Raw genomic sequence first — 115,343 nt, forward strand, 5'->3', positions numbered from 1 at the left:
ACCGGACCTCTCCCTCGTACTCGACGGAATCGGTGTGCTCGAGAAGTCTCAGGATGGACTGGGACATGACGCTTTTGCCGCAGCCCGATTCGCCTACGATGCCGATGATTTCCCCGCGGTCTATGGAAAAGCTGACCCCGCCGACGGCCGTCACTTTTCCTCTCTCCGTATGAAAATGCGTCTTCAAGTTTCTGACTTCCAACAGAGGCGCCTGTTCGTTCATGTCGCAACTCCCTCCTGTCGATGTCATGATTTCTTCTGCTTATGCTTTACGCGCGGGTCCAGAAAATCCCGCAAGCCGTCCCCCAGCAGATTCAGGCCGAGAACGGACAAAATAAGGAATACGCCGGGGAACACGACCATCCACCACGCCTTGTAGATCACCAGCTTGCCGGCGTGGAGAATGTTGCCCCAGCTGGCCTCCGGGGCCGGAATGCCCGCTCCCAGAAAGCTGAGCGCCGCCTCGGAAATAATCGCCTCCGCGAAGACGAACGTCGCCTGCACGAGCAGCGGCGACAGCGTGTTGACGGCGATATGCTTCCAGAGAATGCGGGAATCGCTCGCCCCTTGTGCATGCATCGCTTCAATATAGGTTTGCTCGCGGACGACAAGCGCCGACGAGCGGACGACCCTGGCGATATTGGGCGTAAACACGATCGTCAAGGCGATAATGACGTTAACCGCGGACGCTCCCAGCGCCGCCATCAGCGCGATGGCGAGCAGTACGCCGGGGATGGCGATCAAGCCGTCGCAAATGCGCATTAAAATGTGATCCAGCGTTTTGTAATAGCTGGCGTAAAGGCCGATCACGAGACCCAGCAGCGAAGACAGCAGGGCCACGATCAAGCCTACGCCGATCGATACTCTCGCGCCGTACACGACTCTCGTCATCAGATCCCGGCCGAATTCGTCGGTCCCGAGCAGATGCTCGCCGCTTGGCGGCAGCAGACGCTCGGTCACCTTCATCGCGTACGGATCGTACGGCATGAGATACGGCCCGACGGCCGCGATCAAGACGAACAGCGCGAACAATGCGGCGCCGATCACCAAGCCGTAGCTGCTTCCGAACCGGCGGAAGCGCAGGGCGCGCTGCTCTTTTTTCAGCCGTCTGCTCATCGCGACGATGTTTTCTTTCGCCATGATGCCTTCTCCTCCCTATTTGCGGTCCAGACGAACGCGGGGATCGACCGCGCCGTACAGCAGGTCGACGATCAGATTGATGCCCACGTAGATCAGCGTGACGATTAGCACGACTCCCTGGATCACGGCGAAGTCCCTGCGCACGACCGAATTCAGGATGAGCTGGCCCAGTCCGGGAATATTAAAGATCGACTCCACGACGACCGCTCCCGTCACCAGCGTGCCGAACGTCTGGCCGATGACGGTCAGAATCGGCAGAAACGCGTTGCGGAAGGCGTGCTTCGTCAGCACGGTCATCTCCCGGAGTCCTTTGGAACGAGCCGTCTTAATATAATTCAGATTCAAAGTTTCCAGCATGGACGAGCGGGTCATTCTCGCAATGAGCGCCGCCTGAATCGCTCCGAGGGACAGTGCGGGAAGGATCAAATATTGCAAATGCTCCCACAACCCTTCGCTCAGAGGCTCGTAACCCGCTACCGGCAGCCACTGCAGCCGCACTCCGACGCCGAGCATCAGGAACAATCCGAGCAGGAAGCTCGGGATCGCGAGTCCCAGCAGCGATATCCCCATCAGGGAGTAATCGACGGCCGTGCCTCTCTTGTACGCGGCGATCATGCCGAACGGGATGGCCAGAACGAGCGCGATCGCCTGGCCGAGGACCGCCAAGGACAGCGTAGGCCCGATATGCTCGACGATCGCTTGTCCGACGGATTGGCGCATGAAAATGGAATCGCCCAGATCGCCTCTCAGCACGCCGGAAACCCAATGAATGTACTGCTCGTGCACGGGGCGATTCAACCCAAGCTCCTCGTTCAGCGCCCGAATGTCCTCCTCCGAAGCTTCGATGCCCAGCATCGCGGCCGCCGGGTCGCCCGGCGTCAGGTGGATGATCAGGAAGATCGCGACCGTGACGACGAACAATACGGGAATCAGAGACAGGAGCCTTTTCGCAACGTATGCCAGCATGAAATCCCCTCGTTCGTTGAAATATCGAAATCATCAAGCAAAAACGCCATCGAGGGTTCCTGGAACGGCGAATCGCGTTTTTGTCGAAAATGATCCGGATTCTCTAATCGTATTCGATCGTTCCCGATTCATCAAGCAAAAACGCCTTCGGCGCCCTTAGGACGGAGAACGCGTTTTTGTCGGAGACGATTCAGATAAAGATAGCGAATTTTATACTTTCTGAATGGTCAATAGAAGGAGGGTGTCGGCTAAGTTACGAAGTAACTTGTCACACCCTCCTCGAACGGGAAAGACTATCTTATTTCGCGGCTTTCGCGTTCCACACGAGCGGAGTTTTGAACAGCTCGAAGCCTTCCAAGTCCTTCGACGTCGCCACGATGATGTTATAGTGACCGATTACCGTGGACGAGCCGAATTCGTACAGGAATTGCTGCAGCTTCTCCCATTCCGCCTTGGCCGCTTCCGGAGTCGCCGCGCCGCGGATGTCGACCAGCGCTTGCTTCACGGTGTCGTTGTTCAGACCGGCCCAGTCCGGGGTAACTGCGAGCAATTGCGGAGGAGTCGGTTGATAACCCGTGCTCGCGACGAACAGATCCCATTTGCTGCGATCGTTCTTCGTCTCCAGGAACGTCGGGAAATCGAAGTTGTCGACTTTGACGTTCATGCCGATCTGGCGAAGCTGCTCTTGAATGACCAGCGTAGCCGTGTACATCTCGGCGTAATCCTTCGTCGTCAGCAGCGTAATTTCTTCACCGTTATATCCGGCTTCCGCGAGAAGCTTCTTCGCTTTCTCCTGGTCGGCCTGGTTATAGAATTCCTTGCCGGCGTCTGTCGCCCATTGCACCTGACTGCTGCTCAGATAGCCCGGGGCGAGCGAATACAGCTCCGGCTTGGCGAAGCTTGCCAGCAGGATTTCGTCGTTGTTGAGCGCCGCGATGACCGCCTGGCGGATCGTCTGGTTGGCGAACAAGCCTTCGGACGTATTCAGGAACGCGGTCAGCGCCCCGGCCGGGAACGAATGCACGTCCACGTTCTTGTCTGCGGCCAGCTCGTCATAGCTCTCGATCGGAAGGCTGTCGGCCACGTCGTATTTGCCGGTCTTGACGCCCGCGATACGAGTCGCATGGTCCGTCACGAAGTGGAAATACAAGTTTTCCGTAGGCGCCTCCTTGCGTCCGTAGTAGCCGCTCGGCTCCGCTTCGATGCCTTGGTAATCCTCGTTCTTAACCAGGTGAATATACTGATCCTGCTTCCATTCCTTGAACTTGTAAGGACCTGTGCCGACATACTCCGTAATGCCCTCCGGTGGAGCGGACTCCACCATCTCCTTCGGCATGATCGAAGGGAATTGCGCTTGGGAAGCGATCAGAATGAGCACGTCGGAAGCCGGCTTCTCGATCGTCAATTTGACCGTATACGCGTCGATCGCCTCGAACTTCGCGTTCGTCAGCAGCACTTTGGCGCGGGACGACATCGCCAGCCAACGGTTCATCGAGGCGACGACGTCTTCGGAGGTCATCTCTTTGCCGTTATGGAACTTCACGCCTTGGCGCAATTTAAACGTATACGTCAAGCCGTCCTCGCCGATCTCCACCGATTCCGCCAGCTGCGGCATCGGCTCGTAGTTCGCGTTCAGCGTGTACAGCTGCTCGAAAATATAGCCCGCCGTATCCAAGGCGACGGCCGATACCGTCATCGCGGAATCCAATGTCGGAGGCTGCGCCGTCAGGGCGATGTTCAGTTCGTTCTTATATTCCTTGGAGCCCTGCTCCTGAGCCGGGCTGGCGCTGCCGGACGGGCTCTGGGAAGCGTTCTGGCCTCCGTTCGAGTCGTCTTTGCTGCATGCGGCCAGCACCGTCGTTAACAATAAGACCAATGCCAGCAAGCTTATCTTGTTGAGTTTCATTTCTGCTTCTTCCCCCTGGTCGAAATGCTGAATTTTCGGAATGTTCCAAAAAACATACTATTCCGAGTTGATATAATGGAATATTAATAGATTTAAATTCTGTTGTCAACTTCCAATCTCTGAGCATACACGGCTTACGCCGTCCTTAGGATCGGCGGGATCACGCGCATGAACGGAGGTGATTCGGATGCTATCCACGCCAATCCGCCAACCCAAGCCCAACCTATGCCATCTACGCCAATCCGCCAACCCGCGCCACCCTACGGCAATCCACCAACCTGCGCCACCCTACGCCAATCCACCAACCTGCGCCACCCCGCTAACGTAACGGTTGCCAGCGCCGCTAATCGTGCCATTTTCGCAATATAGAAATTGTAACGGTTGCAGCAGCGGCTATTTCAGCCGAAAACGCTCCGTTCCGCTCGATAACCCCGAAATAAGCGCGGTGGCAACCGTTAGCTTTTCGTTTTTCGAGAAAACGATCGATTAAGCGCTACTGCAACCGTTAGACGTTGCCGGCAGGATGCGTGCCGTCGATCGCATACGAATAATCGCCAAGGCAACCGTTAGCTTTTCGTTTTTCGAGAAAACGATCGATTAAGCGCTACTGCAACCGTTAGACGTTGCCGGCAGGATGGTGCGCCGTCGATTAGCATGCGACAATGGCTTAACCGGACAACATTGCGTCAAAACTCCTGCTCACAAGACCGCTCCCATCACGGCGCTTTCGAATTCGCGGGCGGTTTCCGCCTCGGAGCCTCCCGCGTTCGCGAGATTGATCATCAGCACGGCGAAGAGGTCCCTGCCCGGATCGATCCAGAAGTGCGTCCCCCATGCGCCGCTCCATCCGTAGCTCCCTGTCGTCAGCGGCGTCTCCGCGCTATCTCCTTCAGTGACGACGCGCATGCCGAGTCCCCACGTCTGCCAGCCGGGAAATCCCTCTATGCCGTCCGGAAGCTGCGGCGACGCCATCTCCCGCACCGTCTTCGCGCTCAAGATCCGCTTTCCTTCGAATTTCCCTTCGCCGGCCAACATTCGGGCGAATCGGCAATAGTCCTCCAACGTTCCGAACAACCCTCCGGCTCCGGAATAATAAGTAGGATGAGTTAAGGGGCTCTGGTCTCTCGATCTCCGCAGTCCCCCCTCCGCGCTCTCGTACAAGACGACGATCCGTGTCCGCTGCTCCGCCGAGGGCGTGAACGTCGTATCCCGCATGCCAAGTGGCTCGAACAACGCCCTCTCCAAATAAAGATTTAACGGCAGTCCCGAAGCGACCTCTATGACCCTTCCCAAAAGATCGAACGCGGCGATCGGACTGTACCCCGTTCGGGAGCCCGGTTGAAAATCGAGAGGCACGCTCGCCCATGCCGGAATATGGGCGGACAGCGTCGCTCCCGGTTCGGGCATCCTCAGCTCTTGAAAACCGACCGGGCCTTGCCCTAAGCCGCAGCTATGGGTCAGCAGATCGCGAATTGTGATCGGGCGGATCGCCGGCGTCAGCGTATAGGACGGAACGTCCTCCGGGATCGAGCCGGTCGGAGCGTCGGGATCGGGCTCGTAAGGAGCGACTTCCGTTCGAGCATTCGGGATCGCGACGAAAGAGTCCCTTTCGAATTCGGGAATGTACTTCCCGATCGGATCCTCCAGCCGAATTTTCCCTAGTTCGACCAGCGTCATGGCGGACGCGGCGACAATCGGCTTGGTCATCGATGCGAGCCGGAAGATCGAATCCTCGCGGAGCCGCAAACCTCTCTCCACGTCGGCATAACCTTGCACCGAGCAAAGCGCGGTCCGGTCTCCCCGCGACACGAGGAATGCCGCACCCGCCAGTTTTCCTTCGCGAATGCGCCGATTCAGCCTTTCCTTCGCGACGTCCAGCTTGGCTGCGTCCATGCCGGCCGGATCCGGAGAAATCGGCTTATTTTGTGAATCGAATGTCATAACCTCATCTGCTCCTTAGCCGCGATTTTCCTCGCTCTTGCCAGTGTCGCCGGCAGCAGCGGAACGGCGCCGGACCTGTACAACAGCATCCACCTCAGGAAGGCGATTCCCTCGAAAAGACGGAGGTCCTTTTCCGGGATCGGATTTTCCTTGAGATAGGCGGTCCGAAACGCCGCAGCCAGCCGTTCCGACGAGTAGAGGCGAAGCAGTACGAGGGACCATGCGAAATCGTATCTGTAATCCCCGGCTTGCCCGTTCGTCCAGTCGATAATCGTAAGCTCGCCATTCTGTTCGACAATGTTCTGCAGGTGGTAATCGCCGTGAATGATTCGTTCAGGAACGCCCGAGACGCACGCGAGAAGCCGATGCAGAGCTTCGCCCAGATCGGGGTGCGCTTCGATTCCGGGAAAAAAGTAACCGACCAGCTCCCGCCTCGGCAGCTCCACGTTCCCGATCGCCTCGATAGGAATGCGGTGAATATCGGCCAACAGAAACGCCAGCCTCGTCATCGTAGCGGCGTTGGCTTTCGCTACGCCCTCTCCTCCGTACGCGGTCAGCAGCGCCTGATGTCCATCAGGAGTCATCCCCCAGCCAAGCGCCTTCGGCACCGCGATTCCCCGCTCCCCCAATGCCGTCAACAGCCGATACTGGCAGCCGACGTCCGGCCGGGAGCCTTCGCTCCATATTTTCAGCACGAAGCGGCCTTCCCTTGAATCGATTCTCGCCACTTCGGCTTCAAAGCCCTGGTTCATGCGATGCACAGTCAAGGCGCCGGCCTCTCCGAGCAGCTTGTCCAAAGCCTCGGTCCCGTCCGTCCAACGGATGTCCGATATCGGAATGCTCAAGATCCGCTCATCTTCCTCTCCATCGATCGCTCGATTTCCCAACGTCTACTCTTATTGTAACTTGGACCCGACCCGCCGCAAAGCGTCGATACGGTGAAAAATCCTCCTTCCGAACGCATAGAAGCGTCAGGGAGGAGGATTTCCTTACAGATGGTTTCTGGCCTCAAGCGGATGGCCGATCGTCGGAAACTCCGCGATCCGAAGCTTCGCGCCGCCGTACGGAACGAGCTCAAGATCCTCGATCGGCTGGCCGTCCGCCCTCGGATGCATGGGCGGAGTGCCGGCGTTGTTGCCCTCCATTTTCCAATCGCGCACCAGCCGTCCCTTCGCCTTCAAACGAACGGGAGGATGGCTCGCGTCGAAGGGCTGGCAAGCGACATCGGACAATTCGGCTTCGTACTCGCTGTCCGCGAGCAGGCCGTATTTCCACGGAGAGCCGGGATACACCTCCCAATCGTGGAACTTCTCTCTCCGCTGCAGCAGCTGCCAGTTCTCCCGAATCGGCAGGGCGTAGACGAGCGGCCCGCGTTCTACGCTGACAGCGAGCAAATTGCGGGTAACGGTCTTTACGCGCATCGGCAGATGAAGCGTCAGCCGATCGCCGTTCGACCATTCGCGGCGAAGCTTGGCGTAGCCTTTCTCTATCGTCAGCGCCGTCTCTTCCCCGTTCACCTCTGCAGCTGGCCGCTCGCACCATTCGGGAATACGCAGCGAGATCGCGAATTCGGCCGGCCGTTCGAGCGCCAGCTCGATGTCCACCGACTCGCGGAACGGGTAATTGCCGCGGACCTTCACGATCGCTTCGGCTGCCGAACCGCCCGCTCCGACTTGCGCGGTTACCGTGCATGGCGCATACGACACCGCCGCCAGACCGCCCTCTCCGTCCCGCATCCAGAGATGAGCGACCAGCTTCGGCCAGCCCTGGTGCATGTTCGCCGTGCAGCAGCCGAAATTCGGCTCGAGGCCGAACAGATTCGCCTCGTCGCCGTTGCTCCAATCGCGGGGCGCCACGTTGCAGACGATCTGGTTCACCTGCTGGTCGTACTGGTGGGACGTCCAGTCGCGGGAGATGGCGGCCGGCAGTGCGTTAAAGGCCACCTTCTCGAGAATGTCTCCGAATCGGCCTTCTCCGAACGCTCTTGTCAGCTGCTCCATGGAGAACATATATTCCACGACGGCGCACAGCTCGACCCCTTGGCTGGGATGCGTGCCGGACAGCCACTCGTCTCCTGAGAACATCCCGTGCGCCTGACCGTGATGCGTCATCAAGCTGTCGATGCCGCGGTGCACCGCCTCCCGCTCCCGAGAATCGCCGGTCAGCTCGTACAGAACGCCTGGCGCCTTCATGCCCATTGCGACGTTGACGACATGCGTCTTCCAGTCCCACTGCTCGACCTTGCGCCAGAACGGAAAGTCTCGAAACACGCCAGTCCAGTCCGTCGTCTGTTCCGCCACAATGCCGGCCAGCTCCTTCAGTCCCTCTTCCCCGGTTTTCCGGTAGAGCCAATGGATCGACAGCAGCATTTCCATCCCGCGCGCTTGCGCCCAGCCGCGCAGCGGCTGCTTCGCGATCCGGCCGCGAACGTACCGGAAGTAAGAGGACAGGAACGGAACGACCCGTTCGTCCCCCGTCGCCTCCTCGTACTGCGTCATGACCTTCAGCATGATCATGTAGTGCCACCAGTCCTGCTCTTTATCGACGTCCCCGTTCACCGTCTCGATGCGATCCGGACCGAACGAGCCGTCCTCGCGCTGGCTGGCGAGCGCCCATTCGATCCAGCGGTTGGCCTTGGCGATCAGCCTCTCGTCTTCCAGCAAATAGGCGAGAGGAAGAAGGCCGTCCAAGTAGTACGGTCCGCGCTCCCAGCTCTCGCCCTTGCCGCCGAGCCAACCGTTGTCCGGTCCGACGTCCGCCCAATGCTCCTCCAGATGGCCCGTCAGGCCGTCCGCCTGTATTCGCAGCTGATCCCGCAGCCACTGCTCCGGCTTGATCGCGCCAAGAGGAAGCGCCTCGAACGCCGCATATCTTTTGCCCATTATCAACGACCTCGCTTATTCGGAAAATGGCTATCTCCTCCCGAATATAGCACGCTGGGGCCGTATCCACGATAACCTAACTCACACACTTTTTGTCCGATCGCAACCTCAACTTGATATAATGGATGCAGAGCTGCGAATGGAGGCGTTCCGAATGCTGCAGTTTATTTCCCCGCCCTTGCCGCATTTCATCACGTGCGGCGAAGATACGTATCCTGCCGGAGGCCGTCACGCCGACCGTTCCGGCATCGGCGTGTTCGATCTGCTGCTGGTGACGAGCGGGTGCCTGCACATGGCCGAGGAATCCCTGTCCGTTCCCGTGCCAGCCGGGTGCTTCGGCTTGCTTCGCCCGGACCGGGCCCATCGGACGACGGAGCCTTGCCGGGAAGAAACCCATTTCTACTGGATTCACTTCCAGACGGTCGGCAGCTGGAGCGAAACGGATTCCGCGAATTCCCCGAGCCAGCCCCGGCAGGAGAGCACCGACTATCCGACCCTGCTTCCATTCGCGCATTATTTGCCTCAGACCGGCAGGCTGCAATCGCCCGATGCCGCCTACTCGCTCCTGCGCCGCTTGCTCGCTCTTCGGGACGAGACGTCCGTATCTTCCTATTGGAGGCAGCAGCTTCTCTTTCAAGAGCTGCTTCTGCAGCTTCAGGAGGAGACGAAGCTGCCGGCCGGCGGCACGTATTGGGCGGTCGCCGAGGAAGCGGCCGCCTTCCTGCGCCGCAACTACCGGGATGCGTTCACCTATAAAAGGATGTCGGACGAACTGCATTTTCACGCCAACTATATATCTCTCTGCATGAAGCGGGTCTACGGGTGCACGCCGCTCGATTATTTAACCCGATACCGGGTGGAGCAAGCCAAACGTCTGCTGATCGATACGAACGAAGCCGTCGGACGGATCGCCGAACGGGCCGGATTCGGTTCGTTCCCGCACTTCGTGCGCTGCTTCAGCCGATTGGCCGGCTCGACTCCCGGGGCGTTCCGCAAGCGGTTCCGGCAGCCGTAACGCTCCGCTCTCCGACGCCCGACCCCCGCGTCTATCGGCGCTTGCCGAGCCAAGCCGCCAGCTCCCTGCGGTGCTTGTATGCCATAATCGCGAAGCTGCCGAGCCATACGAACAGCAGTTCGGCCTCCCGCTGAGCCGCCAGCAGGTACGCGGCCAGCAGCAGCGTGCCGGCGAGAACCTGCAGACCGTCCGACTCGGCGCTCTTCGTCCGGTCGCCGCGGGCCAGCCGGGCGCCTCCCTTCAGAATCGCCAGAATGACGGCATAGGCGATCGCCGCCTTGAATTCCGTCACCGCGCTCCACACCCCGAACGTCACCGCGATCGCCTTGCCTCCGCGTCCTTTCAGAAACGGCGAAAACGCATGTCCCGCGATCGGGGCAAGCGCGAGCGGAACCAGGCGAATGCCTTGGGCGAAGTCCGCTCCGGACAGCCACAGCAGCGGCAAATAGCCCTTCAGAAAATCCAGGACGATGCCCGCCAGGCCGAGCCGGAAGCCCGCCGCCTTCCACAGGTTCAGAGCGCCCGGATTGCCGTCGCCGACCTCGCTTATTTTTTTGTTTGCCGCCAGCCCCAGCCAATAGGAAAACATGAGCGAGCCGGACAAAAAAGCCGCTGCCGTCCACAGGAGCAGCATCATGTTCTCCTCCCGCTCCCGACCCGGACGTCTCTGCCCTTCCATCTGACGCGCCCAAGCACGGCCACCTGATAGAGCGCATGCGCCATAACGAATAGAAAAAACAGAGAAGCCAGCGGATGCAAAAGCGGAACGAGAAGGCCGAAGCTGCCGACATATCTCATCATGTAGAGCAATTGAATCGTATACGCCGCATAGCCGATCGCCAGAGGCAGCGCCCATGACGTCCAGAGCAGGGCAAGCGCGCTCTCCGACGCGAGAAGGCCCGCCATCCACAATGCCGCGCAGACGATCGTCCACCGGTTCAGCGTGGACGTGCTGAGAATGGCGCCCTTGCTGAACCCTTCGATCTCGCTGCGAATTCCTTGCGGGTACATGCGGAACGAAACCGTGCCGCCGCCGAGATAATTGGCGATCGGAACGCCGGCCTCCCGAAACTTGGAGCCGAGGAACAGATCGTCCAGCACTTCGGATTTGACGCTCCGATGGCCGTTGATTTTCTCGTAATCCTCTCTGGCCGCTACGATGCAGGAGCCGTAAAGCCCCTTCCCCGGATGATTTCTCTCGAACGGCGAAGTAAAGGCGAACGCTCCCAGCACATTAAAGACAAGCGCCAATCTTTCGTGCAGCTTCTCCGTCCGGTGGTACGGCACGACCGACACGACGCCGCCGGATCGCTCCCTTGCGCTCAGCAGGGAGGCCAGCGCGTCCGGCGCCAGCCGGACGTCGGCGTCCAGGAAGAGGAAGACGTCCCCCGAGGCGCGCAAATAGCCGGTCCATACCGCCCAGTTCTTACCCGTCCATCCTTCCGGAAGCGCGCTTCCGGCCACGACGGTAACGCCGTAGCTCTCGGCGATCTCTCTCGTCCGATCCTGCGACCCGTCGTCCACGACGATCGTTTCGTACGGCTGCGAGGTCTGCGCCTTCAAGGACTCGAGCAGGTACGGCAAGTTGCGCTCCTCGTTCCTGGCCGGAATAATGACCGATACCTTCGCGGCCCCCGCGCCGGGCCCGCCGGAGACGGGCAGCAGATTGCGCCGGAAAAGCAAAAAGCCGGACAGGCACCCGACCGATACGATGATCCCGATGCAGACCCAGCTCCACATGTCCATCCTTCCGCCTCCTTCGTCTCTTCATTTATATGAGAAGAAATGATAAGCGTAGACATGGATTCGAGGACAACGAGACCGGCGCGCAGACTATCGCCGGGAGGATGATCGGCGGGACAGCTTCCATGTCTCTGGTCAAATGACCCTTATTCGACATTGGCGGCCGTTTTCCTGTCTGATCGGCGTTTAAACGCGGTAGCGCGGATTTGAGCTTCGAACCTCCTGCATGGCGTCCGTCAAGCTGGTTCCTGCCTCCCTCAGCTCGTCGATGCGAACGTCGGCCCGGATCAAGCCTTTATGCAGAACGATGGCGCGGTCGATCACGTTCTCGATCTCGTCGATCAGATGAGTGGCGATCAGAACCGTCTCGTCCCCTCTCAGACCGGACATGACGAGCTTCAGCGACTCGCGCCTTGCGAAGACGTCCTTTCCTGTGAACGGCTCATCCAGCAGCAAATAATCCGGCCGCTTGGCCAGGCCCGCGCTCATCTCAAGCTTCATCTTCTGCCCTTTGGAGAACGTTCGGATGCCGCGACGGGCGGGCAGCTCGTAACGCTCCAGCAGCTCCGCGAAATACGCCCGATCGAACCTCGGATAAAATGCGGCCAAAAACGCCGCGTACTCCGCCGGAGTCTTGTTCGGCAGGAAGCTTCCCTCCTCGGTGACGAACGCCATTCGTTCGTATTGCTCGATGACGGGTCTGCCCTCGATCGTGATTTCGCCGTTCTGCAGCTCGCCGATGCCCATGATCGCCTTAAGCAGCGTCGTCTTGCCGCTTCCGTTCTCGCCCAGAATGCCGACAACCTCGCCTTTCGGAATGTTTAGTTCGTTCACGTACAGCAGGGCGTTGCTCGTCGGATAGCGCTTATCCACATATTTTAACTCGATCACGGCCATACCTCCCCGGCATTCCCAAGCTTTATTCGACGGCGATATTCGTAAAAAATCTGTATTCCAGCTGCGAGTAGCCGAAGCTTCCCTGCGCCGGAGACAGATTGTAGACCCGGATGTTGTCCTCGTTCAAGTCGGTTACAATCTCGCCCTTATAGATCAGCTGCGCGCCGTCATAGACATACAGGTACAGGCTCTTCGACCGCGCGATCTCGTACAGAACCCGGGGCTCCTCCGTCTCCGCGCTCCGAAACGATCTGAGCGCATACAGCTTGCCGTCCCGGTAGCTCAAGTGCGAAACGCCGTTGTAGGTATCCTCTTCTCCGTCGGCGAACGAAAGCTCCGAACGTCCGGCAAGCTCGACTCCGCCGGCGAAATCGAAGCTGAACGCCGTCATATCCGTTCGCTCCGCAGTCGAAGACCCTCGGCGAAAATTCAACGTTAACGTCAGCCGATCATGATCGGGATAAGCCTCATAGCCCTCGTAATAAGAAACGGCGTCGGCCGGCCGGGAATCGTCGGCCCTCGCGGGCAGATAGAAATCCGGAACGGCGGCTTCCCCTAACAGCTCCCCGCTTTTGCCGTCGTAGCTCCTGACGCGGAGGGCGCCGTCCTCGGCGGAGATTAAAGCGAGCCGATCGCCCACCGCCTCCAGCCCGAGAACTTCGATTCCCGGATTCTCCCCGGTTTCCCGCTCATTGGCGTCAAGCGGGATGTCGACGATGGCGCGGGAGACGTAATCCTCCGGATCCATCGGCCGGAAACTCCAAGGATAAAATGTAAGCTCGTAGATGGCGCTCGATCCGACGAACTGCGTCGATACCGGAACGGTGTAATAGACGCTGCCCCCGATGACGGCCAAGCCGTACTCCGGCGGATTCGCCAGCTTCGTTCCCTCGTCTTGGCCTTCCGGCTTGCGGCGCTGGGAGGGAGGCGTGACCTCGGCCATCCCCTCCGGAATCGTATAGCCCTTGTTCGTCATCCGCCTCGACGTAATCGTATGCAGCGTGCTCGTATCGGCTACGCTGAACTCCATGTCCCCAAACCGCTTCGACCGGCCCGGCACATAGCGGTAAACATCGGCCCATTGCGGCTGCTCGAGCAGCTTCGTATCGGCTTCGATTCGTCCATCCGCCACGCGGAACGACGAAAGATGAGCTCCGTCCCTCAACTCGCCGCGAATCGTCACGTTCCGGATCGCTTCGCGGCTGCCGCTCAAATCCCGAATTTCGAATGTCCCGTTGTCTTTTGCCCCGTAAGCTGCCGTCCCCAATGCGATCAGGATCGCGATCGCCGCAGCCAGCGCGGGCAGTGCGGCATGCCGTTTGATGATCTCCATTCCCGGTTGCTCCCTTCCCTCCTGCGTTACGCGATTGCCCCTCTGCGTATGAGACGCAAGCTATGCCAGACAAAAAAGCCGCTCAGCGCAAGCAACAGCGCATTGCTCATGTACAATCCCGTTGGCTCGCTGTAGGGGTTCAGTTCGTTCAGACGATACCCGAGCGCCCGGATTCCGAGCCAGACGGCCGCGACAATGAACGCTAGTCCCGAGTATTTCCGGCTGCGCTCGCAAAGCGCCAAATAATAGAGCCCGGTCGAGACGGCGAGAAGCAGCGCCAGCGTCGACAGCATCCGGCTGAAGCTCAGCGGAAGCAGCAGACGGAAAAATTCCGAGCGAATCATCGCCAGAAAATACCCGTTGTTCATGACGAACTGTCCGTTTCCATAGCTGGCGACCTTGCCCGCGTACAGACTGTAGCCGAGCCGGATGGCGACCAGTTGTGCCGTCAACAGCAGGAGCAGACAAGTCGCAAAGACGAGAACCTTGCTGAAATACAGCGCCTCTCTGCGCACCGGCAGCGTCAAATACGTATAGACGCTCTTGCTGCCCCAATAATCCGCGTACACCGTGATCAGAAAAAAGGCGCAAACGAGCGCAAACAAGATCAGAAACAGAACAATGCCGCCGGAGGAAACGTACAGATCCTCGTAGCGTTCGGTCACCGAATATTCGCTGTAGCGCTCCAATTGCCGCTGCAGGAGAAGCAGCGGCGCGACGACCGCAGCGGCGCATACCGACGCGATAAAGGCAAGCCATTTGGCAAATTCGAAATTTAACAGACGATAGAACCCTCGCATCGCTCGGACAGCCCCTTGATTGTATTATTCCGGTAGTACAATGAAGTGAAAAAAAAACTACTCCCAGTTTTCGCTAATGAGCTCGACTACCGTCTTGAACGACAAGTGAATTTCTTTGGCCGACTCGACGAACGAGCGCACTAGCTCGCGGGTCAGCTCCTCTTCGATTCGGCGAAAAATCGCGTCGTCGACGTAAACGACGCTGCCAAGCGTGCTGCTTGTGCGAACGAACCCCTCGTCCTCCATCAGCTTGAACGCCTTCTGTACCGTATTCGGATTAATGCTGAGCTGTGCGGCCACCTCTCTTCTCGAGGGCAGCTTGTCGCCGGACACCGCCCTGCGCAGCAGAATTTGCCGCTTCACGTACAGTACAGCCTGCAGGTAAACGGGGTCCTTGTTATTCAGCTTAAGCTCATAGAAATTCAGCACGCCCGTTCTCACCTGCCTTAAAGGTCAATTGTATTATTTCACTAGTACAGTGAACGTGTCAAGACACTCCCCGCTTACAGCCGCCTCTCCGGTTGGTCCGTCAGCTAGTCAAGTCCCCGGCGACGCGCCCAAAGAGCCGTGCAGCAGACACGGCTCCTCGGTGCAGCGATCGGTCTCGCCCTCTCCGGCAGGCGGTCAGCTCCTCTTCTTCCGGGTCATCACGTCGAAGATGACCGCGGCCGCCAGGACGCCTCCCCGAATCATATACTGGTAGGAGATGCCGACTCCGAGCAGGTTCATCCCGCTGGACAAGGAGGCCATGACGATCGCCCCGATGATCGAACCGGTGACCTTGCCGACGCCGCCTGCGGCGGACACCCCTCCGACGTACGCGGCGGCAATGGCGTCCAGCTCGAACAGCGTGCCGGCCGTCGTCGTCGCCGACTGCAGCCGGGACGTGTACAGAATGCCGGAAAGCGCCGAGAGCAGTCCCATGGAGCCGAAGACGATATAGGTGATTTTTTTGACGTTGATTCCGCTCAGATGAGCGGCTTCGGGGTTGCTGCCTACGGCGTATATATTTCGGCCGAGCACCGTCTTGGTCGTCAGGAAGTGGTACACGACGACCACGATCAGCATGATGATCACCGTCCAGGAAAAGCCGTTATAGCCGGCGATAATCCACGTAATATAGGCGATAATCGCCGATACGAACGCCAGCTTCAAGACGAACATCTGCCTGGATACGACCTCGAGCTCGTACTTGAGCTTGTTTCTGCGCTTCGAGATTTCGCTTGCAATATAGAGCGCGATAAACGCCGCCCCCAATAGCAGAGAGAGCAGATTCAGCCCTCCGACCTTGGCCAGCTCGGGAATGAAGCCGTTGCCGATGGCGTTGAAGTGCTCGTTCTTGATGTTGATCGTTCCCGTCTTCTCCGTCACCCGGAGAAGAGCTCCACGGAAAATCAGCATGCCCGCAAGCGAAGCCACGAACGAAGGAATGCCGATCGAAGCGACGAGCACTCCGTTGAACAATCCGACGACGACGCCGAGCGCGAGGATGATCGGAATCGTCAGCAGGACGGGAACGCCGGCCTGGGTAAGCAGAATGGCCGCGATCGCGCCCAGAAAACCGGCCGCGAAGCCGACGGACAGATCGATATGGCGAATGACGATGACGAGCGTCATGCCGACGGCCAATACGGCGATATATCCCGTCGCGTCCAGCAGATTGCTGATGTTGCGCGAGGAGATGAACAGGCCGTCGGTCATGATCGTAAAGACGAGCATAATTACGAATAAGGCGATGTACATGCCGTACTCGCGAATGTTCACCTTAACCAGCGACTTCGTTTCGTTGAACAGATTCATAGGTGATCCTCCTATTGCCTATTGCGTCGCGAGGTGCATAATCTTCTCCTGGTCGGCCGCCTCGATCGGCAGCTCCCCCGTCATCCGCCCCTCGGCCATGACGTAGATCCGGTCGCTCATCCCGAGCACCTCCCCGAGCTCGGACGAGATCATCATAATGCTCATGCCTTCCGCGATCAGCTTGTTCATGATCGTATAGATTTCGTATTTGGCGCCGACGTCGATGCCGCGGGTCGGCTCGTCGAGGATCAGCAGCTTGGGCGCCACGAACAGCCATTTCCCCAAGCTCACCTTCTGCTGATTGCCGCCGCTCAGATTGCCGACGATCTGCTCTACGGAAGGCGCTTTCACGTTAAGCGACTGCTTGTAGCGATTGGCGACGCGAATCTCCTCGTTATCGTTAATGACGCCATGCGAGGCGATGTCCCGCAGATTGGCGGCGCTGATATTGCTGCGAATGTCCTGGATGAGAAATAGCCCGTCTCCCTTCCGGTCCTCGGTCACGTAGGCGATGCCCGTGCGAATCGCGTCGCTCGGATGCCTCAGCTCGGCCCGGGTCCCGTCGACCCGCAATTCGCCGCTTAGTCTGTAGGCTTTCGGGTTGCCGAACAGACTCCGGGCGAGCTCCGTTCTTCCCGAACCCATTAACCCGGCGATGCCGACAATCTCCCCTTGTCTCACGTAAAGGTTGACGTCCTTCACCACCTGCCTGCCAAGCTGCGCGTCGTAGGCCGACCAGTTGCGCACCTCCAGAACGGGATCCCCGAGCTTCCGCTTCGTCCGCTTCGGGTAGATGTCGTCAATCTCTCTTCCAACCATATTTTTGATAATGACGTTCTCCGAGAGCTCTCCCTTGGAAGCATCCAGCGTGCAGATCGATCTGCCGTCGCGCAGCACCGTCGCCTTGTCGGCGATGGAGATCACTTCCTTCAGCTTGTGGGAGATCATGATGCAGGTCATGCCCTGGCTCTTCAGCTCGCGCAGCAGCGAGAGCAAATTCTCGCTGTCGTTCTCGTTCAAAGCCGCCGTCGGTTCGTCCAGAATGAGCAGCTGGACCTCCTTGCTAAGCGCCTTGGCGATCTCTACAAGCTGCTGCTTGCCGACGCCCAAATCTCTAATCCGCGTCTCGGGGCTCAGATTCAGCTTCACCTTCTGCAGCATTTGCTTGGCCTGGACGATCGTGCGATTCCAGTCGACAATGCCGCGGCGGGCCACCTCGTGGCCTGCGTAGATGTTCTCGTATACGGTCAGGTCCGGAAACAGGGCGAGCTCTTGATAAATAATGGCGATGCCCGCCTTGACGCTGTCGCTGATCCGATGAAATTGCTGCACGCGGCCGTCGAACACGATGTCGCCCTTATACGTGCCGTGCGGATAGACGCCGCTCAGCACTTTCATGAGCGTGGATTTCCCCGCCCCGTTCTCCCCGATCAGGCAGTGGATCTCCCCGCGCTCCACCTTAAAGTTGACGTCGGCCAACGCCTTCACGCCCGTAAACTCCTTCGAAATCCCGTTCATCTCCAACAAGTAGTCGTTCATCCTCATGCGCTCCTTCGCCAAGCCGTCGATTCATTGCGGAATAGCGGCAGACGATCCGCCGCTATTCCGGGCTGTCTATGTCGCTGTTACAGTCCGGTAAAATCCCCCGCCTGATAATAAGCCGAATCGATAAGTTCCTTCTTGACGTTCGACTGCTCGACGACGATGACGTCGGTCTGCTTCGCTTTCACATCGATTCTGCCGTTGTGATAGGAGCCCGTCGTCTCCGGCGTCTCGCCCTCGAGAATCGCGACCGCCATCGCCATCGCGTCCTTCACGAGCGTGCGCACGTCCTTGAATACGGTCATCGACTGCTTGCCGTCAATGATATACTGCACGGAAGCTTTGTCCGCGTCCTGGCCGGTGACGACGTAGCTCGTCACTGCGGAGTCGCTCGCGAACACGTCGGCGATCGAGCGGGACGTTCCGTCGTTCGGGGCGAGAATGACGACGTCGCCCTTCATATCCGCAGCCGCGGCGGTCAGGTGCGTCTGCGCTTTGTTCTTGGCTTCGTTGGCGTCCCAGTTCGTCGTCACCTGGCCGATGATCTTGCTCATCTGGTCGCGGGTCAGCTCGGCCGAAACCTTCAGCGCCTCAGCTTCGCTGGAATTGGCGATCTTGAACGTGCCGTCGGCGATCTTCGGCTGCAGCACCTTCCAGGCGCCCTCGAAGAACAGAAAGGCGTTGTTGTCGGTGGCCGCGCCCGCGTACAGATAGAGAGGCTGGCCGGGGCCTTGGGCATGATCGACGAGGTACTGGGCTTGTGCCGCTCCCACCGCAACGCTGTCGAACGTGACGTAATAGTCGACCGCGTCCGTATTCGTGATCAGCCGGTCGTACGAGATGACCTGGATGCCTTCCTTCTTGGCCGCTTCCACGGCAGCGGCGGCCGCGTCTCCGTCCGGCGGACAGATGATCAGCACTTTGATGCCTTTGTTGATCAGCGTTTCTACGTTTTCCTTCTCCTTGGCGGGAGAGCCCTGGCTGAACAAAATTTCGGTCTTGTACTCCGTGTCCTTGAGCGCATCCTTGAACCGCTGCTCGTCCTGTACCCATCTCTCCTCGTCCTTGGTCGGCAGGACGATGCCTACGCTGATCTTGTTGTCGTTGCCGCTGCAGGCCGAGCCGATAACGGCGAGCAAAATGACGGCAAGCGCTAATGAGATGAATTTCAGGTTTTTCTTCATTTTTGTACCCCTCTCAAAAAATGGTTTCTTGGCCAACAACGACACTATACCATCGGAACGAGAGGATGAAAGCGCTATACGATAGCACTCTTTTGCGACCGTCTATACTTTTTTAAGCTTGTGGCGAGTAGGATGAGCTTAGTCGCGGAACCGAGACTGCGGGCTAAGGCTAAAAAAGTCCTTGGCGCTGCCCGCGCTGCAGGGAGGGGGAGGGGGAGGGGGAGGGCGGGGGAGGGGAAGGTTGTGGGAGGCAGCACTGCTGTCAGGTTAAGCAAACGGTCAAAAGCAGCCTTCATCCAACTCCAGTTGCGCTGATTTTCGACTGATGCGAAGGAGGAGCAGCAACGGAAAGAACCCGACTTGCGATTCCGTTAAAAATATCTCTCAACTGGGACGATTCCTGCTAGTTTCGGGAGATGTTCATGCGCGAGGAGTCCCGACGGTCATCGCGAACAAAGGCCAATTCACGCCTACCCACGCCAACTTGCGCCGACCCACCTCAGCACACTCCAACTCGCGCCAACGCGCTCCACCCCGCCAACTCAAGCTAGCCCGCCAATCCACGACAGCCCACCAACCTACGCCAACACTCCAGCACACTCCAACTCGCGCCAACGCGCTCCACCCCGCCAACTCAAGCTAGCCCGCCAATCCACGACAGCCCACCAACCTACGCCAATACTCCAGCACGCCCCAACTAGCGCCAACGCGCTTCACCCCGCTAACGTAACGGTTGCCAGCGCGGCTAATCGTGCCGTTTTCGCAGTACGGAGATTGTAACGGTTGCAGCAGCGGCTATTTCAGCCGAAACGCGCCGTTTCGCTCGATAACCCCAAAATAAGCGCGGTGGCAACCGTTAGCTTTTTCTTTTTCGAGAAAACGATCGATTAAGCGCCACTGCAACCGTTAGACGTTGCAGGCAGGATGCGCGCCCTCGATTAGCATGCGACAATGGCGGAGTTCTGACGCTATTAGCGAACAAAGGTAGCTCACGCCAACTTTGCGCCAACCCGCTAACGTAACGGTTGCCAGCGCGGCTAATCGTGCCGTTTTCGCAGTACGGAGATTGTAACGGTTGCAGCAGCGGCTATTTCAGCCGAAAACGCGCCGTTTCGCTCGATGACCCCAAAATAAGCGCGGTGGCAACCGTTAGCTTTTTCTTTTTCGAGAAAACGATCGATTAAGCGCCACTGTAACCGTTAGACATTGAAGGCAGGATGCGCGCCGCCGATCGCATACTATCGATCGCATACCATCGATCTCATACGACAACGGCATTGGCATAACCTGACGACATTGGGGAGCAAGCGGTAGGCAGGCGGGGCAATGCAGTCGGAGCCGTTTGTTTCACCGTTGCGGACGCAGTCGACGATTCCGGTAACGGAAGTCGTAGGGGATGAAGAAAAGGGGAAAGTAATAAGGTTGCTCCGGCTGAGAGTTGCTCCGGCTGAGAACGAACGCCCGCGTATTGAGATAAATCGATCGTCGTCCGGGGCATATCCGCAATAAGGGGATGGAAAGCAAGCCTGGCTTGCCCGCATCGTCCATCAGCGATAATGGCCCAGCCCGTCCGTCTCGTACGCGCAGAACTAGTCGTATTCGGGGCAACGGTCAGTTCGTCATCGAACGGCGCTTCGTCCCTTCGTCATTTCGCCAGTAGGCATATACGAGCCTGACGAAGAAGCAAAGGGAATCTAGCTCGAAATTGCGTTCCCGTACCTGCGGCGGCGGCACGGGAACGTCCGTGACGTCCGCCGCGTCCCGGTGGCAGCCGTTCGGCTCTTCGTTGATGGCGTTGGCCTAAGAGCGTGCAGCACACACGCCGCCTGGCGCTGAACGAGTCAGAGAACGATAGGGCAATCTCCTCCCTTCGGCCGCTTGCGGAATGTAATGGAACATCTGCTCGACCGAATCCCGAAGCCGCATCGCCGGAATTTATCTCCCGTAACGACGAAAGCCGTTCCGTCCTCGCACTGCTTGGTCGTCGTCTCCAGCGTATTCGGTAACAATTGCGGAACAGGCGGAGCAAACCAGGCAGCCCTCCAGCCAGCTCTCCGCTTTCTCCAAAACGACTTTCACCTTGGAGGCAGCTACACGGAGGCAGCTCCACGGAAGGCAGCTCCTCGGAAGGCAGCTCACGGAGGGCAGCTTATGCTTCTGGTGCATGGAGGCTCATTGTCTTCCTTTCCGACGCGCCGATTCCTCGCACGCAACGACCCGCAGCTCGGCCGTATTGAGGCTGGCGGAGCTGCCGCCGATTCCGACGACGAACAGGCCGGGCTCGACCTCGCCTCCCTTGTCCGGGTGAAGGAGCTGCAGCGCTTCTTTGCCTAGCGGGAACGCCACTTCCACGGACTCCCCGGGCTCCAGATAAACTTTGCAAAAGCCCTTCAGCTCCCGTTCCGGCCGCGTGTACGTCGAAACGACGTCGGTCACGTACAGCTGAACGACTTCGGCCCCGGCCCTACTGCCGGTATTCGCGACGGTCACGGCCGCGTTCGTCGTTTCGTTCGCCGCGATACGGTCCGAGCCGAGCCGAATCGGGCCGTAGGAGAAGGAGGTGTAGCTGAGCCCGTGTCCGAACGGGTATTGCGGCGTCAGATCGTACTCCAGATATCGCTTGCCCCGGGTCCGCTTCCCGTAATACGCCAAAGGCAGCTGACCTTCGTGGCGCGGAATCGTAATCGTCAGCTTCCCGGACGGGTTGGCGTCTCCGAACAGCAAATCGGCGATGCCGTTGCCGCCTTCCTGTCCGGGATACCACGCCTCGAGAATCGCGTCGGCGTGCTCGTCGATCCAGGGCTCGACGATCGGGCGGCCGTTGATATACACGACGACGAGCGGCTTGCCCGCCTCCTTCAGATGTTGGGCAAGCTCAAGCTGCACGCCCGACAGGCGGAGAGACACGCGGTCGATCCCTTCGCCGCAATCCATGTCGCTTTCGGCCGAGTCGCTGACGACGGAAGCGCCGGTCCGAAGATCAATGGTGCCTTCCCCGAAATCCCTGGCGCTGGAGCCGCCGAGGACGAGCACGGTCAGATCCGCTTCCTCGGCCGCCGACCGCGCCCGCTTGAAGCCTTCCTTGGACTGCCCGCGAACGCTGCAGCCCGGCGCGTACAGCACTTCCGCCGATGTCCCCTTCAGCTTCCCGGCGATCCCGTCCAATACGGTTGCGACGCGTTCTCTCGCTTGCGGGGACGTGTAATCGCCCAGCTGGTTGTACATCCGGTCGGCATTCGGACCGACGACGGCGATTTTGCGAATCGCATCCGCCCGCAGAGGCAGCGTCGCCCCCTCGTTCTTGAGCAGCACCGTTCCTTCCGCCGCGGCCTGCCGCGCCAGGCTCCGGTGCTCCGCCCGGCCGATGACCGCCGCGCTCCTGTCCGGGTCGGCGTAGGGACGCTCGAACAGGCCAAGCCGGAACTTGGCCGTCAGTACCCGCAGTACGGCTTCGTCCAGCTCGTCGGACGATACGAGCCCTTTCTCCAAGGCGCTCTTCAGATGGCGGCCGAACATGCTCCCCGACATTTCCATGTCGACGCCGGCCCGCAGCGCAAGCGCCGAAGCCTCCGCTCCGTCCTCGGCCGATTGGTGCCCGTTCGCCAGCATATCGACGGCTCCGCAATCGGTAATAACGAAGCCGTCGAACCCCCACTGCCCGCGCAGCACGTCGGTCAGCAGATAACGGTTCGACGTGCACGGAACGCCGTCGATCTCGTTGTACGCCGGCATAATGGACAAAGCTCCCGCCTGAACGCCCTTGCGAAAAGGCGGAAGATCGATCTCGTGCAGCTCGCGCGGCCCGATACGAGCGGGCGCTCCGTTGCGCCCGCCTTCGGAGGCTCCGTACGCCGCAAAATGCTTTAGCGTGACGCCGAGGCTGTCGGGTGCGTCGAGTCGCTCTCCTTGCATGGAAGTTACGGCCGCGGCGGCCATCTCGCCGGCAAGATAAGGATCTTCCCCGTAGCATTCCTCCGTTCTGCCCCATCTCGGATCCCGAACGACGTCCAATACCGGCGAATAGGTGACCGCTCCGCCCTGCACGCGCGTCTCCAGCGCCACGGCCCGGCAGATCCGCTTGTACAGCTCGACGTTCCACATGCTTCCCATCGACAGAGGAACCGGGAATACCGTCGCGCCGATCGCCATATGGCCGTGAGAGCATTCCTCTCCGAACAGAATCGGAATGCGCAGACGGGAAGCCTCCAGGGCGAATCTTTGAATGACGTTGACCGCCTCCGCCCCTTCGCGGGGCGACAGTCCGGTGCGGAGCGTGACGCCCGTCCACGGGTCCGCCCGCAGCGTGCCGTACAGCGAGCCGACGCCCCGGCTGCGAACCTCTTCCTTGAATGCGTCCGTCAGCTTGACCGGACCTCCGTCCGGATTTCTTTCGTACGTTTTCCAGCCGAACAGCTGAGTCAGTTGGCCGATCTTCTCGTCGACGTTCATGAGCCCGAGCAGGGCCGAGGCCCTGCCCGCCGGAGACAACCCGCTATCCAAATGCTCCATCCTACTCTCCCCTTTCGCTCGAGCTCCCTCAGCCAGCAAGGCCGCTCCCCCCTCTGGAGACCGGTCTTGCTGGCGGACGGCGCTATCTTTATTATCGGTTTGCCAGCCATTCCTTGAACTGCTTCTCGTATTCGGCGACGACCCTGTCCAGCCCGGCGGCCTTCATGTTGGCCAGCACCTTGTCGAACGCCTGCTCGCAGCTGACGACGCCGAAGCGACGCTGGTCTTCATTTCGGCTACCGTGTTGGCATATTCCGCCGCCACGTTCGTCGGGTCGAAATGAAAGCCGATCGTGATGCTGTTCAGCGTATCCTCGGTTAGGAGGCTCCTTATCGGTTCGGTGAAGGAGTAACGCGGCGGTTCAATGGAGGTAGAGGCATCGCCGCCGCCGATGCCCGACTGAGGAGAGGCGAAGCTTTTCTTATGGCCGTGAAGAAGAAGACCGCTCCGGACAGGCTATTCGCCTGTCCGATACACGTCTTCGCGGGAATGGAAGCCGTCGGCGACAATCGTCTCGTCGATGTTGGACCGGTCGACGGCGATCGGCGGAAGCAGCACGGACGGCACTTCGATCTTGCCGTTGTTGATTTTCCGGGGCGCGTCCACGTTCTCTCCCCGGGCCAGCCTGACGGCCAGCTCTGCCGCCTTGTCGGCGAGCGACCGGATCGGCTTGTATGCGGTCATCGTCTGCGTGCCGTCTACGATCCGCTGCACGCCGGCCAGCTCCGCGTCCTGGCCGGCGACCGGAATCCGGCCGGCCAGCCCCTGCTCCTCAAGCGCCTGTATGACGCTGCCCGCCGTGGCGTCGTTGGCAGCGATCACCGCGTCTATCCGGTTGCCGTTGGCGCTCAGCGCGTCTCTCATGTTGGACAGCGCGTTGGCCGGCAGCCAGTCCTTCGTCCACTGGTCGTAGACGACCGTAATGTCGCCGCGGTTGATCAAAGGCTGCAGCACGTTAAACACGCCCTTCTTGAGCAGGTGGGCGTTGTTGTCCGTATCCGCGCCTCCGATATATACGTATTTGCCCTTCGGAACGAGCTTCGTTATCGCGGCCGCCTGAAGCTCGCCGACCTTCTCGTTATCGAAGGAAACGTACAGGTCGATATCCGCGTTCTTGATCAGACGATCGTAGGACAGCACCCGAATGCCCGACGAATGGGCCTTCTTGACGATAGCCGCCATCGCTTCCGCGTCGTGCGGAACGACGACGAGAATGTCGACCCCCTGGCCGATCAGCGTCTCGGCCTGTTCGATCTGCTTCGCGTCGTCTCCGTTGGCGGCCATCACGCTCGCCTCCGCGCCCAGCGCCTCCACTGCCCGCTTGAACAAATCCCGATCCTTCAGCCATCGTTCCTCCTGCAGCGTATCCATGGAGAAGCCGACTTTGATTTTGCGTTCTTCTCCCGTTCTCTCCGGCCCAAGACCGCCGCCGGGGTCCGCGGCGAACGGGGATGCGGCGGCTGGCGGCGATGCGCCTCCGCTGTCCGTCCCTTCGCAAGCCGCAAGCCAGCAGACCGACGCCAGCACCAATGCCTGTATCGTTTTAAACGTTCCGTACGACAGCCTCACGGACATCTCCTCCTTTTTTCCGGCCGTCTTCGCTCTGCGCGCCTCTGTCCTCTTCCCTCGGGACGCCCGTTCATCCCCGCCTCACCGGCAGCGTCCTGCGGTATTCGGTCGGAGTGACGCCGCACGTTTTTCTGAACACCTTGCTGAAATAATTCGGATCATGGTAGCCGACTTCGAACGTAATCTCCTTCAGGCTCTTGTCCGGATCCGTCATCAGCCTCTTCGCCTTGTCGATCCGGCATTCGGTCAGAAAGTCGATATAGTTGACGCCCAGCTGTTCCTTGAACATTTTGCTGATCGAGTACGGGCTAAGGTCGAATCTCCTGCCGATGGCCTCCAGCGTGATGTCCTCGTGCGAATGCTCGGCGATATACCTCTCGATGAGCCGTACCGTATCCGGCTCCAGCGCGGCTTGGCGCTCCTCGTGGGCTTGGCGCATTCGCTCCACCAGCAGCCCCGCTTCGGCGATAAGCTGCCGGTAATCCTGAGCTTGGAAGGAATAGATCGGCGTATCCGTCTCGACGCCCATCTCCAGCATAACCCGCGAGACGATCCAGAGCAGCTCCAGCACGCGCTGCTGAGCCTGCAGCAGATCGGCTCCCTCGTTCTCGCAGCTGCGAACGAAGTTCAGAACGTCCGCCTCGATCCGCTCCCACTGACCGAGGCGGATGTGCTCGAAAAATCGCTTCTCCCGCTGCTTGGCATAGGAGCCGTCCCGAACGGCGCCGAGCAGGGGCACGTCCTCGTAGAAGCGATATTTCACCGGAAGCGACGAATTCGCCGAAGCGATCAGCGCTTCCTGATACGATTGTCGGATCTGGCTGAGCGACGCGCAGACGCCGCCGATGCCGACGAACCAGCCCGCACCGGACTCCGCTCCCGCCGCGGACAGCAGCTCCCTGGCCAAGGCGATCGCTTGGGACCGGAACGACAGCCCCGGATCCCGGAACGCGACGATCGGGATCTGTCTGCCGTACATCGCTCCTACCCAGCCGCTGCCCGCCTTTCGGATCTTCTCTTTGACCGCGGGATATCGGCTTTCCGAGCCGGGCGGCAGCAGGACGATCATCGCGAAGCGCTCGTTCGTCGTTCTCGAGCCGAGCAGGCCGATCAATTCGTCCAGGTGAACGTCATGCACATGATCGAACAGCAGCTGCGTGACGACATCGGTCTCGACGAGCGGCATCGTCCTGCGCAGGGCGTCCCGCTGAAGCCGCTCCTCCTCCTGCGATTGACGCTCCTCCTCGATCTCCTTCAACACTTTGCCGACGGTCTCGACGATGTCCGCCGCCTTGCTCGGCTTAAGCAAGTAATCCTTGACTCCCAGCTTGATCGCGGAGCGGGCGTATTCGAACGTATCGTAAGCCGTCACCATAACGAATTTGACTTCAGGACGCACCGCCTGAATCCGCTCGACCGCCTCTAGTCCGCTCATGCCCGGCATCCGGATATCCATCAGAACGACGTCCGGCCGCCACTCCTCGGCCATCCGCAGGGCCAGTCTTCCGTTCTTCGCTTCGGCGATCTCCAGGCCGGGATAGCTTCTCCCCAGAATGGCCCGCAGCCCCTCCCGCTCGATCTGCTCGTCATCCACGATCAGAAGCTTGATCATACGTTCCGCTCTCCCTTGCTTTCGGAATGCTAAGTACGACTTTCGTGCCGCGTCCCGGCCCGCTCTCGATATCGATGACGTCCTCGCGACCGTAGAACAGCCGGAGCCGCCGGACGACATTGCTGAAGCCGATTCCGGTCGTATGGCCGCCTTCCGGGTCGACGGAACGCTCCTCCAGAATCTGCTCGATCCGCTGGCTGGTCATGCCCGGACCGTCGTCCTCGATCTCCACCGCCACCCGCTCCGGTTCGTCGACAACGCGAAACCAGATCGAGCCGCCCTCCTCCTCCGGCTCGACCGCATAGATGACAGCGTTCTCAACAATCGGCTGCAGCGTCAGACCGGGAAGCTGGACGTGCAGGCAAGTCTCGTCGATGTCCGTATGAAACTTCAGACGTTCGGTAAACCTGGCCTTCTGAATTTCAATATATTGGCGAAGCACCCTGACTTCATCGTAGAGCGTCACGGAACGATCCAGCCGCTTCAGATTGTAGCGCAGCAAGGACGCGACGCCGGCCAGCAAATCGCTCGTCTCCTGCGAGCCTTCCAGATAGGCTTTCTTGGACAGCGTGTTCAGCGTGTTGAACAGAAAATGCGGATTGATCTGACTCTGCAAGCTGCGAAGCTGGCTCTCCTGGAGGAGCAGCTTGCTCTGCTGAAGCTCGCGCTCGAGCTGGGCTTTCTGCTGGATCTCCGAGATCAGGTTGTTGATGCTGATGCGCATTCGATCGAACGTTCTGGCGAGAAAGGAGATTTCGTCATTCGATTCCACTTCGATCCGCAGATCGAATCGGCCCCGGGAAAGCTCCTTGGCCGCCTGGGTCAGCTTCGACACCGGTCTCGTAATGCTGAGAGAGAAAGCGTAAGTAAACAGAAGGAGCAGAAACGTAATGAGCAGCAGCAGCCAGATGCCGAGCTTCTTCAGCTCCGAGGACTGTTCGATAATGCCGCGATAGAATCTGTCGTAGGTTTTCAGCTCGATGTCGAGCAGCGTAAGCGTCATCTCGGAGATGTACTTGGAGATGCGCGTCGCTTCGGCGAACGCATTGGCGGAGTCTGCCGTTTCCTTCTTCGACTGGAACATCAGCGAGCGGTCCGTCGTCTCGACGAAGCTGTCGATCAGGTTCATGTAGTTGGTCAATGCGAACGCATTGTCCGCGTTCTTCAAGTCGATCACAGCGATTCGCGCCTTGCGGAGCTTCTCCTTGTTCTGCTCAAGAAGCGACCGATTCGCCAGCGACGGCGAGAGCAAATAGTTGTTGAGCGCGGTAATCGTCTGCTGGCTGGCGGTCGTCACTTCGTTCATGCGCAAATACCGCTGCAGAATATCGTTGTACTGGTTTTGGGTTTTCTGGTTGTAGTAGGTGAGGGCGATCCAGATGGCCGCCATAATGAAGAGAACGATCGCGACGAGCGTCCATATTTTTTTCTGGATGCCGCTCATCGCGCGTCGGCCGCCTTCAGCAAGCGAATGTCGGTGAAGTAGCCTTCCGTGTTGAGGGGAACCGTCCGGCCGCTTAGCCATTCGATCATCAGATTCACGCCGATCCTTCCCATCGTCTCGGGGGATTGCTCGAACATGCCGTCGAGCTTGCCTTGCTTAAGCAGCAGCAGCGAATCCGGGCTGTCGTCGAACGTGTAGATATGGTACGGCTCGACGCGAGATCGCCGGCCGATCTCCTGGATCATCGCTTCCGCCGCATTCGCATGGACGGCGACGAACGCCCGCACGTCCGGAAGCCGGTTCATCAGATCCTGCGTCGCCGCGATGATCCGCTCCCTCGCATCGGGCGTCTCCGCGTATTCCGTCCGGATGCCCGGATAATGCTTCAGGACGTCGTAGATGCCGTTCAACCTCTGCTGCTGATCGTGCTCCCGGCGGCTGTCGCCCAGCAGCACGACGGTTCCTTCCGTCCCCATGTCGGACAGCAGCTGCCGGGCGATCAACCGGCCGGCCAGATCGTGATTGGAGCCGACGTAAGTCCGTCTCAGACTGTCCGCCATCGGCACGTCGTTCGCCACGGTTATGATCGGGATGCCGTAGAAAGCGGCCTTGACCTTCGTCAGCTGCTTGAACTCCTCCGTATCGAGCCCCTGCACGAGAATGCCGTCCACCTTGGAGTCGATGGCGATCTCGATTTTCTTCAAAAAGTCCTCCTGGTTCTTGCCGTAGCTCCCCCAGATCTCGATGCTGGCCCCGGCTTGCCCGGCAGCCTCCAGCGCTCCGGCTCCGACCTGATCCCAGAACGGAGTTTCCAGCTCCCGGGTAATCAGAACGAGACGGTACTGCGCCGGCTTCTCCTCCGAAATGCCCGGCAGCCGCCAATCGGAGCGGAACGCCTTCTCCGCCGATACGAACGTAAAATAGAAAAGAACGACGCCTACGATACCGAGCGCAAGCATAACCGTTTTACGCAAGTGGACATTCTCCGTTTCCTGTATAGAATCCGTCCGTCTGCCGCCGTTCATGGACTGCTGGCGTACGGGCGCCCCTTATCCGACCCCCGCCCTGCCCCGGGAATGCCGGACGAGCTCTTCGTAATACCCGTGAAGCTGGAGCAATTGCGCGTGGTCGCCCTCCTCGACGATCTTCCCTCCGCGCATCACGATGATGCGATCGGCATGAACGATCGTCGACAGCCGATGGGCGATGACGATCGTCGTGCGATGCTCTGAAACGACGCGAAGCGCGTTCTGGACGAGCTGCTCGGTATAGGAATCGAGATTGGCGGTCGCTTCGTCCAGGATGAGAATTTTCGGCTGGAATACGATAATTCGCGCGAAGGAGATGAGCTGCCGCTCCCCGGCGGACAGACCGCTCCCTCGTTCCGACAAGCGGGTGTCGTAGCCGTCCCGCATTTTACCGATCAGTTCGTCCGCTCCGACGAACCGGCAAGCGCGCTCGACCTCCTCTCTGGCGATCGACTCGTCGAACATCCGCACGTTGTCGACAATGCTGCCCGAGTATAAATACGGCTCCTGCTGCACGAGCCCGATCAGGCGGTGCAATTGCTGCTGGGCGATATCCCGCACATCCGTACCGTCGATGCGGACGCTGCCCTGGCGAACGTCGTAGAAACGGCAGAGCAAGCCGATCAGCGTGCTTTTGCCGGCACCGGTCGCGCCTACGACGCCGATCATCTCGCCGGGCTTGATCGAGAGGCTCAGGTCGTGAATGACCGGCTGCCCCTTCTCATAGTAAAAATGAACGCGGTGAAAGTCGATCCGCCCGCGCACCGACTTCGGATCTACTACTGCGGGAACCGGGGCGTCCTTCACCTCGGGCTCCAGGGAAAATACGCTCCAAATGCGGTTCGCGGAGACGGTGGCCGACTGCAGCGTGTTCCACTGCTGAGTGATCGTGCTGATCGGCTGGAAAAACAGGCGAATATAAGTAATAAACGCGTACAGGACGCCGAACTCGACATTCCCTTGAAATACCGCGTTCCCGCCCAGCCAGATTACAAAGGCGATCGCCAGCCCTCCGAGAATGTCGAAGGAACGGTTAAACAGGACGCTCGTGCCGACTTCGCTAAGGTTGGCGCCGAAATACGCCCGATTGCGATCGGCAAACCGGCTTTTCTGCTCCTTTTCCTGATGGAACGCCTGAATGAGACTCATCCCCGCCAGATTCTCGGCCGCGAAGGAAATTAACCGGGACAGCGCCGACCTCGCTCTCTGGTACGTCTTTCTCATATGGCGGCGAAAGCCGATGGCGATCAGGAAGATGACCGGAATCAAAATGAGGCAGTATATCGTCAGCTCGACATCGAGATGGAACATGAACGCGACGATGAAGATCAGCGTGAGCCCGTCGCGCATGAGGCTCAGCAGCACCTGCGAGAAAAACTGGTTCAGCGATTCGGTATCGCTGGATACGTGGGTGATCAGGCTTCCGCTCGGCGTCCGGTCGAAGTACGACATCGACAGCCGGGAGATGTGCCGGAACAAATCCTTGCGAATGCGGGCAATGATGCTCTGGGAAGCGTACTGCAGCATATTGTTCATCAAATAGCTGAAAAAGAAGCTCGACACGGACAGCAGAAGATAAATTCCGCACAGGATCAGAAGCATCCGGAAATCGTTCTTGCCGGCCATGATGTTGTCGTCGATCGCCACCTTCACGAGATAAGGCTGGAGCAGATCGGCCGCAACCGCGAGCAGCGTGAGGAAGAAGACGAGAACGAACTGCTTCCGGTGCGGCCTGCCGTATGACAGCAACGAACGAAAGGCCGTCTTCCTGCCGGTCTCAGGCTTATTCGGCATCGCGGCTTCCCTCCTCCTGGATCGCTTGCAGGGCGGCGTACAGCCCCGGTGCGTTGGCCAGCTCCTCATGAGTGCCCTGCTGCACGATTCTTCCCTCGTCCAGCACGACGATCTTGTCGGCATGCTTAAGCGCGCTGATGCGATGGGCGATGACCAGAGTGGTCGAGCCTCTGCGTTCGGCGGAGATGGTGTCGATAATCTTCTGCTCCGTCACCGCATCGACCGCGCTGACGCTGTCGTCCAGAATAAGAATCGGGGCGTTCTTGATCAGACCGCGGGCGAGACTCGTTCGCTGGCGCTGGCCGCCGGACAGCGTAATGCCGCGCTCGCCCAGCTTCGTCTCGAACCGCTCGGGGAACTCGACGATATTGCTGTAGATCTGCGCCTGTCTGGCCGCCTCCTCGACCCGGCTCATGGCGGAGTCTCTCCGGTAGAACGCGATGTTGTCCCGAATCGTCGTGCTGAACAGGAAGCCCTCCTGCGGAACGTAAGCGATCTGGTCCCGCAGGCTCTCCAGCGTCAGCTCCCGGATGTCGACGCCGCCGATGCGGATGGCGCCCTCCGGCGGGTCGTACATCCGGAGCAGCAGCTTCATAAGCGTCGTCTTGCCGCTGCCCGTCTTCCCGAGAATGCCGACGGTCGTGCCCGGCTCGATATCCAGATTCAGATCGTGCAGCGCCTCCAGATCGGAATCGGGATAGGAGAACGTCAAATGGCGGATCCGGATTCCGGCCTGCCGAAGATCGCGCGCCTGTGCCTGCTCCGACTCCCGGATCTCTCCCTCCTTGGCCAGCAGCTCGTTGATTCTGTCGAGAGAGGCGCGCGACCGCTGCATCGTGTTAATAACGCCGCCAATCTGCTGCAGAGGATTGACCATCATTCGAATATAAAGAGTAAGCGCGACGAAATTGCCCAGCGTAATCCGGTGATGAATCGTCAAATAGCCGCCGAAGACGATCGCGACGATGAGCGACAGCGTGCCCAGAAACGGAATCAGCGCCTGAAACAGCGAGGAGACGCGCACGAGCTTCAGCTGCTTCGAGTGGATTCGGTCGACGTCGGCTCCGAAGCGCTCGGCCATGATCTCCTCCGAGGCGAACTTTTTCGTCACCCGTATGCCCCCGAACTGCTCCTCCGCCGACTCCGTCATTTTCCCGAGCGCCTCCTGCACCGACAGCGACCGGGTCCGGATGACCGGCCCGAACACGCTCACCAACCAGGGGATCGCGAGCATCGGAAGAACGCTGGCCGCGATCAAATAGAGCGGGATATCGCTGAGCAGCATCATCGCCACCGCCGACAGAATCAGAATGCCCGAGTTCGTCGACTGGTTGATTCCTCTGGCGATCGCTTCGCGGACTGCGGTCACGTCGTTCATGACGTAGCTGAGCAGCTTGCCCACGCCGTTCTTCGCATAGAAATGCTCGCCCAAAGTCATGAAGTGATCGAACAGTCTCCCTCTCGTAAAAAACTCGAACAAGCGCCCGAGCCGCATGACGATATATTGGCCCAGCCCGGCAAGCGCTCCGTACGCTATAGCTACCGCCAGCAGCAGAAGGCTGTATTCGACGATATGAGAGGACGTGAGCAGGTTTTGCTGAAGCCGATCGGTAAAGCTTCCAATCAAACGCGGGTACAACGACTGCACGACGTTGCCCGCGGCCATGCACAGCATCGCCAGAACGTAATAAGGCCACTTTCCTTTCAAGTAATCGACGAGTACGCGCTGCGAACTCAATCGGCATCACTTCCTTTTTCTGAACCGGCTGCCGAACAACGGGGCGATTCCCCTCAATATACTTCTATCATAACATGTTCGGCGCAAACGTCACCCCCTCCTGCTCGTCCGGCTGTGCCGCCCTGTCCCGAATCCCGACCGGAATCCCCGTCGTCGTACTCTTCTGAAAGACGCCTAAATGATATAAAAAAGCCATCAGCGGCTGAAGCTGTACTACGGGCCGCGATGCGGCTTGTCGGTGCGAAGCGTCCCGCGCGTCGGCACGGTCGTCCGAATCTCCTTCCGTCTGCTGCCCGATGCTTTTACAGATTCCTAGGGTTGGAGTAGAATACTATTAAGGTTTAATCCCTACCTTCATGTCACAACCAGAAAAGCAGTGATGATAGATTGAAGCGAGCTAGCGCGGCGGTTAGAAGTCGAGCGGACTTGTGGTTGAATAAGTATTTTACGGGGAGCTCGATGGATTACAAGCAGATCTTCGGGATCACCCTGCCGATCTTCGTCGATACTTCGTTCATCGTCCTGATGGGCCTCCTGAATACGGCGATGATCAGCTCCTCCGGCGTCGCCGCGATCAGCGCGGTCAGCACGGTCGATACGCTCAACATTTTTATGATTAGCGTATTTATCGCCGTGGCGACCGGAGGAACGGTCATCGTCGCGCAATACAAGGGCAGCGGGAATCACAGCATGGTATGCCGCGCCGCCGCGCAGGCGATCGTGGCGGTGACCGCCTTCGCCCTGTTGATCAGCGTCGCGGTCGCTCTGTTTCATTCGCAGACGTTAAATCTGTTGTTCGGCAGCGCCGATGAAGACGTGATGGGCAAGGCGACGATCTTCCTGATCGGAAGCTGTATCTCGTTTCCTTTTCTGGCCGTGCAGCAGGCCGTTGCCGGCGTATTAAGAGGCGTAGGAGAAACGAAAGCGAGCCTGGTCCTCTCGGTGATCATGAACCTCGCTTATTTTCTTTTGAATTTCGTGCTGATCAAAGGCTTCGATATGGGCATCGTCGGCCTCTCCGTCTCCCTCATTGCAGCCCGGGCGATCGGCGCGGCCGCTTCCTTCGTCTATTTGCTGAAATATAACCATACGCTGCAATTCAAGATGAAGCGGATGTTCAAGCTGGACGTTGGCATTCTGAAAAAAATTATGTTCGTCGGTCTCCCGTTCGCCGCCGAGCAGCTGTTCTTCAACGGCGGCAAATTGCTGACGCAAACGTTCATCGTTCAGCTCGGCACGCTGGCGATGACCGCCAACGCGATCGCCGGCTCGATCTCCATGCTGCTGCAGATCGGCGGCACCACGCTGAGCGTGGCGATCGTGACGGTCGTCGGCCAATGCATCGGCAGCAAAAATATTCAGGACGCGAGGAAGTTCATCAAATCCTTCCTCGGCTTTTCCGTCCTGCTTTTTGTGCTGCTCGCCGGCGTTATCCTCCCTTTGTTCCCGATGCTGATGCGGCTGTACGCCTCTCCGGACGAGATCGTGCCTACGATCTTTGCCCTGGTGCTGCTGATCTCGATCTCGCAGCCGCTGCTCTGGGCGCTGAGCTTCGTGCTGCCCGCGGCGCTGCGGGCCGCCGGAGATTCGAATTTCACGTCCGTCGCCTCCCTTCTTACGATGTGGCTGTTCCGGATCGTTCTCGGTTATATTCTGGGCATTCCTCTCGGCATGGGCATTATGGGCATCTGGGTCGCGATGGTCGCCGAATGGGGCGTGCGCGGCGTCATCTTCGGCTTGCGGTTTAAGGGCGACAAATGGTATCGGCATAAGCTGGTATAGCTGTTCCCGCCCCTTGCTCCTGCGCCGCCCCGCGGATCGGCCGCCTCGAAGCTCCTGTCTTCGATACAAATGTGGCAGCGGAGTGCGGCGGCTTTCTGGCGCTTACCGATCTTGATCCGGAACCGCATGTCCATCGACGGGTCAGCGGGAAGCCCCTTCCCCCCGGGGTGCCCACTCTACTTCGATCTCGCACGAGACCGTGCGGCGCTCTCCCGGGCGAAGCGTCTGAAGCCCTGTCACGTCCGGACCGAGCGGGAGGTTAAACGCGTTGGTTACGCAGGTATACGGCTCGGGACACAGATAACCTCCCTGACCGTCACCGTTGTGCAGCACCCAGTGCCGGAAAGTCTCGTCCGTCCGGTACGTGACCCGGAGGCCGGCTTCCCGGTCCGTCAGCACCGCTTCATTCCTCCCTTCGCCTGCGGCCTGGAAAACATCGTCCAGCAGGACGCCCTTTAACGGCATACCCTCCCGCAGCGGTCCGCATCGCGGATCGTTCTCGAGCCGCCCCGTCGGGAGCAGCCGCTCGTTCAGCTGCCAGCGGCGGCCAACCGTTGCGCTGAACAGGCACGACTCGGCTTCCGCCCGATCGCCGAACGGAAAGCGGAACGTCGTATGATAGCCCAGTCCCCACGGGAACACGATGCCGCTCTCGTTGAGGATTTCCACGGTCTGCGTCAATACGGAGCCCTTCAGCGCCAGCGTCATCGTCAGGCGAAACGGAGGCGGGAACTGCCTCGTCACCTCGGGATAACGGGAGGAAACCAACTCCGTGACCAGTACGGCTTCGCGTTCGTCTCGTCGGAGCGAGACCGTCTCCCACGGTTTGTCGTGAACGAGCCCGTGGGCATGACAGCCGGTAGCGGCATCGTTCCTATCGAAGCGGTACGCGCTCCCGCCGAAGGAGAACTTCCCGTCCTCGATCCGATTCGGCGGGAAGAGGACGGGAACGCCGAACAGCATCGGCGCCTCCTCGTACTCGTCCAGGGAGGCGGGAATACGCAGAAGCTCCGTTTCCGCCTCCCTGCTCCTCAAGGAGACGACCCGACTTCCCCAGCCGGGCGCAACGACCGCAATCAAATGTTCGTTCTCCAATCGTACGGCCGGCAAACCCAGGAAGTCGGTCTCCCGTGCTTCATGCTCGTTGTCAGGGGGCATCAGATCAGATCCTCTCCACCTGTCCGCTTGCAGCCGAACGATGAATGGCGTCGATCAGTCGAGTATTCAACAAGCCGACCGCCGATCCCGCTTCCGGAGCCGTATCCATGCGGACGTGATCGACGAAGGCATTCAGCATATAGCTGGGAGCCGACGTGAACTGCCCGTTGATCGGCGTTCCGAGGGTGTGCACATGACGATAGGTTCCGCCGGCGTGACGCACCATCTGATCGGCCAGATCGACATACAGCGCTCCCTGGTCGCCGATAATCTCGTATTTGAAATCGTAAATGAGCGGCATCGACTCCGGCAGCACCCAGCTCGTCGTGAAGGCGGCGTTCGTGCCGTCGTCGAAGCTGACGACCGACTGGATGGAGTCGTACGTATCGATGCCCATGCCCGCCAGCTTCTTCTTCGTTCCGACTGCATATACGCTGACAGGCGCGGCCTCGGGCTTCAGCCACAGCGCAATATCGGCCGCATGCGGCAGCAGAAACCAGCCGGGCGACGAACCCTTCGACCACTTCAGCATCTGGGTCGGCACGTAAATCGTGTCGTTCAGCCGGGCGTTCATCGTCAGAAGGCTGCCGAGCTCTCCGCTGCGGACAGCTTCCTTCACAGCGACGAACGGGGAATTCCAGCGGTTCTCGAAGGCGACCATGCACTTGACGCCGGAGCGGACGACCGCTTCATGCATTTCTTCCGCTTCTTCCACCCGGGTCGAGAACGGCTTCTCCACCATGAAGTGCAGGCCGCGTTCGGCGGCCAGCAGCACCGGCTCCCGGTGCAGGAAGTCGGGCGTCGCGATGACCAGCGCATCCAGCTGCTCCTTGTCCAGCATCTCCTTCACGTCGGCATACCCTGGAACGCCGTATTTCTCTACACACTGAGCTAGCGTGGAAGGGAAAGCGTCGCTGACGGCCGTCAGCTGCGCGTACGGATTCTGCAGCAGCGTATCGGCGAACAGCTTGCCGCGAATGCCCATTCCGACAATTCCGAATTGAATCGATTTCATCTTATGTTTGCACCTCGTATCGTGTATTCCGAAGCTATTTGACAGCGCCGGCCGTCATGCCGTTCACCAGATGCTTTTGCAGCAGCCAGAAGACGAGCACGATCGGAATCGTTGTCATGACCGAACCGGCCATCAGGTAATCCCAATTGACGACATATTGGCCCTGGAAGCTGGCGATGCCGACCGAGAGCGTCCACTTGCCGTAGTCGCTGAGGAACGTCTGCGCGAACATGAACTCGTTCCAACTGGTCAGGAACGAGAAGACGGCGGTCACGACCAGCCCGGGCAGCGTCAGCGGCAGGATCACGCGGACGAAGGTGGTCCAGCGGCCGGCCCCGTCTATGCTCGCCGCTTCGTCGATCGCGGTCGATATGCCGTCGAAGTACCCTTTAAGCATCCAGGTGCAGAAAGGAACGGCGACGGTGGCGTAAGCGATCACCAGTCCGAAGTGGGAGTTCAGTAATTGATACTCCTTCATAATCAGATACAACGGAATGATCAGCAGCGACCCGGGAAGCATCTGAGTCAGCAGAATCATATAGCCGACCGACATGCGCCCGCGGAAACGGAAACGCGACATCGCATAGCCGCCGAGCGCCGAGACGATGAGTGACAGCAGCGTCGTCAGAACGGAGACGATCGCCGTATTCTTGAACCAGACGATAAAGTTGGCGCTCGCATCCGCGTTCGGATTCAGCATGTTCTCGTAACCGGACAGATGAATCTGATTTGGCAGATAGGCCAGCGGCTTGCTGTAAATTTCCGCTTGCGGCTTCAAAGAGGTCAAGATCATCCATAGAAAAGGCGAGACGGCAAACAGCGAGATCAGGACGGCGGCGGCATAGACAAGCAGGCGGTTCCACCTCTTCATACCGATTCACCCGCCTTCGTCGCTTTCATATAGAGCACGGTGAACGCCACCGACAGGATCAACAGGAACATCCCCGCCGCAGAAGCTAGCCCGAAATCAAATGACTTGAAGCCGGCCCGGTAGATGAAGATCGTCAAAATTTCCGTTACGCGGCTCGGTCCTCCTCCGGTCAGCACGTAGACGATTCCGAAATCCTTGATCGTCCAGATGACCAGCAGCAGAAAGACGATGACGGACACCGGCTTCAGCTGAGGCATCGTCACGCTGAGGAACTGCCTCCAGGGAGACGCGCCGTCGATGCTGGCCGCCTCGTACAGATCCTTGGAAATGCTCTGCAAACCGGCCAGCAGCATGATCGCCGCGAACGGAAATCCTTTCCACACATTAACGAACATCGCAGCCCACAAGGCCGTGTCCGGATCGCCCAGGAAGGCGACCGGGTTGGACAAGATGCTCATGCGGAGCAGCAGATCGTTGATGACGCCGTATTGGTAGTCGAACATCAAAATAAATACCAGACAAGTGACGACCTCGGGAACGGCCCACGGGATAATGACGAGCGCCCTGACCAGCCCTCTCCCCTTAAACGGGGTGTTCAGCAGCACAGCCGTCCCGATTCCCAGAATAAAACGCAGCACAACGGTCACAAGGATGTAGACGAACGTGATGCCGAGCGACTGCAGAAAATAACCCGACTGAAATACGGCGGCATAGTTGTCGAAGCCGATGTACGGGTGACCTTCCTCAATCGGCTTCGCTACCTTCCAGTATTGAAAGCTCATCAGCGCAGCTTTCACAATGGGGTACAGCAAAATCAAGCCGACGACAAGCGCAAGGGGCGCGATAAATAGATACGCCGCCCGGTTCCGCTTCAGCCTGTGGAATTCCGAGCGCCAGAAGCTCTTCCTGCGGCTGGCCGGCCAAGCTTGCTTCAAGGAAGGTTGCTCCAGCTGCGCTTCGTTGTTGCTCATTCCCTTCCTCCTCCTTCCGTCCATCGGTCCGACGGCTCCGAGGGCCGCCGGACCGGACCGGTCTTAGTTCATCGCATTCTTCATTTCGGCTGCCGCCTTGTCCAAAATCGTCTGCGCGTCCTGCTTGGCGATAAACATATCCTGGGCCGCATTGACGACAGCCTGGCTGAGCGTGCCCAGCTCCGAAATCGGAGGATCCATCACCGGAGGCGCGTACAGCTTGTCCTGAATCTCGAAAAATTGAGCCGCCAGCGGGTTAGCCGCCGCATATTCTTCCGTTCCCGCATAAGATTTGCTGCTCGGAATCATGCCGGAGCCGGCGATGATCTCCTGCGCTTCCGGCGACGCCATCCACTTCAGGAACTCCCAGGCCTCTTCCTTATGCTTGCTGTCCTGAGAAATCATCGAAACGAGCGGATAGTTATGCGGGTTAGGCTTGTAGGTCTGTCCCTCGTACACCACATCCGGCTGAGCCATCAGGCCCAGATCGTCCATCAGCTGCTGATCGCGTTCCTGCGTCATGCCGATAAACCAGGGACCGTCCATAATCATAGCGGCTTGGCCGTTCCAGAACATCTCGCGGCTCACTTTCTTGTCTCGCGTGCCGGGCGGCGTCGCCTGCGGGTTGTCGATCAGATCCTGCCACCACTGGGCCGCCCAGACGTTGGCCGGAGAATTGAAGTTAATCCGGTCCGCCGTATACGGCCCGGCTTCTCCGTCGCCGAAGAAGACGCCTCCGGATACCGGACGGGCAACCAGCCGGTACCATTCCGAGGCGACGAACGGATGGGAGCCGACAACGCTGGAGAATCCGTATTGATCGACGGTGCCGTCTCCGTCGGTGTCGGCGCCCAGCTTAATCGCCGCCGCCTTGAAGTCGTCCAGCGTCTTAATGGAATTCGGATCGATCCCCGCGTTCTCGAACAACGATTTGCGATAGAAAATCCCCGTCGTCCCCCAGGCATAGTTAGACACCGCATAATAGGAGCCGTTCACCTTGCTGAGCTCCTGGCCGACCAAGTCCGTCTCCAGCTCCGTTCCTTTGATATATTCATCCAGATTCACGAAGGCCGAGCCGCCCTGCAGCGCATTGTAGGTCGCGATATTCTCCGGATACACCTGCACGATGTCCCCTTGCGTCCCTGCGATAATCTCGGTCGTCAGTTTGTCCCAGAAGTTCTCGTAGTCCGTTCCGTGAACGGTAATCTCGACATTGGGATTCATCTCGTTGTACTTCTGGATCAGAGCGTCGATCACTTTCTTATGAGGCGCTTCCGCATATACGGAAGTCTCGAACGACAGCTTCACCTTCTCGGCTCCGGAAGAACCGGCCGACGCGCCTGCGTTCGATTCCTTCGATCCGCCGGAGCATCCGGCGAGCGCCGATGCTCCGAGCAATCCGGTCGCAACCAGTGCGATAGAGCGTTTCCAACTTTTGGTTACCATGGATCTGACTCTCCTTTTTCATCGTCCATATGGGTATTTGTAGGCTGACCGGGAGCTCCGCCAAGTCATGCTCTTAATTAAACCGTCGCCCCCCGCCGCGGGACAACAAACACTTTTCAACCGCCCAAACCGAAAGGAGAATCGATGTCACCGTAAGCGTTTTTTCACCGTCAGAATTACTAACATAAGCCAAACTCGCCGGATGGTCCTGAGCCAACTTTTCTCTACGTCCCAAACTTTTTTCTACCGCCCGAATCGCCCGCCGCTATGCGCCTTTCCTCTGCCGGCCCAGAAGAAGAACCACCCGGACGCGCAGCCCCAGCCGCGCATTCGAGTGGTTTCCGGTTCATCCTTGCATTTGCGTGTCCTTCCGATAATCGCCCGGAGGCACCCCGACAACCTTCTTGAAGGTGCGGGCGAATGAAATCGGGCTGCTGTAGCCAAGTCGCTCGGCAATCTCCTGCACGGAGTCGTTCGTCTCGGTCAATTGCTTGCGAGCCTGCCGGATGCGCAGATCGATGAGGAAATCGACGAACTTCAGGCCGAATTCCTCCTTGAACAGCCGGCTTAAATACTTCCCGCTGATGCCGAACCTCTCGCTGAGAAGGTCCAGAGACAGCGAAGGATTCGCGTAATCGCTCTCAATGTAGGCCTTCACTTCCCTAATGAGCGCCCCCTGGCTCTTGGCGCCGCGCAGACGCTCCTTCGTCTCTTCGAACCGCTCCAGCACCTCGAAGACGGAACGGGAGATTTCGCCCAGAAGCTCCACCTCGTTCAGCGTGCGGTGGAGAGCGGGCATCCATTCCTCGAACCATAGCTTCCGATAGTCTTCTCCCATACCGTCGACCGCTTTGCCGAGCGTGAATGCCAGATAGTTCATCGCATGATCGATCTCTTCCCGCGACGAGCGTTCCTGCTCCATCTGGCGGAATAGGGCGCGCAGCCCGACCCGCCACTTGCCGTCCGACAGCTTCAGCTGATCGACGATCGATTCGATTCGCTTGTGGTGCCCGAATCCGCCTTCGTTGCCCGCGCTCGCAGGCCTGTAGACCAGCAGGCGATTGCCGCCCTCTATCGCTTTGTACTGCAGCGATTCAAGCGCTTCCTGATAGGCGTCGTGAATGTTCTCCGGATGCTCGACCGGATCGCCGAGCCCAATCGTGAGATCGAACGGGATGTCCGTCCGAATGCGCTCGTGCCAGTCTTGGATGACGGCCAGCATGTCCTCGTCCGCCGAATCGTCGCTCCCCATCAAAATGACCGCCAACTGATGAAAGCGGGTCCATAGCTGCCATACATGATATTGCCCGTAAGCCTCCGTCCGCCGCGTCACGATCGACTCGACGGCTCGCTTCCACTCGTCCTGCTCGCCCGACGTGAACGTCCGGCGCCAGGTCACGCTGCCGTCGATCTCCAGCACCGCAATCCGCACCTTGCCGAATGCCTTCGGCCAGCCGCAGTTGCCGGCTTCCCGCTCCCACTGCTCCATCCGGACTTGCCTTCTCCCCTCCAGCAGCTCGTACATGAAGAAGTTCCGCTTCACTTTCAAATCCTCATGCAGCTGCAGCTGGAAACGGGTGTTCTGATCGATCATATTCTCCACGGCTCTGTTGATAAGCCGGAACTCGCCGTCGAAGCTGCGCTTGCCTTCCGGCTTCTCGTCCTCCGAATAGCTTCTCAGCTGCGCGACCAGATTGCGGATTGGCCGATAATTCTGGCGGGTCATCCATACGATCCAGCACAGCGCGCCGCCGCATACGACCAATCCCATCACGAACCAGACGTTGAAGGTGGAGAGCAGCCAGCTGATCATGCGGGCATTCGTCAGCTCGCTGACCAGGCGCCAGCCGGTATAGTCCGACACCGCCTCCGAAGCCATCGTCTCGCTCTTCGTCGGCGCAGGCAACGCGCGCCCCGCCAAAGCAAAGATGTCGCTCCCCTGCCCGTCGTACAGACGAAGGCGGGTAACGCTCGGGTCGTACATCTCCCTTACGAGCGCCTGAAGCGCGGCCGCATTCACATTCACCACGATCAGCCCGTATTTTCCCGAGAAGATCGATACGCTGCGGGTCAGCGTAACGACAGGGGTCCCTTTCTCCGAAGCCAGCTCCTTGTACAGCCGTACGTCGGACCATCTGCTGTTCGGCGAGCGAAGCGCCGATTCGATGAACGGAGCGTCCGGATAGCTGTCCGAGGAATACGTCGTGCTCATGCTTAGAATGGTGCGATCGGCCCGAACCATATAGACCGAATGGATCAACGGATTGGCAATCTTCCATTCGGACAGCTCGTTCATGACGCCGACCTGCAGCGTCAGATCGTCGACGGAAGCCTCCGTAAAATACGACAGGACGGTCCGGTTGCGCAGCATCTCCAGCGTAATCTTCTGATCGATGGCCGCCAGCGAGGAGTCGATGATCATCTGCGCCTGCTTGGCGACAAACTCGTTGGACTTGCGCGCCGCCGCGGCATTGGAATCGCTTAACATTTTGAAGAAGATAAAAAATAAAAAGCCCGACAAAATAAAAAAGGCCGGCACGTAGGACAGCAGCATCCGCGTAAACCAAGTCCGATTCAACGCCATCTCCCCCTGAGATCTCACCCTGATGTGTTCGTTCTTTCCGATAAAAGTTTGCTATGCTCCATATTGACATAAGGTGAGCTAAGTTGACAACAGGGAAATCGGACGGATGGCTGGACGGAAACTTCCGAGAATCCGGCGCGGTGGGGGGGAGGGGGGAAATAACGACAGGGGACGGCGAAGGGAGACGGCCCATCCCGAAGGCCCGCCTGCTCTCGCCAAGCCAAAGCGCCTTCGGCGTCCTCTAGACGCAGAATCGCGTTTTTGTCGGAGGGGATTCAGATAAGGATAGCGTATTTTACACTTGCTGAATCACCAAGCAAAAACGCCCCGCCAAAGGCTAAACGGGGCGCTGCCTCATACGACGGGCCAGTCGGACTTTCTCAGCGTGCGGTAGCCGCGGATCAGATCGTCGGACGGCCGGATGCCAAGCTCCCGGTCGAGAAGCCGGACGTAGTCGGCAACTAATTCGTCCAGTCTGTCATGGTCCCCGGTATTCGCGAACAGCTCCATCAGCAGACGAATCACCGATTCGTCCAGCGGATTGCGCCGGTTCAGCTTCTGAAGAAGCTGCGAGGCGGCGGACGTATCCCCCATGGAGATCAGAGCCTGGGCCAGCCGTTTGGCGAACGCTTCATACATCCCGGCGTAGCGCTCCGTCTCATGAATCGACCATACGTACGCCTTGTCCCCGAACAGATCGCCGGTATAGGCTCGCTCCGCTTTCAGCGCGAGATCGAGATTTCCCGCCTCAATCTCCTGCAGCCGATGGACCTGCCTTTCGAATTCAATGTAATCGATCGAGACGTCCTTGAATTCGAGCGCGTATCCGTCGTTCTCGGATCGAACCACGTCGTGGATGCCGATCAGCTCCAACGATTTGCGCAATTGGTACACGGTCGTATTCAGGTATTTTTTCGCGTCGTTCTGCTCCATCCCCCCGAAAATATCGACGATCAGTCTGGTGCGGGGAATCCGCTTGCCGTGATGGAGCAGCATGTATGCGAACAACTCCGCGCATTTCCGCGAGATCCACTTGACTCGCCTCGCTCCATAGCTCACGACAACGTCTCCGAGCGCGGTGACGACAGCCTTGACGGAGCCGCCGATCGCCGACGGAAAGGCCTTGGCGGGGGGGGAAGGCCCCTTCGCTGGCGAGCGCGCGCCGGACCGTGCGCTGCAGACGCTCCTGGGACACGGGCTTGACCAGGTAGTCCAGCACGGACAGATCGTACGCATCCAGCGCGTACTCCTTATGAGAAGTGACGAATACGATCTGAACCGGGGAGCGCGAGGCTTGCATTCTGGCCGCGAACGCCAAGCCGTTGTCGCCGGCCATCGCTATGTCGACGAAAGCCAGGCCGATGTCCGGATTCTCGTTCAGGAAGGCCGCCGCGGACTTCGTATCGGTGAAGCTGCCCGCCACTTGAACTTCAGGCAGCTTGGCCAGCATTTTGCGCAAAATGAGATTCATTGTCGGTTCATCGTCCACCAATATCGCTTTCATCCTTTAATCCTCCATTTCGCCGTCGACGATCGTCTCTCCCCCTCGGACGAAAACCGGCAGCGTAAAATAAAAGGTCGTCCCCTCTCCCTGCCTGCTTTCAAACCAGAGGCTGCCGCCGTGAATCCGAACGAACTCGCGCGCGAGCACAAGTCCGAATCTCGTATTCACCGCGTCTTCGCCTTCGGAAGGCGGCTTGAAGAACGGTTCCTCCAAGCGAAGCAGCTCCGAGGTGTGCTCGTCGATTCCCACTCCGTTGTCCCGAACGGAGACGACGACCATGCGGCCTTCCGGAGCCGCAGCGATCTCGATCCAGCCGTCTACTCTCGAATACTTGATCGCGTTCGAGAGCAGATTGCGCAAAATGAGATCCAGCATCTCTTTATCGGCGCTCACCACAATGCGGTCGTCGACCCGTTCGGCGATCCGAATCCTCTTGATGCCGGCCTTGGTCCCGGCAAGCGACATCGCTTGCCGAACGACCTGCCCCAGGTTCCAGCCCAACGGACGGAATAGGACGGTTCCCTTCTGACTGCGGTACCAATCCAGCAAATTATCGACAAGATGAAACGTGTGGTTCACATGTCCTTTCAATCGGCGAAAAAGCTCGGCATGCTCCATGCCGACAGCGGCCAGATCCTCTTCCAACAGCTCGGTCAGGCTGACCAGGAGAGCGATCGGATCGCGAACGTCGTGCGCCACGATTGTGAACAGCTTGTCCTTGAACGCATTCAGCTCGGACAGCTGGCGGGCGTTCTCGCGGAGTTGGTGCTCCTTCTCCTTCATCTCCGTAATATCGTTGAACATCAGTATTTTGCCGACGGGCATTTTGCCGGAATCATAAAGATCGGTTACGCTGCAGCTGTAGTAGATCATCCGATTCTCCTCCCGTCTCTGGAAGGAAAACCGGTCGTTCCCCGCGCTTGCGGCGCGAATGCCGTCCAGCAATTCCGGATAAGCGGACAGCGCCTGGCCGACACCGGCCGAATGGCGACGCGTCGACTCAAGCTCGGGAAGCACCGTCCGGGCGGCCCGGTTGTAGCTGACGATCCGATCCTCGTAATCGAGCAGGACAACCCCGTCCCGAATCGTATCGAACACTTGGGCATGGGCAAGCGGGGTTAGCCGAAGCAGGTTGTACCGATAAATCCCCCAGGCGTAGAACAGTCCCGACACGGCGAACCCGAACGGCGTCAAGTCGACCTGGCTCCCGAACCAGAGGGGCAGATTCAGGACCATCGGCACCGCCGCCCCCAGCATGAGGACCAGAATCTGCTTGCGCACGATCGAAGACGACCGCCAATAGGTCGGAATAAACATCAGCATCCCGCACAGCATAATGCCGTAATTGTAGAGGTGATGAACCCTGTACCCGATTCCCTTGACCGTGGTGTACAGAGGAACCGACGTTTCCGTGTTCAGGACGTATTCCTCGTAAATAAGGTGATGCCGGTCGTTCGTCAGAAAAAGCAGGAAGATGGATACGGGAATGACGAACAATGCCGCTGTCAGCCTCTTCCTGTGTCGCGAGGCAATCCCCGTGAAATGAACCACCAGCATAAACCAAAGCGTAGAGACGAACGGGATTCCTAAATATTCGATATGAAGCGACAGCTTGAACTCGGCCAGGTTCCGGCTGAGCACCTCCCACCCGTAACCGAAGGCGTAAAAGGCTGCTGCCAGCATCGTGAAAATCATCGTTCTCGCAACGGGCAGATGGCGTTTCCGGTAAGAAAGCCATAAAATAAACAGCATCATGGCCGTTGCCATAAAGAGCAGAATCGACATCCACTGTCTAATATCCATGTTTGCGGCTCCTTACGACGAATGACGGCTGGACCGATACGGCGCGGCGCGGCCCGGCCCGCAAGCTCTTTCACCCTATCATAACATTTGGAGGGAAAGAGCAGAACCGTTATTCCTTCCTGGCGAGCGCATCCGACCTCGGCCGCAACGGCAAAACCCGCGAGCCTTTGGCCCGCGGGGCGGCGATGACGGCAAGCGACTCTTCGCCCTGGCCGTCTAGCATCTGACGTACTTCCGTTTAAACCCGAGCTGATTTCTGTCCAATGCCTTCTGAATGGAATCGGAGGCGTTCAGGAGCTTGCTCTTGGCCGCCTCCCGCTTCACTTCTACCGGCCCTACCCTCTGGGCGGTCTCGACCGCTTCCCCGTGAAGAGGAAGGTAGGAGATGGCCGCCGTGTAGATAAACTGGTTCATCGCGTACTTCGCGCGCTCGGGAGCGGCATGAATCGTCGTTTCCGCCAGCTTGAGCAGTTCGGCGATTGTGTTCTCGGAGAATTCGGCGTCGGGCCGATTGCCGAGAAGCCAGCAGTAGCAGCTCCAGCCTGCCGATCTTCGCAGCTCCTCTTCGCTGGCGATCCACTTGTCGGCAACCTTCTGGGCGATATCGGTCTCGGATAAAGTGACGGCGACGACATAATCGGACAGCATGTAAAAATAAGCCGTATCCATCCAGCGCTCGAAGTCCGCCTCGGTCATCGCGCCGGGATCTGCAATGACGCCGGCGAAGTACATCGCGTCGTAGTTCCCTGTCGCATAAAGCTGTTCGGCCAGGGGCTGATTTTTTTTGAGGATTCGGGCAAGCGGCTTCATGCTGCCCGTCGGGACGCCGAACAGCGGCTCTCTAGCGCCGTTGGAAATATAGATTTTTTTGGTTCGTTCCTTGCCGAGAGCTTCAAGCTCCTGCATTACCGCGTCCACGTTCATCGTCATTCCCGTTCCTTTCGCTCCGCCCCGGGCTCCAGGCTCCAGGCGAGATCCGTTTTGTCCTGTGCCTATTATACCTGAACCCGATCCGTTCTTTCATCTTCGGAACTCGACGGGCCAGCGAGTCAGGTGCCCCGAATCTCCTCGAAGTAGTAGCCGTATTCCCCCAGTTCGTCCTTCGTCATCGTACGGTTCGTCTTGTCCAGCTCGTATTGATACGCTTGAAAAACGTGCCTCATCCCGATCGCCTCGCCGTTTCCGCTCGCCAGAAAAGCCGCAGTAAGGGCAACGTTCTTGATGCTTCCCCCCGATAGCAGCAGCTTGCGGCCCAGAAAACCGCAGTTGAAATCGGGGGCGAGCGGCGTCTGCGGAGGAAAGATGTTTCTCCAGATCGACTCCCGCTGGCTCTCGTCCGGAAACGGGAACCGGATGACGTAGTTGATGCGGCGCATAAAGGCTTCGTCCATGTTCTGCAAATAGTTGGTCGCCAGAATGGAAATGCCCCGGTACTCCTCCATCTTCTGCAGAAGAAAAGCGACTTCCGTATTGGCGTTCTTGTCGTGGGAATCCTTGACCTCGGAGCGCTTGCCGAACAGCGCATCGGCTTCGTCGAAAAACAAAATCGCATAGCTGGACTGCGCTTCATCGAATATTTCCCGCAAGTTTTTCTCGGTTTCTCCAATATATTTGCTGATGATCTGGGACAGGTCGATTTTGTAGATTTCCATCTCCAGCTCGCGAGCCACCACCTCGGCGGCCATCGTCTTGCCTGTGCCCGGCGGTCCCGAGAACAGCAGACTGATGCCGGTACCGTAAGAAAGCTTGCGCTGGAATCCCCATTGGCCGTAGACGGTATGCTTGTGCCGGATATGGTCGCTGGCGTGCCGCAGCTTGCGGATCTGGGCTTCGGGAAGCACGAGGTCCGGCCATCGGCGCTTCGGCGACAGCCGCTTCGACTTCGCTCCCAGGTTATGGCTCAACTGCTTGTAGCACGCTTGAATCAGGTCGCTCCATCCGATGGGCTCGCGGCCTTCCCCTTCCGATCGCCACTGGGCCGATGCCCGCGCCGCCGCCAGCGCCTTGGCCATCTGCCCGGGCTGGAAGACGAAGCGCGACGAGAGCGCCTCCCAGTCGATCCCGTCGTCTACCTCGTAAGCGCGCGACAGAGTCCGCCACGCCTCGATCCGCTCCTCCTCCCGGAGTCCGGGTACTTCCAGCTCCAGTTGAATAACGCCGCGCCGGTCGATCGGGAGGCAGGGCGCCTCCGAGATCAGGAAGACGATGCCCGGCAGACGGGTCAGCCGCTCCAGCAGACTCGTCTTGCGGCGTCTGTCCGCTTCTCCGTCCGTCTTCGACAGAAACCCGCAAAACACGGGAATCGCTTGCTGAAGGGCCGCCTCGCGAAATACGATATCCAGCGCGTCCGGCCCGTTGTCGTCCTCTTCGGGCAGCTTGTCCATGTCCACATACAGCAGCGCTTCATTGAAGTGCGCGCCCAGATGGGCGACCTGCGTTCTTCTCCCCGTCCCCACTTCGCCCCATAGTGAAACGACCAGCGCAGCCTCCTCGCCTTCAAGCTCCCCGGCGCGGCGGTCCAGCCAGCTTCGCAGCTTGGCCTGAAGCTCGAAGCGGCCGAGCAGCGGCTCTGGCTCCGCGGCAGGGTCTACGAGCTGCATATAGCGCTTCATCGCCTCCGGCATGACGGCGGAGTCGAGCGTAAACCGAACGATTCGCTCGTCCAGTCGGCAGAGCCGGCTAAGGGTTGTATCTCCCTTGCGCATGCCGACCGCGTCGCGCAGAAAATAGCGGTTCAGCGGCCCGTCGTCCCGCAGCATCCGCACGGCCAGCCGGCGCTCGTCCTCGTCGTCCGCGGCCAGCGATGCCGCCAAGTCGCGGCTCGGATACGCCGCGCTTCGTTCGCCCTGAAGCAGCGCAAACAGCGATTCGTACTTTCGGTCGACCTCCACGGCCAAACAGACGATCAGAACTCTCTGCTCCAGCGCAGACAACCCGAACAGTCGGCCTACATACGGAATCGGCAGAAACGCGTTCTCCTGTTCGCCGAGCAGCGTGCCCTGCTCGGCCCGGCTGCGGGCGCGCGCCCGTCGAAGCGAAAGCTCCTGCCCGGCTTCATCCTCCGGGCCTCCTCCTGCCGCTTCCTCGGCTTTGCTTCTCTCTATCCGATGCAGCAATAGGGCGATGCCGGCGTCCAACCATTCCAGCCACCCTTCGACATAAGCCAGCCTGTCCAAATAGGCCGCCTCCATCCTGACGGCCTCTTCCGCCCGCAAATCCGCTTGCTTCATCGGTTACCCTCCCGCTGCCGATAGAGCCTGCGCCGAACGAACGCTACGATCTGCCGAAAAACCGCTTGACGCGGGACATGAGCCCGCCTTCCTCCGTTTTCGGCTTGGCTGCCTCCGCCCGCTCCTTCAGCACTTCCTTGGCTCTCTTCTTGTAGTATTTGTAATGCTCCGTCTCTCCGCGCGTATGGGCGAGCAGCTCTCTGAGCTCGTCCTCGCTGTCGACGACCGGCGCGCTTCCCCCCGCCTTGCCTCTGCCGGCCGCCTGAAGCGCGCGCCGCTTGTCCTCCAGCTCGAGAAATTTGTCGATTCCGCCGGCTGCAAACTCCTTCTTCTTCATCATTTTCCGCGCTTGTTCGCGGGCCCGCGCTTCAACCATCTGACTCCGTTCGCCGGAGACTACCTGGTCGCCGACGAAATCCGTCGCAGCCCCTACCGCGCTCTTCACGATGGAGCCTCCGGGCACCAGATCGCCCACCAAGCCCGTCACCATGCCGATTCCCGCCTTCACCCGACCGGCTTTGATCGTGGCGCCGACCGCATGGGCTTGCGAGGCCGCGCTCGTCTTAAGAGCCTCGTTGGTTGTCGTCGACGATATGCCCCGGAGCAGATCCCGCTCCTTCACGTCGTATTTCTCGGCCATCTTCTGCTTTAAGAGTCCGCCGACCAAGGGAATCATCCCGACGGCGGTTCGCCCCGGGTTTTGGACGACGTCTTTTACCGCATTTTTGGCTTTCTGCCGCACGTCGAACGTTCCCGGCTGCATCTGCCTGAGAACCTGATGCGTCCGGACGTCCTCTTCGAGATGGACGTCCCGCTTGCGATTGCCGCTCCGCTCGCGGCTTTGGGTCAGATCCCATTTGCCGTACCGAGCGTTCTCGATACGCTGGGAAAAGTCGTTCCATTTCGGATGGTTGGCCGCATCGGTCATTCTTTGGACGCGTTCATGAAAGGCGGGATCGATCTCGCCCGTTCCCTGAGACTGGCTATCGATCGCTTCCTTCGCCGGCTGCGCTTCCGGAGCGGACTGCTCATCCTCCGAAGCTGCCGCCGGGGCCTCCGCAGCCGATACGGCCGCTGCCTGCTCCGGCGCTTCCTCGGACGCCTCTTCCGCTCGTGGAGTCTCCTCGGAGGTTGGCGCTTCCTCGGACGCCTTTTCCGCTCGTGGAGCCTCCTCGGAGGTTGGCGCTTCCGTGCCTGCGCCTCCGCCTGCTCCCATCCCGGGAAAGACGCGCACCGCTCCCTGAGCCTTCAGTCTTGCGATCAGCGCCGCCTTGTCCGGCGCCTGACTCTCTTCCCCCGCCTGCTCCTGCAAATCTTCATCGACTGGGGTTAAGGATCGGCTTCGGGCGGAGCTATCTTCTCCTTTTCGAGCTTCGAACGTCTTCGGCATGGATTCGCTTCCTCTCGGCATGTCATCATTTGGACAGATTATACCAAGCGCGAATAAAAGAATAATGAAAAAACGACGCGGATTGACAACCCGGGAAGAAATGTAGAAGATCGGGGGGATGGAACGATACGACATTGCCCTGAAGCGGCGATTGGAGGGAGTCCGCGGGACGGACGCAGACGAGGCGCAGGCCGCGCCCCGTCGTGCCAGCGCAGCTTGAGCGAAGGCTCCATATCCGATAGGATGCTTACGGCGATTCGAAGCTGTGTCGAACAGAAGGCGTCGAACCGGCCGGATATGTTCAGCCTCTCTCTCAAGCATAAGTGGCTTACCCCGTCCTTGGGATCGGCGGAATCCCGTTGATGTCGGAGGGAATTCAGATCAGGATAGCGAATCGTATACGGTCTGAATCACGAACAAGTCCAGATCCGGCGGCTCCGACAGGAGGACCCGACGATTAAACTTTGAATTTGCTTATCCCTTCGTTCAAGGTTCTGGAGAGCTCATCCAAGCGTTCGATGTGGCCGGTCATCTGAGCTACGGTAGCGGATTGCTGATCGGCCGATGCGGTAACCTGCTGAAGGGAAGCGGAAGCTTGCTCCACCACGCTGGAGATTTCCTCGATCGAGGACAGAACGCCGTTGGAATGCTGCTCGACGACCCGGATAATTTGATGCAGCTCCTTGACGGACTGATTGGTTTTCGACGTCTCCTCCACGATTTTCTCCACGGATTGGGTGCCGTTGCGGATGAGATCGGTCTGCTTGACGACCATCCCGAGGTTGCTTTCCATAGACTGAATCGTCGCCTTGGTCTCGGTCTGAATGCTTCCGATCCGTTCCGCTACCTGCGCCGAAGCCTCGCTCGTTTGCTCGGAGAGCTTCCGGACCTCGGCGGCGACCACGGCGAACCCCTGTCCGGCCTCTCCGGCTCTTGCCGCCTCTATCGCTGCATTTAAGGCCAGCAAATTCGTCTGATTCGCGATCTCGGTAATCACTTCGATGATGCTGCCAATTTCCTCGGAATGTTTCCCCAGCTTATGAATGACCTGCATCGACTTCTGGACCGACTCGTTTAATTCGGTTAATTGCGCCATCGCTTCCGTCATGACCCGATTGGAGTGAATCGCAGATTCCGTCGCTTCTTCGGAGAACTGCGAGGTGCCTTGAATCTGATGGCTGGCTTCCTCGGTTAATTGCTTCGTCTCCTGCATCATCGCCACAATCTCGTTGGTTCGTTCGCTTTGGTGACCGACGCCCGCAGACAGCTCGCCCATCGCGGCGGCAATCTGTTTGGACGCTTCTCCGGTCTCTTCGGCTTGCGACTTCAGGGTGGACGAGGAAGCCGAAATCTCGCCGACAATCGAATTCGAAGAGGAGGTGAGTGCGTTCAGTTCGTCCAAAAACTTATTAAAATAATCCGCCAGCAGCTTCGTCTCGTCATTGGTTTTCAGCTCGACTCGCTTGGTCAGATTGATTTGCCCCTGATCCAGAACGCTCTCGATCCCTTTAATGAACTGTTGTATCGGTTTTTTGACAAACCACCGAATAGCCAGGTTGACGAAGTAGACGATGATGACCAGGTTAACGATCAGCGTAAAATATGTACTTAGAAACTCGTTAAGCGTATCCCCTATGGACTCCATAAATTCCAGACTGAATATGAATTGCTTAAGCAGAGCGATCGGCGTTCCCAGAATCAAGCTCAGCACCGATGCCGCGACAATCATTAACGCGATTTTCTTGCCGATCGTCCATTTCATGCTTCTCTGAATCAGGTGGTTGTTGAACGTGGATTTGATTGTCTGTTTCATTTTGGTTTGCCTCCGAGTCTAGGATGTGGGCAGGGCGCACTACAGAAAAACGATACAGCTTTCAGTTGTATTCGGAATTGACACAAAATTACGACTTCGATCGACTTAATTCGACACTAAATTACACATTCCTTTATATTTCTTTCATTTTTTGTCGAATTTTCTTGGTTTTCATTCCATTTGACAGCCCGTGTCAGTCGTGTGTAGAAGATGTCACTCCTATCTATCGGCTGCCTATGTCCAATTATGAAGTACAAAATTGAACGAGATATACCGCGCATACTCTCGATACCGTACGGATTCGCAGCGAGAGCTGCCGTCCCAGCCCTTCCTTGGCTAAAAAGCTGAACCGGCGCATCCCTTCTCTATCGGCTCTTCTATCTCTGCAGCGGAATGGAAGGCCCCTCTCCGTTTGACATATCTTGCACGACCTCCGGGAACCCGTATTGCGTCGCGGAAATCGGCCTCGCGAGGTGAACCCCCAGGCAAGCCGGCCTAATGTCGACTCCCTCTTTACACCTCTTCACACCTTTTTTTAACATTTTTCTGGTCTGATTATTGGTATCCGTTGTCTATCCTAGACTCATCCGCATTGGAAGGGAGATCGGCAATGACGAAAACGATTCTGAAAGCTGCGAATCTCTCCAAAAAACGGAAAAAACATGCGCTCCATCACGTCTCCAATCGAGATCAACGCGGAATAATCTGCGGCTTGATCGGGGGAGAATGGCGCGGGAAAGTCCACATTCATGCGCGCTGTCATGGGGTTAATTACACTGGAGGGCGACATGGGATGGTTTGGCGGGGCAGGCGCGAAGGGCGAGCGCGGAGAAGAACGGGACTATCGATTGGAAACGCCAACGCTCCATCCGGATTTAACGTCTCGGGAGAATCTGCATGATTTGAAGCGAGAGCTGAGGAAATGAAAGCAAGAGATCGGGAAAATCCGGCGAACGCCGGCTACGGCAGGAAGCTTTCGTCTAGGCGTTATAAACGGCATCAAACCGGACAGTAAAGTCGCCATAGACAAGGTATTTGCGCGTTTCTATATGGAGGTCGCCAGCAGGACGAATACGGAAGCCAGTTGGAAAGCCAGCTGGTTAGGTCTGCATCTGTCGAAGAAACTAGTGGAAAAAATGAATGGAAAATGGACGCCAGTATAGACCAGATAGGGTTTATTCTTAGCATCCATTTTCCTATCCATATGAAATCGCCATAGCGGGCGGGCATCGGGCTGCGTGGAATTTCGGGATGCCCCGTCAGACTTTCAGCGAGCCCCGGAATCCCCTTGCGCCATAGTAGGATTCCGCTCCGTTGTGGTACACGAATACCGTGTCGTAGCGCCGATCGCAGAAGAGAGCACCCCCGAGCTTTCGAATCCGTTCGGGGGTTTGGACCCAGCTCGATGTTTTCAGATCAAAGCTGCCGAGTGTCTGGAGTTCCCGGTATTGTTCCTCCGTCAGGAGCTCGACGCCCATCTCTGCTGCCATACCGAGGGCGCTATGGTTCGGTTTATGTTCTTTCCTCGACTCCAGCGCTTCGCGGTCGTAGCAGACGCTTCTGCGCCCTTTCGGACTTTCAGCCGAACAGTCATAGAAGATGTAGTCGCCCGTGCTGGCGTCATGGCCGACCACATCCGGTTCTCCGCCGGTCGTTTCCATTTCATGGAGCGACCACAGCTTCTCGGGAGAAGCTTCAAGCCTCGCTTGTACGTCGGTCCACTCCAGACTGGGGTGCCGATTCATATGTTTCTCGAAACGGGCCTTCAATAGGGGGATCAAGCTGTCCCGCTGTTCGGGCGACAGTTCCTTTTTGACGCGGTCCGGGCTCGTTGTCATGTTGAATTTCTCCCTTCGTAGCTGCCGGCGCCTGAGTGAACGTTATACGGTACAGGCGGCCGGCGCGAAAAGCGATATGCGATGCGTTTTGCGGCGTGCGGCGGTGCAGTGGCGATGCGGTTCGACATGTGCGATGGTGCTGTGCCGATGCGGTTCGCGATGGCGATTGGTGTTGTGGCGATAAGCCGTGCGTTTTGACAATGCGTTCTAACCACTCGTTCCCCGAGAGGGTCGCGCGAATACTATAGATACCATAATGGTCTATTGTACCTGAATCTGTAGCGGCAAGAAAGCTGTTTATCCTGCCACTTGGGCAAGCCTGCTTCGACCGAACGCCCGTCCCTCATCAACATTGTGCCATCGTTTTGTTGAGACCTCTCCCGCCCCTTATCACATTGTGCCATCGTCTTGTTGAAGCGGCTACAATGTGGTATATTAGGTGCAAATTTACGGTGTGAAGCACATACCGCTTTGGATACGGCGCCTTTAGGGGCATGGTCGTATCGGAGCGGTATTTTATTTTTCATGCGTGGTGGGAGGAAGATGAAGAGATGAGCTTGCTGTTTGAAGAAGTTTATGAGCGTTGGTTGAGCAAACAAATAGCCGAGGAGAAGAATCTCAGACGAAGAGAGCTTCTGAAGAAAGGTTTGAGCCACGGAACGGTTACGTTTCTGCGCACGATATGGTTTCCTGTCATCGGAAGCTTAGACCATCTGTATGCCGAATATGAAGTCCGCGATTTGAACAACAAATATCGTTATCTGGATCTGGCTTATATGCCGGGGGGCGTGAAGGGCTGTGTGGAGATTCAGGATTACCGCTCTCACGCTAGAGATATCGAGACCGACCGGTTCAAGGACTTATGTATGAAGCAGGCGCTGCTCGTTCTGGACAATTGGTTTTTTCTTCCGATCGCCTACTTGTCTATCCGCGACGACCCGGGAGTTTGCAAGCAGCTTGTCCTTTCCTTTGTCGGGAAGTTCCTGTCGATGGATACGACGTCCGGACTGACTTGGGCGGAAGCAGAAACTTTACGATTTGTCCGCCGCTTGATGCGCCCTTTTGAGCCGCGAGAGCTTTCCGCTCATCTGCTTCTTTCGGAGAACCGCACCAGAATGATTCTTCGTTCTCTTGTGGCCAAGAAGCTTCTAATCGTGGCAAGCGGCAACCAACGGTACCGTACCTATCTGCTTAACAGCGAACTCTGATGATGGGAATCTGTTGATCTGTAGCACGCCTGCTGCGAAGTTGGCCGTTTCTCTATTGCTCCGTTGGCCTGCTGCTCTGTTGCTCCGCTGCTTCGTTTGCTCTGGTGCTTCGTTGGCCTGCTGCTCTGTTGCTCCGCTGCTTCGTTTGCTCTGGTGCTTCGTTTGCCTGCTGCTCTGTTGCTTCGCTGCTCCGTTGCACCGCTGCTCCGTTGGCTAACGGTTGTAGCAGCTGTTATATTCGCCGAAACAGGGCCCCTGAAAATCTAACGGTTGTAATTGCCGCTAAATCGGCCGCTATCAGCTTAAAGCAATAGAAATCAGTGAAATAACGCCGTTCGCAACCGTTAGAGTGTGACAGAGACTAAAATCAGCGAAATAGCGGCTGTGGCAACCGTTAGTAACGACGCCAACTGAGCGAGACACGGAAAATAAGCATTGAGCGGGAACGCCGGCGGGGATTCCACTCGCCGCACGAAGCAGCAGTCTCTACCGATCTGTTCGAATCGAGGTAACGGAGCAGCGAGCGGGAGCTGCGGCGCGGATTCCGGGACAACAAGCTGGAACGCCGGAGCGGATTCCGGAGCAGCGAGCGGGAACGCCGTTTTTGGGTCAAGACTAGCCCCCTCCCCCGTACGAAGGCTCGAACGGCCTTTATCCTGGGACGGGAGTTGGTGACGAGCGGTTGATGGGGGCGGACGGCATGACGGGGTCGATCGACATGTGGTCGCGTACTCTCGCGGGGGTAACGGCATGGTTACGCTGCATGACGGGGGCGGTCGACCACATGCGGTCGCGTACCCTCGCGGGGGTCACGGCATGGTTACGCTGCATGACGGGGGCGGACGGCATGACGGGGACGATCGACATGCGGTCGCGTACTCTCGCGGGCGTCACGGCATGGTTACGCTGCATGACGGGGTCGATCGACATGCGGTCGCGTACCCTCGCGGGCGTCACGGCATGGTTACGCTGCATGACGGCGGTCGGTCGACCACATGCGGTCGCGTACTCTAGTGGGCGTCACGGCATGGTTACAGCTTCTTTGACATGGTGGCGGCCTTTGGGGATAACGTAAGGAGAGCCCGAGACGGGATCCTCGATCACCGTGCAGTCCAGTCCGAACACGTCCTTGATCAACTCGCTGGTAACCACGGTTGACGGAGCGCCTTCGGCGACAAGCTTGCCGTCCTGCAGGGCAAAGATATGATCGGCGTACCGCGCGGACAGGTTGATGTCGTGCAGCACCATGACGATGGTCGTTCCGTGCTTGCGGTTAATGTCGGTAAGCAGGTCCAAAATCTCGACCTGGTACGTAATGTCCAGGAAGGTCGTCGGCTCGTCGAGAAACAGAATATCGGTCTGCTGAGCCAGCGCCATAGCGATCCAGACCCGCTGCCGCTGGCCGCCCGACAGCTCGTCGATGTGATGGTTGGCAAACTCGGTAATGTTCATAATCTCCATTGCTTCGGCGACGGCTGCGTAATCCTTCTTCGACCAGCCGCCCAACAGAGATTGGTGAGGGAACCGGCCTCGTCCGACCAGATCCGCCACAGAGATGCCCTCCGGCACGATGGGGGACTGCGGCAGCAGTCCGACGACACGAGCCAGCTGCTTGGGCGGGAACTTGCCGATCGGCTTGCCGTCAAGGGTGATCGACCCGGATTCGGGTTTGATGAGCCGCGCCATCGCTTTCAGGAGGGTGGACTTCCCGCACCCGTTCGACCCGATCATGACGCTTATTTTGTTGCTGGGCACGACCAGGCTCACATCGTGGATGACCGTTTTATTCTCATAGCCGGCAACGAGATTGTCGACCTGAAAGGTATGCGTCGGTTTCATCACAATTCTCCCTTTCGATTCATTCGGATGAGCAAATAGATCAGATACGGCGCGCCGAGGATTCCCGTAATGATGCCCACCGGGAATCTGTACTCGAAGGCGAATTGCCCTACGAGGTCTGACGCCAGAACCAGATTCACACCGACAAGCCCCGCCGGAAGGACGCCGGAGAAGCCCACGCCGACCAATCTCTTGGCGATTGGCCCCGAAAGAAAGGAAACAAAGGCGATCGGCCCCGTCGTGGCGGTCGCAATCGCGATCATGCACACGGAGGCGACGATTAGGCCGATTCTGGTTTTGTCCGTGCTGACGCCAAGCGAAGTCGCCGACTGCTCGCCAAGCTCCAATAGGCCCAGATGCCTTCCGAGCGCCATAATGATCGGAGCGCAGATGACGACAGCGGCCACGAGAGGCGTCAACTGGCTCATCTGGGACCCGTTCAGGCTGCCCGCGAGCCATCTTAGCGCTGCAGGTACGTTTTGCTCCGCGCTGACCAGCAGCAGATAGGAGATCAGAGCGTCCAGCATCGCTTGGATGCCAATCCCGATCAGAATAAGCCGTCCGATAGAGAAGACCTTTCCCCTCGACAAAACATAAATAAACAGCACCGTCGCCAGCCCGGCTGCGACCGAGGCCGCGGAGATGACTGCTCCGTTTGCATTAAGGACGGTAATACAGAAAACGGCGGCCGCACTGGAGCCGGACGTAATGCCGATCACGTTGGGATTCGCCAACGGATTGCGCAGCATCGTTTGAAAGGTATAGCCTGCAACGCCGAAGGCAAAGCCGGCGAACAGCCCCGCCAACATGCGCGGAAGGCGAATCGTGTTCACCGCGAACGACACGCCTTTGGCGGATTCCCCCATTAGCGCGCGAATGACTTCCTTGACCGGATAGATCGTATTCCCTAATAAAAGCATGGCGCAGCAGAGCATGCAGGCCAGCAGGAACAGAAGGCTGGTGACGATAATAAAACGGCGGCGCCTCCGGCGCCTGCCCGCCATAATGTAGGCAATAGATGGACTTGTCATAATGACCGCACTTTCGATCTCATCGCTAGAATGATCAGAATAGGAGCGCCGATAAACGCCGTTACGACACCGACCTCAAGCTCGCCGGGACTTCCCAGAAGCCTCCCGACGACATCCGACAGAGTCAAAATAATCGCGCCCGCGACGGCCGACATCGGGATCACGAAGCGCAAATCCGGCCCAAGGAGCAAGCGAATGGCATGCGTGGACAAAAGACCGATAAACCCGATCGGTCCCGCCAGCGCGGTGGTCGCCCCGCATAACAAGACGCCTCCCATCGCCGCGATCAGCCGAAGCGTACCTGTCCGCACGCCTAGTCCCGTCGCTACGTCATCGCCAAGCGCCAAGGCGTTCAGCGCCGGCGCCGTAATGAATCCGATGAGCAGGCCTACGATCAGAAACGGGATAAAGGTGCCGATGCTGTCCCAGGTGCCCGCTCCCACGCTCCCGACCTGCCAGAATCGGAACTGATCCATGACATAGGAACGCGGAATGAGAATCGCGGATACAAGCGAGGCAAGAGCGGCGCTTACGGCGGCTCCGGCCAGAACAAGCTTAATGGGCGTGGCACCACCACGCCCCATCGAGCCGATTCCGAACACGAAGACCGCTGTAATCGCAGCCCCTGATAAAGCTAGCCATATGTATTGATCCGCAGTCGTGATGCCCAAGAAAGCCATACCGGTCACGACGAATAAGGCCGCTCCCGTATTCACGCCCAGAATGCTGGGATCGGCAAGCGGGTTGCGAGTGACCGATTGCATAAGCGCTCCGGAAACTCCAAGCGCGGCGCCGCCCAACAAGCTGAAGACGGTTCGGGATATTCTTTTCCTCACGATGTTCGCTCCGTAGGAATCGACGTCCGGGTGGAACAAACCGTCGACCAGCTCGTGAATGCGGATCGCCCGAGAGCCGAAGATCAGGGAAGCGAGCACGCTGGCCCCGAGGAGAATGAGGCATAGGGTCAGAACGAGGGGAAATCTCCTCGGGATATGCGCGCTTGGTTGAGCTGCGTTCGAGATGGAGTTCAAATTCATTGTACTTTGTCAGCGGCGGCTCCGATCAGACTCAGATATTCGTCGATCGTGTAAGCGATCGAGAGCGGATTCGGCGTACCCGCTGCCACCAGAGGCGTGTCGCTGTCAATAAACGCGACCGATCCTCTCTCGATCGCAGGAATTTTGCCCAACAGGGAATCCGCCTTAACGGCTTGATACAGATCGTCATTGCCATATCCGATTAGAATGTCCGCGTCATACAGGGCTTCGGCATTCTCCGCGCTCAAGGACAAGGAGTAGCTATTCGGGTCCGTAATCAGGCTCGTGACGCTGTCCGGATAGACGAAGCCCATCTCATGCAGGAAGGAGACGCGCGAATCGATTGGCGTATAAATATGAAGCTTGGATAAATCCTGCGCGTTGAAGTTGACCCAAACGACCTTCTTATCTTTCAATTGAGGGTATTGGCTCAGTTTATCGTTCACCAAAGCCTCCGTATCCTTAATGAGCTGCTCGCCTTCGGCGGCCATGCCCATGCCGATTGCATTGAGCGTAACCTGCTCGCGCCACGTGGTCGACCAAGGAGCCGTCGGATACGCCACGACGGGAGCGATCTCCCTCAGCAGATCGTAATCCTCTTGCGTGATGCCGGAGTAGGCCGCCAGAATGACGTCCGGATTGGCGTCGGAGATCGCCTCGAAGTCAAGACCGTCCGTATCCTGGAAGACGTTAGGATCGGCGACGTTCAACTCATCGAGCTTTTCCTTGGTCCAAGGCAGCAGTCCGCTGCCGTCCTGAACGCCGAAGTTCGCCGCGGAGAAGCCGACGGGAACTACGCCAAGCGCAAGAGCGACATCGTGGTTGGCCCATTGAATGGTCACGACACGCTCGGGTTTGCTTTCAATTACCGCTTCGCCTAGCGCATGCTTGACGACGATCGGATATTCCACGGCAGCCTCCGATGCTTCCGGAGTTTCCGCTGCAGGCGTCTCCGCAGATGCCGCCGCGTTCTCGGACGGAGAGGGTGACGACTCTTCATTGGAAGAGTTGGCCGAGCATGCAGCCAGCAAAACCATAATCAAGAGCGAGACCCCTAATGTCGATAACAAGTTCTTTTTCTTTGCCTTCATGACGCATTCTCATCCTTCACTCATGTATAATTGTTCATGCTGAACATTTGGCGATAATCATTGAAAATGATTCTCAATATCACGTTGTAAACTATACCTTGTCTTCGTCGATCTGTCAATCAAAATGGGGAAATTTCCGACGCATATCCTCCAACAAATGAACCCCACGATGCACGACTTCAGACGGAAGAAATTCGGCATTCCTCCGGATTACGGCTCCTCCTTTGACAGCTAGAGCCTTCATCTCCCATTCATTCTGGTAAAAGCTCTCCCCTCCATGATGAAAACCGGATAATCAGTTCTCTCATCGAACGGATTCAATACGCATGCATCCCTTCAACCTATGTTCAAGGGCAGATGACCGCTATATTGTGATATATGGATGGTGTAGTATGAATTTTCATTGGATCACGTTTGGAAGTCAAAAACATCGGCGCCGATAGAAAGTGACGTTCTTTCACTTCCTTCTTCTTAAAGCTCTTCCAATGAAGTATACAACCATTCCCAGCAGCATAACTCCGATAATCTCGATGGCTCTCCGCGCCGGGCTTAGTCCCTGTCCAAATGCGACTTCGTGCTGCAGATAATCCACTGACTCGTACTTCTCTATAATCTCCGGAACGTAGTCCGAGGTCAGATAAATCCCCTGAATGATCTGAAAAGCATAATAAACAGCTACGAATATCAGGCCTACGATTAGAGAACGAAAGAATGGTTTTTTCATAACTTCCCGCCTTAGTTATTGTATACAATATAATGATTACTATTTTAACGTCATCCGCTTCGACCGTAAATAATCCCGTTGAAGAACTCTTGCGACCGATTAGAACAGGAAATCCCCAGCGACTATCGAAGAAAGAAGCACCCGACAGAGAGAGCTCCAATCTTACCTACCCTACCCCAGGAGGCTGAAGTCGCATGGGGAAATCCTTAAATATTCAAGGCCTTAACGGAACCAAGTTCAGTCAACAACTAAAAGGTGTTAACCTGGAGCAGGTCCTCATCGTAGCGATCGATGCGGCCAAGCTCCACCAAAAAGCCTGATCTGCAATTATTTCGGCGACATCATTGAAAAGCCCTTCTTTTTCTCGGTGAATGATTCTGGTATGGAGCTGAATCACGAACAAAGGATGAAGAATGGAGACGCCCTTATGGACGTCTCCTTAAGTCTCATGGTTCGTGTTCGGCCGCTCTCTTCGGTTTTGTTCCTACATTCCGAGCAAGTCGCGACAGCTTCCGCCCTTCATTTCCCGCTGATTCGCGCTTCGGGCTTTCACGCCCGTCTCCTTTCAAGCCTTCTAATCCGCATCAAAACCGTCGATCATGCCAAGCGCTTCCAGCGCTCTGACGAACACGACCGCAGCCTGGGCGCGCGTCGTTACCCCCTTCGGGCTGAACGTATTCTCGCTTGTGCCTGTCATGATGTTCAGCTTGACCATCAGGCCGACGTCCCTCAGATAAGCCGCACCCACGCTGCCGATATCCCTGTAGCCATTTAGTGCCGCGTTTTCCTCCGGGACCGGAAGCTCCTCAAGGGCGATGACGGCCGCGATCATGCTTGCCATCTCCTCGCGAGTCAACGGCTGATCCGGGTTGAAGCGCGTCCCGCTCGCGAAATCCAGCAATCCGAGCGCCTTCGCTTGACTGACTTCTTCGTAGTACCATGCGCCTGGCTTGACATCGTCGTATGACGCTTTGCGGTCGGTTAAGTCGCCGCGCCCGAGCGCCCGGACAAGCATGGCGGTGAACTCCGCTCTCGTTACGGATCTGTCCGGGGCGTACTTGCCTCCGCCAACACCGCCAACCAGGCCCTTCGCCGCGGCGAGCCGGATAGACGGCTCGCCCCAATGCGGCAGCGCATCGGCAAAGCTGACCGGATTTTGCGCGATGACGTATGCGCTATTGGTGTAAGAGCGAATCATCGCATACCATGTATCGTCCAGCTTGACCGACAGGGCGGGGACGAATTCAAACTTCCCGGTCTTCTCGTTATGGCGGAACGCGCCCCATTGCTCCGGCATGTCGGTGATGTCCTTCGGCAGCGGAATCGCCCTTGCAAGCGCCTTGCTGAACCGATTCGCCGTCCCGATCGTTTGTTCCGTCCTGACGTTAACGATCTCGATGCGAAAATCCACGATGGCGCCTATGATGCGGCCATGGGGCAGATCGTTGGCGAAGGCCGCCTGAATGTCTTCGTCGCCGGTCTTGTCGGTCAAGGTGATTTTGAAGCTGATATCCTCGGCTTTCAGACGGTTGGCGTCAAGCAAGTCCGTCAGCCCCGGAATCAGCGAAGCCAGCTCGACCGGCACTTGGTAGCTTCCGTAAGGAGTCTTGATCTCCATGAAGAAGGCGGCGTTTTTCTCCCCCAGCTCAGTTAAGACGCTCGCCGGGATGCGGACATACGCTGCACCGGCATCGTTCGGCAAAACTTCCAACGTGACGGACGGCTTCGTCGCGTCTATCTCGGATGGATCGAGCAAGGTGCCGTTCTTGTCAATGAACAGCTCCTCGGCGACAGGCAGCGGCGAGCCGCCTCCGCCTCCGCTCGATGGCGGGGGCGTCACACCGCCGCCCCCATGGTTCGCCGTCCATTGCGCGTACAGCGTAACGTTGTCCGTCCCCATCGTCAAGGTTGATCCTTCCGCGTAGCTCGCTCCCTTCCCATCGGCTTGCGAATTCCATCCGGCGAACGTATAGCCTGATCTTGTCAAGCTGCCGGTGTTGCCCTGTACGGTAACGACGGCTCCTTCAACATAACGATTGGGATCGCTCGGCGCGCTGCCTCCCGTATGTCCGTTTCCGCTATACGTTACGGTGTAGGTCGGGTCCGCCGTCCACTGCGCATAGACGATGATGTCTGCGAATACGGCCGTTGCGGCGTCGAACGGATCGCCTTGTCCTCCCGCATCCGTGTTCCATCCCGCGAACGTGTATCCCGCTCGGGTCGGCGGAGTCGGCAGCGACCCGACATTCCCTCCGTATACCGCCGTCGTTACTGTCGGATGAGCATCCGTGTCTCCTTCGTTCTTATTGAAGGTTACGCTGTGAATAGGGACCGTCGTCCATTGCGCATATACGATCATGTCTGCGTATACGGCTGTTGCGGCGCTGAACGGTTTGCCCTGTCCTCCCGCATCCGTGTTCCATCCCGCGAACGTGTATCCCGCTCGGGTCGGCGGAGTCGGCAGCGATCCGACATTCCCCCCGTATACCGCCGTCGTTACCGTCGGACGAGCATCCGTGTCTCCCCCGTTCTTATTAAACGTCACGGCGAAGGCCTCCGCCGTCCATTGCGCATAGACCGTTACGTCCATAGCGGGCATGATCAACGTGGTGGAGGGGCTGTTGGCATCAGCCAAAGTCACGCCGTCATCCGTCGTCCAACCGCTGAACGTGTAATGGTCGCGGCTGCCTGCGTGAATGGTCACCGTCGTGCCATCGGCATAACTGCCCGCACCGGATGGGGAGGCGTAGCTGTCGCTTACAGTAAGGGTATACTTGGCTTCCTCAAAGACGGCTCTTACCGTCACCGGATGATCCGGCATGATGAAGGTGTCCCCCGTAATCGCAATGTTGCCGCTGACAACCAGCCATTCCTTGAACCGGTAGCCCGCATTCGGCGCTGCGGTCAGCGTAATTTCGGCGCCTTCGGGAGCCGATGCCGCGCTGGCGGCGGCTGTGCCGTTGCCGTCGGCCTCGACGGTAATGTCGTATTTCTCCGGAATAAGCTGCGCCTTTAAGACGGTTCCGGAGGCAAGTTCCAGCGTTGTCCCTGCTTCATGCAGAGTCGTTCCGTCAAACCAGCCCCATTCTCCCGTAACGCTGCCCGCTATGTGAAATCCGTTTTCCTCCGTAATCTCCGGCAACGTCAAAGTCCCCGTATATACCACCGTGGCGGAGGTCAGCGCATCCCCCTTGTATCCCTTGCCCATCGTTCCGAGGGTACCGTTATCATCCATGTCGTATGTGACCGTTTTCAGACCGTTGAAGCCTAGCTTGTCCACATCCTCTCTCCAGACTTCAAGAGCAGGGCGGAAGCCGGCACTGGGAGGGCCACCGAGATAGCCGCGGCTCGAATAATAACCGTCGTGGGCTTCCCCTCCACGTGCTATCCGAGAAGCCGTTGGATAAACCGTATCCTGCCCCCAGGAAAAACCGCCCAGATCGCCAAGCAGATGCCCGATCCTGGTCATCACTTGATCCCATTCATTGTTTCTCGGCCCCGCAAAACCCGTAATTAGCTGAGGATAAGCATAGCCGACCGACAAGGAGCGCAGCATATAATTAACGCCGCCAGCAGAATATCCCTTTCCGTAAATAAGACGAGCATGATCAAGATTTCCATCACTTACGGATGTAGTGACATTGTAATCCGCCACGAACAAGCTGCGATCTCGGGCCGTCGCTGCTTCCGGCGATTGAAAAGTGCTCAAAGAATAGGCGTTCACCGTGCCCGCATAGGTGAAGGGAATCCATTTAAAGCTGATGTCCGGCAAAGCGGGATTTGCCGCGCCGATATTGTCTTCCTTCACTGATGACAGATCGAAATAATAGGTTCCCCCGGGAGCGAGAGAGAACTGCTCGCCTTCAGGGTTCTTCGTCCATATCGCATAGAGCGTTGTATCCCCCCTAACAAGAGTATCGGCATTAAACGCAGCGCCTTGCCCAGACAAATATGCGGTTGGATGATCGGCCCATTGGGCAAATGTATATCCTTCCCGCGGCGGCGGTTCCGGCAACGTACCAACAGTCTCATGATATAGAACCTCCATGGTCGTTGGATTTGCCTCCGTATCTCCGTCGTTGTTGTTGAAGGTTACGGTAAAAGCGGCTTTCTCCCATCGTGCAGATACATGCATGCTCGCATACACGGGTGTCTCGGCATCGAACGGTGCTCCCCCGGATTCCCAGCCTTTGAATACATACCCGTACCGAATCGGATCTGCAGGCAGCGTTCCGACGCCCTGACCGTATACGGCCTCGAGCACAGCACCTCCCTCAAAGTGAACTTTGAACGGTGCTTCTTCCCACCTGGCATGCAGCGTCGTATTTGCGTCTACAGAATTATAGCCCCAGGGTTCAGTGTCCCCTTCCTTAAACCATCCAAGGAAGGAGTAGCCATCTCTTGATGGATTCGCAAGCGTCTCCTTCAAATTGTTATCGATGGAAGTCGCGCCCGCCACAAACGAGATTTGTTGGAGCGGATTTCCGAAAAACACCTCTTCTCCGAACGTAACCGAGTTGATGTTTATAAATGTAACGCTAGATATAGGGTTATTAGCAAATGCGCGAAAACCGATTTCCAAGTTCTCAACTACCCCCGACGGAATTGTCAAGTTGGTTAGTTGATTGTCCGCGAATGCATATTGATCAATCATTCTATGGCCTGGCGGTAGCGTTACACTATGAAGTCCAAGATGCCTGAATGCTCCCCTCTCGATTTCCAGTACAAACTTTCCATCGATCCTGTCCGGGATTTCGACATCTTTGTCATTCACGTGATGATATCCCGTAATCCTGACCATATCGTCAAATATGTTAAGTTCTGAGGGAGAATTTATCCAGATGAAAGGCGCTTCCTCCCACTTGGCATACATCGTCGTATTTGCATTTACAGAATCATACATCCACTGTTCAGTATGATTCTCATCCTTAAACCATCCAAGGAAAGAGTATCCATCTCTCCGCTGATTCGCAAATGTCTTCCTCAAATGATCATCCATAGGATCTTGGCTCATCTCAAACGTGATATGCTGAAGCAGATTCCCGGAAAACACATCAACTCCAAACTGATCTGTGGACCCTTCAATGGCAATGCTGGATAAATGGTTACTAGAAAAAGCGCCATCATGCACTTCCGCTACGCTGCCCGGAATCGTCAAGCTGGTGAGTTGATTGTTCGCAAACGCGGATGCGCCGATCGTTTGAATGTTCGGCGGTATCGTCACACTGGCGAGTTGGTTGTTCGCAAACATAGTTGCGCTGATCTCTGTGATGCCGCCAGCTATCGTTACATCAACAAGCTGATTATTTGCAAACGCAGCTGCGCCGATCTCTGTGACGCTGTCCGGTATCGTGACACCAACAAGCTGATTTTCCGCAAACGCGCTCTCCCCGATTTCCGTGACGCTGTCCGGTATTGTCACACGATCAAGCTGATTATTCATAAACGCAGATGCGCCGATCTCTGTGACGCTGTCCGGTATCGTGACACCAACAAGCTGATTATTCGCAAACACAGCTGCGCCGATCTCTGTGAGGCTGTCCGGTATCGTTACATTGGTGAGGAGATTATGCTCAAATGCTCCTTCCCCAATGCTCTTAATGCCGCTTGGCAACTGTACACTGGCGAGCTGATTGCTACGAAATGCATTTGCGGCGATCTTAGTGACGCTGTCCGGTATCATTACACTAAGAAGCTGATTACCAGGAATAAGCGGATTGCCCGCAAACGCACCTTCCCCGATTTCCGTAACAGGCTTTCCGTGGATCGTGTCCGGGATGACGACATTTCTCACCATTTTTTTATTCCGACCCGTGATCGTGACCCCCGTGTCATTCGTTCTCCACATAAATTCCTCGACAGCCGCAGAGGCCGGGGCAGGGGAATTCCCCAGCGGTAAAAAATCCAGCAGCATTAGAGCAAGAAGCACACTAGCTATTTTTCTCAAGGGACAAACGCCTCCTCTTTTCACCGTGCTACGCTGCGATTCTTCGGATCGCTGATGTACAGCTTCGCCTGCTGATCCCCTCTAAGCGTCTTGCCCTATGATCTCTCTCTTTCTTCCAGCATGCTAAGGATCATCGCAACCGCTTCCGCTCGAGTCGCCGTGTCGTTCGGAACGAACTTGTTGTCGCCGCGGCCCCTGACGATGCCCAGTTGACGGATCGCTTCTACCGCGCCTCTCGCCCATTTCGGAATGTCTTCGTCATCGGCGAAGCCGGTCGGCGCATCCGTATCAAGAGACACTTTCAGCGCTCTGGCAATCATCGACGCCATCTCCGCCCGGGTGATCCGGGCATCGGGCCGGAAGCTGCCGTCCCCGTACCCGCCGACGATTCCCGCTTGCACGGCAAGAGCTGCCGCACGTTTGGCCCAGGAGCCAATCTGATCTTGATCTTGGAATGGAAGCGCCGAGCCTGTTCCCTCCAACTTCAATGCGCCCGCCAGCATAACCGTAAATTCGGCGCGAGTAACCGGATGGTCGGGCTTGAATGTTCCATCCGGATAACCTGTAATCATCTCATTAAATACGGCTTTCTTGATGCTTGCTTCCGCCCAATGTCCGGAGATGTCGCTGAAGGCTATCTCAGGCTGGGCAGGTTCCGGCGCCGCTTTATCTTTCGCGAATACCGCAAACTTCGTCAAGTGATCAACCTCTACGGAGATGCGATTGCCTTCGATCTTGCCTCCGGCAATTTCCACCCATTCCTTCTTTGCTTCGTCATAGAAGCGTACGACGGGAACTTGATTCGCCTTCAGCTTGGCCGGATCGAAGGCAAAGATCAGCGTTACCGCTTTTTTGAAGTTCTCTGAGACGTTTTTCAAAATCTCGTAGATCGGGCTGGCAGGCACATCCCCTTCCGTCAGAAGGCGCTGCGTGTCCGTTACTTTCTCTATCGTTAGTATCATTTCCTTATCGGAGGCTCCCGCTGGAATGACGATGGTGACGTCATCCCCTAAGCTGACCTCGCCCGCTCTACATGCCGGAAGGGTTAATGTGCCGTCTGTGGAGGCGACTCTGTCATCGCATGACGGTGAAGGCGAATCTCCCCCGCTGCTTCCTCTATTGCTCGCCGTCCATTGCGCGTACAGCGTGACGTCGTCCGTTCCCATCGCAAAGGTTGATCCTGCCGCATAGCTCGTTCCCGCTCCACCCCCTTGCGTATTCCATCCGGCGAACGTGTACCCGGATCTGGTCAAGCTTCCGGTATTGCCTTGTACGGTGACGGCAGCTCCTTGTACATAACGATTGTGATCGATCGGAACGCCGCCTCCCGTGTGTCCGTTTCCGTTATACGTTACCGTGTAGGTAGGATCCGCCGTCCACTGCGCATAGACGATGATGTCTGCGGTTACGGCTGTATCGGCGTCGAACGGATCGCCTTCTCCAACCGCATCCGTGTTCCATCCTGTGAACGTATACCCCGTTCTAGTCGGCGGCGTCGGCAGCGTTCCGACGTTTCCTCCATATACGGCTGTCGTTACCGTCGGATTCGCGTCCGTATCTCCCCCATTCTTATCGAAAGTCACGGTGTAGACGGGATCCGCCGTCCATTGCGCATAGACGATGATGTCTGCGGTTACGGCTGTATCGGCGTCGAACGGATCGCCTTCTCCAACCGCATCCGTGTTCCATCCTGTGAACGTATACCCCGTTCTGGTCGGCGGCGTCGGCAGCGTTCCGACGTTTCCTCCGTAGACAGCCGTCAAAACCGTCGGACTTGCTTCCGTATTCCCGCCGTTCTTATCGAAGGTTACGCTGTAGACGGTGTCCGCTGCCCATTGCGCATAGACGGTGATGTCTGCGGTTACGGCTGTATCGGCGTCGAACGGATCGCCTTCTCCAACCGCATCCGTGTTCCATCCTGTGAACGTATACCCCGTTCTGGTCGGCGGCGTCGGCAGCGTTCCGACGTTTCCTCCATGCAGCGCCGTTATGGTCGTCGGACTTGCATCCGTTTCCCCGCCGTTCTTATCGAAGGTCACGGTGTAGGGCACCGAAATTTGACCGTGATCATTCCGTCCCCACGCTACAACGGTGCCGTCCGCCTTCAGCGCCAGGGAATGATTATTTCCTGCTGCTATCGCCACTACTCCGGATTCCGCTTCCGTCGGCACCGTCGTTTGACCGTAACTATTTGCTCCCCACGCCACCACGGTACCGTCCGCCTTCAGGGCCAGAGAATGAGCACTGCCGGCAGTAATCGCCACTACGCCGGTCTGCGCTTCTGCAGGCACTGTCGATTCAGTACCCAATCCCCACGACACCACCGAGCCGTTCGCTTTCAGCGCCAGGGAAAAATCACCTCCGGCTGCTATCGCTACGACATCGGAGAGTCCGATCGGCACCGCCGTTTGATCCTCATAAGGCGACCCCCACGCCTCCACGGTGCCGTTCGCCATCAGCGCCAGAGAATGAGAAGTTCCGGCTGCTATCGCCACGACATCGGAGAGTCCGTCCGGCACCTCCAACTGATCGTAAGCATTATATCCCCACGCCTCCACGGTACCGTTCGCCTTCAGGGCCAGAGAATGAGCGCTGCCGGCTGTAATCGCCACCACGTCTGTCTGCGCTTCCGTCGGCACCGCCGTCTGACTTAAATCATTTCCTCCCCACGCCAACACGGTACCGTCCGACCTCAGCGCCAGAGAATGACGAGCTCCCGCTGCGATCGCCACCGCATCGGACTCCGCTTCCGCCGGCACCGTCGTCTGACCGTCATCATTCCGTCCCCACGCCACAACGGAACCGTCAGATTTAAGCGTCAGCGAATGATCGTATCCCGCTGCAATTCTCTTTGTTTTGACCGAAACGGCGAGGTCAGCAGGAACAGTCGTTTGACCGCCATCATTCGATCCCCATGCCACAACAGAGCCGTCCGCTTTCAGCGCCAGCGCATGGTAACTTCCCGATGCAATACCCGCCACGCCGGACTGCGCTCCCGCCGGCACCTCTGCCAGGTCGTACCCGTCATATCCCCACGCCACCACGGTGCCATCCGCTTTCAGCGCCAGCGAATGATAATTTCCCGCCGCGATCGCCACCACACCGGACTCCGCTTCCGTTGGCACCGTTGTCTGATCGTAATCATTCGCTCCCCATGCCACAACAGAGCCGTCCGCTTTCAGCGCCAGCGAATGGTAAGTTCCCGCCGCGATCGCCACTACGCCGGACTCCGCTTCCGTCGGCACCGTCGTTTGACCGTAGTCACTATCGTCATCGTTCGCTCCCCATGCCACAACGGAGCCGCCCGCTTTCAACGCCAGCGAATGATAATTTCCCGCCGCGATCGCCGCCACGCCGGACTCCGCTTCCGTTGGCACCGTCGTTTGACCGTAACCATTCGATCCCCATGCCACAACAGAGCCGTCCGCTTTCAACGCCAGCGAATGATTGCCTCCCCCAGCAATCGAGACCACACCGGAGAGCCCCTCCGGCACGTCTGTTGCACCATGATATCCCCACGCCGCCACGGTGCCGTCCGCTTTCAGCGCCAGCGAATGATCCTCTCCCGCCGCGATCGCCACGACACCGGATTCCGCTTCTGTCGGCACCTCCGTTTGACCGTAATCATTCGCTCCCCATGCCACAACGGAACCGTCCGCTTTCAACGCCAGCGAATGACCATCTCCTGCTGCAATCGCCACTCTCTCCGTACGGCGGCCGCTGTCCGCCTGTTCGCCGTGGGCCAAGCCGGCATGGAAAGGCACCACAACGCCCGCCACCATCGCGAGCAGGCTCATCGTCTGAACGCACTGGCGAAGTATCCTCTTAAACCTCAAACGCAACACAGCCATCCCGAATCCTCTCCCCTATAGATAAACGAAAAAATGTTCGCCCGACTGCAGCTGCCTGCAGCCAAGTTCGGTCATACCTTCTACCCTAAAATTAGGGAAGATTCGCGCCGCGCGTCTCGGACAAATGGAATCTCGTTTACAAGCAAGCGCCGTACGTCTCTTCCAGCCTCAGTTTGCTTTCTCATATAAATTCATACACGAATGTATTTATTTTAGCAAGGCAAAAAAATACCGTCAAGACGTGTCGTTTCAACGGTACTTTTCTCGCCTGTCATGTTAACAGCTTGACGAATCCTGTAAGCAGCGTGTCCGGATTAAACTCTCCGAATAGAAGCGTCGTCGCCGAATAGCCTTCGCTGAACGCCCACATTTGAGCGGCAACCCGGCTGCTGTCTATATCGTTCGCAATCCAGCCTCCCTCCTTCAGTATGTCGACAAACTCCGCAATCTCGACGATCCATCCTTGATAGTGCTCCTTCAGCCTGCTGCGGGCTTCCGGATCCGCCTTCGTCTGCAAGTAGAAATCGATCAGAACCATAAACCATTTTCGTCCATCCCTCATTCTGTTTTCCAGTTCAAGCATGCACTTGGCCAAGACTTGCTCCAGCGTTGCCTCTTCTTTGTTGTAAAGGCGGGGAACCTCCGTCCAACCGCTCCTGAGACTGACCCGCTGCTCCAGTATTCGAAAAAATACCTCCTCCTTCGTCTTGAAATGGAAATAAAACGCGCCTCTCGTAAATCCGGCTCGCTCCACGATATCCTCAATTCTTGTCGCCGCAAAGCCTTTATCCAGGAAGCAGGCCAATCCCGCTTCGATTAGTTGACGATAGGTGGTCTCGCGTTTTAATTGGAATTTGGTCTTCTGCAAATCGCTCGCTCCTTCGCAAGGCTCCATTCCGGTTTCGTATGATTGTCATCTTTCTCTCCAATCATAACCTTATCTGCGGCACTTGCAAAACGGATATTGCCAATACGAGCGACTCTGAACCTTCAACACCGCCCAGTCCGCAGATTGCCCCGCTCTCGAACGAAGCTGCCTTCGCGAAGGCTCTTCGCCCGGACCGCAGCGCGTTCAGCGCCTCCTTCATGCGGAAGGCGGTCGGGATACGAGGCCCTCTATCTTCTGTTTAATGGCGGAGAGAGATTCGCGAGCGACCTTCTCTCCCACCTGAATGCTTAAAGAAGATCCTTTAAATGAAATGGAACCGTTCTCCAACCAGGGATTCAATACGACGTCGGCCAGCTGTAATTCGTCCTGAATCATCCGCTTGCTCATAATATCGATCGTGTTCAGAATGGTGGCGATGAAATTCGTCGGTTCCTTCTTCACGAAGTCCGGAATGCTGAGATCGACGGCAACGACGATGTCGGCGCCCATGCTTCTGGCAAGCGCTACGGGCACAGGATGCGCGACGGCGCCGTCCAGAAGAAGGGCGTTCCCGTATTTGACCGGCTTCATCACCCCCGGAATGGCAGTGGAGGCGCAGATCGCGTGCGATACCTTGCCCTTATTGAGAATATAGGCCTCTCCGTTTATCGCATTGGACGCTACGGCAGCGAAAGGGATCCGCAGATCCTGAAATTCGACAGGACCGATATACTTCTCGACGAAGCGGACCATCGGATAATTGTCAACCACCCCGTTCCGCGGGAGCGCCGGGCGCACAAGCTGTCTCCAGCGCACAGTCGGCAGTACGCGTTCAAAAGCAGAGGTAGGCTGACCGCCTGCGTATAGCGCGCCGATAAAAGCGCCGACGCTCGTACCGGCTATCATATCGATCGGAATATTCGCCTGCTCCAGCGCCTTGATCACACCGACATGGGCCGATCCCCGCGCGGCGCCGCTCCCCAAGGCCAGAGCGATCTTCGGACGGGCTCCAGGCTCGCGCGCGCTCCCGAACCGGAGATGCGAATTACGGACCGTGTCCCCGTTGCTTCGGATCAGCGCGTCGTGAACAACCCGCTTTAGCTCCTGAATATTCCCGGCGAGAAACGGGAAAGTGCCGATCATGTTCATCGCTTCTTGCGACATCAACGACTCGGGCTCGTCGAATCCCGCCTCGGATATAAAGGTGCGCACCAGCAAGGGAATATCCTCTGTCCGTTCCCTGAGCGGTATCATCTCCAAATGCGCTTCGGCTATGGCCAGCTGACGCTTCGCGGTCATGATGACGCGGGTATGCTCCACCGAGCGAACCAAGCGATGCAAGTGATCCGACGGAAGCAGATCGGCTTCTCTCAGGATCACCGTTCCTCCTTTGGCCGCCCGAACCTTCATCTCCCATTCCTCGAGGTTAACGCACTTCCCCTCCATCAGGAATACCGGATATTCGGATCTCCGCGATCGCGCATGAATCTCCCAGGCGACATGGGATTTCCCGACTCCGTTCTCGCCGACGATACATAGCGAATGCTCCGTCTGAGCCAATTCGCCGATCTTGCGCTTTAGCTCGCGCATGAACTTGCTCTCTCCGACCAAGGCCCCGTATCGGGATTGCCGCTCCTCCTTTAATTGGCGCAAGACGACAGAGCTCTTCGTGTGCTCCTCCAGCACTCTGTCGTTGGATGTCGCAATGCGCTGAACCATCGCTTCGATCATGTGATGACGGAACTCGGCGCTCTTGTCCATGAGTTGAAGCAAGCCTTCACGAGGCATGGATACCGTTCGGACAGGGCCGTCCGCCTGAACCGTAGCGCTCACCGGGGCTCCGGTTAAGCACGACATCTCTCCGAAGAATTGCCCGGGCTTCAGCCTGGCAACATGGACTTGGGTTTCTTGTTGAACGTAAACATTCAAGGCTCCTGCCAGAATAATGTGAAAATGGGCGGACTGTTGATTTTGCTTCAGAATGGCCGCGCCGCTGTCGAATTCGTTAACGCTCAAGTACGGGCGTATCGATCGCAAGTCCATATCGCTTAACTCGCCTAGGATCGGAAACCGGCGAATCTCCTCGCACTTATTCAACGCGCAAGCATCCTTTCCCCATAAGTTCCTGACCGTTCTTTAGCGATTTTGACTCGTTTATCTTTAAATCGCTCGAAAACATTTATATGATGAAGGTGTTCTATTCTGAATTTTCAAGGGTTCGTACCGGGAAGTCAATACGATTCAGAGATGTCGAACATATGGAGGGAATATGTACCACATCAATGCAGACCCAAGGTCCGTTCAGTCCAAAACGATGTTGTATCGCGCCTTGTCGCAAAGGATGAAGGAAAAGAATTTCCAGTCCATCACCGTCAAGGAGGTCGTCCATACCGCACAGATCGGGAGATCCACCTTTTACCGGAACTTCGACAGTCTGGAAGACATCTTGCAGTGGAAATGCGACGAATCCTTCCACGCGCTCTACGGCTATATCGTTCAATCGATCGCTTCGCAAGCCGTTCGGACGAGCGACAAGTTTCCGTTCATACTGCCTTTCTTTCGTTACTGGCATGCCGATTCGGAAATCGTCGAGCTATTGATCGCCGCCAACCGTATAGACATCGTCTTCTCCGCCTTCGAGGACACCATGAAGAAGCTCGTGCTTAGGCTTCGCCCCGCCATGACGAAGCTGTCTCCGCAGTTCGACTATTTCCTGGCCTTCCGGTCCGGGGCGATCATACGCATCCTGCTTCAATGGATTCAAAACGGTAAAAATCTGTCTCCCGAGGACATGCACCGATTCATCGAGTCGCAATCCGAAGGCTTCATACCGCAGATGGAATGACTTGGGCCATCCCCCGGCTTGAGCCGAAGTCATCAGATTGTCAACGGATGGACGCCCGCCGTCCCTTACACGACTTTCCGCTGTGTTATACTGTTCATGTCGGCCCTGCGTGTCCGCTAAGGAACTTTAACTAAAGGAAGTATGATGATGGATTATTCGTCCAAGGAAGAACGCGTGCATGGCGTATTCGAGAAGGTATACGAAAATTACGATACCATGAACTCCGTAATTTCCTTCCGACTGCATAAGCTGTGGCGCAAAGATGTCATGAGACGCATGAACGTGGAGCCGGGCGCTGCCGCTCTCGACGTATGCTGCGGAACGGGCGACTGGTCTGTCGCGCTGGCGCAGGCTGTCGGAGAAAATGGCGAAGTCGTTGGCATAGACTTTAGCGAGAATATGCTTTCGGTTGCCAAGGATAAAGGGCGTAAAGCCCAGCTGGATCAGCTGAAATGGGTGCATGGCAACGCCATGAAGCTTCCTTTTGAAGATCATCGCTTCGACTATGTGACCATCGGCTTCGGACTCCGAAATGTACCCGACTACATGACCGTGCTGAAGGAAATGCATCGCGTCGTGAAGCCCGGCGGCAAAGTCGTCTGTCTGGAGACCTCCCAGCCTACCCTAATGGGCTACAGACAGCTGTATCTTTTTTATTTCCGGTTCATTATGCCGCTGCTGGGAAAAATTCTCGTCAAACGTTATGAGGAGTATTCTTGGCTGCAGCAATCGGCCCGGGATTTTCCCGGGAAGCTTCAATTAAAGAAAATGTTCCGGGAGGCCGGCTTTGAGCATGTAGAGGTTAAGAGTTACGCCGGCGGCGGCGCAGCCATGCATATGGGACATAAATCTTCCGGCGGGGAAATTCCGAAGCCGCTGGATACAACGTTAGAGGGCTGATGCTGCGGCAGCCTAGACGATACCGCGAATGTCGCCGAGTGAAGCGACCCCTTGGCTCCGCATCCAATCCGTGATCCCGGCGGCGATCTCCGCCCCCGCGCTCGGTTGGACGAAGTTCCAAGTGCCGACCTGAACCGCCTCCGCGCCGGCCATCACAAATTCAATCGCGTCTTCGGCAGAGGCGATGCCGCCCATCCCGATGACTGGAATGCCGACCGCCTTCGCCGTCTGATGAACGATGCGCAGCGCTATCGGCTTGATCGCCGGACCGGACAATCCTGCGTACGTCTGACGGAAGACGCTGCGTCTTGCCCGTATGTCAATCTTCATCGCCAGCACCGTGTTGATCAGCGACACGGCGTCGGCTCCCTCGGCCTCGCACATGCGAGCCATCTCGGCGATATCCCGCGCATTCGGCGACAGCTTGACGACCAGCGGCAGCCCTGTCGCCTCTCGTACCGCCCGGACAACGCTCCGCGCCGTCGCCGTCTCGATGCCGAATGCCATGCCGCCTTCTTTGACATTGGGGCACGAGATGTTGAGCTCAAGCAGAACCGGCAGCTTGCTGCCCGCCTTCGTGCGTTCCCGGCAAGCCGCGTCGATGCGCGCCGCTCCCTCGACGTACTCCTCCAGCGATCCGCCCCCGAGATTGATCAGCACCGCCGTATCCTGCGCCAGCATCCAATCCAGCTCTCGGCTAATAAATGCGTCCACCCCCGGGTTTTCCAGTCCGACGCTGTTCAGCATGCCCGACGCCGTCTCCCAGACGCGCACGCCCGGATTGCCTGCTCTCGGATGAAGCGTCAGCCCCTTGGTGGCGATCCCCCCCAGAAGCGACAGCGGGTAGTACGCCGCATATTCGCGTCCGTAGCCGAACGTGCCCGACGCCATCATCACAGGGTTACGCAGCGTCACGCCCCCGATGTTACACGCGATCCCACTCATCCCATCGCACCTCCTCTCCCGAAAATACGGGCCCGTCCGCGCACACTCTGCGGCTGCCTTCAGTCGTCGGACAGGAACAGACGAGACAGGCGCCGACGCCGCAAGCCATTCGGCTTTCCACCGATACATACAGCGCCGCTCCAGATCGTTGAGCTTTGTGCGCCATCGCTTGGAGCATCTTCCGAGGACCGCAGGCGAACACCGCGTCGAAGCGCGAAGGCTCGATCTCGTCAACGATGCTGCCGCCGATCTTGACGATGACTTCCGCACATCGCGAGCGAAACGGCACATCGGCGATTGCCTCGCCGCTGAATCCGAGATAGGCGGTCGACCCCGGCAGCTGCCGGGCCGCGAAGTATAGCGGCGCTGCGCCCAGCCCTCCTCCTACGAGCGCCACGCGCCCGTCGACATCAGGGAATCCGTTCCCGATCGGCCCGTTCAGTTCGACCCGGTCGCCGCGCCTCAGATCCGCCAGCCGCTGCGTTCCTTGCCCAACGACACGGTACAGGAACGAGATGCCGGCCTCGTTCAGGTCGTAGATGCTGAGCGGCCTCGACAAGAGCGGATAAAGCTCCCATCCCCGCACCATGTAAAATTGCCCCATTCTGCCTTCATACTGTCCGCCGACCGTCAGAATACGGCAGTCGGACGATACCCGAATGTTAGACAACACGTCCGCCATCGTTCGTTCCTCCTTCTTGTCTCGTTATTCCCACAATAGCAGAGTAGACGTCGCTGTCCTGTGACGAATATCATGTGAATTGCGCTGCCGACGCACGCGCTCATGCCTCTCTTGCTTTTTAAATCATAATATCGTAATATTACGATATTATGATTTAAAGGGGGATGAACCGGTACCGATGGAAAACAATTTTAAGTTTTACGAGGATACGGCGGAGCTGCTGAAGGCGCTCGCTCATCCGGTACGGCTCTGCATCGTCAGAGGGCTGCTGACCAAGGAAAGCTGCAACGTGTCCTATATGCAGGAATGTCTGGGGCTGCCGCAATCGACCGTATCCCAGCATTTGCAGAAGCTGCGCTCGATCGGCATCGTGGAGACGGAGCGCAAAGGGCTGGAAATCAACTATTCGGTCAAGGACGAACGCATCAAACAATTGATTCGCATCTTCTTCGGGGAGGCAGAATGAGATGGCAGGCAAAAAAGTGTTAATTGTAGGCGGGGTAGCTGGAGGAGCCTCTGCGGCGGCGCGGCTGCGGCGGCTGGACGAGGACGCCCATATCGTGCTGTTCGAACGCGATCCCTATATTTCGTTCGCCAACTGCGGTTTGCCCTACTATATCGGCGGAGCGATCGCCGACCGCTCCAAGCTGCTGGTTCAGACGCCGGAGGGCATGAGAAGCCGCTTCAACATCGATGTTCGCACAGGCAGCGAGGTGGTCGGGCTCGATCCCGCCAGCCGAACCGTGAGCGTGCGCAGCGCCGAGCGCGGCGAATATACGGAAAGCTATGACGCCGTCATCTTGTCCCCCGGAGCCAAGCCGGTTCGGCCGCCCCTGCCCGGCATCGAGAGCAGCCGCATCTACACGCTGCGCAACATTCCGGACACCGACCGAATCAAAGCGAAGGTCACCGAGGAAGGCACGCGGTCGGCTATTGTGATCGGCGGCGGCTTCATCGGCGTGGAGATGGCGGAAAGCCTGCGCGAGGCCGGGCTCACGGTCAGCCTGGTGGAGGCCGCGCCGCAAATTCTGGCGCCGTTCGATGCGGAGATGACCGCCCCGCTCGCGCAAGAGCTGGAGTCGCACGGCATCAGCCTGCACCTGTCCGAGAAGGTAGAGCGCTTCGCCGATACGGAGAACGGCTTATTGGTGCGACTGGCCAGCGGCAAGGAGTTGCAAGCGGAGATGGCGCTGCTGGCAATCGGCGTTGCGCCGGATACGGCTTTTCTGAAGAAAAGCGGTCTTGCCTTCGGACCTAGAGGGCATATTCTGGTCAACGAGCGCATGGAAACCAATCTGGAGAACGTGTATGCGGTAGGCGACGCCATTGAAGTCAAGGATTTCGTGAACGGCAGCCAGACGGCCGTCCCGCTCGCGGGCCCGGCCAACAAGCAGGGGCGGATCGCAGCGGACAACGTGTGCGGACTCGGGACGACTTACAAGGGTTCTCAGGGGACAGCCGTCATTAAGGTGTTCGGAATGACCGGCGCCTCCACGGGCAATAACGAAAAAACGCTGCAGAGGCTCGGCATTCCGTATCAGGTCGTCCATGTGCATCCCGGCTCGCATGCCGGCTATTATCCCGGAGCTACCCCTATTTCACTCAAGCTGCTATTCGGCAAAGAAGGCCAAGTGCTGGGCGCTCAAGCGACAGGCTATAACGGCGTGGAGAAAAGAATCGACGATATCGCCACCGTCATCCGGCTGCGCGGCACGGTTGCCGATCTGACGGAACTGGAGCTGTCCTACGCGCCGCCTTATTCTTCGGCGAAGGATCCTGTGAATATGGCGGCTTATGCTGCGGAAAACGTGCTGGCGGGATTAACGAACGTGTTCACGGCGGCGGAACTGGCGCAGCGGGATGCCGCAACGACGATGCTGATCGACGTGCGAACGGCGATAGAGCATGCCAACGGCCATATTCCCGGCTCAGTCAACATTCCCGTCGACGAGCTGCGGGGACGGCTGCAGGAGTTGGACCCTTCCAAGGAGATCTGGATCTATTGTCAAGTCGGACTGCGAGGCTATACCGCCTCGCGCATATTGGCGCAAAAGGGCTTCCGCGTGCGCAACCTGACCGGCGGATATAAAACGTGGCAGCTAAGCCGGTACACGCCCGGCAAGCAAACCGCAGCGCCAACTGCCCCAATGGCGGCGGCTTCTGAGGTCGCCGCGGCGACGGCTCCCCCGCGCTCCGACTCGCCCGGCGCTCCCTCCGCCGCACCGTCGGCTACGATAATGACGGCTGCGACTGCGGCCGTTCCGGAAACCGCAGCAGCCGCTCCTCCCGCCCCTGTATCCGACAAACCGGACGCCGTGCTGGACGCCTGCGGACTCTGCTGTCCGGGACCGCTGCTCCAGGTGAAGAAACAAATGGACGGCATGAAGCAAGGACAAATCTTGAAGGTAACCGCGTCCGATCCCGGCTTCTACGAGGACATCCAGGCGTGGGCGCGCATGACCCGCAACCCGCTGGAGAGCGTCGCCAAATTGTCGAGCGGACTCATTGAGGCGGTGCTGCGCAAAGGAAATGCGGAAGACGATGGGGGAGCGTCCGAAGTCCCCGGGAGCGGTACGGCGCTCGAAAGCCGGCAGCAGGCCCGAAGCCATGCCAGCACGATGGTCGTGTTCAGCGGCGACCTGGACAAGGCTATCGCTTCGTTCATTATCGCCAATGGCGCGGCGGCCAGCGGCAAAAAAGTCACGATGTTCTTTACTTTCTGGGGATTGAACATCATCCGGCGGCCCGACAAGCTCAAGGTCAAAAAGGATCTGTTCGGAGCTCTGTTCGGAGCGATGCTGCCGCGCGGCAGCCGCAAGCTGGGGCTGTCCCGTATGAACATGTTAGGCGCTGGACCGAAGATGATCCGCCAGCTGATGCGGAGCAAAAATGTTTCTTCGTTAGAGGAGCTAATTCAAAGCGCCCGTGAGCAGGGAGTTGAAATGGTGGCCTGCCAAATGTCCATGGATCTGATGGGCATTTCGCGTGAGGAGTTGATCGACGGCGTGCAATTCGGGGGCGTCGGACACTATCTCGGCAGAGCCGAGCTGGCGGGACATCATCTCTTTATATAAGCCTAGCTGGAATCTTTTGAACACGCACGAATAGCGCAAGCCTGAGAGATTAATCCCCCTCTCGGAGCTTGCGCTATTTGCATTGCCAACCTGCAGGCGACATGCGACTCATTTAAATTTTCTACATCAGGGGGAAATCAGCCATGCTTATAGTCGCGATCGCAGAACAGAAGCCTCGTAAATGCCCCAACTCAATAGGACAGCTGTAATTTTTTAAAGTCTCATCCTTTTCGGCTTCGTGCTGCTTTAACAGCTCCTGTAAAAAAATGACTTCGAGCTGTTCCCTAATCATGCGGGCAATGATGTCTTCGTAACCTCTATGGCAACGGCTGGATAGCGACTTTTGTGCTGCCCAGTTCGATCCGCTCGAGGGGGGGGAGTCAATGTTGGCGGATTAAGGTTAATTTGTCGTCCCCCGGTAGTCCTGGCGAATAGGTTGAGCTTAGGCGGGACGGAGACTGCGGGGCTAAGGCCAAGAAAGTGTCTTGACGCTGCTCAGGCCGCAGGGCTAAGGCCAGAAAGACGCGAGCGCAGGCCATCACGGCTCGCCCCCTCATCTTGCGCCTCCGAAGCCGCCGATCGTCTCTTGCTCGTCAAACAGCGAGCGGCCTATAATTGTGATACTACTTGAATCGAGATAGGCTGAAAGCCTGTCGGAATCGCCCAACTCGAGGAGCCGCCGGACCTCAAGACGCAAGGAGACGATCGGATGACCGCACATAAAACTCCGCTTCCCGCCTCGAGCAACCGTTACAAGGGTTCTTCGGAGCTGCGGGAGGAGCTTCCTTTTCAACATGATTTCGACAACCTCTCGTACATTGGCATCCAGATGCTAAGCACCTGGCAGGTGGATAGGCATATGCACGAGCATTTCGAGCTGTGCTACGTGGATGAAGGACAGGGCTGGTTTTCGATCGACGGAGATTTGTATCGCGTGCGTCAAGGGGATCTGTTTCTGACAAAGCCGGGAGAGGGCCATCAAGGCGCTTCTTTGGGGGAGTCGTCTTACCGGTTGTACTACACGGGCTTCCGGCTGACGAACCGGCATAAGCTAGAAACGGATTTTTACCGGCTTGGGCGGGCCCGCACGGTACGGGATACGAGCGGAGATGTGAAACGGTTGTTCGATGCCGTCTTTGCCGAGATCGAGAACCCCGGCCCGCATTCGGCTCTGATGGCGGAAAGCCTGTTCCAGCAGCTGCTGGTTCGCGTCATCCGCCTTTATCGCGAGGCGGCCCTACCGGACGGCGTAACGGAAGACGGTCCGCTCGCTCCGGCGATGAAGGAGCTGCTTCAATACCTTCACGAGCATGCAAACATCGGCATCAACGCCTTGGATTTGGCGAAGAGGCAGCATCTCAGCCGGACGCATCTGGAACGGGAATTCAAGCGCTCGTTCGGCATTCCGCTCGGGAAGTACATCCGCATGCTGTGCACCGATCGCGCCAAATATTGGCTGGCGGAGACCGGCGAGACGATCACATCGGTCGCGGAACGATTAGGCTTCTCGTCGCTTCATGCCTTCAGCGTGTTCTTCAAGCGTCAGACGGGAATTTCGCCTTACCCCTATCGGCATCGTCTATCGTCGAATGACGAAAAACGTTAACTTCCGGTTGAAGCCGGACAAAGCCGATGGCCGACTGCTCGCGCTATGATGGAGGCAACGCACGAGGAAACGTGCGACAATCATCGAAGCGGGAGGATGCGGAAATGAAGGATCTAAAACATGCTTTGCCAACCGAGGCGGACATCGCCTTTTTTCAGCAGAAAGGATATTGGGTGGCGCCGCAGCTCATCGACGAGGCTCGGCTGGAACGGCTGCGCGAACATATGGAACGGGTTTATGCAGGTCAATTCGAAACAGGGCGCGCGCCGCACAACGGATATTGGACACCCGAGCAAGGCAACGGGCTTCGCAAAACCGACAATTCCCACTGGGCCGATCTGGAGCTTCGCTCGCTGGCCACCGATCCCGTCATCGGCGAAATTGCTTGCCTTCTGATGGGGGCCGGCTCCATTCGCCTTTGGCACGACCAGCTGCTGTTCAAGCCGGGCAATCCCAACCGAAGAGCGGGCGGCAACGTGGGTTGGCACCAGGACTACGCCTACTGGCAGTGCGCGGCTGAGCCGACGCTCATCACCGCCTGGGTCGCCTTCGATGACGTCAACCTGGACAACGGCTGCATGCAGGTCGTTCCCCGAAGCCACCAATGGGGTCTAATCAACGTGAACGATTTCTTCGAGCAGGATATGGAGAAGCAGCGGCAGGGCATGGACCTCCCCGAGGACGCTTCGTTCGAGCCCGTACCGATGGTCATGAAGGCCGGCCAGGTGAGCTTCCATCACGCGCTCGCCATCCACGGCAGCGGTCCGAATACGACCTCGCAGCCGCGTCGCTCGCTGGCCGTCCACCTGATGACGGGAGACACCCGTTACAAGGCCGGTACGCGCGGCGACGGCCACATGAACGTGGGCCTGCTGGGCGGACGTGACGGCGATCTGTTCACGGGAGAGGCTTTTCCGGAGCTGTTCCGGGCGAATTGAGCGGCTCAAAGCCAAAATACCTTATTCCAGAGGCTTGGCGGAATAAGGTATTTCGTTCTGCTTTATTTCTAGCTTTTCTGTTTGTTCGGCAGCGACGTTACGCTTGCGAATATGTCGGTCGGACAGCCCGCGCAACTTCCGAGGCCGCTACGCGGATCATCGGCCTTCCACTCCGCAACCTCGCGCGCTCCGCCGTTTCCGCCTAATGTTTCGTTCGTGCAACTGAGTTCATGCATGCTAAAATGCGGCGCACAGCTTCATCCCTAAACTCTTCGAGCAATGTCTCTCTGGGGAGAAGGATCACTTCACGCAGCCCTTCGTCGATTGTCAAGATAACAGGCCGATCATTGACTATACATCTTGTTCCAAGAGCCGCCCCTCCCCCCCTTTCCTCTGTCTCTCCGCCAGAAAATAGCGATTGTTTTTTTCGTCATGGCTTGCCCGTCGAAGTTGCTCGCGTAGCGGTCCGCCAGACCGTAAAGGCAACATTTGCTCCGATTCCCTCGCGTAACGGTTCTACGGCGAAGCACATGTAGCATCGGCCGTCGAAGACCGTCAGACGCGGATCATAGGCCCGAGCGATTTCTTCGTCGCGCAGCTTGAAATTCGGCTTTGGCCCCGCAGTCCAGCGAATGCCGTCGTCGCTGAAGGCGATGCCGAGATCCGTCGTATGGTGCGGCTTGAGGGTAGAAGGTGCAAAACTACATTCATAAGCATTACGACGAACCCAATTTATCTCTGGAGCTTGTATCCCATATTGCCGGTTGGTCTCCAAGCTACCTGGGGAAGTTGTTCAAGGGGGCGACCGGACAATCATTCAGTGAATATCTGAATTATATCCGACTGGAGAAGGCCAAGAATCTTCTGATTTCGACCAATGAGACTCGAAGCGACTAAATTACATTTGTCAGGAGCTGCTTGCCTCCGACTCGCCGATCAAGCAGATCATTCATCATGCTGATTTTCGCTCTGCGAAAGTTGGGTCTCTTTATTTTCTTCTCTATTTAGCCGCCTTCGTGTTATTGTATATGGATATGAATAACAATTATTGTTGACAGCGCTTTCACAGTTTCGCTGATTGGGGAGGCACAATAAAGCCATGTCGCGAACCGTTTCGATCCGCTCCATTCTGTTAACGGCAATCCTGTTTCTCATGATCTTTCCGCTTGTCGTCATCACCTTCATTACTTACCAGAAGCAAAACGATCTTTTCCAAAATCAAGCCAGCCAGTTCGTACAGCAATCCGTCGCACAGACCAAAAGCACGTTGGATACGAACCTGAACGAGATCGATCGGCTGACCTGGTCGCTGCTTTATCAGCAATCGCTGGATTTTATCGACGCTCCGCTGGATACAACCTATCAGCTCAACGAAGCAAACCGCAAATTCAAAGAGAAGGTGTATTCCGATTTATTCAGCGGGAAGCTGAATCATATTCGAACGATTTCATTCGTGACTTCCGACAGCTTCGTGCTGTCTACGGACAGCTCCCTGTCTCATTTCGACCAGCTGGATCGGACAAATTACAGCTATATCGTCAAACAGTTCAACGAGGAGCCGCTAAAGATGCATTGGCTCAACAACTCGCAAGCGATCTATCAATCCAAAGCGGGGTTCAACACTCCCGTTCATGCCTCCGTGACGGCGGCGCGCAGAATCGTCGACAGCAATACCGCCGAGCTGAGAGGCTATCTATTCATCCAGCTTAACGACCTCTTTCTGGATGAGTATCTTCGCGGCGTACGGATCGGATCGACAGGCTCCCTCCAAATTACGGATCATTTCGGCGAAGTCATCTACAGCCAGCAATCCGATCTGTTTAACAATCCGAAAATTACGTCGGCAATTCAAGAGCTCCCCTCCTTCGGCAGCGGAACGACCACCGTAGACGGCAAATGGCTTCTATCCTACGACACTTCTGCGGTCAGCAATTGGAAATTAACTGCCGTCGTTCCTCTGAATGAGGTGCTCGGACCTAACCAACAAATCCTCAAGGTGCTATTGATTATGGCCGGTCTTGGAGCGATCGTCTCTTTCGTTGTCGCGCTCCTGTTCACGGCGGTCCTTTCGAAGCCGGTCATCGGTTTGGCTAAAGTCATGACGGTCGCTTCCATCGATAACTTAAACGTGAGGGAACAAATGAGCTCGATCCGGGAAATCAGTATTTTACAGCGCAATTTCAACCGGTTGATGGACCGGACGCAACAGCTGCTTATCGAAAATGAAAACGCGCAGAAGCAAAAAGGCGACGCTCAGTTGAAAACGCTTCAAATGCAAATACAGCCGCATTTTTTGTACAATACGCTGGATACGATCTACTGGATGTCGAAAAAGCATGGCGCCGAGCCGATCAGCAAGCTGGTCACCGCGCTCGGAAAATTTTTCCGATTTACGTTGAACTCGAGCTTGGAGCGCGTGACCTTGGAACGGGAAGTGGAGCATGTCGAAAACTATTTGCGAATTCTCGCTTTTCGATACAGGGATAAACTGGACTATCGAATCACGATGGAGCCGGATCTGAACGACGTCCGGACGATGCCGCTCATTTTGCAGCCGATCGTCGAGAATGCGATCGAGCACGGCATTGCCAAGTTGAAGAACGGCGGTCATATCAGCTTGAATATTTATCGGTCCGGTCATGAAGTGCTGATCGATATCGCCAACGACGGACACGATACCGATCTGAGCCGCATGAAGCAATTGCTGGAGGATGAAAAGCAAAGCGATCATGTCGGGCTTCGGAACGTTCAGCAAAGAATTCAACTCTCATTCGGCGAAGCGTTCGGCATACGATTAATCGATCGCGTCAACGGCAGAACCTTGGTCAGGCTTTGCATTCCTCTCGGCAGCGAGTCGGAATGAGATCGCGTAACAGGAGGCTGTAAACGTACATGAATCGTCTTGGTTTTAGAAGCTTGCTGCTTATCACGCTATCCCTTCTCGTCCTCTGGACGCTAAGCGGAATCGCCTTGCTGGACCGAATCAAACTCAGCGAACCGGTGAACAGCGTGAAAGAGCCTGTCATTCGCGTATTGATCCGCACCGGAACCGAGTCGTCCGCGCTTCGCAAAATTGCCGAACCGTTTACGCAGTCCAGCGGCATTAAGGTCGAGTTCGTCGAGCTAGGACGCGATAACTTTTTTACCGCACTAGGCACTCAACTATTCGCGGGGTCGGAGGCTTTCGACGTCATGTTCATGCCGAACACCTCAATCGCCCAATTCGCCTCCGCGAATGCGCTATTACCGCTCGATCCCTTTATCGAAAACCCGGAATTAACCGACCTGGAATCCTTCAATCTGGACGATTTCCTGGCGATCTACCGCTATCGCAACGCCATCTATGCCTTGCCGACCGATATTAGCACGCACTTTTTATATTACCGGAGCGATCTCATTCCCCATCCGCCGGATACATGGGATGAATTCTACGAAGCAGCGGAGCGTTTTACGCGTTCCATCACGCCCGACTCTCCGACCAGATGGGGAGCGACGATGCCCGCGGTTGTTCCCGAGGAGCGATCCAAGATTTTCGCTTCCTTGCTCTGGTCCTTTGGGGGTGACGGAATTCGGGATGATACCGGCCAAGTGATGCTCGATCACGAACCTTCGGTACGCGCCGGCGAATTCTTGGTGAAAATGATTCAGAACAAAGTCATTCCCGACGATCTCCTGTCCTGGGATTTCGCCAGAACGCGCGATGCTTTGCTTAGCGGCGAGGTTGCGATGGCCGCGCCGTACTGGAACGCTTCTTACAAGGATATCTTGCAATCGAGCAGCCGCTACAAGGATGCCATCCGAATCGCTCTCATTCCGGGCATAAAAGACGAGAACGGCACGCTTCGCCGGGCGACCTTCGAGCATAGTTGGACGCTTGCCATCAATGCCAATTCGGCGAATCCGGCCGATGCGTGGAAATTTCTCGAATTCGCGACAGGGGAAGTCGGCGGCAAGATTTATGTCGAAGCCGGAGGCATCCCTGCAAGGCGCTCCATTCTCGGAGACGAACGCTACCGGGAAAGCCGGCCCGACTTCGGCTTGCTGCTCGAAAGTCTTCGGACAGCGCGCAACGAGCCCTATGTCCCTTACTATAACGCCCTGGTAGAAATCGAAGAGCGCGCGCTCGCCAAAATCATTACGCTGCATTCCGAGCCTGAGCTGGCTTTCCGCACAGCCGCCGACGAGCTGCGGCATCTGTACCAGTCGCTCCAGATCAATAACGCCAAACAATCCAAGATTAGCCCGAAAAACAGCGAGTGATCCAATCATTCATTCAATAGAATCAGGAGGGGGATAACGCATGAAATCGACTTACCGAGCAGCAATCATAGACGATGAATCATGGATTCGGGAAGGATTAAGCGAGCATATCCATTGGGATCGGATCGGCATCGAGCTTGTAGGCAGCTTCGAGGACGGACGCGAAGCGCTGCAAGAAATTAAAAACAACCCGGTCGACATCATTCTGACCGACATTCGAATGCCGAATATGACGGGGCTGGAATTTCTGGCCGAGCTCAGGAAAATCGAAATGGATCATCCGGATACGCCCTCCAGCAAAGTGGTCATCATGAGCGGATTCGACGATTTCAAATACGCCCAGGAAGCGATGCGGCTTGGAGCTTCCGACTATTTACTAAAGCCGACGGACGTCGAGGACACCGAAGAGGTTCTGCTCAAGCTGAAAGCCCGCTGCCAGAGCGAGCGGAACGCCCGCTTAAAGCTTCCGAATTTGCCGAAGCCCGCGGAGGGGATCGATGAGAACGCCTCTTTCCTGATCAAGAAAGCGATAAAGCTGATGAACGAGAAATTTACCGAGGATTTGCACCTGGTGCAAATTGCCGAGGAGCTGTACATTACGCCGAATTATCTAAGCCGAATTTTCAAGCAGGAAACCGGCAAATCCTTCAGCGACTATTTGTCCGCCAAGCGGATTGAGAAATCATGCGAGCTGTTGACCAAAAGCACTCTGAAGATCTATCAGATCGGGGAAGCCGTCGGTTATCCGAATCCCCGTTACTTCAGCGAGTGGTTTCAAAAGCAGACCGGAATGTCGCCCGGCGAATACCGCAAATATCATAGCTGATCTTCGTCCAGCCTTGCGGGGAGCCATCCCTGCAAGGCTGAATTTCTGTGTAAAATAACGGAACAAAAGATAGGATCGCCACATATTAAACCAATTTGTAAGCGTTTATCATATTAAACGTAAAGCGATTACAAAACCTTGTTTTGAAAGGGGCAGTCAAGTGAAACGGAAATTAGGCATGATACTTTCCGCATTGTCGGTTACCGGCATGGTGTTAACGGGATGCGGGGGCAGCAGCAACGGTCCTGTCGCATCGAAGGGCAGCGAGGAAAGCACATCTCCTTCTCCATCCGCCAAAACGGAGCCGTCCGTTGACCAAAAGGTCGAAATCTTCAGCTGGTGGACGGGAGCAGGCGAGGAAGCCGGCTTGCTTGGCTTGATCGAGCTATTCTCGGATAAGCATCCGGACATTGAAGTGATTAACGCCGCAGTTGCGGGCGGCGCGGGAACGAACGCCAAGGCCGTGCTCGCGAGCCGCATGCAGGGCGGAGATCCGCCGGATGCCTTCCAGGTACATGGCGGCGCCGAGCTGAATACCGGCTGGGTGGCAGCGGATAAAGTAATCGATCTGAACGATTTGTTCGCGGAAGAGGGCTGGAACGAGAAGTTCCCCAAGGAATTGATCGACCTTGTCAGCAAAGACGGCAAAGCCTACTCCGTTCCGGTCAATATCCATCGCGGCAACGTGATTTTCTACAACAAAAAAATATTCGACGACAACGGACTTCAGGCGCCGAAAACATTCGACGAGTTCTTCGCTGTCGCCGACGCTTTGAAAGCGAAAGGCATTACGCCGCTTGCGCTGGGCGATAAAGAGCCCTGGACGGCAACGATGCTGCTCGAAAACATTATGATGGGCGAGCTGGGCGCCGACGACTACAAAAAACTGTGGACCGGCGAAGTGAAATTCGACGATGCGCGCGTAACCTCTTCCCTCGAAAAATTCAAAAAAATGCTGACTTACGTGAATGAAGATCATGCGGCGCGCAACTGGCAAGACGCATCCCAGCTCGTCGCCGAGGGCAAAGCGGCAATGACGAATATGGGCGACTGGGCTAAAGGCTACTTCACAACGGACTTGAAGCTCGTTGCGAACGAAGATTTCGGCTGGATCGAAACGCCCAACACCGGCGACAGCTTCATGGTTATTACCGATACGTTCGCCATTCCGAAGGGCGCTAAAGGCGAGCAAGCCGCTCGCGAATTTTTGAAGGTGCTTGGCTCCGTCGAAGGTCAAGACGTGTTCAATCCGCTGAAAGGATCGATTCCGGCTCGAATCGACGCAGACAAATCCAAATACGATTCTTACGGACAAGAAACGATCGACGACTTCAAAGTAAGCAAGCTTGCTCCAAGCTTGGCGCATGGTTCGGCAGCGCCGGAAGGCTTCGCAACGCAAGCGAATCAAGTCGTCAATATTTTCGTAACGAACGGCGATGTGGAGCAGGCTCAGAAAGCGCTCGTATCCGCCGCGCAAGCGAGCGGAATCGGCAAATAATCGACGGGATCGCTAAACAGAACATAAAACGGGGTCAGATGCGATCTGGCATCTGGCCCTGTTTTTTTCAGGAGTGACGCTTATGACTTCTTCGGTCGGAGAGATCGGGGCAAGCAAAAAGAAGAAAAACCGGGAGCTGTTGCTTCCCCTACTTATGCTGTCGCCCTCTATTGCGGCGATTGCCATATTTATTTATGGATTTATCGCCAAGACCGGCTACACTTCCTTTACGGATTGGAACACCCTTGTCCAAAGCGATAACTTTATCGGCTTCGACAATTATCGATTTTTGTTTTCGGATTTCCGCTTTCAATCGGATTTAAGAAATACATTGGTGTTCACGATTCTCTTCATTGCCGTCACGATGATAATCGGATTATTCCTGGCACTCCTGATCGACCGCAAAGTTCGCGGGGAATCGTTCTTTCGCAACGTGTTCATCTTTCCGATGGCGGTCTCCTTTATCGTTACAGGCGTTATCTGGCAGTGGCTGCTTAATCCGACTACCGGCTTCAATCTGATCCTGAGAAAACTCGGCTTTGACTCGGTGCCTAAATGGTATACAAGCACGGAAATCTATCTCGGATTACCCATCGGACAGATCCAATTCGGGATTCCGATTGCAATAATCGCAGTGGCGATCGCGACCGTATGGCAAATGTCCGGCTTTGCGATGGCGATGTATCTTGCAGGCCTGCGCGCGGTTCCCGACGATTTACGCGAAGCGGCCAGAGTCGACGGCGCCGAGGAAAGCCAAATTTTCTTCAAGGTCATCCTGCCTCAATTAACGCCGATCACGATGAGCTTGGTCATTATTCTCGCCCATATCTCCTTGAAAATATTTGATTTGGTGTACGCGATGACGGGACCTGGAGCGATGTTTGTTACCGACGTGCCCGGGGTGTATATGTTCGAAACGACATTCCGCGGCAATCATTATGCGCAAGGCGCCGGAATCGCCATGGTCATGCTTGCGTTCATCTCTCTGCTCATTATCCCGTATCTGGTTTCCAGTCTTAGAAAGGGGGATAAGTAAATGAGAGGCGAACGCGTAAAACGTACGCTGCTCTATCTGCTCCTTTGCGTATTAGCCGTAATGTTTCTGATTCCGATCTACGTCGTCGTCCTGACCAGCGTAAAAGGAGTGGATTCCATCACGCTGGAGAAAATGTGGGATTGGCCCGCGCAATTCGATTTCTCGGGGTACAAAGTCGCCTTCGAGAAGCTGGCGCCCAACTTGACCAATAGCTTCTTGCTCGTGATTCCCGCTACTTTGCTGTCGGCGTTCCTCGGGTCGATGAACGGCTACATTTTATCCAAGTGGACATTCAAGGGCTCCAATACGCTCTTTGCCCTCATGCTGTTCGGCATGTTCATCCCGTATCAGAGCATCTTGATTCCGCTCATTCAGTTCATGCAGAGCATCAACCTGTACAATTCGCTTGCGGGGCTTATTCTGGTTCACGTTGTCTACGGTTTGCCGATCTGTACGCTTATGTTCCGGAATTTCTACGTCGGCATTCCAACCGAGCTGCTCGAAGCGGCCAAAATCGACGGAAACGGATTTTTCGGCATCTATCTCCATGTCATCGTTCCGTTGTCCGTGACCGGATTTGTTGTCGTCGGCATATGGCAATTTACGAATATTTGGAACGAGTTTCTGTTCGCGGTTACCCTCACGACTCAGAAACAGCAGCCGATCATGGTGGCGCTGCAAAACCTGTCGGGCAGCCAAATCGTGCAGTGGAACGTTCAGATGGCGGGCGCCCTCCTCGCTGCGCTTCCGACGCTGCTCGTCTACATCTTCCTGAGCCGCTATTTCATTCGCGGCTTGCTCGCAGGGTCGATTAAGGGCTGAGTCGATGGAATAGGGAATTATCTTCTTGTAGCTGACGTCATCTGAGTAAGCAGACTTATCGCCCTTTCACTTCCCGACAGGAAGCTGGAAGGGCGTTATTTAGTTATCGATTTCATTTATAAGGGGGATGTATCTCCTTCCGGCCGCTGTTGAAAATGTGGAAATCTGAATTGGTAAACTCGTTACAAGGAGATTCCACATTTTCAAAGGCGGACACTCTGTTCCTCCAGGAGATACATCCCCCTCTTCTCTCATCGATTTCTCTCAAAAAACGTTTAATAATACATCGCCAAAGACGTTAGAAAAAATGTCATGGTTATACGGATTGCCGGCAAACAACGTCCGGGCTTCCGCATCATCAATCGTTTCCGTTCCGAGCCCAGGAAAGACGTGCTTGAAAGGGCACTACCGAAGAAAGTGAAAGGATACCGAGAGATCAGCGTTAGTCTGAGGAAGGATAAGCGGGGATTCCGGCGTTATCTGCTTCGAGGACTATCGAAAGTCAGCCTTGAGGTCGGATGGCTGTCGCTTGCCCATAATTTGCTCAAGAAAGCTGCAATGGACCGATATCGAGAAATGGCGACTCAGGGATAACCTCCCTGGTCGCCATTTCTTCATTTAATGCCGCTATGAACTATCTGTTATACAAGTTGTAAATGATAACCGCTGCTTCAGCCCTTGTCGCCGTTCCCTTCGGATTTATTGAATTGCCGCTGCCTTTTATAATACCTGCTTTAATTAAAGCTGCAACATCCTTTGCTGCGTAACGGCTTATTTGCGCCGAATCAGAATAGCCATTCAGTTCCGAACCCAAAGCGTTTTCCAAAGGTTTTCCGGCTGCATTCATGGCTTTTGCTGCAAGAACCATCATGTCTTCCCTTGTAATCTTTCCTTTTGGATTGAAATTGTTGTTCCCAACCCCAGTTGTAATTCCAAGGGCCTTGGCTGTGGCCAGAGCTTCTGCATAATATGCGCTTGAGCTTACATCTGCAAAGCTGCCTTCCGTTCGCACAGATAACCCAAGAGCCTTCACAAGCAATAGGACGAAGTCTGCCCGCGTAATATCGGCAGAAGGATTGAAGGTGGTTGCAGAAGTGCCGCTTATCACCCCTTTAGAGGCCATTACTTCTATCGCTTTTCTTGCCCATGAATGTTGGCCAATGGACCGGTAATTTCCCACGGAGAGTTATCAAGCATATAAATGAAATGACTAATATTAGAAAATGCTTCCTTCCCGTAGCCGCCATTATAAACCACATTTCCGTGCTGCATAAATGTACCGTCTTGGTAATAGCCGTCACCGCTAGTCACATACCCCATATAGGAAGGAACATCGTTTTGTTTCATCGACCGTTTTCTCCGCTGCGAAACTAGTCATACTGTTCAAGACCATCGTCAGCATCATGACAAGAGCTAAAGTGAAAGCTACCGCCCCATGCTCGAATTCCCGCCCCACAATGGCTTATCGCGTTCATTCGAACAGGCCAATTATTCCGTCCGGCAGCCAGAATTTTCTGACGATGATTACGACCGCCAGGACGACAACGAACAGCAAAATATTTTTAGTCGTTTTGCTCGGCTGCTTGCTCATCCTCTCGCCTCCCTACTTATCGAATCTTTTGCGGCTGTAGACGCCCAGGCACAGCAGACTCGCGGCAGCGCTCCAGACGGCCAGGGCGATCAGGTGAACGCCGAGATCCGCAGCGCTTCCGGCTTCAAGGGACTTGGTCAATCCGAGAATAAAATGCTGGGTAGGGAGCCACTCCACGACCGCCGAGAACCATCCTGCCTCCAAGGAAGGCGCCAGCATCGGCCCCATAATGACGACGAGCAGCAGGGGCAATCCGACGATCGACGCTTCCGTAACGGTACGCGACAGCAAACCGATCGTCGTGCCGAAGGCGAGAAAGGTGACGAGCAGCAGAAGGACAAGCAGAGCCAGCCAGAAAGGGTTGCCACGCGGAACCTCGGTGACGAGAATCGAACCGGCCATGACGATCACAGCCAGCAGCGAGGTGGCCAAGCTTTTGCCGATCAGCACCTCCGCCGGGGAGGCGGGGGAGAGCATCAGCATGCGCAGCGTATTCTTCTCCTTCTCCTCCGCCACCATGTTCGCCTGAACGAAGGCGCCGGTTATCGATACCGCCAGCAGCAGCGGGAAGGCGAGAACGGCCGGATCGGACGCATCCTTGCGGTTAAGCAGGAAGGAGAAGACGATCGGCATTGCGGCGATCAGCAGGATTTGCGGATTTTTAAGAGCGTCTTTCCATTCTTTCGTCAGAATGGCCTGCAATCTCCGTAACGAGAAACTCATAACAGCTTCCTCCCGGTCAGCCGCACGAAGATGTCTCCGAGCGTCGGTTCGTTGGAATGGATCGATAGCAGCTGCCCGGTCCGCATCCACTGGGAGATTCGGTCGGCCGCCTCGCTGTCGTTGTTCACCACGTGCCGGCCTTCCGGCGTCGTCACCGTGATCGTGCGATCCGCATACTGCCGCTTTAATTTCTCAGGAGTGTCCAGGGCGGTAATCGTCCCGTTGTTCAGAAACGCGACGCGATCGCACAGCGCCTCAGCCTCCAGCATATCGTGGGTGGTCAGGAAAATAGTCGTTCCCTGCCGGTTGAGAGCGCGCAGCGTATTGTGAATCAAGGCGGTATTCATCGGATCTAGAGCCGACGTCGGCTCGTCCAGGAACAGCAGATCGGGCTTATGAAGAAGGGCGCGCGCCAGAACTGCCCGCTGCTTCATGCCCTTGGACAGCTGTTGGACCGGCGTCTTGGCTTCTTCGGACAGACCCACGCTTTCCAGCGTTTCGGTCACCGCACCGTGAGGCGCCGCGTACAATCCGCGAAACAGCTCGAGGTTATCCAGCACGGTTAAGCGCTCGTAGATACCGCTGTTATCGGTCATAATGCCGATTCTGCTCAGAAGGTCCGGTTCCCTCTTGCCGACCATCCGTTTGTTCAGGACGATGGCTTCCCCCGCGCTCGGCATAAGCTGGTTCGTCAAAATTTTAACCGTCGTCGTCTTGCCGGAACCGCTCGGTCCAAGAAACCCGAATACTTCGCCTCGCTTGACGGAAAAGCTGATCCGGTCCAAGGCTCTCTTGTCCCGGTACCTTCTTTCCAACTGATGGACCGCAATGGCCAATTCCATTTGTTCGACCTCGCTTCTGAAAGGATGAATGGGTTTTGCGTCTTCATCATAGCGGGTCGGAGAGCTGGAATGCAGCATTTCAGCGGCGAAAGGAGCGTTCGGCGGGTTCAAACCCGCATTTCGAAGGCTGAACGAACGCCCGGCTTAAATGCCGATCATCCGTTTCAAGTCCTCGTATCGGCCTTTGGACAGCGGAACCGCGCGCTTGCTGCGGTCGGCCATGACAAGACTGTAGCTGTTGCGAGTCCAGACGATCACCTCGCGAACCTGCTGCAGATTGACGAGGTAGGAGCGGTGACATCGATAGAAATGAAAGGACTCGAGGCGTTGTTCCAGCTCGTTAAGCGTCCACACGCAGGCGAGCGCTTCCGTCTCCAGATGCAGCATCGACTGGCCGTCGCTGCTTTCGACGTATAGAATCTCCCCGGGATCGACCAGAACGATCTTGTCCCCGGCTTTAGCCGGAATTTTCGCGACCCGGGGACGCGGCTTGTCCGCCTGCGCCTCGCCGTGCAGCGCCGCTTTCGCCATCTCGTCCGATTGCGTATCCGAAGCTCGCTGCGCGTACGGCTCCACCGGCTCCGCTTCTTCCCGGATCGCCAGCCTGGTCACCCCTTGGGAGGTTAGCCGGTAGGCGTCGCCCGTCAACGACACGGCGCTTTCGGTGGAGGAGCACGTGATAAGCAGCGCCTTGCCCGCCGCCGACCAATTCGCCGCCATTCTTCTGACGATCGCGCAGCTTTCCAGGTCGAGTCCCTGCTCCGGATTCTCCAGGACGATGAGCTCCGGATCGTGAAGGGCGCAGCGGACGAGATGAAGGCGCCGCCGTTCGGATGTGTTCAAGCGTGCGATCGGAGTGTCGGCCGAAGCCAGCAGCCCCGCCGTCCGGAGCAGCTCGGCGAGCGGCCCGCGCACGCCGTACAGGCGGGCCCAAAATTCCAAATAAGCTTTAACTTTTAATCTGGAATACTCTCCGTCCTCCAGCCCGCACACCCCGATTCTCTTGCAGGTGTCCTCGTCTCTCATACGCAGCGGCTTGCCCCGGAACAGCACGAAATCCCGCGCCCCCGACGCGGCGCCGGTTATCGCCTCTACCAGAGCGCGACCTTGGTCGTCGTTGCATTGAAGAGCGATGCATTGACCGCTGCCGACTTCCAGGTCCATCTGGACCGTCGCGGCTCCCTCTGCCGGGAGCGGAATCCGAACCAATTTCAACAAAGCCATAGAAGTTCCTCTTTTCTATGTAACTCGCGATATTCCATCCGAGCCGCCCGATGATTAACCTTCGGAATCGATGGGCAGCTTTTTGACCGGCGCATAAACATGGTAGGCGGAATCCAGGTTGTGGATGTCATCGAAGATTTGAATGAGCTCGATAGGCGAATCCTCCGTCTCCTGCTTGGAAATCTTCAAAAATCGGGCATAGTCGGTCTTCAGGACGTCCCCGATGTCGAGAATATCTCCCGTATATCTGAATTTGGCGCAGAAGAGGCGAGGCACTTCAACGACAAAAAAATAAGGCTCGTCGATCCGCACTTCGCGCGGAATGCCGAACAGCACCTTGAATCGGGTCGAGTCCGGCTGACAGTTGGAATAGATCACGCAACAAGGCCCCTTCACGGTTTCGTCCATGCGGTCCAGCAGCATCTGCGAACGGGAGCGAATCTCCGTTCTGTAATCTCCGGCTAAGTCCACTTCAAACGCTACCCCGCTCACCTTCATGCTGTCCAGCTCCGTCAGGCTGAATTCCGTAACGACATCGCCGTTCATGTTTTTAAAAGGCCTTCTGACGACGGAAGGCAGAGGCTCGGGAGAAATAGACTTGTTTTCCGATCTTAGCGAGCTCGGCGGTACGCCGTATTGACGCTTGAAGGCGCGCGTGAACGAGGCTTGCGTTCCGAAGCCTAGCTGGTAAGCAATGTCCGTGAGGGATAGATTCGTGTTTTGGATGAAGGTTAACGAAGCATTTAATCTTCTGGTTAGGATGTACTGGCTTAAGGAACACCCGATCGTAGCTGAGAACAAGCGATGAAAATAAAACTTGGACAGATTAAAGGCTCTTGCAACGGAATCTACAGATAAGGACTGCTGTAAATGGTTCTCGATATGCGCCAAAGCATCCTCGACGATGGTATGATGGTCCATCCCCGCTTCATCTCCCTTATGAACCTAACAGTTGTTTCGTGATCAGTATAGCATAGATGCAGCCGACTGAATCGTAGAGCAGCTCGTGAGAGAAGATTACAGCAAGAATTGAAAAGCAAAAGCAGGCTTGCTTTGATACATTGTTGTCATAACAGCAGAAAAGAGGAAATCGCATGATCGACAAGTCAAACGCAAAAGAAAGCAAATCGGCCCCTACAGCGGCGGGTCTTCTCGGCTGGGCAGGCTTATTGGCCATCTTGGCAGGCATACTCTATATCGTTATTCAGTTCATTCATCCCTCGGAGCAGATTTCTTCCGTCGACTCGGCCTCATGGGTCATCGTTGCCTGCTTGACGGTCGCGATGTCCCTCTTCAGCCTGATCGGAGTTACGGCCATCTACGCGCGACAAGCGAGAGAGTCCGGTTGGCTGGGTTTAGCCGGATTTCTTCTCTTTAGTCTGTTCTGGTTGGCTTCGATCGCCTTTAGCTTCGTCGAAGCCTTCGTACTGCCTTTGCTGACAACCGAGGCTCCGAAGTTCGTGGAGGGGTTCCTGGGGATTTTCGGCGGAGCGGAAAGCGAGGTTCCTCTTGGCGTTCTTCCGGCATTAGCCCCGATCGCGGGTGCCCTCTACTTGCTTGGCGGACTGTTGCTTGGCATCGCAACGTTTCGTGCGGGTGTTCTTCCTCGTATGGCGGCTGTCCTGCTTGCCTTCGGCGCGGTGGCGACTCTCGCCGGCGCTGTCATTCCCCATCCGCTCGACCGGATTCTGGCAGCGCCGATGGGACTGGCCTTCATCTGGTTAGGTTATGCGCTTTGGGCGGGACGCGGGAGGCGCATCGGATAACCATCGCTTCCGGCAATCGGGAATACGGCCCAGTTGACGTCCCAGTGCTGATAGACAATGCCCGTGAACAGGAATACGGTGGTCGCCAAGGGCCAAACCACCGCATTCACGGCTCCTACGTCAACTTTACAGCCCCCATCAAAAACGCCGAGGACATGCCCATTGACGAGTTCCTGAAAATCGTTATCGCAATTCCCGATCCGCCTCTCCTTCCAGCAGTCGGACGGCAAATTCGGCCGCGACGGGATTCGTGCCGCAGCGTCCGGCCAGAACGACCTGGCACAGCGTCAGCGAGCCTGCCCCGATCTCTGTCTCCGCCGCCGCCAGCGCCGGTCCCCATTCGCCGCGATCGTTCGTGTTGCCGCTCAGCAAGATCGGCGCCATGCCCCCGGCATCGAACGTGCTGGATAGCAAAGGGGCGATACAATCCGCGGCAGGATCGTACCACAGCCGGAAGTCGCTCGGCCGGAAGCCCTCCGTCAGACGGTGCCCCGTCTTCCGGGAGACGAAGTGGACCGGCAGCATCCCGCTCGACTTGATGCGCACCGGCACTCCAAGCAGCGTATGAGAGCCCGGCTCCAGTTCCAGCGCCACAATGCGGGTACCGGCCGACGCCATCGCCCACAGCTCGGCTTCGCGGTCGGACAACAGCCGTACGTCGTCGACGAGCAAGATGTCAGGCCGCGCCGGCCCGCTGGACAGCTCGACGGTGTTCAGTTCCAGCTCGGCGGCAAGACGCCGCGCCGGCCCCGCCTCCCGACCCAGCACGGCAACCTTCGACCGTGAACTAAGCGATCGCCGCCGGGGGAAGACCTCCAACGTCAGCTCCGTGTCATGCAGCGTTGTCCCCTCCGCATCGCACAACCCCAGCCGAACCGTCAGAGTCTTGCGGCTCGCCGCTTCGGGCGCGGGAAAGCGCACCTCTCCCTGACAAGCGGATCCGCAGGACGGAATATCGGCGGGCTGCCGGGCGGAAGCGAGCAGCTCCTCCCCGTCTAGAACCATGCAATGAAGATAGGCCGACGGCGGCGCCTCCGTGCGGTCGTTGCAAATCCACGCCTCCAAACGGATCTCTTCACCGGCGAAGTAGGTAAGGCGATCCGCGCGCATGTTCGCCATCAGCGGCTCAAGCGCCTCGCGGTAAGCGAAGTACGCAGGCTTCGGAGTTCGCTCGACATCCATAATCGTCTTCATCCAGCCGGATGGGAACGCGTCGATAAACAGGTGGATGGCGAAGGTGGTCATGCGAGCATCGCGGCGGAACGCCTCCGTCATGATCCGGGTCGCCCATGCCTGATGCCGGCGGCTTTCCTCCGTCCAGTCCTCGAGCGTATTCGGCGTCTCGAAGAAAAAGTAATGGAAACGGCCGGTCTGCGCGCCAATAATGGCGTTAGGCGACCATTCGGCCTCCTCCTCGATGCTGTGCGGCAGCCACTCGGGCGGATAATGCCTGCGCATGACACCAACCGGGTCCAGCCCCTCGGCTCCGAATTCTCCGCAGCCGTAATGCCAGTCAGGCTTGACCGGCAGCCACCAGCCGCGGTTCAGGCGGCCGATATCGATGCCGTGCCCGTTGTACCAGCACGGATAGCAATGATTATCCGGCAAGCCTTCGGAAGGCGGATCATAATCGCCGTCGACATGCTTAATGACGCGATCCGGGTTGTTCAGTCTCACCGCCAAATCAGCCGCCCGAAAAAACGAAAGGAGCTCGGGACGGGTCAAATGGCGGTGCGGCTTGTTGCTGGCATTCGGGAACGGCTCGTTGATATAAGTCACCATAATATTGCAGGGATGGCCGCGCACGAGCCGCTCCATCTCCTCCGCCTGGCGCACGGCCTCGGCGAATTGGCTGCGGCTCAGCACGCCGAAGAGCGGCAGGTCGGTCTGCGTCATCAGTCCCAGCATGTCGCAGTAGTCGTACACCTCCGGCTGAACCGGGCGCTGGGTGATCCGCAAGAAATTCATATTGCAGATTTTCGCCAGCAATAGGTCGTCGCGAAGCTGATCCCAATCCCCCTTGGCCACGCACTGCTGCTCGTGCCCCATCGTGTTGGCGCCGCGCAGCCGGATTTGCCGTCCGTTGAACATCATGGCGCCCTTCGGCGACCGCTCGGTGTCCAGCTCGAAGGTCCGCATGCCGAAGTGGCCGCCCGCCGCATCCGTGCTCTCGCCCGCCGCGATCAGTTCCACATGCAGCTCGTACAGCCAGGGGCTTTCCGGCTCCCACCGCCGCGCCTTCGGCAGCCGAAGCGGCACGATGAAGCGATTGCGGCCTCGCTCCGCCAGCAGCGGAACGGCCGCATGCAGCCGGTCCTCGGCCTTCAAGCGGGCTTCGGTGAACGAATCGCCCATGCCGACCTCGACTTCCGTCGTCGGCGCACGCTCCAGACCTTCGAATACCGTTTCATCGAAGTTCCGCCCGTACAGGGACAACCGCAGCTTCACGTCCACCGCCTCCGGCAGCGCATTTTGCACCTCTATCCACGCCTCTGCCTGCTCCAGGTCCGGGAGCGGCCTGACGAATAGGCTCGCGACGTGGACTGCCGGTCTCGCCTCCACGCTGACGCCCTGATAGATGCCCATGCCCGGCGGACAGTGATGCCAGCCTCGCAGCGGATCGTCGTAGCCGATGCCGGTAGCCGCATAGATCTTGTCGCCGCTCTGGCTGTCACCGCAGATGAAGTCGTTCTCCACCTTGACCGTCAAGATGTTCCGGCCCCGCTCCACGCTGGCGGTTCCGTCGAATTCGAAGGGCGCGAAAAAGCCTTCGTGCGAACCGAGATAAAGACCGTTCACGAACACATGCGCTTTGTAGTCCACGCCCTTGAAAACCAGATAGATACGGCCGACGGCCAGCATCTCGTCGGTCACCTCGAACGCGGCGCGGTACAGCGTGAACGCCCGGCCAAGCGGCTCGCCGTAGTGCGGGATGGCGACACGAGTCCATTCGCCCTCCCCCTCCAGGACGCCGATAAAATTCCGCTCATCCGCCTCCGTGCCGATCCGCCAGTCGAATTCGGCGATCTCCCGGCGTATTCGCCGGCTAGGCGGCTCCGGGCAGCGGCGTTCCATGAAGGGAGCATAGAGACGCCGCTGCCGCTCCAGCTCCTCCGCCAGCTCCGACGCGGTGCTCATCTTCGCCGCAGGCGCGAACTGTCCCGTGCGGTCTCCGGGCTCAAGCCGCAGCCGCTTGTCCGTTCGGGCGGGCGGACGCGGTTCGACCAGCCCTTTGCCGGCCAAGCTCATGCCGCCTGCGGCAATATTGGCGAACGTATCATTGATTCGATTATCGTCGATGGCCAATCTTGCATCCTCCTTGTTCTTGACCCTATTGCGGCGCATCCGGCCCCCCTGCGCGAGAGTGATTCACGAGCGCCAGATGCGCTTAATGTGCAAGCCTCAGCCGAGGCTTAGTCGGACGGCGTGAAGGAAAACCAATTCATGTTGCCGGTAGTGCCGCCCGCTTTGTCCGGGAACACCAGATACAGATCGTGCACGCCGGTCACCGTATCGATCATCGCCGTCTGTGTCTGGTACGTCGTAAACGAGCCGGTTGACGCCACCGTCAGCGTGCCGGCCAACGTACCGTCGGGCGCGTCCAACCTTACCTCTACCCGGCCTCCGGCCCAATCGCCGCTCACGGCGACATTCAAGCTGAAGGCTGCCGCTCCGTCGCCGAAGTCCACGCTGTCATACTTCGCCCAGCCGTTGGAATGGGTGTTCCAAATATAGTCGGGCTTGGTCGCAACGGGCTCCTTCAGCCGATCGAACGATTCGGCCTCGATCTGCGTGAACGCGCTGCGGTTCAGCACGGTCAGCGTTCCCGACTTCGTCACGCCGTCCAACGTCACCTCCGCCGTCAATATGGCGGTCCCGTGCGCGTGAACCGTGACCATTCCGCCCGCGGTGACGGAAGCGACAGCGGGATCGCTGCTGGCGTAGACGACCGACGCCACGCTCAGATCGGCCGCGCTGCCGTCCCGCATCGTCCCGCCGAGCCGAAGCAGACCGGAGGCGCCTACGGTCAGTGCGCCATCGCTGCTCACGAACACCTGGTCCAGCGTGTTGGCTAGCACCGTCACATCGAATCTCGCATAGCGGGTCGTTCCCCCTTCGGAGACGGCAGCGACGACGGACGTCAATCCCGGCGCCATTCCGGTGACGATGCCGTCGGCGTCGACCGATGCGATCAGCGGATCGTCGCTCGTATAGACGACAGTCGATGTCGCCGGATTGTAAAAGCCTTCCAGTCCTTGCGCCAGCAGCGGCTTGAGATCCTGCTCGTTCTGCTCGACCACCTCGGTCCGGGCCACGTAATCCAGTCCGGCCATAATGTCGAGCACGGTCGTCTTCACCGTCCCGCCCAGCGATACCGCGACGGTTACCCGCGCCACGCCGCGGCCTACGGCCGTCACCACTCCCTGCGCGTCTACGGTTGCGATCGTCTCGTCGTCGCTGCCGTAGGCGACGGCGGCAGCGGAGAGGTCCGCCGCGTAGCCTTGCGCCGTACGGCCCGCCAGCTTCAACTGCGCCTGTTGGCCCAACGGGACCGTGCTCCAAGAGCGATCTCCCGACGTCGCCGTAAAAGCGAACACCCGCTCCAGCGGATCGTTCGGATCGGCGAACGGATAGTCGGACGTCAGCCCGATGTCCTTCATGGCGATGTCGCGGATGCCCAGCGCCAACGCGGGCGAATCGTAAGCGAGCCGATAATCGGACCTTGCGGGATCGACGAACTGCGGATTCTCGATGACGGAATGCGCATCGAAGAGGCCTCCATTGTAGCTTCGCCAGTCCTGCAGCGAAGAGACGCCCGGCACTCCCGAGATCCGGTAATCGCCGGTGCTGCTGTAAAATAAATTGTCGTCGGTCCGCTCGATGATGTCCTCGGGCAGCCCCTTGCTCAGATCGTAAAAATACTTCGCGTCGGTCACCACATTGCGCGCCAGCTCGTCGGGGGCGTCGTCCTCCCATAGGTAGAAGCCGCGCTCCAGCCCCTCGCCGCCGATCACGAAGTTGTTGTCGAACACATTTTTGCCCATCGGCGCACGGTCGTTCTGCGAGACATTGTCGAAAATGCCGGATGCCGGAATCTCGGGCTCCTCCTCGTTCAGCCCCGTCACCAGATTCCCCTCCACCGTGAAGCCGTCGGCGAAGTTGTCCAGGTAGATCCCGTGAACGTCGCGAATCCCGTATAGCTCCTGCCCGCTGGTGTCGTGCACCCAGTTGCTGCGGATCGCATTGCCGGCGCCAGTCTGATAGGCATAGATGACGCCCGCATCCCCCGCCGCGGTGATCGCCCGGGACACGTCGTTGAATTCGACGACATTGTTGCGCGCGTGCGTATAGTCGGCGACATTGGCCATGGTCACGGTCACGCCGTCCCCGGCCGTCTTGTCCAGCAGATCGGGCCAATAGTTGCGGATCTGAATGGCCCCTCTGGTCGTATCGTGAATCCGGTTATGGGCGATCGTGTTGTCCCCGCTGGCCAGGACATCGATGCCGTAGCCGTCGTAGACGTTGAACAGGCCGGTCTCGTAAATGTGATTGTCGGCAATGACGTTGTGGTCGTTCGCAGACACCGAGGTCAACGCGTTCATCGTATAGCCGTAGGCGTTGGGCCCCTCAAGCGCGATGCCGGTTCCTCCGGCGTCTCGGATCAGATTGCCCTTAATCTCGTTGTACTGGGCCAGTCCGTCGAGCCGCAGAGCGTTCATGCCGAGATTGTATAGCTTCCCGCGCACGAAGGCGATCCGGCGCGCATTCTCGATCCACACCGCGCTTGTCTTGTTGAGCGCGTTCTGCGTCTGGTTCCTCTCGAAGAAATAATTGTCGGGCAGATCCGTATTCCGTACCGTCAACCCCTGAAATACTAGATCGTGCACCGGCGTGTCCGGCGAGCTTCCCCGGACCTGAAGCACTGTGCGCAGCAGCGGCACATCGATCGTCTGCTGCTCGATCGGCAAGTTCACGGGCCAGTAATAGAGCGTGCCCGTCCGCTTGTCCAGGCTGAATTCGCCCGGCTGATCCAACAGCTCCAGAGCGCCCTGCACGTAGTATCGGGTAGTTTCGATATTATAGCGGGACGGGGAGGACAGAGAGGCGATGCCGTTCGTATAGTCAACGCCGCTTAGCTGGTAGGTTCCGCCCAGCCAGGATTTGCTCAGGAACACCTGAAGCTCGGCCGGGCTGGAGACGACGGGGATATCTCCGGGCGAGAAGACGAACCGCGACTTGGAGATGTTGCCCGATGTCGTGCTATACTGCGCGTTCCCGTCGGCATCCACGTTAGGATACCGCGCCTGCCGGCTCCGTTCGCCGTTCTCGAACAGCGAGTTAAAGTCCAGTCCCGAGTAGACCTTGCTGCCCCCCGCAGTCACTTCTCGGAAGGAAGCTTCGTCGTAGTAAGCCTCGCCGACCACCGTTCTGTAATTGTTGTTCGCCGGATAATTGCGCAGCTCGTACCGGATCTTGACCGCGCTGCCGTTCCACGTCAGGTCGGCGCCGCTTCCCGCGGGGCCGATCGTGCCGGTATAGCGCTTCCAGTCGCCGTCTTCAGCATCCAGACGGAAGCCGCCGAACGTAATTTGCGAGCCCGCCGCGGTGGCCTGCATGATGCGGAAGCCTGCTTCCCCGTCGACGCGCTTCGCCCAGAACGAGTATCGATAGGTTTTAGCCGGATCGATCGGAATCCACTGATAGACGTCAAGCGCCGTATTGCCGTTCGTATTCAGCTCCCGCACATGCAGGCTTCGATCGCCCGAATACGCCTCGCTTGTAACGATCGTCGCCGTGTCCCCGGCATCCGAGCCCAGCTTCTCCACCGTCCACGAGGCGAAGCCGTCCTCGAAGCCGCCGTCGGACAGCAGCTCGACCCCGAGCTGCTCGGGCACATCCAGAGTCCCTTCTCCGACCTGAAGCTTATAAATGTTCTCGTCGTAGGGCTCCCAGCCGGTCAGACGCGTCCCGCCGACGATGACCGGCTCCTCACCCGGATAATTCCGGTAGACGACGCGGTAGCCGTCCCTCCCGGAATCGTCTTCGTTGAAGGCCAGCGTCTCTTCGAGCCGGTATTCGCCTCCGCGCAGCATAACCGTCCAATCCCGCGTCATGCCGCCGGCGATCTGCTGCCGGACCGTATCCCGCGCCTTGGCAACGGTTAGGAACGGCTCCGCCAACGTGCCCGGATTGCCGTCGCTGCCCTCCGGAGACACATAATAATCCGCCGTCAAAGTCTCTTCCGCCTGTACCCGGGGCGTATTCGCTCCGAACGTTCCCCACATTCCCGCCAGCCAGACCGTCATTGCGGCAAACGCAATCCATAGCCGATGAAGCTTCATTATTCATCAACGTCCTCTCACTTCGGATTAGCGACAGCCTCTCTCTCCTCCGATCGGCGCCCTGCCGCAGGCAAACCTATCCGTTTCGCCCGCGGCGGCGCTCTCTATGGCGCGACTCGAACCGTTGCCCGCTATCCTTTGGTCCGATAAAATTCGTCCAGCTGCTTCTGCATCTCCGCGATGATCTTGTCCATGCCCGCCGCCGCCAGCTTGCTGCGGAATTCCGCCAGCTTCTCCTTCGGATCGATAGCGCCGGTATTCAGACCGGGGCCGTACTGATCGATGACGGAGTTGACGTTGGCGACCTCCGCGAGCACGGGACCGGTCAGGAACTGGAAGCCGATGATCGGCGAAGGCGCAGCCGCTTCGTTGTTTTGCTTGACCTTGTCCAGGTTCTCCTGCTTCTGCCCCTCGACCAACAGCGCGTTGAAGGTGTTGCCGAAGATCCAGTTCGAATTGACATAATAGCCGCTTTCTTTGTTCAGCTTGATTGTATTGTCGGCATTTTTCGTATAGTCGGTGCCTTCGATGCCGTAACAGAGCAAATTGTACAGCTCCTTATCGGTATTGATCAGGTTGATGAACATCATCGCCCGCTCGGGATTTTTGGAGCTGCTGCTGATGGCCTGCATAGTGGAAGTAATCGTGTTCGTGCCTGCGAACACCTCCGTCATCGGGACGAACGTCACGTCGTAGCCGCCGTTGTTCAGCTTAACGTTGGACTCGTTGCCCGGCGTCAGCACATTGTGGTACCAGGTTGCTTCCTTGCCCGATCTGGAAATGTCGGTCGTCGATTTGAGCGTCGGGGCGTCCTCGTTGATATAGCCTTTGTCGTACCAGCGATGGATCATGTCCAGATAGCGCTCGTACTCCGGCGAATTGTAGAAGTCGATTACCTGGGTCGGCTCGCTCCAGCGGATGGCGCCAACCGTATTGGACATGATGAATTCCAACCCGAAGGTATGCGGCATGGCGATGAATTTACCCCTGCGGTCCGAGGTGAAGGGAATCACGTTCTTGCCTTCTCCGGCCTTGATCTTCTCCAGCAGCGGCTCGATGTCCTCCGGCTTCTTGACGACGGACGGATCGAAATTGTACTTCTCCAGAAACCGGTTCTGCACGCCCAAGAATTCCTGGTTGGTGACGATCTGGTAGTTGGGCACGCCGTAAATCTTGCCCTGGATCTTGGTGGCGTCCCAGACGAACTGCGGCATGCTGCTTTTCACTTCAGGCGCATATTGGTCCAGAAGCTCGTCCAGCGCGAGGAAAGCGCCCTTCTGCTGGTTCTCGACATAGCTGAAGCTCCAGTTGGAAGTCCACAAAATATCCACCGGCTCTCCGGAAGCGAGCACCGTGTTCATCTTGGTCGAATAGTCGTTGACCGCCTTGATCCGAACGGTGGCGTTGATTTTGCTCTTCGTGATCCGGTTGACGGCGTCCTCGATCTCCTGCAGCCGGGCCGGGATCTGCCCGAACGGCAAATACCAGCTCAGCTCGACCGGTTTCAGGTCGCCTCCCGCGGCCGCGGGGCTCTCCGCCCCCGATTCGGCCGAAGGCGCTCCTGTCTGCGACGCTCCTCCCGCCTCTTCCTTGCCTGCGCAAGCCGCCAGCATGGATAGGATACAGACTGTCCAGAGCAGCAGCGCGGCTAAGCCTAGCTTCCTTCTTCTTTTCACATTGCTCATCCTCTCTGTTTATATGCCTAAGTATCTCAAACGGCAGTGCGGGCGTCACCGCCCTTCTGTCCGATCGATTCGCAAGTCGCGGCGGGCGCCGATGTCAGCCCTTGACCGAGCCGACGGTCAGACCGCCGACGAAAAACCGCTGGAACAACGGAAAAATGAACATCATCGGACCGGCCGCTAAAATCGCCATCGCCATCCTCGTGGACAAGCTGGGGAACTGCGATAGGTCGACGGCGACGTTGGAATGGATGAACTGATTACTCAGAAATTCGATCTGGTTCATAATGCGATACAAGAGCAGCTGCAGCGGCACCTGATTTTGGTTGTCGATGAACAGCAGCCCCAGCCACCAGTCGTTCCAATACGCGAATGCGATCAGCAGCCCCACGGTGGCGAGGGCCGGCTTGGCGAGGGGCAGCACGATGCGGCTATAGATGCGGAATTCGCTGCAGCCGTCGATTTTAGCCGACTCTACGATCTCTCCAGGCAGCTTGTCGAGGAAGCCCTTGAGCAGCATGACATGGAACGGATTGAGCAGGTACGGCACAATCAGCGCCCAGATCGTATTCTGGAGATGCATGACGCGCGTCACAAGAATATAGGTCGGCACGATTCCGGGGCTGAACAGCATCGTGAAAAAAATAAACAGCGTCGTCGCGCGCCGGTAAGCGTAGTCTCGCCTGGCGATGACAAAGGCGATCAACGACGTGAGGAACAGCGCGGCCGTCGTGCCGATCGCAGTGACGAGAGCGGTTACGCCGTACGCCCGCAGCAATTGTCCCGGATTGGCGAAAATCAGACGATAGGCCTGCAGGCTGAATTCCTTCGGAATAAAGCGGTAACCGAAGTCGAGCAGAGACTGCTCGCGGGTCAGCGAGATCGACAGCACCAGCAGGAACGGAACGACAATCAGGGCCGATAATGCCAAGAAAAAGAGATTGATCCCCCACTGAAGGATGCGCGGGGAGTCCTGAGAGACCGGAGACGGGACTGCGGACGACGCCTGCTTTACCATAGCGCATTCTCCTCGTTTATTTTTTTGACTACGTAATTGGAGAGCAGCACGAGCAACAGGCCGACGACCGATTGGTAGAGTCCGACCGCCGTGGACATGCCAAGGTTCCCTACCACGCGCAGCGAACGGTAGACGTACGTGTCGATGACATCGGTCGCGTTGTATAAGAAGCTGACGTCGTTGGGAACGAAGTAGAACATGCCGAAGTCGGCGCGGAAAATTTTGCCCATCTCGATAATGAGCAGAATGACCACCAGCGGCGTGAGCAGCGGCAGCGTGATGCGCAGCACCATCTGCGGCCGGGAGGCGCCATCGATCCTCGCGGCTTCGTAATAGCTGGAGTCGATTCCAAGAATGCCGGAGAAGTAGATGAGCGTGGCGAAGCCGATGCTTTTCCATAGATGCACCAACACTAGAATGAAGGGCCAGTATTCGGCCTGCCGATACCAAGACACCGGCTGACTGCCCCAGCCGAGCAGCAGCTGATTGGCGACGCCGTTCTGATGATCCAGAAAGCCGAGCACGATATACCCGACGACGACCCAGGAGAGAAAGTAGGGCAGGAACAGCACCGTCTGGTGCAGCTTGACCCATCTGCGCTTGAGCTCGTTCAGCCCGACAGCCAGCGCCAGGGCGCAGACCGTGGTCAGCGCCATGAAAGCCAAGTTGTACAGAACCGTATTTCGCGTCACCAGCCAGCCGGCATTGGACACGAAGAAAAATTTGAAATTCTCGAACCCTACCCAAGCGCTGCCCCAAAGACCGAGATCGTAACGATAGTTTTTGAAGGCGATGATGAGAAAAACGAGCGGCAGATAGAAAAACAGCAATTTGTACAGCAGAGCCGGGACAGATAGCAGGAACAGTTCCCTGTTCCGCTGGAACCGTCCCTTCGACGATTGATTATGCGGCATACGCTCACTCCATTTCCGATTCGTTGCGGTCTGGTTGCTCCCAATATTGCCACAGCGGCTCCATCCCGGAAACTGTATTGTTTGCCGCCCGACCGTACCGGACCCCTATGTTTTTCGCATGCGGCTGCACTCCCGCTTCGTCCCGCTCCCTCCTTACTCCCGTCAGGCTGCGCGAAACGGGTTGCGTCAGCAAATTTACAGTTGACCTCCTCTTTTACAGTCCGTTTCCACAATCCCGCGCGTTACTTGCGCTAGCGCCTGAAAGCGATTGCGCTATAATGGGAAAAGATATCGCTTCTACGGATTGCATTTTACAGCTTGCGGGGGATCGAGAGATGGGAGCATTGCCGCGATTGAAAAGCAAAACTTATCTGCTTCGTCTGGTGACGGCGATCACGGTGCTGATGACGGCGCTGATGGCCGTTTCTTCCTTGACGCTCTATTGGACCATCGAGAAAACGACGTTGAAATTGCAGTTCGATGCGAACCGGCAGGTGCTCGGGCAGGTGGACTCCAATCTGGACGCAATGAACGAAATGGTCAAAAATTTTACGCTGTCCCTCTTCTTCGACTCGGACATCGTCTATCTGATGAACGTCAAGTCGGTGGAAATCTACGAGAATTACACCAAGCTCGACCGGCTTCGGAAATTTGCCTCCACCGTCTCCTACCTGCATTCCGCCAGTTTGTACAACGCTTATATGGACAAGCTGCAGACGACTGCCCCGTCGAACGACGACGATCCGGTCGCGCAGGCGGTCGCGCGGCTTCTGCGCAGCGGGAAGAACCTGCCCAATCTGCAGTTTATTCCGGTGTCGCTTAGCGGACGTTCTCCGTCCGAAGGCGGGACGGTCGATTTTTTCGCCTACATCCTGACCGACGCGTCCGGCAGCTCGCTGGTGCTGAATATCAAAGCGGACTGGATCTTCCAGGGGGTGAATAACATCGACCGGTCGGATGTGCCTCAGCCGCCCTCCATTTATCTGATGAACAGCAGCACCATTCTTAATCCGGATGCCGGCAGCGTCATTTCTATGGCCGAGCTGTCCCGCAGCGTACGGGCCGAACCGGATTCGGAGGGAGCCGGCTATCTGCTTTACGACTCGACAGAAGGCAAGCAACTCGTCACTTACATGAAGACGAAGGCGACCGACTGGACAGCCGTCAGCGTCCGGTCTTATAAAGACATGCTCGGCAAAATCAACGGCATGCGCGCAATCGCCTATACGATGATCGCCGCCTTCGTGGTGACCACAGTCGTTTTGTCGCTGGCGCTTGCCTATGCCCTGTATCGGCCGATCGACAAGCTCGTCGGCCAGATCGCCCGACTGTCGGGCGCCGGCGACGGGCAGCTTCCCCCTCCGGAGGCGGCGACCGGCGAACTCTTTTTCGTTTCCAGCCAATATCGCAACATGATGGATAAGATGAAGGAGATGTCGAATCGGCGAGACGCCGAGGCCCGCAACCGGAAAGGGCTGTATTTGCGCCGCCTGATCGCCGACAGCGCCTTGTTCGCGGAGTCGGACTGGGAGCTGCTGCGCGGCCTGTCGGGCTTGGGCGGAGCGGGAAAACCGGGAGCGTCGGACAGCGAGGCAAGCTTGAGCGATGCGGGGAACGAGCGTCTGACGCTGTGCGTGTTGAAGCCGGACCGCTTCCATGAATGGCGGCACCGGCCGGAGGAGGAGACGCGGCTGCTTAAGTTTGCGATCGCCAATGTCGTCGGGGAGACGCTGGCCAAGGAGCTGGCGTGCGAGGTTATCCCGATGCATAGCGATCATCTGGTGCTTCTGGGCAGCGCCGCAGCTTCAGACGACGGCGGCTCGACGGAACGGATCTGCGGTCTGCTGCGCAGCGCCAGGGATTACATCGAACGGCATTATCATATCTCATTCACTTCCGCTGTCGTAGGGGACATTCCCAACTACAAACGGCTGACCGAGGCGTATGACGAGGCGCTTCGGCTGTCCATGTACCGGCTCGTGCTGGGCAGGGGCGCCGTCATTGTCCCCGAAGCGGCGGCGAATCGCGGCAGCGCGAGTTTCCAGTTCCCCGCCCGCGAAGCCCGTCTGCTGGACGAAGGGATGAAGACCGGCAATCTGTTGCAAATCGAGGCTCAGCTTCAGAGTCTGTTCGAGGCGATGCGAGCGCTGGACTACGATCAAATTTTGTATACGTTGCTGCATCTGTTCTCCCTAATCGGCAAAGCCGTCCAGGAGATCGGCGCTCACTCCGCGCATCCGGTCGCGATCGACTTGAAGCAGGTTTACCAGACCGTCATGGAGGAGGAGACGCTGGACGACATGCGGCTGAAGCTGATGGAGGCGTTCCAGGATCTCGTGCGCGCGCGCGAGGACGGCCGTCAGAGCTCCCGCGATTATGCGCTTGTCAAGACGATCAAAGCGTACATACAGGAGCACTGCCGCGACGCAAATCTGAGCCTGCAGCAGATCGCCGCCGACCTGAAGCTGCCTCCGTCCCACGTCAGCCGCATCTTCCGGTCGTTCGAATCGGTCTCGATTACCAGCTATATTACCGAGACCCGGCTGAACCAGGCGAAGCGGCTGCTGGAGATGGACGTCATCACCGTCAATGAAGTGCTGCAGGCGGTCGGTTTTTGGAATCAAAGCTACTTTTTCAAGCTGTTCAAAAAGAAATTCGGCGCGACGCCGCAGGAATACCGCAACCGGCGCAAAAACGGACAGGTGCAGAAATAAAATAACCCGCATGCTTCTTTGGCCAAGGAGACATGCGGGCTACGCTGTTACTCCGGCAGAGCCACGGGGAAACCTTGATATCCCGGCGCTACTAGAGCTTAAATCGCTTACTTCAGTAAATATTTCACGGTAAGGCTGGTATAGTTGTTCAACGTCCTCTCACCTCGATTAGCCGAGGTAGGAAAGGACGCCCTCTTCGATTTTCAAGACCCGATCCGCTCTCTGGACGATATTCAAATCACGCGTGATCATAACCAACGTATTTTTTAACGGAAAAGGGAAGAAGCTCAACGATTTCCTTGCTGCATGCGGTTCCGCAGCAGCGGCTCCGGCAGCTACGTCTTTATCCCTGCGAACGGATCAAGCTTCGGCGATACGGCCGGGCATTGGGCCGAGGAAGCGATCTCGCGAATGGCAAACGGCGTGAACGAATATCGTTACAAGCCACAGCACAATGTTGCCCGCGCCGAGCTTGCTGCGTTATTTAATCGCAGCATTTGCCTCTTGCCAATCGGCAACCGTGACGGCGGCTTCACCGACCAGACCGGCACGGAATGGTATGCCGGCGAGGTTGGAGCCGCAGTCGGAACCGGCATTCTGACCGGTTATCCGGACGGATCGTTCAAGCCGAACCGCTCTGTCACACGCGCCGAAGCTCTATTGAAACAGTTCCCGGATGCGGACGCGGCAGGCGAATGGGCGATACCTTGGCTAACCCGGGCCGTTCAGGATGGGCTGCTGAACGGACGCGGTGCCGGCACCTTGCAGCCGGAAGCTTACAATACCCGCGCGGAAGCCGCCTTGCTGGTGGAACGCATGCTGCAGTTGGCAGGTTACGCGAGCTAACGCCGTTCTGGGTGTACAGCGCCTTTTAGAATGAGTTACTGCTTGTTTGAAAGGACTCTGTCCAGAAAACGGTCCGCGTCGCGGTTAAACTTCCAGGAAACGCCAAACTTATCCACCAGCATTCCGAAGCACGATGACCAAGGCGTCTCGGATAACGGCATCATAACATGACCGCCGACGGATAACCGATTAAAGTAGTCCTCCAGCTTTTGTTTATCCTCGATGACCAGACTGATCATCATATAGTTTCCTTTTACTACCTCCCCGGTTACCGCCTGCATCGAAGGCAAAATATCCGACATCATGATTTTCCCGCCCGCGAATTCGATGGAAGACTCCATGATCATGTTTAACTCGTTTTCCGGCAGCGGATAGGCTGGATTCTGAGGGAAATCCTTAAATTTTACTTGTTTCACCTCAGTTGCCTTTAAAGCCTCCGAATAAAACTCAATCGCTTGTTCTGCAATTCCATCAAAGTTTAAATAGGCAATCGCTGACATTAAGCCATACCTCCTTCTTAAGATACTTGTAGTATAATGAAGAAAAGACGACAGCTTAATGTCACTATTCTGAAATGGATATAAAAAGAAAAATAGAGGGCGATTATGGACAAGATCGAGAGACTGATTTCTATTATCATGATATTGCTGAAAAAAGAGGTCGTGTCAGCAAGAGAATTCGCGCAGCTATTCGACGTTTCCAAAAGAACGATCCTTCGCGATATGGAAACGCTGAGTCTAGCCAACATTCCGATCTATGCGATCCATGGAGCGAACGGCGGCTACGGCATTATGGAGGAGTACAAGGTGGATAAGCGTCTTTTAAGCAACGCCGACATAGAGAATATACTAACTGCGCTCGGCGGCTTGGAACAACTTCTCGTTAGCGAAGAAGTCGAAAGGACGATCAAAAAAATAGAAGCTATGGTAAGCCCCTTGTCTCTGAATCGCTCCATTCAACTGTCATTTTATGATTGGGAGGGGCGGTCTGAAATGGTTCAAACCTTGAAGCTCTGCCAACAATCCATCTTAAAGAGAAGGTTCGTTTCATTCGATTATATCGATAAAAACGGCACGGTAACGAATAGAAGGGTCGAGCCGTACGAGCTTCATTATAGCGAAACGAGCTGGTACTTGAAAGGATTCTGCGCACAGCGTCAGGGGTATCGAACGTTTAAATTATCTCGGATCGATCGTCTGACGATGGAGGAAAAAACGTTTCACCCTAGAAGCGATTGGTCTGAACAAGAACGCGAAACGCGTTTCCAACCGCAGCTGGTCGAGATCAAGGCGTTGATATCGCCCAGCATTAAAGATCATTTCATTGAAAGGTACGGGCGGAAGAGTATTGAAACCTATAATTCGGACTATTTATTGGCCGCCATCCAACTCCCTCAAAACAGTACCGGATTTCGATTTTTAGCAAGCTTCGGCACCCAACTAAAAATCATAGAGCCAGATTCCTATGTCGAAGACTTCCGGGAGTATCTAAATCAAATGATGGCGAACTACTGGCAGCTATAACTTTGAAATCATCCTAACGTTTTTATGATACTATTTAGAGATTAGATATTCCGAATTGTTACCCATAGTGAAAGGAATTAGCTGTGTGAAAAATAGAAAGCTTCTCACTCTAACTATGATCGCTATCACTCTCTTGACAACGTACTTTGTTCTTCACTCCTTTCGTGTATTCGACTCCAATACATTCATGGCGAACAATGGCGTTCTTTCGCTGCAGCATTGGGATCGGCAGGATAAGATTACGCTTGACGGAGAATGGGAATTCTATCCGGAACAATTAATCGTGCCCCATCCGGATGAACATGTCTTTGATCGTTATCAAACCAACCGCCAATCCATCCCGGTGCCCGCCGCATGGGATCGCTATAAGTCCGAGAGAGCTTCTCCTTACGGGACAGGTACGTATCGCTTGCTTATTCATGTTCCGGAAGATGACCTCTACGGCGTAAAGCTGAATACGATTCGTAATGCCAATAAGGTTTATCTAAATGGAGAGGAGCTTGGCTCGGCAGGCGTTCCGTCCCAAAGAATCGAAGAATATCGCTTCGATTACAAAAAGTATGTCGTGCTGGGAAACAGTAAAAATAAACAAATAGAACTGGTGATCCTTGTTGCCAATTATGACTATGCTGTTGGCGGCATTGTCAGTTCGCTCGATTTCGGTCTGGCCGATCAAATATTAACCGAACAGGGCCGTGCCAAATTCACTGAAGCCTTTCTCATTTCCGGCTATCTGCTGTTTTCGTTTATTTACTTTACGGCCTATTTGCAGCACAAACGGAAATTTCGGTATGAGCTATACTTCAGTTTATTTTGTCTGGCGCAAGCATTCCACATATCGTCGATAAATGAAAGATGGATCTACTTGCTGTTTCCGGAGCTGGGCCCGTCCTTACAACTGGAAGTACAGGCCATTTCACTTACGCTTTTCGTCTTGTTTTTCCTATTGTTTGTGTATCATTTCTTCAACATGACGGCCAGCAGAAGGATCGTCGCCGCATTAAGCGCAATGCTGGGATTGCAAGCCTTGGCCGTATTTACGTTAGGCAGAACGGTCGATCTCATGGTGAAGGGGTCATTTCCGCTCATTCAACTCCTTGTTTCAGGGACTACGGCGATCGGCTACGTGTATATTTTTATTCTGCTGCTGAAAGCCTACAGGCAAAAAACCGAGGATTCCAACTATGTGCTGATCGTTGTTTACACTTTTGCTCTGTATGGTGCTCTGCTGGCCATTGTCCTGCTGTTTGAAGTGGATATCGAAATGCCGTCCTTTCTTTTGTTTCTCATTATGGTGTTGAGCTTGGCGCTATTATTGAGTCACCGTTCTCAGCAGGCCTACAACAAAGTGGAGGAACTGTCTAATGAATTGCTGGAATTCGACCGAATGAAGGATGAATTTCTGGTCAAAACCTCACATGAGCTGGGCACTCCGCTCCATGGGATTATGAACCTTTCTCAATCGCTGCTGGAAGGCGTTGAGGGACCCTTAAAAAAGAGACAGCAAGAAAGCGCCATATTAATCCACTCGATAAGCAGAAGATTGGCCGGCTTGGTTAAGGACCTTTCATTCATTTCCAAAATAAAACGGGGCGAGGTGTCCTTTACCTCCAAACCGATCGAAATTCGTATAGTTGAAGAAGTGCTTGCCGAGATCGCCTACGTCATGCCGCCCGCTCCAACTGTTCAATTAATCAACAAGATCCCGGCGAATCTTCCGCTTGTCTACACCGATGAGCAGAAGCTGAAGCAGGTTTTCTTCAACCTGATCTACAACGCGATTAAATTCACCAAGCAGGGAACGATCACGATCTCAGCTCGAATCTTGGAGGGACAGGCGCACATATCGGTTGAAGATACGGGGCCGGGTATTGCTGCAGA

Annotated in this window: 86 protein-coding genes and 2 pseudogenes (2 of these 88 running past the window's edge); 24 read left to right on the forward strand and 64 right to left on the reverse strand. The window is 57.2% G+C overall.

Features of this window, described 5'->3' with window-relative positions; genetic code table 11:
• From ACFO3S_RS10630 to ACFO3S_RS10660, 7 genes are all read right to left on the reverse strand, one after another.
• A protein-coding gene (locus ACFO3S_RS10630; RefSeq protein WP_378095205.1) for an ABC transporter ATP-binding protein crosses the window boundary here: on the reverse strand, positions 1–223 show its 5' end (the start). Its footprint begins 809 nt before the window's first position; 223 of the gene's 1,032 nt are visible here — the first part of the coding sequence; its start codon is at positions 221–223; its stop codon lies beyond the left edge, outside the window.
• Between the two features lie 23 nt (positions 224–246).
• Positions 247–1,140 carry an ABC transporter permease gene (locus ACFO3S_RS10635; protein ID WP_378095207.1) on the reverse strand — a complete coding sequence of 298 codons (894 nt, stop codon included), beginning with the start codon at positions 1,138–1,140 and terminating at the stop codon, positions 247–249.
• A gap of 15 nt (positions 1,141–1,155) precedes the next feature.
• A complete protein-coding gene (locus ACFO3S_RS10640; protein ID WP_378095209.1) occupies positions 1,156–2,106 on the reverse strand; it encodes an ABC transporter permease in 951 nt (316 codons plus the stop codon).
• 298 nt (positions 2,107–2,404) lie between these two features.
• Positions 2,405–4,012: an ABC transporter substrate-binding protein gene (locus ACFO3S_RS10645; RefSeq protein ID WP_378095211.1), complete on the reverse strand. Its 1,608-nt coding sequence runs from the start codon at positions 4,010–4,012 to the stop codon at positions 2,405–2,407.
• Between the two features lie 699 nt (positions 4,013–4,711).
• Entirely contained in the window at positions 4,712–5,953 is a 1,242-nt protein-coding gene (locus tag ACFO3S_RS10650) for a serine hydrolase domain-containing protein (protein WP_378095213.1), read from the reverse strand.
• The gene (locus ACFO3S_RS10655; protein WP_378095215.1) at positions 5,950–6,798 is read right to left on the reverse strand and encodes a phosphotransferase family protein; all 849 of its coding nucleotides are present in this window, start codon (positions 6,796–6,798) and stop codon (positions 5,950–5,952) included. The genes ACFO3S_RS10650 and ACFO3S_RS10655 overlap by 4 nt, the downstream gene beginning before the upstream one ends.
• Before the next feature lie 144 nt (positions 6,799–6,942).
• Entirely contained in the window at positions 6,943–8,835 is a 1,893-nt protein-coding gene (locus ACFO3S_RS10660; RefSeq protein WP_378095217.1) for a beta-L-arabinofuranosidase domain-containing protein, read from the reverse strand.
• Between the two features lie 154 nt (positions 8,836–8,989).
• Here ACFO3S_RS10660 and ACFO3S_RS10665 point away from each other — a divergent pair, with 154 nt between their 5' ends.
• Entirely contained in the window at positions 8,990–9,850 is an 861-nt protein-coding gene (locus ACFO3S_RS10665; RefSeq protein WP_378095219.1) for a helix-turn-helix transcriptional regulator, read from the forward strand.
• Between the two features lie 31 nt (positions 9,851–9,881).
• Here the strand turns inward: ACFO3S_RS10665 and ACFO3S_RS10670 are convergent, their stop codons facing one another.
• The 19 genes from ACFO3S_RS10670 to ACFO3S_RS10760 all read right to left on the reverse strand — a co-directional run bounded on the left by ACFO3S_RS10670 (position 9,882) and on the right by ACFO3S_RS10760 (position 32,843).
• Complete coding sequence (locus ACFO3S_RS10670) at positions 9,882–10,487, reverse strand: glycerol-3-phosphate acyltransferase (RefSeq protein WP_378095221.1); 606 nt, start codon at positions 10,485–10,487, stop codon at positions 9,882–9,884.
• Complete coding sequence (locus tag ACFO3S_RS10675) at positions 10,484–11,590, reverse strand: glycosyltransferase (protein WP_378095421.1); 1,107 nt, start codon at positions 11,588–11,590, stop codon at positions 10,484–10,486. Before ACFO3S_RS10675 ends, ACFO3S_RS10670 begins: the two co-directional genes overlap by 4 nt.
• A gap of 189 nt (positions 11,591–11,779) precedes the next feature.
• Positions 11,780–12,484 (reverse strand): ABC transporter ATP-binding protein, encoded by a 705-nt coding sequence (locus tag ACFO3S_RS10680; protein WP_378095223.1) that lies wholly within the window; start codon positions 12,482–12,484, stop codon positions 11,780–11,782.
• Between the two features lie 28 nt (positions 12,485–12,512).
• Positions 12,513–13,823: a hypothetical protein gene (locus ACFO3S_RS10685; RefSeq protein WP_378095225.1), complete on the reverse strand. Its 1,311-nt coding sequence runs from the start codon at positions 13,821–13,823 to the stop codon at positions 12,513–12,515.
• A gap of 26 nt (positions 13,824–13,849) precedes the next feature.
• Positions 13,850–14,623 (reverse strand): hypothetical protein, encoded by a 774-nt coding sequence (locus ACFO3S_RS10690; protein WP_378095227.1) that lies wholly within the window; start codon positions 14,621–14,623, stop codon positions 13,850–13,852.
• A 57-nt stretch (positions 14,624–14,680) separates the two neighbouring features.
• Entirely contained in the window at positions 14,681–15,052 is a 372-nt protein-coding gene (locus ACFO3S_RS10695; protein WP_378095229.1) for a GntR family transcriptional regulator, read from the reverse strand.
• Between the two features lie 195 nt (positions 15,053–15,247).
• Entirely contained in the window at positions 15,248–16,423 is a 1,176-nt protein-coding gene (locus tag ACFO3S_RS10700; protein ID WP_378095231.1) for a sugar ABC transporter permease, read from the reverse strand.
• An 18-nt stretch (positions 16,424–16,441) separates the two neighbouring features.
• Entirely contained in the window at positions 16,442–17,962 is a 1,521-nt protein-coding gene (locus ACFO3S_RS10705) for an ATP-binding cassette domain-containing protein (protein ID WP_378095233.1), read from the reverse strand.
• An 86-nt stretch (positions 17,963–18,048) separates the two neighbouring features.
• Positions 18,049–19,149: a sugar ABC transporter substrate-binding protein gene (locus ACFO3S_RS10710; RefSeq protein WP_378095235.1), complete on the reverse strand. Its 1,101-nt coding sequence runs from the start codon at positions 19,147–19,149 to the stop codon at positions 18,049–18,051.
• Between the two features lie 1,347 nt (positions 19,150–20,496).
• Complete coding sequence (locus ACFO3S_RS10715; protein WP_465251401.1) at positions 20,497–20,697, reverse strand: glycoside hydrolase family 125 protein; 201 nt, start codon at positions 20,695–20,697, stop codon at positions 20,497–20,499.
• Positions 20,698–20,760: 63 nt separating this feature from the next.
• Positions 20,761–20,940 (reverse strand): glycoside hydrolase family 125 protein, encoded by a 180-nt coding sequence (locus ACFO3S_RS10720; protein WP_378095423.1) that lies wholly within the window; start codon positions 20,938–20,940, stop codon positions 20,761–20,763.
• A 381-nt stretch (positions 20,941–21,321) separates the two neighbouring features.
• The gene (locus ACFO3S_RS10725) at positions 21,322–23,658 is read right to left on the reverse strand and encodes a glycoside hydrolase family 3 N-terminal domain-containing protein (protein ID WP_378095239.1); all 2,337 of its coding nucleotides are present in this window, start codon (positions 23,656–23,658) and stop codon (positions 21,322–21,324) included.
• 91 nt (positions 23,659–23,749) lie between these two features.
• Positions 23,750–23,824, reverse strand: a complete 75-nt coding sequence (locus ACFO3S_RS10730) for a DUF3502 domain-containing protein (RefSeq protein ID WP_378095425.1) — start codon at positions 23,822–23,824, stop codon at positions 23,750–23,752.
• A gap of 290 nt (positions 23,825–24,114) precedes the next feature.
• Positions 24,115–25,221: a D-xylose ABC transporter substrate-binding protein gene (xylF, locus tag ACFO3S_RS10735; protein WP_378095427.1), complete on the reverse strand. Its 1,107-nt coding sequence runs from the start codon at positions 25,219–25,221 to the stop codon at positions 24,115–24,117.
• 76 nt (positions 25,222–25,297) lie between these two features.
• Complete coding sequence (locus tag ACFO3S_RS10740; RefSeq protein ID WP_378095241.1) at positions 25,298–26,839, reverse strand: response regulator; 1,542 nt, start codon at positions 26,837–26,839, stop codon at positions 25,298–25,300.
• Positions 26,814–28,283 carry a sensor histidine kinase gene (locus ACFO3S_RS10745; RefSeq protein WP_378095243.1) on the reverse strand — a complete coding sequence of 490 codons (1,470 nt, stop codon included), beginning with the start codon at positions 28,281–28,283 and terminating at the stop codon, positions 26,814–26,816. The genes ACFO3S_RS10740 and ACFO3S_RS10745 overlap by 26 nt, the downstream gene beginning before the upstream one ends.
• Entirely contained in the window at positions 28,280–29,257 is a 978-nt protein-coding gene (locus ACFO3S_RS10750) for a substrate-binding domain-containing protein (RefSeq protein ID WP_378095245.1), read from the reverse strand. The genes ACFO3S_RS10745 and ACFO3S_RS10750 overlap by 4 nt, the downstream gene beginning before the upstream one ends.
• Positions 29,258–29,332: 75 nt before the next feature.
• Positions 29,333–31,105 (reverse strand): ABC transporter ATP-binding protein, encoded by a 1,773-nt coding sequence (locus ACFO3S_RS10755; protein ID WP_378095247.1) that lies wholly within the window; start codon positions 31,103–31,105, stop codon positions 29,333–29,335.
• Positions 31,095–32,843 carry an ABC transporter ATP-binding protein gene (locus ACFO3S_RS10760; RefSeq protein ID WP_378095249.1) on the reverse strand — a complete coding sequence of 583 codons (1,749 nt, stop codon included), beginning with the start codon at positions 32,841–32,843 and terminating at the stop codon, positions 31,095–31,097. The genes ACFO3S_RS10755 and ACFO3S_RS10760 overlap by 11 nt, the downstream gene beginning before the upstream one ends.
• Before the next feature lie 459 nt (positions 32,844–33,302).
• On the opposite strand from ACFO3S_RS10760, the gene ACFO3S_RS10765 reads away from it, so the two are divergent.
• Positions 33,303–34,625, forward strand: coding sequence for an MATE family efflux transporter (locus tag ACFO3S_RS10765; RefSeq protein ID WP_378095251.1), 1,323 nt, complete (start codon positions 33,303–33,305; stop codon positions 34,623–34,625).
• A gap of 141 nt (positions 34,626–34,766) precedes the next feature.
• Here the strand turns inward: ACFO3S_RS10765 and ACFO3S_RS10770 are convergent, their stop codons facing one another.
• From ACFO3S_RS10770 to ACFO3S_RS10835, 14 genes and pseudogenes are all read right to left on the reverse strand, one after another.
• Complete coding sequence (locus ACFO3S_RS10770) at positions 34,767–35,783, reverse strand: aldose 1-epimerase (protein WP_378095253.1); 1,017 nt, start codon at positions 35,781–35,783, stop codon at positions 34,767–34,769.
• 4 nt (positions 35,784–35,787) lie between these two features.
• On the reverse strand, positions 35,788–36,798 hold the full coding sequence (locus ACFO3S_RS10775; RefSeq protein WP_378095255.1) for a Gfo/Idh/MocA family protein: 1,011 nt from the start codon (positions 36,796–36,798) through the stop codon (positions 35,788–35,790).
• Between the two features lie 34 nt (positions 36,799–36,832).
• The gene (locus tag ACFO3S_RS10780; protein ID WP_378095257.1) at positions 36,833–37,669 is read right to left on the reverse strand and encodes a carbohydrate ABC transporter permease; all 837 of its coding nucleotides are present in this window, start codon (positions 37,667–37,669) and stop codon (positions 36,833–36,835) included.
• The gene (locus tag ACFO3S_RS10785; RefSeq protein WP_378095259.1) at positions 37,666–38,640 is read right to left on the reverse strand and encodes a carbohydrate ABC transporter permease; all 975 of its coding nucleotides are present in this window, start codon (positions 38,638–38,640) and stop codon (positions 37,666–37,668) included. Before ACFO3S_RS10785 ends, ACFO3S_RS10780 begins: the two co-directional genes overlap by 4 nt.
• A gap of 63 nt (positions 38,641–38,703) precedes the next feature.
• Positions 38,704–40,086 (reverse strand): ABC transporter substrate-binding protein, encoded by a 1,383-nt coding sequence (locus ACFO3S_RS10790; RefSeq protein ID WP_378095261.1) that lies wholly within the window; start codon positions 40,084–40,086, stop codon positions 38,704–38,706.
• Positions 40,087–40,432: 346 nt separating this feature from the next.
• Complete coding sequence (locus ACFO3S_RS10795) at positions 40,433–42,664, reverse strand: helix-turn-helix domain-containing protein (protein ID WP_378095263.1); 2,232 nt, start codon at positions 42,662–42,664, stop codon at positions 40,433–40,435.
• Positions 42,665–43,024: 360 nt separating this feature from the next.
• Positions 43,025–43,729, reverse strand: a complete 705-nt coding sequence (locus ACFO3S_RS10800; protein WP_378095265.1) for an AfsR/SARP family transcriptional regulator — start codon at positions 43,727–43,729, stop codon at positions 43,025–43,027.
• A gap of 118 nt (positions 43,730–43,847) precedes the next feature.
• Positions 43,848–44,174: pseudogene (locus ACFO3S_RS10805) on the reverse strand (LytR/AlgR family response regulator transcription factor); the annotation flags it as partial.
• Between the two features lie 3 nt (positions 44,175–44,177).
• A complete protein-coding gene (locus ACFO3S_RS10810; RefSeq protein ID WP_378095267.1) occupies positions 44,178–45,977 on the reverse strand; it encodes a sensor histidine kinase in 1,800 nt (599 codons plus the stop codon).
• A 216-nt stretch (positions 45,978–46,193) separates the two neighbouring features.
• A complete protein-coding gene (locus ACFO3S_RS10815; protein WP_378095429.1) occupies positions 46,194–46,901 on the reverse strand; it encodes a DNA alkylation repair protein in 708 nt (235 codons plus the stop codon).
• A gap of 125 nt (positions 46,902–47,026) precedes the next feature.
• Entirely contained in the window at positions 47,027–49,207 is a 2,181-nt protein-coding gene (locus ACFO3S_RS10820) for an ATP-binding protein (RefSeq protein ID WP_378095269.1), read from the reverse strand.
• Between the two features lie 43 nt (positions 49,208–49,250).
• The gene (locus ACFO3S_RS10825) at positions 49,251–50,597 is read right to left on the reverse strand and encodes a hypothetical protein (protein WP_378095271.1); all 1,347 of its coding nucleotides are present in this window, start codon (positions 50,595–50,597) and stop codon (positions 49,251–49,253) included.
• Between the two features lie 457 nt (positions 50,598–51,054).
• Positions 51,055–52,410 carry a methyl-accepting chemotaxis protein gene (locus ACFO3S_RS10830; protein WP_378095272.1) on the reverse strand — a complete coding sequence of 452 codons (1,356 nt, stop codon included), beginning with the start codon at positions 52,408–52,410 and terminating at the stop codon, positions 51,055–51,057.
• Between the two features lie 1,259 nt (positions 52,411–53,669).
• Positions 53,670–54,248 carry a DUF4256 domain-containing protein gene (locus ACFO3S_RS10835; RefSeq protein WP_378095274.1) on the reverse strand — a complete coding sequence of 193 codons (579 nt, stop codon included), beginning with the start codon at positions 54,246–54,248 and terminating at the stop codon, positions 53,670–53,672.
• Positions 54,249–54,799: 551 nt separating this feature from the next.
• On the opposite strand from ACFO3S_RS10835, the gene ACFO3S_RS10840 reads away from it, so the two are divergent.
• Together ACFO3S_RS10840 and ACFO3S_RS10845 are read left to right on the forward strand one after the other, a co-directional pair.
• Positions 54,800–55,456, forward strand: coding sequence for a transcriptional regulator (locus tag ACFO3S_RS10840; protein WP_378095276.1), 657 nt, complete (start codon positions 54,800–54,802; stop codon positions 55,454–55,456).
• A gap of 750 nt (positions 55,457–56,206) precedes the next feature.
• Entirely contained in the window at positions 56,207–56,470 is a 264-nt protein-coding gene (locus ACFO3S_RS10845; protein ID WP_378095278.1) for a hypothetical protein, read from the forward strand.
• Between the two features lie 6 nt (positions 56,471–56,476).
• Here ACFO3S_RS10845 and ACFO3S_RS10850 read toward each other — a convergent pair whose 3' ends face one another.
• The 5 genes from ACFO3S_RS10850 to ACFO3S_RS10870 all read right to left on the reverse strand — a co-directional run bounded on the left by ACFO3S_RS10850 (position 56,477) and on the right by ACFO3S_RS10870 (position 61,178).
• Entirely contained in the window at positions 56,477–57,295 is an 819-nt protein-coding gene (locus ACFO3S_RS10850; RefSeq protein WP_378095280.1) for an ABC transporter ATP-binding protein, read from the reverse strand.
• Positions 57,295–58,326, reverse strand: coding sequence for a FecCD family ABC transporter permease (locus tag ACFO3S_RS10855; protein ID WP_378095282.1), 1,032 nt, complete (start codon positions 58,324–58,326; stop codon positions 57,295–57,297). Before ACFO3S_RS10855 ends, ACFO3S_RS10850 begins: the two co-directional genes overlap by 1 nt.
• Positions 58,323–59,363, reverse strand: a complete 1,041-nt coding sequence (locus tag ACFO3S_RS10860) for a FecCD family ABC transporter permease (RefSeq protein ID WP_378095284.1) — start codon at positions 59,361–59,363, stop codon at positions 58,323–58,325. The genes ACFO3S_RS10855 and ACFO3S_RS10860 overlap by 4 nt, the downstream gene beginning before the upstream one ends.
• Entirely contained in the window at positions 59,360–60,454 is a 1,095-nt protein-coding gene (locus ACFO3S_RS10865; RefSeq protein ID WP_378095286.1) for an iron-siderophore ABC transporter substrate-binding protein, read from the reverse strand. The genes ACFO3S_RS10860 and ACFO3S_RS10865 overlap by 4 nt, the downstream gene beginning before the upstream one ends.
• 457 nt (positions 60,455–60,911) lie before the next feature.
• Positions 60,912–61,178 carry a hypothetical protein gene (locus ACFO3S_RS10870; RefSeq protein WP_378095288.1) on the reverse strand — a complete coding sequence of 89 codons (267 nt, stop codon included), beginning with the start codon at positions 61,176–61,178 and terminating at the stop codon, positions 60,912–60,914.
• A gap of 194 nt (positions 61,179–61,372) precedes the next feature.
• Between ACFO3S_RS10870 and ACFO3S_RS10875 the strand changes: the two genes are divergently transcribed.
• Positions 61,373–61,498 (forward strand): hypothetical protein, encoded by a 126-nt coding sequence (locus ACFO3S_RS10875; protein WP_378095290.1) that lies wholly within the window; start codon positions 61,373–61,375, stop codon positions 61,496–61,498.
• A 254-nt stretch (positions 61,499–61,752) separates the two neighbouring features.
• Here ACFO3S_RS10875 and ACFO3S_RS10880 read toward each other — a convergent pair whose 3' ends face one another.
• The 4 genes from ACFO3S_RS10880 to ACFO3S_RS10895 form a co-directional block, all read right to left on the reverse strand.
• A complete protein-coding gene (locus tag ACFO3S_RS10880) occupies positions 61,753–67,125 on the reverse strand; it encodes an InlB B-repeat-containing protein (RefSeq protein ID WP_378095292.1) in 5,373 nt (1,790 codons plus the stop codon).
• A 95-nt stretch (positions 67,126–67,220) separates the two neighbouring features.
• Positions 67,221–70,976, reverse strand: a complete 3,756-nt coding sequence (locus ACFO3S_RS10885) for an RCC1 domain-containing protein (RefSeq protein ID WP_378095294.1) — start codon at positions 70,974–70,976, stop codon at positions 67,221–67,223.
• A 271-nt stretch (positions 70,977–71,247) separates the two neighbouring features.
• Positions 71,248–71,844, reverse strand: coding sequence for a TetR/AcrR family transcriptional regulator (locus ACFO3S_RS10890; protein ID WP_378095296.1), 597 nt, complete (start codon positions 71,842–71,844; stop codon positions 71,248–71,250).
• Positions 71,845–72,060: 216 nt separating this feature from the next.
• Positions 72,061–73,941, reverse strand: coding sequence for a patatin-like phospholipase family protein (locus ACFO3S_RS10895; protein ID WP_378095298.1), 1,881 nt, complete (start codon positions 73,939–73,941; stop codon positions 72,061–72,063).
• Positions 73,942–74,113: 172 nt separating this feature from the next.
• Here ACFO3S_RS10895 and ACFO3S_RS10900 point away from each other — a divergent pair, with 172 nt between their 5' ends.
• Together ACFO3S_RS10900 and menG are read left to right on the forward strand one after the other, a co-directional pair.
• Complete coding sequence (locus tag ACFO3S_RS10900) at positions 74,114–74,689, forward strand: TetR/AcrR family transcriptional regulator (protein ID WP_378095301.1); 576 nt, start codon at positions 74,114–74,116, stop codon at positions 74,687–74,689.
• Positions 74,690–74,836: 147 nt separating this feature from the next.
• Positions 74,837–75,589, forward strand: a complete 753-nt coding sequence (menG, locus tag ACFO3S_RS10905) for a demethylmenaquinone methyltransferase (protein ID WP_378095303.1) — start codon at positions 74,837–74,839, stop codon at positions 75,587–75,589.
• A 12-nt stretch (positions 75,590–75,601) separates the two neighbouring features.
• On the opposite strand, the gene ACFO3S_RS10910 is transcribed toward menG, so the two are convergent.
• Both ACFO3S_RS10910 and ACFO3S_RS10915 read right to left on the reverse strand, forming a co-directional pair.
• Entirely contained in the window at positions 75,602–76,534 is a 933-nt protein-coding gene (locus ACFO3S_RS10910; protein WP_378095305.1) for a dihydroorotate dehydrogenase, read from the reverse strand.
• Complete coding sequence (locus ACFO3S_RS10915; RefSeq protein ID WP_378095307.1) at positions 76,515–77,216, reverse strand: dihydroorotate dehydrogenase electron transfer subunit; 702 nt, start codon at positions 77,214–77,216, stop codon at positions 76,515–76,517. The genes ACFO3S_RS10910 and ACFO3S_RS10915 overlap by 20 nt, the downstream gene beginning before the upstream one ends.
• A 178-nt stretch (positions 77,217–77,394) precedes the next feature.
• Between ACFO3S_RS10915 and ACFO3S_RS10920 the strand changes: the two genes are divergently transcribed.
• The 12 genes and pseudogenes from ACFO3S_RS10920 to ACFO3S_RS27950 all read left to right on the forward strand — a co-directional run.
• On the forward strand, positions 77,395–77,682 hold the full coding sequence (locus tag ACFO3S_RS10920; protein WP_378095309.1) for an ArsR/SmtB family transcription factor: 288 nt from the start codon (positions 77,395–77,397) through the stop codon (positions 77,680–77,682).
• A gap of 1 nt (position 77,683) precedes the next feature.
• Positions 77,684–80,290, forward strand: a complete 2,607-nt coding sequence (locus tag ACFO3S_RS10925; protein WP_378095311.1) for an FAD-dependent oxidoreductase — start codon at positions 77,684–77,686, stop codon at positions 80,288–80,290.
• A gap of 709 nt (positions 80,291–80,999) precedes the next feature.
• Positions 81,000–81,896: a helix-turn-helix transcriptional regulator gene (locus ACFO3S_RS10930; RefSeq protein WP_378095313.1), complete on the forward strand. Its 897-nt coding sequence runs from the start codon at positions 81,000–81,002 to the stop codon at positions 81,894–81,896.
• Positions 81,897–82,000: 104 nt separating this feature from the next.
• A complete protein-coding gene (locus ACFO3S_RS10935; protein ID WP_378095315.1) occupies positions 82,001–82,834 on the forward strand; it encodes a phytanoyl-CoA dioxygenase family protein in 834 nt (277 codons plus the stop codon).
• A 693-nt stretch (positions 82,835–83,527) separates the two neighbouring features.
• On the forward strand, positions 83,528–83,731 hold the full coding sequence (locus tag ACFO3S_RS10940) for a helix-turn-helix domain-containing protein (RefSeq protein ID WP_378095317.1): 204 nt from the start codon (positions 83,528–83,530) through the stop codon (positions 83,729–83,731).
• 202 nt (positions 83,732–83,933) lie between these two features.
• Positions 83,934–85,697, forward strand: coding sequence for a sensor histidine kinase (locus ACFO3S_RS10945; RefSeq protein WP_378095319.1), 1,764 nt, complete (start codon positions 83,934–83,936; stop codon positions 85,695–85,697).
• 29 nt (positions 85,698–85,726) lie between these two features.
• Positions 85,727–87,094, forward strand: coding sequence for an ABC transporter substrate-binding protein (locus ACFO3S_RS10950; RefSeq protein ID WP_378095321.1), 1,368 nt, complete (start codon positions 85,727–85,729; stop codon positions 87,092–87,094).
• Between the two features lie 40 nt (positions 87,095–87,134).
• Positions 87,135–87,920, forward strand: a complete 786-nt coding sequence (locus ACFO3S_RS10955; protein ID WP_378095323.1) for a response regulator transcription factor — start codon at positions 87,135–87,137, stop codon at positions 87,918–87,920.
• A gap of 160 nt (positions 87,921–88,080) precedes the next feature.
• Positions 88,081–89,418 carry an ABC transporter substrate-binding protein gene (locus ACFO3S_RS10960; RefSeq protein ID WP_378095325.1) on the forward strand — a complete coding sequence of 446 codons (1,338 nt, stop codon included), beginning with the start codon at positions 88,081–88,083 and terminating at the stop codon, positions 89,416–89,418.
• 82 nt (positions 89,419–89,500) lie between these two features.
• Positions 89,501–90,454 (forward strand): carbohydrate ABC transporter permease, encoded by a 954-nt coding sequence (locus tag ACFO3S_RS10965; RefSeq protein WP_378095327.1) that lies wholly within the window; start codon positions 89,501–89,503, stop codon positions 90,452–90,454.
• Positions 90,455–91,276 (forward strand): carbohydrate ABC transporter permease, encoded by an 822-nt coding sequence (locus tag ACFO3S_RS10970; RefSeq protein ID WP_378095329.1) that lies wholly within the window; start codon positions 90,455–90,457, stop codon positions 91,274–91,276.
• A gap of 453 nt (positions 91,277–91,729) precedes the next feature.
• Positions 91,730–91,870 (forward strand): annotated as a pseudogene (locus ACFO3S_RS27950) (transposase); the annotation flags it as partial.
• A 40-nt stretch (positions 91,871–91,910) separates the two neighbouring features.
• Here the strand turns inward: ACFO3S_RS27950 and ACFO3S_RS10975 are convergent.
• The 6 genes from ACFO3S_RS10975 to ACFO3S_RS11000 form a co-directional block, all read right to left on the reverse strand.
• Entirely contained in the window at positions 91,911–92,399 is a 489-nt protein-coding gene (locus ACFO3S_RS10975) for an S-layer homology domain-containing protein (protein ID WP_378095331.1), read from the reverse strand.
• A 5-nt stretch (positions 92,400–92,404) separates the two neighbouring features.
• The gene (locus ACFO3S_RS10980; protein ID WP_378095333.1) at positions 92,405–92,623 is read right to left on the reverse strand and encodes a hypothetical protein; all 219 of its coding nucleotides are present in this window, start codon (positions 92,621–92,623) and stop codon (positions 92,405–92,407) included.
• Between the two features lie 256 nt (positions 92,624–92,879).
• Positions 92,880–93,590 carry an ABC transporter permease gene (locus tag ACFO3S_RS10985; protein WP_378095335.1) on the reverse strand — a complete coding sequence of 237 codons (711 nt, stop codon included), beginning with the start codon at positions 93,588–93,590 and terminating at the stop codon, positions 92,880–92,882.
• On the reverse strand, positions 93,587–94,432 hold the full coding sequence (locus ACFO3S_RS10990) for an ABC transporter ATP-binding protein (protein ID WP_378095337.1): 846 nt from the start codon (positions 94,430–94,432) through the stop codon (positions 93,587–93,589). Before ACFO3S_RS10990 ends, ACFO3S_RS10985 begins: the two co-directional genes overlap by 4 nt.
• Positions 94,433–94,576: 144 nt before the next feature.
• Complete coding sequence (locus ACFO3S_RS10995) at positions 94,577–95,656, reverse strand: LytTR family transcriptional regulator DNA-binding domain-containing protein (protein WP_378095339.1); 1,080 nt, start codon at positions 95,654–95,656, stop codon at positions 94,577–94,579.
• Positions 95,657–95,710: 54 nt separating this feature from the next.
• The gene (locus tag ACFO3S_RS11000; RefSeq protein ID WP_378095341.1) at positions 95,711–96,577 is read right to left on the reverse strand and encodes a helix-turn-helix transcriptional regulator; all 867 of its coding nucleotides are present in this window, start codon (positions 96,575–96,577) and stop codon (positions 95,711–95,713) included.
• A gap of 173 nt (positions 96,578–96,750) precedes the next feature.
• On the opposite strand from ACFO3S_RS11000, the gene ACFO3S_RS11005 reads away from it, so the two are divergent.
• Positions 96,751–97,422 (forward strand): hypothetical protein, encoded by a 672-nt coding sequence (locus ACFO3S_RS11005; protein ID WP_378095343.1) that lies wholly within the window; start codon positions 96,751–96,753, stop codon positions 97,420–97,422.
• A gap of 183 nt (positions 97,423–97,605) precedes the next feature.
• Here ACFO3S_RS11005 and ACFO3S_RS11010 read toward each other — a convergent pair whose 3' ends face one another.
• The 6 genes from ACFO3S_RS11010 to ACFO3S_RS11035 form a co-directional block, all read right to left on the reverse strand.
• On the reverse strand, positions 97,606–100,728 hold the full coding sequence (locus ACFO3S_RS11010; protein WP_378095345.1) for a glycosyl hydrolase 2 galactose-binding domain-containing protein: 3,123 nt from the start codon (positions 100,726–100,728) through the stop codon (positions 97,606–97,608).
• A 107-nt stretch (positions 100,729–100,835) separates the two neighbouring features.
• Positions 100,836–104,765 carry a carbohydrate-binding protein gene (locus ACFO3S_RS11015; RefSeq protein ID WP_378095347.1) on the reverse strand — a complete coding sequence of 1,310 codons (3,930 nt, stop codon included), beginning with the start codon at positions 104,763–104,765 and terminating at the stop codon, positions 100,836–100,838.
• Positions 104,766–104,896: 131 nt separating this feature from the next.
• Complete coding sequence (locus ACFO3S_RS11020; protein ID WP_378095348.1) at positions 104,897–106,441, reverse strand: ABC transporter substrate-binding protein; 1,545 nt, start codon at positions 106,439–106,441, stop codon at positions 104,897–104,899.
• A gap of 103 nt (positions 106,442–106,544) precedes the next feature.
• Positions 106,545–107,465, reverse strand: a complete 921-nt coding sequence (locus ACFO3S_RS11025; protein ID WP_378095350.1) for a carbohydrate ABC transporter permease — start codon at positions 107,463–107,465, stop codon at positions 106,545–106,547.
• On the reverse strand, positions 107,459–108,379 hold the full coding sequence (locus ACFO3S_RS11030) for an ABC transporter permease (protein WP_378095351.1): 921 nt from the start codon (positions 108,377–108,379) through the stop codon (positions 107,459–107,461). Before ACFO3S_RS11030 ends, ACFO3S_RS11025 begins: the two co-directional genes overlap by 7 nt.
• A 4-nt stretch (positions 108,380–108,383) precedes the next feature.
• Entirely contained in the window at positions 108,384–108,572 is a 189-nt protein-coding gene (locus tag ACFO3S_RS11035) for a hypothetical protein (RefSeq protein ID WP_378095353.1), read from the reverse strand.
• A gap of 160 nt (positions 108,573–108,732) precedes the next feature.
• Between ACFO3S_RS11035 and ACFO3S_RS11040 the strand changes: the two genes are divergently transcribed.
• Entirely contained in the window at positions 108,733–111,093 is a 2,361-nt protein-coding gene (locus ACFO3S_RS11040; protein WP_378095354.1) for a helix-turn-helix domain-containing protein, read from the forward strand.
• A 306-nt stretch (positions 111,094–111,399) separates the two neighbouring features.
• On the forward strand, positions 111,400–111,939 hold the full coding sequence (locus tag ACFO3S_RS11045) for an S-layer homology domain-containing protein (protein WP_378095356.1): 540 nt from the start codon (positions 111,400–111,402) through the stop codon (positions 111,937–111,939).
• Positions 111,940–111,974: 35 nt separating this feature from the next.
• Here the strand turns inward: ACFO3S_RS11045 and ACFO3S_RS11050 are convergent, their stop codons facing one another.
• Entirely contained in the window at positions 111,975–112,439 is a 465-nt protein-coding gene (locus tag ACFO3S_RS11050; protein WP_378095358.1) for a VOC family protein, read from the reverse strand.
• Positions 112,440–112,544: 105 nt separating this feature from the next.
• Between ACFO3S_RS11050 and ACFO3S_RS11055 the strand changes: the two genes are divergently transcribed.
• Positions 112,545–113,462: a helix-turn-helix transcriptional regulator gene (locus tag ACFO3S_RS11055; RefSeq protein WP_378095360.1), complete on the forward strand. Its 918-nt coding sequence runs from the start codon at positions 112,545–112,547 to the stop codon at positions 113,460–113,462.
• An 85-nt stretch (positions 113,463–113,547) separates the two neighbouring features.
• A protein-coding gene (locus ACFO3S_RS11060; protein ID WP_378095362.1) for an ATP-binding protein crosses the window boundary here: on the forward strand, positions 113,548–115,343 show its 5' portion. The gene runs 1,312 nt beyond the window's last position; the window shows 1,796 of its 3,108 coding nt (coding positions 1–1,796); its start codon is at positions 113,548–113,550; its stop codon lies off the right edge, out of view.

It is taken from the genome of Cohnella hongkongensis (assembly GCF_042654645.1).
GTDB lineage: Bacteria > Bacillota > Bacilli > Paenibacillales > Paenibacillaceae > Cohnella > Cohnella hongkongensis.

Bases quoted from the DNA above. Each gene is read 5' to 3' on its own strand.
- ACFO3S_RS10635 (WP_378095207.1), bottom strand. From the start codon at position 1,140: ATGGCGAAAGAAAACATCGTCGCGATGAGCAGACGGCTGAAAAAAGAG.
- ACFO3S_RS10640 (WP_378095209.1), bottom strand. From the start codon at position 2,106: ATGCTGGCATACGTTGCGAAAAGGCTCCTGTCTCTGATTCCCGTATTG.
- ACFO3S_RS10645 (WP_378095211.1), bottom strand. From the start codon at position 4,012: ATGAAACTCAACAAGATAAGCTTGCTGGCATTGGTCTTATTGTTAACG.
- ACFO3S_RS10650 (WP_378095213.1), bottom strand. From the start codon at position 5,953: ATGACATTCGATTCACAAAATAAGCCGATTTCTCCGGATCCGGCCGGC.
- ACFO3S_RS10660 (WP_378095217.1), bottom strand. From the start codon at position 8,835: ATGGGCAAAAGATATGCGGCGTTCGAGGCGCTTCCTCTTGGCGCGATC.
- ACFO3S_RS10665 (WP_378095219.1), top strand. From the start codon at position 8,990: ATGCTGCAGTTTATTTCCCCGCCCTTGCCGCATTTCATCACGTGCGGC.
- ACFO3S_RS10670 (WP_378095221.1), bottom strand. From the start codon at position 10,487: ATGATGCTGCTCCTGTGGACGGCAGCGGCTTTTTTGTCCGGCTCGCTC.
- ACFO3S_RS10675 (WP_378095421.1), bottom strand. From the start codon at position 11,590: ATGTGGAGCTGGGTCTGCATCGGGATCATCGTATCGGTCGGGTGCCTG.
- ACFO3S_RS10685 (WP_378095225.1), bottom strand. From the start codon at position 13,823: ATGGAGATCATCAAACGGCATGCCGCACTGCCCGCGCTGGCTGCGGCG.
- ACFO3S_RS10690 (WP_378095227.1), bottom strand. From the start codon at position 14,623: ATGCGAGGGTTCTATCGTCTGTTAAATTTCGAATTTGCCAAATGGCTT.
- ACFO3S_RS10700 (WP_378095231.1), bottom strand. From the start codon at position 16,423: ATGAATCTGTTCAACGAAACGAAGTCGCTGGTTAAGGTGAACATTCGC.
- ACFO3S_RS10705 (WP_378095233.1), bottom strand. From the start codon at position 17,962: ATGAACGACTACTTGTTGGAGATGAACGGGATTTCGAAGGAGTTTACG.
- ACFO3S_RS10710 (WP_378095235.1), bottom strand. From the start codon at position 19,149: ATGAAGAAAAACCTGAAATTCATCTCATTAGCGCTTGCCGTCATTTTG.
- ACFO3S_RS10715 (WP_465251401.1), bottom strand. From the start codon at position 20,697: ATGGACGATGCGGGCAAGCCAGGCTTGCTTTCCATCCCCTTATTGCGG.
- ACFO3S_RS10725 (WP_378095239.1), bottom strand. From the start codon at position 23,658: ATGGAGCATTTGGATAGCGGGTTGTCTCCGGCGGGCAGGGCCTCGGCC.
- ACFO3S_RS10740 (WP_378095241.1), bottom strand. From the start codon at position 26,839: ATGATCAAGCTTCTGATCGTGGATGACGAGCAGATCGAGCGGGAGGGG.
- ACFO3S_RS10745 (WP_378095243.1), bottom strand. From the start codon at position 28,283: ATGAGCGGCATCCAGAAAAAAATATGGACGCTCGTCGCGATCGTTCTC.
- ACFO3S_RS10755 (WP_378095247.1), bottom strand. From the start codon at position 31,105: ATGCCGAATAAGCCTGAGACCGGCAGGAAGACGGCCTTTCGTTCGTTG.
- ACFO3S_RS10765 (WP_378095251.1), top strand. From the start codon at position 33,303: ATGGATTACAAGCAGATCTTCGGGATCACCCTGCCGATCTTCGTCGAT.
- ACFO3S_RS10770 (WP_378095253.1), bottom strand. From the start codon at position 35,783: ATGCCCCCTGACAACGAGCATGAAGCACGGGAGACCGACTTCCTGGGT.
- ACFO3S_RS10775 (WP_378095255.1), bottom strand. From the start codon at position 36,798: ATGAAATCGATTCAATTCGGAATTGTCGGAATGGGCATTCGCGGCAAG.
- ACFO3S_RS10780 (WP_378095257.1), bottom strand. From the start codon at position 37,669: ATGAAGAGGTGGAACCGCCTGCTTGTCTATGCCGCCGCCGTCCTGATC.
- ACFO3S_RS10785 (WP_378095259.1), bottom strand. From the start codon at position 38,640: ATGAGCAACAACGAAGCGCAGCTGGAGCAACCTTCCTTGAAGCAAGCT.
- ACFO3S_RS10790 (WP_378095261.1), bottom strand. From the start codon at position 40,086: ATGGTAACCAAAAGTTGGAAACGCTCTATCGCACTGGTTGCGACCGGA.
- ACFO3S_RS10810 (WP_378095267.1), bottom strand. From the start codon at position 45,977: ATGGATATTAGACAGTGGATGTCGATTCTGCTCTTTATGGCAACGGCC.
- ACFO3S_RS10815 (WP_378095429.1), bottom strand. From the start codon at position 46,901: ATGAACGTGGACGCGGTAATGCAGGAGCTTGAAGCTCTCGGCAAGGAA.
- ACFO3S_RS10820 (WP_378095269.1), bottom strand. From the start codon at position 49,207: ATGAAGCAAGCGGATTTGCGGGCGGAAGAGGCCGTCAGGATGGAGGCG.
- ACFO3S_RS10825 (WP_378095271.1), bottom strand. From the start codon at position 50,597: ATGCCGAAGACGTTCGAAGCTCGAAAAGGAGAAGATAGCTCCGCCCGA.
- ACFO3S_RS10830 (WP_378095272.1), bottom strand. From the start codon at position 52,410: ATGAAACAGACAATCAAATCCACGTTCAACAACCACCTGATTCAGAGA.
- ACFO3S_RS10835 (WP_378095274.1), bottom strand. From the start codon at position 54,248: ATGACAACGAGCCCGGACCGCGTCAAAAAGGAACTGTCGCCCGAACAG.
- ACFO3S_RS10840 (WP_378095276.1), top strand. From the start codon at position 54,800: ATGAGCTTGCTGTTTGAAGAAGTTTATGAGCGTTGGTTGAGCAAACAA.
- ACFO3S_RS10845 (WP_378095278.1), top strand. From the start codon at position 56,207: ATGGTTACGCTGCATGACGGGGGCGGTCGACCACATGCGGTCGCGTAC.
- ACFO3S_RS10850 (WP_378095280.1), bottom strand. From the start codon at position 57,295: ATGAAACCGACGCATACCTTTCAGGTCGACAATCTCGTTGCCGGCTAT.
- ACFO3S_RS10855 (WP_378095282.1), bottom strand. From the start codon at position 58,326: ATGACAAGTCCATCTATTGCCTACATTATGGCGGGCAGGCGCCGGAGG.
- ACFO3S_RS10860 (WP_378095284.1), bottom strand. From the start codon at position 59,363: ATGAATTTGAACTCCATCTCGAACGCAGCTCAACCAAGCGCGCATATC.
- ACFO3S_RS10865 (WP_378095286.1), bottom strand. From the start codon at position 60,454: ATGAAGGCAAAGAAAAAGAACTTGTTATCGACATTAGGGGTCTCGCTC.
- ACFO3S_RS10870 (WP_378095288.1), bottom strand. From the start codon at position 61,178: ATGAAAAAACCATTCTTTCGTTCTCTAATCGTAGGCCTGATATTCGTA.
- ACFO3S_RS10875 (WP_378095290.1), top strand. From the start codon at position 61,373: ATGGGGAAATCCTTAAATATTCAAGGCCTTAACGGAACCAAGTTCAGT.
- ACFO3S_RS10885 (WP_378095294.1), bottom strand. From the start codon at position 70,976: ATGGCTGTGTTGCGTTTGAGGTTTAAGAGGATACTTCGCCAGTGCGTT.
- ACFO3S_RS10900 (WP_378095301.1), top strand. From the start codon at position 74,114: ATGTACCACATCAATGCAGACCCAAGGTCCGTTCAGTCCAAAACGATG.
- menG (WP_378095303.1), top strand. From the start codon at position 74,837: ATGGATTATTCGTCCAAGGAAGAACGCGTGCATGGCGTATTCGAGAAG.
- ACFO3S_RS10910 (WP_378095305.1), bottom strand. From the start codon at position 76,534: ATGAGTGGGATCGCGTGTAACATCGGGGGCGTGACGCTGCGTAACCCT.
- ACFO3S_RS10915 (WP_378095307.1), bottom strand. From the start codon at position 77,216: ATGGCGGACGTGTTGTCTAACATTCGGGTATCGTCCGACTGCCGTATT.
- ACFO3S_RS10920 (WP_378095309.1), top strand. From the start codon at position 77,395: ATGGAAAACAATTTTAAGTTTTACGAGGATACGGCGGAGCTGCTGAAG.
- ACFO3S_RS10925 (WP_378095311.1), top strand. From the start codon at position 77,684: ATGGCAGGCAAAAAAGTGTTAATTGTAGGCGGGGTAGCTGGAGGAGCC.
- ACFO3S_RS10930 (WP_378095313.1), top strand. From the start codon at position 81,000: ATGACCGCACATAAAACTCCGCTTCCCGCCTCGAGCAACCGTTACAAG.
- ACFO3S_RS10935 (WP_378095315.1), top strand. From the start codon at position 82,001: ATGAAGGATCTAAAACATGCTTTGCCAACCGAGGCGGACATCGCCTTT.
- ACFO3S_RS10945 (WP_378095319.1), top strand. From the start codon at position 83,934: ATGTCGCGAACCGTTTCGATCCGCTCCATTCTGTTAACGGCAATCCTG.
- ACFO3S_RS10950 (WP_378095321.1), top strand. From the start codon at position 85,727: ATGAATCGTCTTGGTTTTAGAAGCTTGCTGCTTATCACGCTATCCCTT.
- ACFO3S_RS10955 (WP_378095323.1), top strand. From the start codon at position 87,135: ATGAAATCGACTTACCGAGCAGCAATCATAGACGATGAATCATGGATT.
- ACFO3S_RS10965 (WP_378095327.1), top strand. From the start codon at position 89,501: ATGACTTCTTCGGTCGGAGAGATCGGGGCAAGCAAAAAGAAGAAAAAC.
- ACFO3S_RS10970 (WP_378095329.1), top strand. From the start codon at position 90,455: ATGAGAGGCGAACGCGTAAAACGTACGCTGCTCTATCTGCTCCTTTGC.
- ACFO3S_RS10975 (WP_378095331.1), bottom strand. From the start codon at position 92,399: ATGGCCTCTAAAGGGGTGATAAGCGGCACTTCTGCAACCACCTTCAAT.
- ACFO3S_RS10980 (WP_378095333.1), bottom strand. From the start codon at position 92,623: ATGAAACAAAACGATGTTCCTTCCTATATGGGGTATGTGACTAGCGGT.
- ACFO3S_RS10985 (WP_378095335.1), bottom strand. From the start codon at position 93,590: ATGAGTTTCTCGTTACGGAGATTGCAGGCCATTCTGACGAAAGAATGG.
- ACFO3S_RS10990 (WP_378095337.1), bottom strand. From the start codon at position 94,432: ATGGAATTGGCCATTGCGGTCCATCAGTTGGAAAGAAGGTACCGGGAC.
- ACFO3S_RS10995 (WP_378095339.1), bottom strand. From the start codon at position 95,656: ATGGCTTTGTTGAAATTGGTTCGGATTCCGCTCCCGGCAGAGGGAGCC.
- ACFO3S_RS11000 (WP_378095341.1), bottom strand. From the start codon at position 96,577: ATGGACCATCATACCATCGTCGAGGATGCTTTGGCGCATATCGAGAAC.
- ACFO3S_RS11005 (WP_378095343.1), top strand. From the start codon at position 96,751: ATGATCGACAAGTCAAACGCAAAAGAAAGCAAATCGGCCCCTACAGCG.
- ACFO3S_RS11015 (WP_378095347.1), bottom strand. From the start codon at position 104,765: ATGAAGCTTCATCGGCTATGGATTGCGTTTGCCGCAATGACGGTCTGG.
- ACFO3S_RS11025 (WP_378095350.1), bottom strand. From the start codon at position 107,465: ATGGTAAAGCAGGCGTCGTCCGCAGTCCCGTCTCCGGTCTCTCAGGAC.
- ACFO3S_RS11030 (WP_378095351.1), bottom strand. From the start codon at position 108,379: ATGCCGCATAATCAATCGTCGAAGGGACGGTTCCAGCGGAACAGGGAA.
- ACFO3S_RS11045 (WP_378095356.1), top strand. From the start codon at position 111,400: ATGCGGTTCCGCAGCAGCGGCTCCGGCAGCTACGTCTTTATCCCTGCG.
- ACFO3S_RS11050 (WP_378095358.1), bottom strand. From the start codon at position 112,439: ATGTCAGCGATTGCCTATTTAAACTTTGATGGAATTGCAGAACAAGCG.
- ACFO3S_RS11055 (WP_378095360.1), top strand. From the start codon at position 112,545: ATGGACAAGATCGAGAGACTGATTTCTATTATCATGATATTGCTGAAA.